The organism is Bifidobacterium sp. LH_491, assembly GCF_056356495.1.
In genome coordinates, this window is sequence record NZ_JBKEUI010000001.1 from 1,672,471 (window position 1) to 1,759,213 (window position 86,743).

The following is an 86,743-nucleotide window of genomic DNA, read 5'->3' on the forward strand; positions in this document are numbered from 1 at the left end:
CCGCAATGTATCTCAGTTTTTCGCGGGGGGGGGGCTTGCTCGCGTAGGTAAAGAAACAAGAAGAAGAGGAGTCTCATGGATACACGAAAGGTGTCATTCGGAGCGCTATGTTCTACTGTGTGGGCCAGAGTGGTTGGCGTACTCACGGTAGTATGTGTCGCGCTCGTCGGCGGAGTGGTTGGCGCTCTCCCCGCGCATGCCGCCGAGCACAGTATGGGCAAATGGCCTATTCCCGAAGGCGCTACGACGGGATATAGGTCTAATCTTATTAGCGTCGGAGTCAGCTATGATGGAGCGGCTCAGGATGATTCGAGCTTTGACGCCACGCTATCTTATCGTGCCATAGTGGACCCTGCTCTGGATTGGATTTATTTTCGTTTCGATCAGCAGCTAGCTCAACATATAACGCAGATTACGGTAGAGGCACAGCCCGATTCAGCGTCCCCAACTGTAAAATATAAGCGCTATGCCGAAAAAGTTGGATCTGAGACCAAGGGATATGTGGATCTCGTTGGCGGCTACAGTAAGGCCGTGGATCCGTATGCGAAAGAGACCAACGTCTGGCGTGTGCTGAACTCTAAGAATGCTTGGAAATCTCCGGCCGGGGAAGACAATCCTTATTTCCGCGGATTCTTTGTCGGAAACTGGGGCGTATTCACTGATGTGCCATTGCAGAATTATAAGAACTGGGCCAAGGTACATGTGAAGCTCGACAAACCTTTGCGAAGTATTTTAAGCGATGCGGGGCGTGAACACTTTGATATGGATGTCCGTTGGCAAGATAATGGATTGGACGGTCAAACATATTTCGTTGATCGCCATGCTCAAACTGCGGCTTCTATCACTGACGACCATTTGGTACCTACGAAAATTGCCAAAAACAGCAATTGGCTGGCATCAAACGCATTCGGTGACATTCTTTTCGGCTACCAGGCGCCGATTATGCAAGCAAATAGACATAATGGTCGGGCTGATGCAGGTGTTAGCGTTATGCGTTTTGTAAGATATTATCCTCCCGGCATCACTTCGTATAATTCAGCTGTCGGATTTAACAAACCGGTAGACATGCATATCGAGATTCCGCGAAACATACTCGATAATGTTGCCGGAGGAAATATCGTCGTATGGGATAAGTACTCGGTTACAACGCAGTCCAAGGTCAAGGACTTGGGGGATGCATCTGGTCAGCCTCTGATCATTCCGGTCGATCGTTTCCAGACGATCGGGTCGAATGGTGTTGTCGTACTCACCAATCGCGAAGAGATGAAAGAAAAGGCGCAGGTTGGTTATTTCTACGCCAACGATATCAATGATTATTTGCAGCCTAATGCCAGTACTCCAGTTGTTGGAGGAACGGTAATTGATATCCCGCTTCGTGAGGACGGCTTGAAACAGGCTCTTGCCGGACGTCAGACCAAGCGTCTGCGTATTAGGACTTTCATCACTGATCGCGACAATAATGCCGACCGTTTGCTGCCTCGCTCGGTGATCGCTTCGTCCTGGGCTATGGATGTTACGGCGGATCCTGAGGTGCACAATATCAGCGTGCCCAACGGTGATAAAGACATCGTAGACGATCAGCAGAAAAACACCGCGCGCGAAACGCAGAACTTCCTGCGAGGCACCGCTACCGCTGGTGCGGAGGTTCACGCGTTGAAGGTCGTGGGAAGCACGCGTACGGTGATTGGCCACACTTTTGCGGATGATAACGGTCAATGGTCGATGAAGCTCGAGGATTTGAGCTCAGCCAATGATGCGCTTGTTCCCGACACCTCTAAGGACGGACAGGCTAAGACGCTTGCTGACTTGGGCATTACCGCTAATGGGGATGCCAAGCTTGTCGTCGTGGCCCGTGACGGGTTTGACTTGTTGTCGGATGACGTTGATGTTGCCGTATCGAACGTTCCTACCAATAAGCCAGCAACCACGTATACGGCGCAGAAACCTGTCGATCGTTCCGCAAAGACTCTGTCTGGTACGTTGGGGCATCAGCATCAGCATGGCACCAAGACTGTGGTGACGGCGTATGCTTTGGTCGATAACGGCAAGCAGAAGATTGGAGAGTCTCAGAAGATCACCGGGAAGATCGACGCTGACGTGCAATTTACTGTTCCGTTGAACGAGAATGCATTGCAGGAATGCCCGGTCGTGGTGCTCTCCGCACGTGAAGCCTCGTATCCTGCCGATTCATCCAAGCCTGTCGCTGAAGCCTTGGATGATGGGTATGGCGCTTCTGAAGATGTTCGCGTGCCGGTATGCCAACAATATACGGTCACTTTCCATCTTGATAAGGGTATCCAGCGTAGTGGTATTCCGGAGTCGTTGACGGTAACGCAAGGCAAGGCGTTGGGAGACCAGTTCCCCAAGGGGCAGCCGGTTCGTGCCGGATACGTGTTCCAAGGCTGGTCCACCGACCAACATGCCCAGAAAGCGAACTTCGACAAGAACACCGCGGTGAACGATAACACAACGGTTTACCCCGTGTGGAGTCGTGATCCTAGCGCAGGAGTCCCCAAAGTTGATGGACAGGCATTCTCTCACGCTGCCATCGACCAGAAGGATGTTGAGGCCAACGGCGTGGCAACCCATACCTTGACGGTGGTGTTGAAGAACAAATTCGGTCAGCCGATCACGGGAGCCAAGGATTATCTGTCGGTTACCGGACAGACCGAAGGATTCGCCATTGATGATGCCGTGCGGGTAAGCGCTTTCACGGAACATCCCGATGGGACATACACGGCGACAATTACCTCCACAAAGGCCGGCAATCCTCAGTTTGCCGTTGCGTGGAAGCATGGGGACCAGCATGTCGACATTGCTAAGGGACTGACCGCACGATTTGTGGCCGGTGCGCCTGATTTCAACAACGTCGAACATGTGCGTTTCACGGTAAGCCAAGGCAACAAGCCGGCGAACGGTGGCACGCACACGGTCACGGTTGTTCTGGCTGACGCGCATGGTAATCCTGTGAGCGGTGCGGCTGGCAAACTTGCCGGTTCATCTTCGGGGCTTGAGGGTGCGACCGTTAGTGCGTTCCAAGCAGTGAAAGGACATCCTGGTCAATACCAAGCGACTATTACTTCGTCCCATCACAAGGCCGGAACTGCGGTTATCTCGGTCCGCTATGAGAGCCACGCGGTGTCTGTGTCGGCTCATGGCAGGGACGCGGCTCACTTCGTTGCGGGCGTTCTTGATGCTGCTTCTTCGACTGTTGCCGTTATCGACACTCATTCCAAGAAGCCAGTTTCGGAGGTTACTGCGGGCACGGAAGTTGAAGTGAAGGTCACGCCTCATGATGCTGACGGCAACAGTGTTAACTTGGGCGAGCATGTAACGGTTTCCGTTCCTGGCGTGCAGGATCCTGTGGTTTTGGATCGCCAGAAGGATGGTACGTACAGCAAGCGTGTGACGGTCACTAAAGCCGGTCATGGTTCGTTGAAATTCCCTGATCACAAGAAGCTGAATGATAAAGCTTCCTTGAAGGTCAATCCGGGGGCTGCCCATGAGGTGCGTTTTGACAAGACGGTGCCGAGCGAGGCGGTTTCCCATGTTGAATTCCAGGCCGGTGGCGCGGTAGTTGTCGATCAATACGGCAATCCTGTCGCCAAAGGCACGCCCGTTTGGCTGGATTATCCTGGTGGCGGTAAGGCCTTGCAGGTCTCGGACAACGGTCACGTTGATTTCGGCAAGATTACGGCTACCAAGACCGGTAGGGGCTCGCTGCGTTTGTCGGCGGGTGCTCAAGCAGGCGGGACTGAGCTTGGACACCATGATCTCGTGGTGCGTGTGGGTTCGACGACTCGTCCGACGGTTGATGTTCCGGTGCCCGCGACCGCTGGCGTGGTTTCTGGTACGGGCAAGCCGGGCGATCGGGTGCGTGTGTGCGTGTCCCGTGGTTCGGGCGATCCCGTGTGCGTGGAGGGCGAGGTGTCCGATTCGGGTCGTTACGAGGTGAAGTTGCCGGAGCCGTTGGTCGATGGCGACGTCGTGTCGGTGGTGGCGACGGATCCGTCCACGGGCGGTCGTTCGCCCGAGACGCGGGTCACGGTCTCGTTCCCCGCGCCGGTGTCGGGTCGTGCCGAGGGCGTGCCTTCGGACGCGGTGGTCGGCTCTCATGTGTCGGACGCGGGTCGTGTGGTGGTGTCGGACGCCGACGGGCATCCGGTGCCGCGTGGCACGGTGGTGTACGTGACGGTTCCGGGGGCCAAGGCTCCGGTGCGCGTCGAGGCCGGCGATGGCGGCGTGGTCCGCGTGCCGGGCTTCACTCCTCGCGAGGCCGGCGACGCGTCGGTGTCGGTGTCGGTGAATCGTGACGGTTCGCATCCGTTCGTGACGGTTCCGGTTTCCGTGGTTCCCGCCGCTCCGGTGGTCACGGGCGCGAACGGCGTGGCCGTGACGGGCCGTGCGGGGGCCGGTGCCGGCGAGGGTTCCGAGGTGACCGTGTATGGCGAGGACGGTTCCGTCCTGGGTCATGGCCGCGTGGGTTCCGATGGGTCGTTCAGCGTGCGTTACGATTCGGGCAAGGCTCCGTCCGACGGGGCCAAGGTGCGCGTGGACGTGGTCGACAAGAAGTCGGGCAAGCGTTCCGCCCGTTCCGAGGAGTTCGTGGTGCGTGTGGGTTCGACGACTCGTCCGACGGTTGATGTTCCGGTGCCCGCGACCGCTGGCGTGGTTTCTGGTACGGGCAAGCCGGGCGATCGGGTGCGTGTGTGCGTGTCCCGTGGTTCGGGCGATCCCGTGTGCGTGGAGGGCGAGGTGTCCGATTCGGGTCGTTACGAGGTGAAGTTGCCGGAGCCGTTGGTCGATGGCGACGTCGTGTCGGTGGTGGCGACGGATCCGTCCACGGGCGGTCGTTCGCCCGAGACGCGGGTCACGGTCTCGTTCCCCGCGCCGGATCCTGCGAAATCGTCCTTGGCGGTTGAGCCGGGTACCCCTAAGGTTGGTGAGCGTGCGACTATTGTGTACACCCCGCGTGATGCCAAGGGCAATCCTGTTGAGGTTCCTGCTGGCGACCGTGTGGTGGCGCATGTACCTCGCGCCGATGGAACAACGCTTGATGTAGTGTTGGAACGTCGCGCTGACGGTACCTATGCCGGTACGTTTACCCCTGATGCGCCTGGCGACATTACGATTGTCTCCACGGTCGGAACTCAGAATGGTCCCTCGACTACCGTGCATGTCGAAGAGGCCATCAAGACCAATATTCCCGACCCGGTGTTTATTGAACCGCACACGCCTTCCTTGCAGGTCGATCCCAGTAATGGCGTGCGCATTTCGGGAAGCACTGAACCGGGTGTGTCCGTTACGGTCACTTATCGTGACGCTCAGGGACACCAGCATGTTGTCACTGTCCCGGTGGATGAGCGTGGTCACTTCTCCGCTGACCTTGACCCGAATGCGGCGGATGGTAGTGTCATTGAGGTTGCCGCCCAGGATCCTACCGGTCCGGTGACCAAGGTGTCGGTGAACGTCGATGCGGTGGCGCCTGTTCAGCCCACTATTGTGATTGACCGCAATAAGCCGGGTGTGGTGTCTGGAACGACTGATCCGTTCGCCAAGGTTCGTGTATGTGTGATTCGTCATGATTCCGGAATGAAGGATTGCCATGATGCGGTTGCCGATGAGCACGGCAATTACACGGTTGAGGTTCCCTCGCTTGCCGATGGGGATCGGGTTGAAGTTGTCGCAACTTCGGGCACTGGAGCGTCTTCGTCGAATGAGAAGACCATCGATTGGAGCAACGCTCTTGAGGATGTCCGTTTTTCCGGTGACGGACAGGCGCTCGAGGGACGGACTGACCCGGGTGCCACGGTTGTGGTTACTCTTCCTGATGGTACCGTGCTGAAGGGCTCTGCGGATGATAACGGTCATTTTGTGATTGATCTGCATGGGCATGAAGTGCCTGTTGGTTCCAGCGCACAGGTTGTTTCCACTGATGCGGAAGGCAACAAAGCTTCTGTGACTGTTACCCGCGAGGGTAAGGTTTCGGACGATGCGCACAAGTCCGGGCAAGGTAATCGGAACGACAGCCAACATCAGCGTGGTGTGTCCAAGGTGACGAAGGTGCGTATGGCGCAATCGGGTTCGAGCGTGGCTCTTATCGCGATGGCGGTCATCGTTCTCGTGGCCTGTGGCGTGGCGATTGTCGTGCGTCGATAGTCGTTCAAGCCATTGACGGTGAGGTCCGTTTTTCGGGCCTCACCGTTTTGTTTATCGTTGGTGTTTGTTTATCGTTGGCGGAGTTTGCTGGATGGAAAGAAATGCAATGGAATGAACAGTTAGGGTCGTAGGCTTCTTTGCCTGCCTGTGCTGTCAATGGGCTAGGAAATGTGGTGGGCTAGGAAGTGTGGAGCCCATTGTGTGAAATTGTGCGAACGTAGGAATGGCAGCATACGAAAATGCCCCCCTCCTGAGGAAGGTGGAAGGGGGGCAAGTATTGTGAGAGTGCGCGGAATCACGCTGACGATGTGTTACTTCTTGTTGTTGTCGAGTGCATCCGTAACAGTGTCATGAACAGCCTCGGCGATACCTGAGGCGATTTCGGCAGCGTTCTGTCCCGCTTCTTTGGCTACGCCTATGGCCTTGTCGATAAAGCCTTCAGCCTTGAGCTTGTCGTCGCCGGTAACGTCGCCAGCGGCTTCCTTGACATTGCCTTTAACCTTATCAACCAAGCCTTTATCTGTCATATGCGGCCTCCTTTCAGATTGGGTTATATGACCATAATATAGTTTTAGTCATAAAAGTCAAATTGCGTGTTGTCGCGGATGGCAATTCGCCGGAACATGCGATTGTGACGTACCCTCGCTATGGGAGAACGACGCGGATGACCCAAGCGATGCAACGGGGTTTGGGCATGATCCATGAGGTGTCCGTCGGCACTGTCCGTCGCGCTTTTTAGGCTTGACATATGCAGAATTTGGTAATGGACGCGACGGTGTTGTATGCCGTCATCGCGGTAGCGGCGTTGATTCTTATCGGCGTTGCGGTGTTGTTGGTGCGCGCGCTTAAGCGCCGCAAGGATAACACCACAGAGGCGGTCGGCGAGGGCGATCGTGCCGGCTCGGCAGCGGAGTCCGCTATGTCGGAATCCGGACAAGCGACAAACGCCGCAAGTGTTCGCGCGAGTGTCGAATCGGACGAGAAACCACTATCCGCGCGACGTACATCTGCGGAACCGATGTCCGGGGAATCGTCGGTCGCGCAAGATACTCCCGAATCCTCAACCTCGCGCATGGTTCGATTGCGCGCCAAACTGGCTAACAGCGCCAACCCGTTCGGCAAAGCGCTGTTCTCCATTTTGAGCAAGGATCACCTATCGCAAGCCGACTGGGAAGCCGTCGAAGACACACTGCTTTTGGCCGACGTTGGCGCGGAAGCCTCTGCCGCGCTCGTCGAAGAGCTGCGCCGCGATGCCCGTATCACCGGCGCCACCGACCCCACACAAGTACGCGAAGTCTTGCGCTCTAAGTTGCTCGACGTGGTGGGCACCGACACAGATCGCCGGCTCAACGCGGTGAAAGACGGCGCTCGCAAGCCGTCGGTGATCATCATGGTTGGCGTGAACGGTACGGGTAAGACCACGACGGCCGGCAAGTTGGCGCGGTTGTTCGTGGCCGACGGCAAATCGGTGGTGTTGGGCGCGGCGGATACGTTCCGTGCTGCGGCTGCCGACCAGTTGCAAACGTGGGGTGCGAAGGTGGGCGTGCCGGTGGTCCGCTCCGATCAGGATGGCGCTGATCCGGCATCGGTGGCGTTCGAGGCGTCTGCCACAGCTCGTGATACGCAAGCCGACGTGCTGATTGTTGATACTGCCGGCCGTTTGCAGAACAAAGCGAATCTCATGGACGAGTTGGGTAAGATTCGTCGTGTTGCCGAGAAGAATTTGCCGGTTGACGAGGTGTTGCTTGTGTTGGATGCCACGACTGGTCAGAACGGCATGGTGCAGGCGAAAGTGTTCGCCGAGGCGATTGGTATTACCGGCGTGGTGCTGACCAAACTTGATGGTTCGGCCAAGGGCGGCATTGTCGTGGCCGTGCAGCGTGAATTGGGAGTGCCGGTGAAGTTGGTCGGCTTGGGCGAAGGTCCGGACGATTTGTCGGTGTTCGACCCGGAAGGGTTTGTGGACGGCATTCTTGCGTAGGTGATGCGGGCGGTGGCAAGCGAGTCGTGGGTCGGCGGTCCCCTCCATGCAGGATGCTCCTGCGTGTGGCCACTGCTTCGCAAGACCGCGTTTGACGCATCGTTGCCCGAGTGAGTACCATGTACATATTTGGGCGAATTGTGCGATAATTAATGTAGCGAATCGGATGCATCGCGCGCATATTGCAGGCGTGCGTGGGCGAACATATCGGAAGATATTTGCTGTGCCGAAAGGTGCCGTGCCGGGTGTGTGGCACGCATCGGTAAGGAGATGATCATGGATAGTGGCAACGCCTCATGGATGTTGACGGCTGCGTGTTTGGTGTTTTTGATGGCGCCTGCCGCGGCGATGATGTATGGCGGCATGGTGCGTGCCAAGGCGGTGCTCAACATGATGACGCTTGCTGTGGGCGCGGTGGCGGTCACAGCCGTGGTGTGGTCGTTGTGGGGCTGGTCGATTGCGTTTGCCGGGCATGATGTCGCGGGTGTATTCGGTACTCCCGACGTGGGTTTTCTGCTGAAAGACAGTATCGTGTTCCAGGATGGTGTGTTCGCTGCGGTTGCGGGCGATGGTTCCAATGCGGCGAATAGTATCGCCGTGCCGTTCCAGATGGCGGTAGCGATTGCGGCGGTGACACTGATTAGCGGTGCGTTGGCCGAGCGTGTGCGCTATGCGGTGTGGCTGGTGTTCGTGGCGCTGTGGGTGACGTTGTGTTATGCGCCGTTGGCGCACATGGTATGGGGTGGCGGTTTGCTGTCCAGCGATGGCGTGTTGGCTAGCGCATTGGGCGTACATCCGCATGATTTCGCGGGGGGCTCGCTCATTCATCTTGCGGCTGGTGTGGCGGCGCTCACCATTGTCGTGATTATTGGACGCCGTGAGGGCTTCGGTAGGCATGCGGTCCGTGCGCATAATATGCCGTTGGCGATGTGCGGTGCCTTGCTGCTGTGGTTCGGTTGGTTGGGGTTGAGTGCCGGCTCGGCTGGCGCGGCCAATGGTGTGGCGGTGTATACATGGACGAGTTCCATGATTGCCGCTGGCGCGGGTGCGCTTTCGTGGGGCATTCTCGAGCGGCTGCATACGCATCGGTTTACGGCGCTTGGCGCGGTGAGCGGAGCGGTGAGCGGGTTGGTAGCGATTTCGCCCGGTGCGGATGTGCTGTCGCCGTTGTGGACGCTCGTGGTGGGTGTGGTGGCCGGAGCATTGTGCTGTGTTATGTGCTCGCACAAGCATGACATGCGGGTGGACGACACCTTGGATGTCATGGGTATTCACGGCTTCGGTGCAATGTGGGGGTTATTGGCCGTTGGCTTGTTCGGAGAGGGCACGGGCCTGTTGGCCGGTGGCGACTGGCGGCAGTTGGTTGCGCAGTTGTGCGTGGTGTTGGGCACGGTGGTGTATGTGGCCGTATGTACGGCGATTGTGGCGTACGTGTTGGAGCAGCTTGTGGGCTGGCGTGTGAGCGACGCTGATGAGATGTTGGGGGTTGATTTTGCCGATCAGGGTGAGCGTGCCTACGACTTGGCAGGTGTGGCAAGCTCCATCGTGAGGAAGGTGAAGTGAGATGAAGTTAGTGACGGCAATTATTGAGCCGAGTCATTTTGACACGGTGAAGTCGGAGCTGGCGCGTATTGGCGTGTACTGCGTGACGGTTTCGCAGGTGGATTCTTACATGGATCACCGCGAGGTATATCGTGGCACGATTGTTACGGTGGATTTGATTCCGCGGATTCGCTGCGAGGTGTTGTGCGCGGATGAGGATGCGGACAGTGTGGTCGATGCGATTGTTGATGGTGACCGTACGGATATTGATGATGGCGACGTGGTGTGGGTGACTACGGTGGATCGTGCCACGGATGTCCATTCCGGGCGGGATCCGGTTGCCGGCCGTATGGTTGATGGTACGGAGCGGAGCAATGTGGCGCGGCATGGTGGCAGGCGCGCGGCGGATGACGGCGAATCGCATGAGCGTCGTCATAATGATGGCCCTCGCATGTTGCATAAGGGGCTGCGGGCCCTGCGTTGGTGGCATAAGTCGCATCGGGAAGACGCTGTGCGAGATGCTGGCGACATGGTTGATGCGACGGTTGATGACGCCGATGGTACCGATGCTGTTGATATGTTGGCGAACGTTGTCCCGGAGTCGGCCGAGTTAGAGAAGCCGCCGGTCTTGCCGGCGCTTTCCGAGCAGGTTGAGGATGCGGTGGATGGCGAGGAGTCCGGGCACTGCGTGCATGATACGGACGGAACCGATACGACGGTGGATGATGATGTGTCCGATACTGCCGGGGACGTTGATGAATCAGAAGCTGCTGCCGATGGGGATGATGATGCCGATGCCGCTGATGCTGATGAAGTCGTTGGTGGCGACGGTATTGTCAACGATAGTACTGATGATGACGACGACAGTGATGAGGAGGACAATGATCGGGTAGGCGATGGTGGCGACATGGATGACGATAGTGTTGCCGACGCATCGACGGATGATGCTGACGCTGCGGACTCTGCTGATGCTGACACTGACGGTGAGGTCGCCGGTAACGGCGCCAGTTCTGCGGATAACGTTGCGCAGGATGATTCAGCGGATGGCGCAGGCGGCGAAGGGGATGCCGATGGCACTGCCGGCGATGATGGCGACAACGACGACACCGACAGCACTGAGGATGACGGCTCAGACGGTGACTCTGATGCTGCCGCCGATGCTCCAAATGACAAACGCTAGTCGAGTTCCGCGCCCATCCAGCGATCCGTGCGTACGCGCAAACCGTTGAATACTGCGCGTGCGCCGACGAACACAATATTGATGGCCGCCCACAGTGCGGCCATCCGCCAGATGTCGCTGTCCATCGCGCCCGATCCCACGTCGATAAGCGCAAGTGTGGGCAGATACAGCAACGCGGTGCATGCGCAACTGAGAGCAAGGTATCGGTAGTCGCCTGCGCCGATGAGAATGCCATCCAGCGCCCACATCCAGCCGCCCAATGGGAGAAATATGGCGAGCACGACGAGTCCGACGGCAATAAGCTGTTGCACGGTCGGATTGGGGCTAAACAGCGGGGTGGCAACCAGTGCAAGCATAATCAAACCTACGCTGATAACACATCCGCTGATCAGTCCGGCTCGAGCGGCAACACGAGTCATGGCGCGGGCTTGCTGCCATTGACGTGCGCCAAGGGTGGTCGCCACAAGTGTTTGCCCTGCGATGCCCACGGCGTCCAACATGTTGATGACGAAGTTCCAACTGGAATTGACGGCCTGGTAGGCGGCGAGCACGTGTGTGCCGGTGTGGGTGGCGACAACAACGGTGGCGACCATGCATACGCGGAGGGCGAGCGTGCGTACGAACAGTGCTGAGCCGCTGGTGGCGCTGTGCAGTATGCCGGTCGGTCGTGGACGCCAGTCGGCATTGTCGGCGCGGCACCACATGAGTGCCGGTACCACCAGGAATATGCCCATGAACCATTGGGCGATGAGGGTGGCGATGCCCGAGCCGGTGATGCCCCAGCCAAGACCGAATACAAAGAGGAAGTCCAGCAAGGTGTTCACCACTGCGCCGCCGACAGCTGCCATGAGGGTGATGCGCACTTTTTGTAAGCCGCGAAAAATGCCGTTGGCCGCGTACACCAGCAACATACCGGGTATGCCGAAGACGATGGCACGCACGTAGTGCACCGCATTGTTCAATACGTCGCCGTTCGCGCCGATCAGACGGCACAAGGGGTCCGCTGCGAAGAATATTGCCAGCGAGGTGAGGATGCCGATAGTGAGGGCTAGCCAGAGGCCATCGATGCCGGCTTCGAGTCCTTCTTTACGTTTGCCCGCGCCGATGAGGTGACCGACCTGGGAGGTGGTGCCGTAGGCGAGGAAAATGCACAGGCCTACGGTGGTGAGGATGATGGTTGAGCCGACGGAGAGGCCTGCCAGCGCGGCGTCTCCTACGTGCCCTACGACTGCGGTGTCGATGAGGATGAAGGCCGGTTCGGCGATGAGCTGGCCGAAGGTGGGTATGGCGAGCGCGAGGATTTGCGAGCCGATGCGTCGTGTTTCGGTAATGCCACTGTTCATGATGGTTGCCACTGTAGCGCCTGCGGTGGTGGATGTGACGGGAGCGTCCACGAGATGGCGTGCAGATTGTGTGAGATTGCCCACCTTGGGGCGGCGTTGCGGTGTCGGGCTGTTGTGTTCGCTTAATGGTGGTTCTGGCGTTTATTGGATGTTCGATTTATATCGTGTAGGTGCTCATAGCAGAGGTGCGCGGCTTTTCCAAATTATGGCGTTGCCCGCGCGTGTGTATCCACCTGTTATACACATAGCTTGCGGTGTATTGGGGATAACGTTCTGACTTATCCACCGTGTTATCCACTGAATGTGTATAACTAAGAAATATTATCCACGCTGTACTAATCCGGGCGTGTCGAAGAAGAATGGGAAGGTTGCCGCCCCTGATGTGCCACACTTTGATGTGCGAACGCTCATCGCACGATCTTGGCATCCTCGTGCCATCGACTCCGCAACCCGCCTCGCTTATCGAAAAACCATGTCGCAATGCCGGGGCTTGCTTATACTCGAACGTATGGCTGATGAACTTGGATGGAACGCGGAACATGCTGCCCACGACGGCTCGCATACCAATGCTTACGCGGCAAACGGGAATCCGACCACGGTGAGGGATGCGGTGTTCGACCGTATTCCGCCGCATGATGATAACGCCGAAATGGCGGTGCTCGGCGGCATGCTCATGAGCAAGGACGCCATTGGCGAGGTCAGCCAGATGCTGGAGGTCGACGACTTCTACCAACCCAAGCATCAAACCATTTACACCAGCATTATTGATCTGTTCGCGGCCTCGCAGCCGGTGGACGTGGTGTTGGTCGCCAATGAGCTGATAAAGGGCGACAAGCTCGACAAAGTAGGCGGTGCCGACTATCTGCACAGCTTGGTGGCTTCCGTCCCCACCGCCGCGAACGCCACGTATTACGCCGACATCGTGCATCAACGAGCCATTTTGCGCAAGGTGATCGCCGCGGGCACCAAAATCGCCCAGCTTGGTTACAGCGCTGATATCACCCAAGCTGAAGACGTGGTGAACCTGGCGCAGGCGGAAGTCTATGAGATGAGCGTGGGCAGGGTACGGCAGGATTACGCGCCGATTGGCAAAGTCGTCGAAGACACCTTGCAGCGCATGGACGATGTGCAAAACGGCATGGTCGAACAGGGCGTGCCCACAGGCTTCCGCGATATCGATGAACTGACGCGCGGGCTGCAACCCGGTCAGATGATTGTCGTGGCGGGGCGTCCCGCCATGGGCAAGTCCACGTTCGGCATCGACTTCGCGCGCGCTGCGGCACTGCATCACAACATGACCGCTGTGGTGTTCTCCTTGGAAATGAGCAAAATGGAGTTGGCGCAGCGTATTTTGGCGGCGGAAACCGATATTCCGCTGTCCGTGATGCGCCGTGCCGAGGATATTACCCCGGAAAGCTGGGGCAAGCTCAACGCCTGCATGGGGAGGCTGGCGAACGCGCCGCTGTTCATCGACGACAGTCCGAATATGAGCTTGATGGAAATTCGTGCGAAATGCCGTCGGCTCAAGCAGACCAATGATCTCAAGCTGGTGGTCATCGACTACTTGCAGCTCATGACGTCAGGCAAACGGGTGGAAAGCCGTCAGCAGGAGGTCTCCGAGTTTTCGCGTGCGCTCAAGCTGCTCGCCAAGGAATTGGAAGTGCCGGTGGTGGCCCTGTCGCAGCTCAACCGTGGTCCCGAAATGCGCAACGATCGCCGCCCGCAGCTATCCGACCTGCGAGAATCTGGTTCTATCGAACAGGATGCTGATGTGGTGTTCCTCGTGCATCGTCCCGAGTTCTACGACAAGGAGGACCGTCCCGGCGAGGCGGACATCATTATGGCGAAGCATCGTAACGGACCTACGGAAACCTTCCATTTGGCGTTCATCGGCAGGTCGTCGAAGTTCGGCAATATGGAAAGCGATGGCTACCAGCAAGGTGTGTGATATGGCTCATTCCTCTACTCGACAGCCAGAAAATATACAGCCGCAATCCATCGTTCGCGGCCCGTGGTGGGCGTGCGCGACGCCGCTGGTTGGCAAGGCTGTGCGCGGAGCGCTGCGTGTGACCAAACACGGTGGCAGTGCCCTTCCCGGTCGTGTGATTGAACGATTGGATCCTGGTTTTTTGGCGCGAACGCTGGCGCAACTGCCGTTGGGCGTGGTGTTGGTATCCGGTACGAACGGCAAAACCACCACCACACGTATGGTCGCTTCGATACTGCGGGATTTGGGATTGCGTGTGTTCACCAATCCCACCGGATCGAACTTCACACGAGGTGTAGTGTCGGCATTGCTTAGTGAAGTGAGTGCGGCCGGCCAGCTGGATGCCGATATCGCCGTATTGGAATTGGACGAAGCGTACGCCGTGCATTTTGTCCGCCAGGTGCGCCCCCGGTATGCGTTGTTGCTCAACGTACTGAGGGACCAGTTGGACCGCTTCGGAGAAATCGATACTACGGCGAAACTCCTCGGACAGGTTGCTGCGACTACGTCAGGGACGGTAGTGCTCAACCGCGAGGATCCGCGTATCGCCCGGCTGGCGCGATTGGTTGGCGACAAGACGGAAATCCGCTACTTCGGGCTATCGGATGATTTGGTGTCGACCTTTCCTACCGACGACACCATGCATGACCATGCAGGAAACGATGCCACGCCGGCCGATGCGCCGCGCGGTGCTGCGGAAGCAGTCGTGCATCCGGGCAACGCGGATGCCGACGTAGTGCTCACTGCCGTGGGCCATCAGCAAGCCAGCTTTACCATCGACGGACAAGTCCACAACACCGATGTGGCCTTGGAAGGCGTGTATAACCTGTACAATGCGGCGGCGGCGCTTGCCGTGGTGCGTGCGGTATTGCGCGATTGTGCGGCGAGCCCTGAGACACGATTGCGACAAGTGGCGCATGCCGATGCGAAACGTTTGGTCAAGGCCGTATCCACAGTGACGCCGGCGTTCGGACGCGGCGAAATCATTATGGTCAACGGCTCGCCGGTGGAACTGCTTCTGGTCAAGAACCCGATGGGGTTCCGTATGTCGTTGCATTCCTTCCCTCCGGACGGATGCGACACCATGATCGCCATCAATGACGAATACGCCGATGGGCGTGATATGAGTTGGCTGTGGGACGTGGACTTTGCCAGTTTGCGGGAAACGGGCGTCGAGATGGTGTCCGGTGTGCGAGCATGGGATATGGCCTTGCGACTGGGGTATGAGCAGGTGGAGACGCGCCAGGTCGAGCCTGATTTGGCTACGGCGATCCGGCAATTTACGGGTGCTCATGAGGGCGTGCGCAAACACGTGTATTGCACATATACCGCCATGCTGCGTATTCGCGCCGAACTGGGGCGTCTGACGCAGGTCGCGGACGCGGGCGTGGGCCGTTAGGGAGGAAGTTTCATGGGCAAGGTAATCGATGTGATGTCCCTGTACCCCAAAGACATGAACATTTATGGTGACTCGGGCAATGTGCTTGTCATAATGCGGCGGTTGGCGCTGTACGGCTATGAACCGCAGCTGCATGTATACAACCAGGGCGATGATTGGCCACGCAATGTGGACCTCATTATCGGCGGCGGCGGCCAAGATACGGGTCAGCAGCGCATCATCGAAGACCTGCATGCCCGTGCTGATACGTTGCGTGCGATGGCCGATGACAACGTGCCCATGTTAATGATTTGCGGACTGTACCAATTGTTCGGCCACCATTTCACCACGTTGGAAGGTGTCCGTTTGGAAGGCATCGGCGTACTGGACGCGCATACCGTGGGGCAAACCACGCGACTCATCGGCAATCTGGTGGAGCATAGCGAATCCTTCGGTGATATCGTCGGCTACGAAAACCATTCCGGACAAACATTCCTCGGAGAAGGCGCGACGCCGTTGGGGCGAGTCGATCAGGACGGTGCGGGCAACAATGGCAGTGACCACACCGAGGGCACGGTGTATCGGGAAGTCATCGGAACATACATGCATGGTTCGCTGCTGCCTAAAAACCCTGCCATCGCCGACCATCTCATTGCGGCTGCCGCGCAGCATCGCTACGGGCGGTTCGTCCCCACTTCCAGCGATGCTCAGCGTGAGACGTTGACGCAATTGGATGATATCGCGGAGCGGGCGCGCCGGGTCGCCATGTCGCGTCCTCGCTAGCGCTGCGGTCTTGCCCATATCAGTCTCCACAATATGGGAATTCGGCTCTCAACGTAGATGCTTCACAGCGTGAGACGGGTAGAGTAAAAGTAAGAGATGCCGCGGTACATACATTCCAAGAGGAGGTAATGATGAGTGATATCGATTTTGGCGAGGGACTGCGCAAAGTGTTTCTTGCCGGTGTGGGCGCAATGGCCACCACAGTCGAAAAAGGCCAGGAAATCGTTGAAGATCTTGTCAAAAAAGGCGAGTTGACGGTTGAACAAGGCAAGGCGCTGAACACCGAGTTGAAGCGCAAGGCACAGAAATCCTGTGGCAGCGACTGCGCGTGCGGCGAATCTCGCGATTGCGGTAGCGATTGCCAGTGTGGCGAGAAGTGCGCGTGCGATGAGAACAGCACATGTGGCGACGATTGCCAGTGCAGTAAGGACTGCGGGTGCGAAACCAAGAATGACGTTGAGCCGCAGAACTGTTGCGCGGACGGCGAGTGCTGCTGTTCACCGGAGTAACGAGGCCTTGGGAGTCATGCCGGGAACGTCCCGGAAGTAATGATGCCGTCGCGTCGACCGGGCGCGGCGGCATGCTAGGTGAGAGGGGGGTATGCGGTGCGTCGTCCACACCCAGAGCGAACCGAAGAGTCTCGGCGACAGGCATCCGGGCAGACCGTGCTAGGGGAGCACGACGGATCCGGCACTGATTGGTCTGTGCCAATCGCAGAGGATGAGGTACAAACCATCGGCCTGTTTGGAGGACACCGTGATGCATTAGCGCAACGCTACCATCTCACCAGACGCGGCAAGCTCAAACGATTAGGGCAAATCGCGGGCATCGTCCGACAGTTCGATGTCGTCCACGGGCTGACCCCAGTCAAAATGCGTCTGATGTTGGAAGCGCTTGGACCGACATTCGTGAAAGTTGGACAGATTCTTTCCATGCGGTCAGAGATCTTGTCCCAAGCCTTCTGTGACGAACTGGCGAAATTACGCGCGGACGTCGAACCAATGCCGTATGCCGCCGTCGTCGAAACCCTACGGGCAGAATACGGGCGCCCCGTCGAATCAGTATTCGCCCACATCGACGCCACGCCATTAGGATCGGCATCACTGGCGCAAGTGCATCGAGCCACGCTTGTATCCGGACAAGAAGTGGCGGTAAAAGTCCAACGGCCCGGCGTGCGCGAAACCATGGCCCAAGATATCTCCATCATGCGGTCAATCGCCAAAACCGCAAGCCATCTCGTGCGAGGTGCCCAAATCGTCGATTTGCCAGGGGTCGTCGAGGAACTCTGGGAAACGTTCGCCGCAGAAACCGACTTTCTGGTAGAAGCCCGCAATCTGAGTGAATTCAAACAATTCAGTGAAGACTACGCGTACATGGATTGTCCTCGCCCATATCCGCAACTATGCACCGAACACGTAGTCGTGATGGACTACATCGACGGCATTTCCGTCTCGGAACCCCAACGACTGGTGGACGCCGGATACGACATGAAAGAAATCGGCACCAAACTCGTGGACAATTATGCCACGCAGGTGCTGGATGCTGGATTCTTCCACGCTGACCCGCATCCGGGCAACATCATCGTATCCGGTGGACAGATCGTACTCATCGACTTGGGTATGACCGGACGGCTCAACGCCAAAACCCGCGCGGTGCTGCGAGAAATGCTATCGGCGGTGGCAACATTGGATTCCCCGGCGCTCGCGGATGGGCTGCTCCGCTTCGCTGGAGCCGATGCCGACCCAGAGGATTATCCGGCGCTGTTGGCTGACCTGGACAGCATCGTCAAGGAATACGGCACGGTGGATTTGGCTGATTTGGATATCGCCGCGTTCGTAACCGCCCTCACCCAGCTGGCGCAACGTCACGGCATCGAAGTGCCCAGCAGCGTCACCACGGTGGCGCGAGCGTTGGTGACACTGGAAGGCTTGCTGGACGAGTTCATCCCCGATGTGAACATGATCCAGATCATCGCCGCGCACATTGCCACGGCGAAAAGCCCCGACAAGGCAGTGCGTGACGAGCTGTCGTCGTTGGCGATTGAAGGTCGGCAGGCCTTGCACGGCACATTGGCGGCGTTGAGCGAAGCCAAGGTGGCGGCACGGATGCTCACGCGCGGACAGCTGCGGGTGAATGTCGAGCTGGTTGGCTCGCAGGAACCGATGCGGCTGCTAAGCGACATGGTGAACCGACTGACGATGGCGTTGATCGTGGTCGGCTTGTTCGTCGGCTCGTCGATTGTGTATTTCGCCGGCATGAAACCGATTATCTTCGGCATTCCCGTGGTGGGGTTCATGGGCTACGTGGTGGCGTTCGTGTTGTCGGTGTGGATTGTGTTCGACATCTACTTCAAGGGGCGGCGTTCCAAACGGCGGTAGTGCTTCCGTGTTATGGAAGTTTAACGTTGTGTTTTTATTTTTTCGCGGCAGCTAGACGGTTCGGTTGTTTGGAGTGTGGCCATTTGGTCGGCTGCATGCCGCGAAGTCGTCGACATTGCTGATGCCACCCCTCTGGCGTTCGAGGCGCGTCAGCGTGGTTCTGGCGTATGATTCTTCCGTACATCGTGTGTTCACAGTCCTAGGGTTCCGAATACGGGTTTTCTCCTATTTTTGAATTGTGTTTTGCCATGCTGTAGGTTCTGGATGTGGGTTTTCGCTCGTCTTCCTCCTGGTTTTGTTTCTTCTTTTGCCGATGGTGTGTGTTTTCACCATCCTGAGGATCCTGAATACGGTCTTTCGCTTATCTTCTTGCGGATGGTGTGTGTTTTCGCCACTCTTAAAGGTGGGAATTGATGAGTTTATGTGTGGTAAACACGCACCTTTTTGACAGGAGTGTTGCAAACGCGCACTTTCCTGATACTCAGAGTGTTGGAAACACGCACCTTTTTGGGAGAGGAGGTTCGGGTAAAGCGCATGCGGGCAATTGGGTCTTGTGGGCGTGGGTTTTCGTCTGTCCTTCTTGCGGATGGTGTGTGTTTTCGCCACTCTTAGGGTTCTGGATGCCGGTTTTTCCTGTCCTCCTGAGGATGGTGCGTGTTTTCGCCACTCTTAAAGGTGGGAATTGATGAGTTTATGTGTGGTAAACACGCACCTTTTTGACAGGAGTGTTGCAAACGCGCACTTTCCTGATGCCTAGAGTGTTATAGACATACACCTTTTTGAGTGAGTGTTGCGCGGGTGTCTTTTTGAGTGAGTGCTGGAAACACACCTTTGGGCTGGTGAGTAAGCCTTCGACCACCATCTTTGATTTTTCTTGTGCGCACGGGCACAGTTTTCTACTGTGCGGAGGATGAAAGTGTTTCCTGAGTTGGAGCGTCAGTTGAAGGCTGCGGAATCTGCGCGGTTGTGTGCTAGGCCTGATCGTGAAAGTATGAGGAGGTCTATGCGTGCGCGTGTGCGCGCGGGAGAGCTGGTTGAGCCATATCGGGGGATATATGCCCGTCGAAAATGGTGGGAGGCATGTGGGCTTTTGGAACAACGGCGTGTGGTACTTCGCACGTTGTCCAAGTTGCATCCTGATTGGGTGTTTTCGCATGCATCCGCTGCGTTGATGCATGGGTTTCTTGAATCGTCGCGAATGCTTCGTGTCGTGGAAGTGGCGACTACCAAGAGTTCGCATGTGCCGAGTTCCGCGCAATGTCGTCGTCGTGCCATGGTTGGTGTCCGTCCTGTGATGGTTGATGGGGTGCACGTGACTGTGCTTGATCGCACAATTGTTGATTGCGCTAGGCATTATGATTTCCCTGAGGGATTGGTGATGGTAGATTCTGCATTGCGATGTGGCGCGATTGACCGCCAAAAGTTGGAGCGGACTGTTCGTGAGTTTCGTGGTTGGGGGAAAGGTCGGGCTGCCCGCGTATTGCGATATGCTACGGGCGCGACGGATAACGGCGGCGAGTCGTTTGCCTACGGAGTCATGGTGGAAATGGGTTTCGTGCCCCCATTGGTACAGCAGACGATTGTTGATCCTCTTGATCCTGCACGTAAGTATCGCGTTGATTTCCTGTGGTCTTTTCCAGGGGGTCGTGTGGTGGTTGGAGAACTGGACGGCATGGTGAAGTACACCGATCGGCAGATGATGCCGGAGGGAGATGTGCGCAAGGCCCTGTTGCGTGAAAAGATTCGCGAGGAACGGCTGCGTATGGCGGTGAGTGATGTGGTTCGTTTTTCGTTCGTTGACGTGTTGGATAAGAAAGCTCTGTGGCGGAAGCTGAGAGGTGCGGGGATTCCTTTTGCCGGTAATGATTGATGGGGTTGGCGGGCCGGATTTGTGACTGGACTGGATGGGAAGCCGAGCCTTGCCGGTTGGGTTAAGGATGCAGTTTCCGGCTAATGGGGAGTGCTGTTTTGGAAGACGGCGTTCGTGGTTGCTATGTAGTGGGCGCTCCCGGGGACGGTATGTGGGATTGGCGTGAGAGTTGGTACGGGGTGGAGTATGGGGGCGTGAGCAGACCACGATGGTTCTGAGCATCGGCTGGTTGGAGGGGACTAGCTGAGGTGGTGTCGTATGGGGATTGCTGTGTTGCGTTGCGCTGTGTCTGGCTTCGAGTCCGGAGGTGTATTTGCGGAGAATTGTTGGTGTGTTCGCGGGTGATTTGGGTGTGCTTAGTGTTTGAGAAAGTGTGTGGTTTCAGAGCCGTGTTTGGGAAAGTGTATGTTTCTAACATTCATAAGTGGGTTTGAGGCGTATTGAGAGTGTTGTAAACACGCACCTTTTCGACAGGAGTGTTGCAAACGCGCACTTTCCCGATGATCAGAGTGCTGGAATCACACACCTTTTTGGTTGGGGCCGAAATCACGCACTTTCGTAATTTCGAAGGTTTGGCGGGAGGGTATCCGGTTGGGAGTGTATCCGCCCGGAGGGGCACCGGGTCGGGAGGGAGCCCGGATGAGAGGGTATCCGGCCGGGAGGGCGTCCGTCAGGAAGGGCACCGGGGCGGAAGGATATCGGGTCGGAAGGGTATCCGTCAGGAAGGGTATCCGTCAGGAAGGGCCTCCCGGAGGGGCACCCGCCCGAGAGGGAAACCTATCTAAAGGAAACTCGTCCGAATGTTACCCTCTCCGGGTGGCGGCATATTGCTGTGTGATCCGCGCGAAATTGCGTAGGAGGGTGTGTGCTGCGGCGGTGTTGGCGTCGTGTTGGCGCTGCGCGTTTCGCTGCAACTCGGCAAGGTCGAGCCCCGCGCGTTCGAGCCGGTCGCGCATGGCTGGCTCGGTCCATTGGCTGCACATGTAGTCGACGGAGGATTCCGGGTGGTATTGCAACCCCCAGCATTGGTCGCCGACGCGGAATGCTTCAGTGGGGCATTGTGCGGAGGTGGCGAGTATGGTGGCGCCTTGGGGTGTTTGTGTGATGGTGTCTTCGTGGTATTCGACCATTGGGTAACGTGAAGGCAGGGTGCCGAGCAGTGGGTCGTGTGCGGCCGGTGCCGTGGCGTGGATGTCCACCATGCCGGCTTGCAGCGGAACATATGCGTGGGTGACGGTGCCGCCTAGCGCGTGCGCGATGATTTGTGCGCCCAGGCAGATGCCGAGCGTGGGGATGTGGTGTTGTACGGCTTGTCGCACCAGCGGATAGAGTTGGGAGACCCACGGGTAGGTGTCGTCGTTGTGAGCGCGACCTTCGCCGCCGAGGATAATGAACCCGTCGTAATTGGTGATGCTGCGTGGAATCGCGGCGCTGCCGTGGCGCACGTCAGTGGTGATATGTTCCTGCGCGAGCCACGCGTCGGCGCGGCGTGCGCCTATGCCAATGTTGTCGATTATGCAAATTCGGGTCATTCGAGTAATTGTGCCGTTATTTGGGCGGTTTGTCGAGATGATGTTCATGCTCGGCGTTGTGCGGTATCTCACATTCATTGTCAAATTCGGGCGCTCGCCGTGTGCAATGCCTTGCGACACAGGGCTTTTGCGCTGTGCGAGATTGAGTGGGTGCTGCCCGACGTCGTTCACGCTGTGGGCAAACACAGGTGTCGGTCTGCAAAGATAGTAAGGTGTTCAACATCTGAACGTTGAATGACTAAAACCAGGTGTGTTCGATTCCGGTTTGAAGGATTGTCTTTTGTGGACTTGTCCGTCGGGATCGTCCCCATCGGTGTCGAGGTCACTGCGTGGGAAGTTGGCGTTATCGTCACACAAGAGAAAAGAGACACCATGAACATACATTCACGATTGAAGGCGTGGCACAAGGCCTTGGCCATGGTCGCATCGGTTGGCTTGCTGGCGTCCCTCGCGGCCTGTGGCGAAGCGCCCGCGCCTTCCGGGGGCAGTGGCAACGCGTCCGGCGGTCAGTCGTCGTCGGCGCAGCAGGGCGATTTGGATGTCGCGGCCTACAATAAGGTCATCGAGTCCGCGCCGGTTGCCGACGCTGCAACCGTTGAGGCTAATGCGTGGGCGAAGAGCATCAAGGAAGCTGGTGAGCTGAAGGTGGGCGGCGTGCTCACGTCGGCGCTGTTCTCTTTGCAGTCCACGAGCGATAATCAGGTCCGTGGTTTTGATGCTGGTTTGGCATCGATGCTGTCGCGCTACATTCTGGGCAAGGATGCGGTGAAGGTCACGGTGGTGGATTCCTCGACCCGTGAGAGCGTGTTGAGTAACGGTACGGTGAATGCGGTGCTGGCCACGTATTCGATTACTGATAAGCGCAAGGAACAGGTGGATTTTGCCGGTCCGTATTATGTGTCGCGTCAGGCCATCATGGTGAAGGCGGATAACACGGACATTACCGGCGTGAAGTCTCTGGCTGGCAAGCGCGTGGGCGTGCAGGCTGGCTCCACGGGACCGCAGGTTGTCAAGGAGGTTGCTCCCAAGGCGGAGGTACAGGAGTTCCAGACGGATGCTGAGATTACTCAGGCATTGCGTCAGGGGCGTATCGACGCTTATGTGGTGGACGAGACACTGCTGCTGGGCGACATTGTGAAGAACCCGAATGACTTTAAGATTGTTGGTGAGCCGTTCGGTGCGGAAGATCCCTATGGCATTGGTTTGCCGAAGGGTTCCGATGCTGCGCAGTTTGTCAACGCGTGGTTGGAGAACATCGAGCAATCTGGCCAGTGGAAGGATTTGTGGAAGGTGACGATAGGCGATCGTACGGGAGTGAAGCAGACTCCTGAGCCGCCGGCGATTGCCAAGGAGTAGTGCTCCGGTGAAGGGCGCAACGCTTGCCTGCGCACATGTGTGCGGGTGGGCGTTGCGCGTTGTTGTATCTGTGGCGCATGAAGGAGGTGCGACGTGGGCAGTATCCCGTATTTGATATCGCAGTATGGCGCGGACTACCTGTCGGCGTATGCGGTGTCGCTGCGATTGGCGGCTATTGGTTTTGTGTTGGGGCTGGCGTTGGGCATTGTACTGACGGTGGCGCGCATCAGTCCGATTCCACCATTGCGTACTGCCGTGAACGTATGGGTGGAGGTGTTCCGCAACGCTCCTGTGCTGTGTTTGGTGATTTTTATCGTATATGCCTTGCCTGATTTAGGTTTGGTGTTGGATTACGAGCCGAGTGTGATCGTGGCATTGACGCTGGTGTGTTCGGCGTTCGCATGCGACAATTTGCGCACCGGCATCAATACGATCGAAGCCGGACAGGTTGAGGCTGCGCGTGCCTTGGGATTGGGATTCCGGCAGATTGTGTCGTCCATCGTGTTGCCGCAGGCATTGCGCAGCGTCATCCAGCCGATGGTGACGTTGCTTATCGCCGTCATCATCAGTTCGTCGGCAGGGTCGCTGGTGCCGTTGGCGCACAAGGAGCTCACCGGTTTGGTGGCGCAGATCAATAATGAAGAGGCCTTGGGCGTGGCGACGTTCGCGGTGGCGGCGTTATTGTATGTGTTCACTGGCTTGGCGATCGCCGCCATTGGACGACGTTTGGAGCGGAGGTTGCAGCTATGGCGATGACGGCTTTGGAACGGACGCTATTTGAACCCGCCGGTCCCCGCGCCAAAAAACGTATCCTGGCCGGCAGCGTGTTGAGTGTGCTCGCGGTGGCTGCCCTGGTGGTGTGGGTGGTGTATCGCTTTTATGTGAGCGGTCAGTTGCAATGGCGGTTCTGGTATTTCTTTGGACAGGCCAATGTGTGGGCTTTCCTTGGTGCCGGTTTGCTGGGTACGGTTCGTGCCGCTGCTGGAGCAGGCTGCATTGCGCTGGTGTTTGGCATGGTATTGATGTTCGGTCGTATGGCGCGCTGGACCCCGATTCGTTGGGTGGCGACTGCCATCATTGAATTCGTGCGAGGCACGCCTACACTGCTGTTCATTTATGCGATGTTTCTGGTTCCCGCCCAGTACGGAGTGCATGTAAGCACGTATTGGATGGTGGTGATTCCCACATCACTGTACGCTTCCGCGGTATTGGCTGAAGTGTATCGTGCCGGCTATCAGGCCGTGCCCCAAGGGCAGAAGGAGGCCGGAACCTCGTTGGGCCTGAGTACATGGCAGAACTTCCGTGCCATCATCGGCCCGCAGATGATCCGTATGGTAACGCCCACATTGGTGGCGCAGTTGGTGGTCGTCGTCAAAGACACCGCATTTGGCTATGTGGTGACTTACCCGGAGCTGATGGTGAACGCGAAGGTGTTGGTGGCGAATTTTTCCAGCCTGGTGCCTGTGTATTTGGTGGTATCGCTGGTATACATCGTCATCAACGTGTCGATTTCCCGCTTCGCCCAGTGGCTGTCGCACCGTCAGCATATTCGCATCGACGTGTGATCCGCCGTGCCAGCGTCGCATGGCACGTTTTACAATGGGGGTATGCGAGAGAAAGTGGCACAGGTGGTGGAGGCCGCGGGCGGCGTGTTGTACCGTCGCCGCGATGCGTCGGCTTGGCTGGATGGTGCGGTTGCGCCCCCGGATATGCCGGTATCGTGCTCGTCGGACGCCCGGCTTGACCAGTGGGAAGTGTGCGTGGTGCATCGTCCCAAATACGACGATTGGAGTTGGCCCAAGGGCAAGTTGGAGCCTAACGAGTCGCATCGTCATGCTGCGGTACGTGAAATCGGCGAGGAAACCGGTATTCCCGTCGCCTTAGGGGCATGGTTGGGTGAAGTGGAGTATCCGTTGCATGCCGAAGGGTCGAACGCGAAGCGCGGCCGGGGCGCATTGCACGACCGCAAACATGTGGTGTATTGGATGGCGCATCCCATCACCGAAGAGGATCGGCAACGCCGAGCGCTGGCGTTCGGGCCGGTGACCCGTGCCGACGAGGCCGAAGTGGACGAGGTGCGATGGGTGCCGCTTGGTGCGGCGAAACGGTTGCTGTCCCATCCGATTGACAAGGATATTCTTGCGGCGTTCGTCGACCGGCTGCAGGAGGGGGCTGGTGAGGCGCAGCCACTGCTGATCGTGCGTCACGCCAAAGCGGAGGCGCGCAAAATGTGGAAAGGGGTGGAAGCGGCTCGTCCGATTACGCCTAAGGGGGCTGCTGCCGCCTATGCGCTGAACCGTGAGCTTGCCTGTTATAACCCTACGCGGCTTGTGAGCTCACCGTGGCGTCGCTGTCAGCAGACCATACAGGTTCTGTCGTGGCAGACGTCACGTGAGGTGGAGTATGAGCAGTCCCTCACCGAAGATGCGTTCGCCGATGCCCCGCAGACTATGGTCGACTATGTGATGAAACTATTGCGTGAGACGGTGGATCAAGGAGAAGCGACGGCCGTATGCATGCACCGTCCTGTGATCGGCGGCGCTTTCGCGCGTTTGCGCGAATTGTGTGCGGTGAAATCATTGGCGAAGCAGTTGGTGTCGTCATCTCCATACATGCCTACCGGTAGTGCGGTGGCGTTGTTCGTGGTGCGCGAGGGTGACGAACTGCGTATCATCGACGTGCAAAGGATCGGCCCTCTTGTCTACTAGTGCATGGTCATATGGTTCAGGTTCCGTACATGCGAGCGGTGCCGGTTTTGTGCCGGCTGGTTTGGGCTCACGTCCCGCCAGGCCAGCACAGTTGGATACTGCGGTGGCCGACCACCTGGCCGGCGGCGTCGATCCTGAGCTCCTCACGGATATGAGCCACACCTCGGCAGCGGCGCTGCTCGACCGCGTGCATCATACCGAAGATCCCGAAGTAGTCCGACGCGTGCTCACCATTGTCGAGAACGAAGGCGTCGACGTGATTGCGGAACTGTGGAGTCATTGCGATCCCGACTCGCTGCCCGGCATGCTATGGCGGTTGTACATGCTGCGCACATGGATGCGCAAACACGACACCGCAGTAGCCCGCCTATGGCGTGTGGGCGAGCCGTCAATAGGCAGTGCTTCGGCAGTGGCCGGTGTGGACGCCGCACCCACGGAAGATGACATAGCCCGTACCGCCGATTCCATCCTGGCGGGAGCATTCACCGGCGATTTTGCCGTGGCGCTCGAGCGAGCCGCAGCATTCGTTACCGTCGTGGCGCTGGGATTACGTACTGAAGCGGCGGCCATCGTCTCACGAGCCGACCAAGCCTCAGATACCGCCGAAGAACAACGTCGGCGCTCGCGGGGTGCGACGATGCTGCATACTGCGGCGAACTTGGCGGTGACGGCGAAGGCCTTCCGTCATGGGGCGACACTATGGCGTCGCGGGAAGTTGGAATAGCCGCTACAATGGAAGTCCGCGTCGGGCCACGCTTAAGCCCCGGGCTCCGTTTGTTGCCGCCGCGAGCGGCGTTTGCGCCGACAGGCGCTTTCGTGGTTCGGCGCGTTTCCTCTTTTTCTTTGCAATTCCGCCGTGTGACGTCGTGTCACTGTTGTGGCGAAGGGTGGGCAAGTTGGTGGAATGTGCCGAGTTGGGCTTACCCTAGTAAGTATGGAACTTCATGTTTTGCAACATCCGCTGGTGGCGCATAAGCTCACCGTATTGCGTGATAAGAATACGCCGTCCAATACTTTCCGTGAGTTGGTGTCCGAGCTGGTCATGCTGGAAGCGTACGAGGCTACCCGCAACCTTGATATTGTCGATCATCCGATCGAGACGCCGGTGGCGCCAATGGTGGGTAAGCACATTGCCGAACCGCGCCCGATGGTGGTGCCCGTGCTGCGTGCCGGCCTGGGCATGCTTGATGGCATGACCCGGCTGTTGCCGACCGCGGAGGTTGGCTTCCTGGGTATGAAGCGTGATGAAACCACGCTGGATATCATCACGTATGCGAACCGTTTGCCTGACGATTTGACCGGCCGTCAGTGCTTCCTGCTCGATCCGATGCTGGCGACGGGCGGTACGTTGGTGGCGGCCACGCATTATCTGGCAGAACGTGGCGCCAAAGATGTGACGGCAATTAACATTCTTGCGGCTCCCGAAGGCTTGGAGCGTTTGGAGCGCGAGATCGATCCGAGCATCGATTTCAAGGTTGTGGTGTGCGCGGTTGATGAGAAACTCAATGATCAGGCGTATATTGTGCCTGGTTTGGGTGATGCCGGCGACCGTTTGTACGGGGTCGTCGATTAATCCGCAGCTGCATGTTGTGAGGCGACGGTATCAGTAGCTCCATATATATGGTTTGGGCAGGCCACCGTGCTGGTGCGCCTGCCCGTTTGCGTTTGTGGCGTACGCCTGTCAGCGTGTGCATACGTTGCTGGCGTACGCACGGGGATACGCCTACCGTTCGGGAATGAACGATTCAAAGATATGCTGGTCAAACCAGTCGTCGCATTGGGCGAGCTCATCGCGGCTCCGTACCGTCCATGACACTGCGGACGCGCCCATTGCGCAGGCCAGGCGAACCGGCAAGGTATTGCCGCCTCGCCAATCGTAGGCGATGAAATCGGGGCGGGACAGCCAGTCGAACAGCAGCGTGCCTGCAGCCCATTTACGGATGTCGCTTAGTTCAAAACGCGAGGCTTCGGCAAGCTGTCCGCGGCATACTTCCGGACGGTGCTCCTTGTACCAGCGCATGGCGCCCGGATGGAAGGATTCGACCACATATGTACCGTGATAGTCGCTCAGCAGCGTGTCGGCTTTGTCCATCAGGGTTTCGCAACGTTCATCCCATCCGAATCCATCGATCTTGTATTCAATGATGAGCGGCACGCGGCCATTCACCAACGCCAGCACATCGCTGAGCAGCGGCACATGCTGGTAGTAGCCTTTCGGCGCATGGTCCGGTGTGGTTACCAGTGCTGGCATCTCCTCAGATCCCGGCAATGGTCTGGCTTTGGCGCTGCCGGGCTTGCAGGGAGAGGGAAACAGCGGTATGCGGGTGAGCTCATCGTACGTGAGATCTTCGATGCGACGCGGGTCGCCCGCCACGCGCAGGAGGTCGGCGTCATGGACGACGACAACTTGTTCGTCCACGGTGAGCTGGATGTCGAGTTCGATGCCGTATCCGGCTTCGCACGCGGCGGCAAATGAGGCCAGCGAGTTCTCCGGCGCGATCGGCCCCGTGCATTCAGGCGTGCCGTATCCGGCTTTCATGGCCATGCGTCGGGCGAGGGCCACATAGTCGCCGCTGGTTGCCGCGTATTGCACGGTGAGGCCGGAGCCCGCGTCATGCAGGCCGCGGTGGGCGTACCAGGCATCCGGTACGGCGGGAACATAGTGGCGTTGCTTGTCGCTGAAGGTGCGCGGCGCCAATGCCCATCCGGCGGCAGCCGCGGTCAGGCCTGCGCCAAGTAGTAGACGGGAAGTGGATTTCGCTGACATAGTGGTCCTTTCGTCGTCGGTGGGCGGCGTTTCATCAGCGGAACGCCACCCACCATGCAGAGGGTTGGTTTGCGTCGTGTCGACTAGTTGTTGGCGCGTGGGCGACGCTGGTGGCGTCGGATCAGATCCTCCTGGCTGTCTACCAGCGGGCGGCCTTCTTCATCGCGTGAGTGGCGTACGTAGGTGCCGTCCGGCTCCATATGCCACGAAACGGTGGAATCGGCCATCTGCAAGTCCACGTAGCGGATCAGCTCTTCGACTTGTTCTGGTGCGGTCACGCGGACCAGCGCCTCGACGCGTCGGTCGAGATTGCGGTGCATGAGGTCGGCCGAGCCGATCCACACTTCAGGACCAGCCAGTGGGCCCTCGCCGATCTGCGGACCGTCGGTGTTGGCGAACGCATAGATGCGGCTGTGCTCGAGGAAACGTCCCAGAATCGAACGGACGCGAATGTTCTCGCTTAATCCGGGGATGCCGGGCTTAAGCGCGCAAATGCCGCGTTCCACGATATCGATTTTTACACCGGCCTGGCTGGCGCGGTACAGCGCATCGATGGTTTTCTCGTCGACCACCGAATTGACTTTGATTTTAATCCAGGCTTCCTTGCCCGCGCGGGCGGCTTCTTCCTCACGGCGGATGCGCTGAATCAGACCGGTGCGCACGGTGCGCGGCGCGACCATCAGGCGGTGGAAGCTGGACTTTGGCGCGTATCCGGACAGCTGGTTGAACAGGCGTGTCAGATCCTGCCCGACCACCGGGTCACAGGTGAGCAGACCCAGGTCGGTGTAGAGACGTGCCGTCTTGGGGTTGTAGTTGCCGGTGCCGACGTGGCAGTAGCGCTTGAGACCGTCGGCTTCCTGGCGCACCACCAGCGAAAGCTTGCAGTGGGTTTTCAATCCGACGATGCCGTATACGACGTGTACGCCGGCGCGTTCGAGCTTGCGGGCCCAAGCGATGTTGGCGTCCTCGTCGAAGCGCGCCTTGATTTCCACCAAAGCGAGCACCTGCTTGCCTGCGTGGGCCGCGTCGACCAGCGCGTCGATGATGGGGGAATTCGACGATGTGCGGTACAGCGTTTGCTTGATGGCGAGCACCTTCGGATCGGCGGCGGCTTGCGCTAGGAATGCCTGTACGGAGGTGGAGAAGGAATCGTACGGATGATGCAACAGGATGTCGTGTTCGCGAATCGATGCGAAGATGTCCTGCGCTCGGCTGGATTCGACCACGGCAATCTGGCGGTTGGTGGTCGGAATAAACGGCCGGTATTTGAGATCTGGGCGGTCGATGCCTTGCAACTCAAAGAGGACGGTCATATCCAACGGAGAGGGCAGGCGATACACTTCCTCTGTCGAAACCCCGAGCTGATCGGCGAGCAGTTGGGAGAGGAAGGGCGACGTGGCATCGGAGATTTCCAAGCGGATCGGCGGCCCGAAACGCCGGCGCAGCAGTTCCTTTTCCATGGCGTTGAGGAGATTTTCGGCATCATCCTCTTCCACGTCGATGTCTTCGTTGCGGGTGACGCGGAATGAGCGGGCTTCCTTGATGATCATGCCGGGGAACAATGTTTCCAGATGCGCGATGATGAGGTTTTCCATCGTGATGAAGCCGTAGCGTTCCTCGGTGGCCTCTTCGTCGGTGAGATCGTCCACTGGCACGAGACGATTGAGGTTGTCGGGGATTTTCACGCGGGCGAAATGCGACTTGCCGGAGGTGGGGTTCTCGACGATGACCGCGAGGTTGATGGAGTTGCCGGAAATGTAGGGGAACGGGTGCGCCGGATCCACTGCCAGCGGGGTGAGCACGGGGAACACTTGCTGACGGTAGTAGCGCGAGAGCCGCTCCTGCTCGGCGGTGCTGAGTTTATCCCAGCTCAACAGCATGATGCGTTCGTCATTGAGCGCGGGGATGATGTGGTCGATGACGTAGTGCGCATGCTCGTCTTGTAGGCGATGCGCTTGTTCGCTGATGGCACGTAGTTGTTGGCGCGGGCTCAGTCCGCTGGCTGCGGTCACGGCAATGCCTGAATCGATGCGGCGTTTGAGACCGGCCACGCGCACCATGAAGAATTCGTCGAGGTTGCTGGCGAAGATGGCTGCGAAATTGGCGCGTTCGAGGATTGGCTGATCGGCGTCTTGCGCCAGTTCGAGTACGCGCTTGTTGAATTTCAACCAGCTTAATTCACGGTCGAAGAAACGGTCTTCGGGCAGGGGTTGTTCGCCGTCGTGAGGTTCGCGTTTGTCGTTTTTGTCGGTTTCCGCGATATGCTCGGCGATCTGACTGCGCAGGATTGCTCGTGAGGGTGCGTCGAATATTTGTGCCATGTTCCATACTCTAGCGGGGCTTGGCTGGAAAGAAACAGGGACATGCCAAAATTTATCGGCTGTTCACATTACTGCTGGCATTGGGCAATGTGTCTGTCGTAATCGATCGCGGGAACGTTGTTCTGATGCGGGTTGCCTTCGGTTTGTGCGACACGCCGTATGCGGGTGTCAAATGAACACAAATGCACATACAACCCGTTCGATATGCACATCATGGCGCACGCGGCGCGGAGCCGAACGTGTAATCGGACATTTTCGCTAAGAAGCGAACAATGACTGAAGCTCGGTTGCGAGGCTTGTCATATTGAGCATAATGGTAAGTACAGCAACAATTCAAGAGCAGAAGCCCACAAGAGGTGTATGGTCACGAGGACTGTTACGTTGGACGGGCATTGGAAGGACTTACCGTTGCAACGATGGTGTTGTGCAGAGATTCTGCTGATTTGCTGTTGTGAGAAAGGGCCCGCTTTGGTGGGCCCTTTCGTTGTTTTGGCCTCGTTTGACTCCCGGTTTGGCCTCATTGTTTGGCCTCATTGTTTGGCCTCTGGTCCGGCTTCTGGTTTGACTCCTGGTTCGGCCTCCTCTCGCTTGAGGTCACCCTGCTTGGCGCCTCCTATTTGAGCTCCCTCTGCTTGGTCTACGTTGTGGGCTCCCTCTGCTTGGTCTACGTTGTGGGCATCCTTTTGTGTGCGTTTACCACACTGATACGACCTGGTTGTGTGCGTTTACCACATTCTGAAGTGGAAGGTGCGTGTTTTCGACACTCGTAGCGCCCCTAGTCGGTCTCTACGAGTGTGATAAACGCACACTTCGATGCTTAGAGTTCGAAAAGGTGCAGGATTTGCCTCCTATCGGTGCGGCCTATGCACGATATTCGGAGTTCCAGGATTGATAACGCCGGGTTTCTGATTGTTGGGCTACTGGGAGACTGGACTATTGGAAGACTGGAAGACTGGATAGCAGGCTGTTGGAGCTGCTGACCCAACCAGCCACCCCAACCAACGGTCTGCTAGACTAACGGCCTGACGAGTCTTAGACTGTCAGGCCGTTAGATGTTGTGGACTGTTGGGCTTAGAAGTCCCAGTCGTCGTCGTCGGTTTCTACGGCTTTGCCCATGACGTAGGATGAGCCGGATCCGGAGAAGAAGTCGTGGTTTTCGTCGGCGTTGGGAGACAGCGAGGCGATGATGGCCGGGTTGACGTCGCAGATTTCCGCGGGGAAGAGCGCCGGGTACCCGAGGTTCATGAGCGCCTTGTTGCCGTTGTAGCGCAGGAACTTCTCCACGTCTTCGACGAGGCCGACGCCGGCGTAGAGGCTTTCGGTGTAGTTCACTTCGTTGTCGTAAAGCTCGTTGAGCAGGTCGTACGTGTAGTCGCTCATTTCCTGCTTTTCGGCTTCGCTGACGCGTTCCAATCCCTTCTGGTATTTGTAGCCGATGTAATAGCCGTGAACGGCTTCGTCACGGATGATGAGGCGGATCACGTCGGCCGTGTTGGTGAGCTTGGCGTGCGAGGAGAAGTACATGGGCAGATAGAAGCCGGAGTAGAAGAGGAAGCTTTCCAGCAGGGTGGAGGCTACCTTGCGCTTGAGGGGGTTGTCGCCTTCGTAGTAGTCGAGGACGATTTGGGCTTTCTTCTGCAAGAATTCGTTTTCTTCGCTCCATGCGAATGCTGAGTCGATTTCTTTGGTGGAGCACAGCGTGGAGAAAATGGAAGAGTAGCTTTTGGCGTGCACGGATTCCATGAACGCGATGTTGGTGTATACGGCTTCCTCATGCGGGGTGAGCGCGTCGGGGATAAGCGAGACCGCTCCGACGGTACCTTGGATGGTGTCGAGCAGGGTGAGGCCCGTGAAGACGCGCATGGTGAGCGTGTGCTCTTCTTCGCTCATGGCTTGCCAGCTGGGGATGTCGTTGGAGACGGGCACTTTTTCGGGCAGCCAGAAGTTGCCGGTGAGGCGGTCCCAGACTTCGAGGTCTTTGTCGTCTTCGAGGCGGTTCCAGTTGATGGCGCTCACGCGGTCGATGAGTTTCAACGGTTGGCGTGGGATGGAGATGGGTGACATGGTGGGTTCCTTTCCCTATGGTGGCCCTATGGTGTGCCGCCCCTTCTGGCGGTTGGGGAGGCACGGGTTGGTGTCGTATGATATGCCGACTGCGGTCGGCGTTATGCGCTGTGGGGCCGCGTGTGCGTGCGGTGTCGAAGCCGCCGCGGCATGCGCGGCCCCACGATGCGTCAGAGCATGCAGGAGACGCAGCCTTGCACTTCGGTGCCTTCCAGCGCCTGCTGGCGAATGCGGATGTAGTACAGGGTTTTGATGCCCTTGCGCCATGCGTAGATTTGGGCCTTGTTGAGGTCTCGTGTGGTGACGGTGTCCGGGAAGAACAGGGTCAGGGAGAGACCCTGGTCCACATGTTGGGTGGCTTCCGCGTAAGTGTCTACGATGGCTTGCCAGCCGATTTCGTACGCGTCCTTGAAGTATTCGAGATTGTCGTTGGTCATGTACGGCGCGGGGTAGTAGACGCGGCCGATCTTGCCTTCCTTGCGGATCTCGATCTTGGAGGCGATGGGGTGGATCGAGCTGGTGGAGTGGTTGATGTAGCTGATCGATCCGGTGGGTGGTACGGCCTGCAAGTTCTGATTGTAAATGCCGTCCTTGATGATGGCGTCACGCAGCGCGGCCCAGTCGTCGATGGTGGGGATATGCACGCCGTACTGCTTGAAGAGTGCGCGTACGCGTTCGGTACGCGGTTCGAGGCAGCGGCGTCCGTCGGTGTACTTGTCGAAGTAGTTGCCTTCCCCGGCCGGCTTGGCGTAGTCGGAGGTGGGGAAGCTACGGAATGCGGCGCCGCGTTCGACGGCCAGCTCGTGCGAAGCGTGATAGCAGTGGTAGGCCACGGTCATGAAGTACATGTCGGTGAAGTCAAGTGCTTCTTCGGAACCGTACTGGATGCCTTCGCGGGCGAGGAAGCCGTGCAGGTTCATTTGGCCCAGGCCGATGGCGTGGCCTTCGTCGTTGCCGCGGCGAATGGAGGGCACACAGTCCATGCTGGTGTGTTCGGCGACGGAGGTGAGCGCGCGGATTGCGGTTTCCACCGTTGCGGCGAGGTCGCCGTCCATGGCTTTGGCGATGTTGAGCGAACCAAGGTTGCAGGAGATGTCTCGGCCTACGTGCGCGTAGCTGAGGTCGGTGTTGAATGCGTTGGGTTCTTGCACCTGCAGGATTTCCGAGCACAGGTTGCTCATGGTGATGCGTCCCTCGATGGGGTTGGCGCGGTTCACGGTGTCTTCGAAGAGGATGTAGGGGTAGCCGGATTCAAATTGGATTTCGGCTAGGGTCATGAAGAATTCACGCGCGTCGATATAGGTCTTGCGAATGCGCTCGTCTGCCACCATCTCTTCGTAGTGTTCGCTGACGGATACGTCCGCGAAAGGCTTGCCGTAGACGCGCTCGACATCGTAGGGGCTGAACAGCGCCATGGGTGCTTTCTTTTTGGCGAGTTCAAAGGTGATGTCGGGGATGACGACGCCGAGGGCCAGTGACTTGATACGGATTTTCTCGTCGGCGTTTTCGCGCTTGGTGTCCAGGAATCGCAGAATATCGGGGTGGTGGGCGTTGAGGTAGACGGCACCAGCACCTTGGCGGGCGCCCAGCTGGTTGGCGTAGGAGAAGGAGTCCTCGAGCAACTTCATGACGGGGATGATGCCGCTGGACTGGTTCTCGATGCGCTTGATGGGGGCGCCGAGCTCACGCAGGTTGCTCAGCAGCAGGGCCACGCCGCCGCCGCGCTTGGAGAGCTGCAGGGCTGCGTTGATGCCGCGGGAGATGGACTCCATGTTATCTTCAATGCGCACGAGGAAGCAGCTGACAGGTTCGCCGCGTTGTGCCTTGCCGAGGTTAAGGAAGGTAGGCGTTGCGGGCTGGAATCGCCCGGCGATGATTTCGTCGGCGTAACGTAGGGCTTCGGCTTCGTTGCCGGCGGCCAGTTCGAGCGCTACGGCTGCGCTGCGCTGGGGGAAGTCTTCTAAGTATTCCTTGCCATCGAAGCTTTTGAGCGCGTAGGAGGTGTAGAACTTGAATGCGCCGAGGAAGGTGCTGAATTCAAAGCCGCTGGACTCAACGTGCTGGTAGAAGGAGTCGAGGAATTCGGCGCTGTACTGTTCGAAGACGGCCGGGTTGTAGTAGTGGTTGTCGATGAGATAACGCAGTCGTTCGGCGGTGGTGTCGAAGTGACGCGTGTTGGCGGCGATGTGTCCGGTGACGTATTCGCGTTCTGCGGCCTTGTCTTTGTCGAACTGAATCTTGCCGTCCGCATCGTAGAGGTTCAGCATGGCGTTGAGCGCATGGTAGTCGTGGGCCGGATCGTAGGTTTCCGGTTCGCTGGTGCGGTCGAGATGCAAAGCGGTGTTGCTGGTGATGTCCATGACCTGTCCTTGTTGGCTGTCGTTCTTGGTTGTGATGTTGTGTTCGCGTTGTCCGGCCGCGCCTGGGTGCAATTACAGTGCCGGTTTACGGCGTCGGCTCATGGTGTGGGCGGATTGTTGTGGAAGAAGTCCACAATGCCGCGGCGCACGGTTGCCACGTCTTCGGGGGTGCCCATGAGTTCGAAGGTGTAGAGCACGGGTACGGCGCATTTGGAGGCGATGAGATCGCCGGCCGCGCAGTAAGCCTCTCCGAAGTTGGTGTTTCCTGATGCGATGACGCCGCGGATCCATGTTCGGTTGCGCGGGTCGTTCAGGAAGCGTTTGACTTGCTGGGGGATGGCTTTGTGGATGTCGCCGCCGCCGTATGTTGGCACGATGATGACGTATGGTTCGCGCACGTTGAGCTCGGGGTCTGCCGGGCGCAACGGCACGCGGTATACGTTGATGCCTTCCTCATGCAGGCGGCAGTTGGCGATGAAGCGCGAGGTGTTTTCGGAAGCCGAGGAAAAGTACACCACCGCGCCAACGGTGGTGCCTTGTGCTCGATATTCCGGCTCGCTGGTCTGCGTCGCTTCGCTAGCCTGAACTGCCTCGCTGGCTTGCGTCGCTTCGCCCGTGCAAGCGGCTTGCTCTTGCTCGCTCACACGAGTACCTGCTGTTCGGCGAGCTGCTTGATGAGGTCGGGACGATATCCGCTCCATGAAGCGTCCGGAGTGATGACAACCGGAGCTTGGCGGAACCCAGCTTCCTGGAGCTGCTCCAGGGTGGAGGGGTTCTCGGAGAGGTCGACAACTTCAAATTCCACGCCCTGCTTGGTGAGCTGACGCTTGGTGGCGTCGCACTGCGGGCAATGTGGCTTGGTGAACACGGTGACAGTCATCCAGAACCTCCGTTTGACAACACAATCTGTGGTTAATTCGCATGTGATTACAGATAGATTATGCCAGAGGGCTAACACTGTTTGTAGTAGCGTGTCGAGCGTGTCGGCACTAGATATAGTGTTTTTTCCTTTTGGGAAAGCGATTTTTGTTGAAGTACCGCCAGTTGTTGATATAGCGTGATTCATGTCACATTGTCGTGGCCGTGTTTTGCAGGGATAAGGGTGTACTTTACGGGCGTTCGACGTCCGTCGGCCTGGGTGATTGGGCATTGGGGAGAAAGGTGTCCACCGGAAGCGTAGCGCGTCTCGATTGGGTCTGTATGGCGCGTACAATGGAACAGATTCATCTGAGAAGATGTGTCCGGCGTATGGGCAACATGTCGGAGACGTGGGGCATGTCGATGTTGTTCGGCATGGCTTCTCTGATGGAGCCGATGAGTGAGAGCCGGAGATGAGGAGGTGGCGCACGGTGACCTTGCATGATAAGCCGGGGGAGAAGGCCAGGGGACGCGCTATTCGGGCTTTGGAACAGTTGAGCGTCAAGCGTCAAAAGCAGTTGAACCGTGTGTTGTATTGGCGTTTCGCGCTGAATGCTGCGTTGTTGTGTTGCGATGTGGCGATGTTTTTGGTTGGGGGTACCACGGTGTTGTTGGCGCAACGGCATATGGAACTTGCCGGAGTGCCCGGGTACGACGGATTTTTTAGCCCCACTGCGTATCTGTTGCTCGGCGGGCTTGTGTGGGCTATGGCGTTGCGCCGCTGCGGCTTGTATCACCGGCATGTGTTGGGTGATGGCTTTGAGATTGCTCCTATCGTGATCAAGGCTGCTGTGGGTGGTTGGGTATTGCTGTGCGCCATTAACTTTGTGTTTTCGGTGTACGTGCCGTTAGAGTCTGTGACATGGATGGCGCTGGTGGGCTGTGTGCTCACGCTGGCCGAACGTTCCGTGGTGCGGGCGTTTGTTACGCGTGACCGGCACAATGGCAATTTCCAGTATTCGGTGGTGTTGGTCGGTTCGGTGCAGGGTATGTCGCGCACGCTGCAGTTTTTGCGTGGCAAGAAGCAGTTGAGTTATAAGCCGGTGGCGTTGTGTCCCATCGTGCTTGATGAGGCATCGGGCAATGTGCGGCAGGCTGCGTTGGGCGAACAGGATTTGCAACTGTTGCGTGAGGCTTGGCCGGAGCGCGAACTGCCGGTGTTGGAGTATAGCCATCGTTTGGCGGAACGCACGGTTGATTTGCAAGCGCAGACGGTGATGGTTTCGGATGTGTTGCGGCGCGACTCTGATGCGTTCGCGGCATTTTCCATTGGGCTGGAGTCGGTTGGCTTGGAAATTGCGCTGATGACGTCCGCGGCGGATGTGGCCGGACACCAGTTGAGTGTGCGCAATATTCAGGGGTCAAGCATATTGACTATTAGCTTGGCGCAGTATGGCGTGACCACAAGTGTGGTGAAACGTGTTCTAGATTTTATTGGCTCACTTGTATTGATTGCATTGTCCTCTCCCATTATGGTTGCTACCGCCGTTGCCATCAAGCTTGATGATGGGGGGGCAGTATTCTATCGTCAACAGCGTGTGGGCCGTCGTGGTGAGCCGTTCTCGATGATTAAATTCCGGTCCATGCGCGTTGATGCTGATGCGTTGAAAGCGCAGTTGGCCAAGGAGTATGGTCAGGAGGGTCGTTTTATCTTCAAGTTGAAGGACGATCCGCGCGTCACCCGTGTGGGGAAGTTTATTCGTCGGTGGTCTATCGATGAGCTTCCGCAGTTTTTTAACGTGCTGCAGGGGCAGATGAGTTTAGTGGGGCCGCGTCCGCCGCTTCCTGAAGAGGTGGCCCAATATGGTGTGGTGTATTCAACCAGACTCTTGGTTAAACCGGGAATCACGGGTCCGTGGCAGGTCTCCGGGCGTTCTGATTTGAGCGAAGAGGAATCTCAGCAATTGGATGTTGCATACGTGCAGAATTGGTCTATTTTAGGCGATCTTGTGCTGATTTTCCGCACGGTTGGTGCAGTGCTCAAGCACACCGGTGCTTACTAAACGCGTTGTCTTTATGTCGTTTTGTGCTGTCTTGCTTAGTGCAAGAGGGTTTACGCGAGTTGGGGTGTAACTTCGCGCTTTTGCTTGTGTCACGTCTGAGCCGTCCTGGTAGCGGGACAAGCGTACCCCGCGCCCCAAGGGCAATAATTGTGATATTTCAGTTTGCGGAAACCGTCGGCCACCGATTCTCCCAAATTATTGTTCACCCAATTCAGATCAACGACGCGAGCGGCGCAATACGTAGTAATTTGGCGGGCGCCTAATAGACGAAACATAGCGGCGGCAGATTGCACGGTTGCGCCAGTTACCCACGAATCGTCCACCAGCAATACGTGTGATAAGTCTAGGACGGTCGGATCTTCTGCAATCGTAAATCTGTCGGGATCAAGGTTGCGGCGTTTCTTCTCGTCTTGTGCCGCGAGACGAACCATGGGAATGGTAAGCTCGCGCATGATGGGAGCCACGATGTGCTCAAGCACGCTGGGATGTCCGTAATTTTTGCTTGATTGCGTTGAAGGAATAACTGTCCAACATGTAGGAAGACTTCCCGTTGTCTTGCGCATGCACTCAGCATGCACGTATAGCGCATCAAATGCCAAAAACTGTATGCACTTTTGGAAAGTGGATCGTTGTGGAAGTTCGCGATCTTTATACCCGCTCATCACGCGGTACATTTGCTCACCCTCGTATGCGTAACAGCCGAAGCAGACCCTGTCGGATAAGTGGACGCCCTCGGGCGCAAGCATCCATCGACTCTTCTCTAGTGCGGCGCACGCCGAGCAATATTGGAAATATTCAGATTTTGGCCCTGCGCATATGGGGCATATGTGCAGGTAGTGGGAGCGATGCACGTTCACGCTTCGCGCATAACCGCCCATAATCTCTCGCTTGACCTTGAGAAAAGCGCGGATCCATGAAGCGTCATTCTGGTTCATGCGAACGCCATCCTCGATTCGAGCATTCCGGCGACAAGGCTATCCGCATACTGTTCCAAATTCAAGATATAGTCAACTACTTTGCTGGCTTCTTGTACGTCGTTGACCACGTGTACGCCTGGATTGCCGACCAGTGCGCGTGCCCATTGAGCATTCTCTACCACCATCTGGTAAAGAATTACTGGACGTCCGTGCCTTTGCGCCTGGCGTGCTTGTATGCGAGTGCCGGAATATTCTCCGGCGTCCGCAATGATTGTCGCTGCGCCGTACCCAGACATTAATGCGTTGCGCATCGGGAATGACTGTTTGGTGGGCGGGGCACCGGGGAAAAACTGAGACAACACCAGACCTCGACGCGCGATAGTCTCTTGCAAAGCACGATTTTCTGGAGGATAGTGCACGTCAATACCCGTGCCGATAAAGGCGACTGTCCGGCCGCCGCGTTCAAGAGCGGTTTCATGGGCGAACGTATCAATGCCTTTTGCCAAGCCGGCAATCACCGTTAGTCCGCGGTCAACCAGCATACGGGCACATTCCACTGCGAAACGAGCGCCTTCTGGCGAACACTTGCGCGACCCTACCACGCTCACGCCGACATCGTCGCTACGGACTTCTCCATCGGCAAACAAGAACGGTGGAACATCAACGGTCAAACGAAGCCGCTCCGGGAAACGGTCATCGAACACCGATATATAATCAAAACCCGAATCCTGCCAACGTTCCAATTGGTCGGCTGCGTCATCCTTTGCTTGGAGCAACGCTTGTTTGCGGGGTGACTCATCGCCGGAAATGTCATCATCAAACAAGGCGTCTTGAACGGCATTGACATGGTTGTCTTCGTGCTGCAGCACGGTGAATAACGGATGATTGGCCGGATCTATTCTGTGCAGCAGCAAACGTTCTGCGCTTCCCTCCATAACACAGTCATTCGCGATGGATGTCCAAGTATTGGGTTTTTGACATGTGCGAAGCAATGCGAGCAGTGCGGCATTTTCGCGAAACAACTCTTCCCCACTCATGCCATCACCTGTTTCTTATTAACTTGTTCAGCGGTTCAACGTAAGGATTTTCCATATAAATGCGTTTGACCATATCTACAAGCACAGTATACAGCCTCAATCACCATAATAGTCAGGGTCAAGGCGCTACAGGCGAAAAACAGTGACTGGCTCGCCGCTATGCCTGCAATGCGGCTAGTGGTACGACGTTGACGCCGTCTGGCCGTTGGTAGGCTAGTTGGAAAGTGCCGACGATAACGCATTTGCATTGTGGGACGGGTTGTTCGGCTTTGACCATTTTGGCCTCGAGCCGGTTCAATGAGTTGGCTGCCGCGTCGATTTTGTCTGGGCTGAGTTTGATTTCAAACGCGCTCCAAGAACCGTTTGGCAGTTCCACGATAGCGTCGGTTTCCAAGTTGGTGTTATCGAGATAATGGCGTACTTTGCCGAGTGTCCCCTTTCCTTGATTTTTCAACTTTTTTGGAGGGTAACCTTGAAAAGGCAAGTGGTTGACCTTCGCCATCAGCCATGCCGCTTCCGTTTTCGACAAGACCGTGCATTCGCCGCGGTTTTATGGCCTTGGATTGGACACCTTCGGGCGAAGGTGTGTGTTTCCAACACTCTTGCCGGACCGCCCAGGCCTGACCGGGTCTCCTCAACCGATCCCTGTCCCCGCCTAGGCCTGACCGGCCAACTCCCGCCCCCAGCCGGGCCGTCCAGTGAAAAAGGTGTGTGTTTCCGACATCGGTGGAGCCGCAACCCCTACCCCCTCTACGCTCCAATCCCAAAGGTGTGTGTTTGTACCACTCTTACGGCGAGTTTCGGGATTCCAGGAGTGTGGTAAACACGCACCTTCCGGCCGAGAGTGTCGAAAACACACACAAAATAACGCCCGCCAGTGGTGGGAACACACCTTCCAAACGAGGGGCATCCGCAGCGGCCCGCCAGTGGTGGGAACACACCTTCCAAACGAGGGGCATCCGCAGCGGCCCGCCAGTGGTGGGAACACACCTTCCAAACGAGGGGCATCCGCAGCGGCCCGCCAATGGTGGAAACACATCTTCCGAGCAGGACCACCCCGGAGGCGCTACACCTAGCGAGTCCGCGTACCCGCAAAACCGAGCTCCGGAAACACCCCAGTCGCCCAGCCTCGTGCAAAGGTGCGTGTTTCCATCACTATTAGGATCTCAATCTCACGCCCTTTCAGGCCCGCGACCAAAGGGGTGTGTTTGCACCATCGGTAAGGCCACAATCCCACGCCTATCCCGTCCCCGAGTCCAAAAGTGTGTGTTTGCAACACTGGTAGGATCCAAGTCCTAGGTCTTTCCCGGCCCAGAATCCGAAGGTGTGTGTTTACACCATCCGCACAGACGGTCTCGGGATTCCAGGAGTGTAGGAAACACGCACCTTTCACCCTAGAGTGTGGTAAAGGCACACAAAAGAACGCTCGCCAATGGTGCAAACACGCACTTTTCAAGCGGGGGGGGGCGAACGAAGTTACCGGTGAGATAGTGGCACGCCCGCCAAACGGGAATGTGGGCGGGGTGTTGGTCAGATGGTGGAGGAGGGGCGATACCGGCGACAACGTGGGCGGAGCGTTGGTGGAGAGGATGGAGGCGGTGGACGTGATGCTGGTGTGGAGGGCGGGGCGTTGGTGGAGAGGGCCGGGCGTTGGTGGAGAGGGTGGAGGCGTTGGGCGTGATGCTGGTGTGGAGGGCGGTGCTAGTGCGGGCGGCGAGGTTGGAGGCGGCCGTGCGGGCGAGGTTGGAGGCGGCGATGTGGGCGGCGGCCTGAGCGGGGCGTCTCCGGGGATGCCCGTGAAGGTGCTAGGCGGTTTTGTGGCGTTCTCCCTTGCGCGGTTGTCGTGCGCAGGGTGTGAAGCGCTGGAAAATATGACGCTATGAGAGTTTGGGGGGAGGCAATGCGACAGGTAGACTGGAAGTCGTTTGTTGACATGATGGTATGAACCTGAGCGGAGTGTGCGGTATGACGCAGGAGTTTGACGGCGAGGAAGAGCGGTTCTCGTTGATGGCGAACGAGTCGGCTGGTGCTACGGCTCCGGAGTCCGCATCCGCGTCTGGGGTGTCCGGTGCCATGGGTGCTATGAGTTCCGCGGGTGTCTCCGCAATCGTGGGCGATGCCGCTGGTGCCGCCGATGCTGCTGGCACTACAGATGCCGCTGGCACTACAGATGCTGCTGGCACTACTGGTACTGCTGCTATCGCTGGCACTACCGGTGCTGTCGGTGCTGCTGGCACTGGTGTCGGCAACACTACAAGCGCCACTGCCGCAACCACTGCCGGTAGTGTCGCTGGCGCCGCGCAGCCTTCGGCACCCGTACAGTATGAAATGCTTACGCAGCCGGAGAATCCTTCCACGTCTGGAGCTTCCACGTCTGGATCATCCACACCGGGAGCGCCCACCCTCGGAGCGTCCGCATCCGAGCCTCCTGCCCCTCCGACTGCTGGTGCTCGTCGTCGTATGAGTCCGCAGCATATTCGTCGTTTGCGTCGTCGTCGCCGTCGTCGCCGCGTGCTGTTGGTGGTGGGTGTGCTGTTGGTGGCGGTGATTGCCGCTGGCGCGTGGTTTATGGTGTCGGCGTTGAAGGTGAAGTCGGAAATGCAGCAGGCGGTGGCTTCGGCTTCTGTGGTGCAGAAGGTGGTGACATCGGGCGATAGTGTCTCGGCGGAGAGTGAGCTGGCAGCGTTCACACAGCATGTGAATGCGGCGTATGGCGAGACGAGCTCCATTTTGTGGACGGTGGCGGAGCACGCGCCGGTGGTTGGCGGTGATATTGCGGCGGTGCGGACCACGGTGTCTGCGTTGTCGGCGGTGACGAATCAGGCGTTGCCGAATATACAAGAGGCGATGAAGCATATTTCGGTGGAGAGTTTTGGCGTGCATGATGGCACGATTTCGCTGCCGGGCATTGAGCAGGTGCAGAAGCCTTTGAATACTGCGGATGATTTGATTTCTCAAGCGAACCGCACCGTGCAAGGGATTTTGGATACGCGTATCGAAGCGGTGTCGCATGCGGTGGATCAGGCGAAGAAGGCGTTCTCCACGTTGGCGGAGCAGGTGCATAATGTGAATGTGTTTGTGCAGGTGGCGCCTTCCATGCTGGGGTTGGATGGGCAGTCGCACACGTATTTGATTTTGGCGCAGAATAATGCGGAAGTGCGCCCGTCTGGTGGCATGCCGGGTTCGTGGGGCACGGTTACGGTCGCCAACGGGAAGGTCACGCTGAATGAGTTTGTGTCTGAGGGCACGATGCCGTGGTTGGATCAGCCGATTGTGGAGTTGACGGCTGGGGAGCGTGCGCTGTTTTCGGATAAGTTGGGGCGTATTCCGCAGGATGTGAATTTCACGCCTGATTTTCCGCGTACGGGTGAGATCGCCAAGGCCATGTGGGCGAACACGTATCAGACGCAGGTGGATGGTGTGATCGCGATTGATCCGATTTTCCTGCAGGATATGTTGGCGATTACTGGCGGCGTGACTATGCCGGATGGGGTGGTGCTGGATGGGTCCACTACCGCACAGTTCTTGTTGCACGACGTGTATTCGCGGTATGCGGTGAGCGAGCAGGATGCGTATTTTTCGGCGGCTGCTGCGGCAGCATTCCACCATATTATGGAACGGTCAGCTGATGCGAAGTCGTATATGAGTGCGTTGAGCAAAGCGGTGAGTGGCGGTCACGTGATGGTGTGGAGCGCCGACGAGCAGATGCAGAAGCTACTGGTTGATACGCCGGTGAGTGGCGCGTTGCAGACATCGCAAGCCAAGCCGCAGATTGGCGTGTATTTCTCGGACCAAACACAGTCGAAGATGGACTGGTATTTGCGGCGTGATGTGAACGTGACGTTCGATAAGACGGCGTCGAATGGTGCGCAGCAGTATACGGTGGATATTACGTTGACGAATTTGATGACCCCGCAAGAGGTGGCTACCACACCGCAGTATGTGTTGGGTGATCAAGTGGATGGCGTGGTGAACGGGCAGGTGAAAACCCAATTGTATGTGTATGCGCCTTCGGGCGGCAGCCTGGTGGATTGGACGTTCTCCGACGGGTCGTCCTTCGACGGGTTCACCGTGCACGATGGCTTCACCGTTGGCGTGAAAAGCACGCTGCTGGACCCGGGAGCCTCCTTGCACATTACCGTGCATGTGCAGGCTGCCCCCGGAGTCACCGCGCCAGCCACCCTACGCCAAACCCCGCTTATTCCCGGACGCTCAACAGAGGAGGAGTGATTGACATGATTCGTGTTGCGCAGGTTATGGGACACATGGTGGGTGGCGGTGTTGAAGCCACGATTATGAACCACTACCGTCATATAGATCGTGATCGGGTGCAGTTCGACTTCATTGTTGATGCTGATTCCACGGCAGTGCCGCGCGAGGAAATCGAAGCGCTTGGCGGGCGGGTGTTTACCGTCCCGGCTTACAAGCATATGCCGCAGTATCTGAAGGCTTGCGAGCAAGTTTTTCGTGAGGAAAAGCCTGATATCGTGCATTCGAATTTGAATGCGTTGAGTGTGTTTCCGTTGTTGGCGGCGCGCAGGGCTGGCGTTCCGATCCGTATTGCGCATAGCCACAGCACATCACACCCTGGAGAGGGAGCAAAAACATTGATGAAGACGGCGTTGAGACCGTTTTCGAAAGTGAATGCCACGCATTATGCGGCGTGCTCCCGCGTTGCTGCTGAATGGTTGTTTGGCAAGCGTGTGGTGAGCGAAGGGCGAGTGCATTACATTCATAATGCGATTGACCTGGGTAAGTTCGCCTTCAATCAGGAAACGCGTCGGCGCAAACGTGCCGAACTCGGTGTGACGGAAGACACATTGCTCATCGGGCAAGTAGGACGGCTGTGTTTCCAGAAGAATCAGATGTTTACGTTGGATGTGTTCGCGCAAGTATTGCACGGCGGTGTCCGAGCGAAGCTCGTGTTTGCTGGCGGTGGTGAGCTGCGTGGCGATCTAGAACGCAAAGCAAACGAACTGGGAATAGCCTCAAACGTAACCTTCCTCGGTGTTCGCAATGATGTAGCTGAACTGTATCAGGCATTTGATGTGGTGTCATTCCCCTCCACGTATGAGGGTTTCGGTATGGCTGCGCTTGAAGCACAAGCAGCAGGATGCCCGGTTGTGGCTTCCGAATTTGTACCAGATGAAGTGTGCGTGGTTAAGGCTCTTTTTGCGAAAGTTCCGCTTGGGGATTGTCGTCAGTGGGCCTCCGCCATGATGTCTTTGCGAAATGAACGAGATACTGATGCGCATATTGTTGCGCAAATACGCGAGTGCGGATATGACGTTGCGGATAGCGCTGCGAATTTGTGCACATGGTACATACGTTTGAAGGGTGAGAGGTGAGTTGTTGTATGATCAAGCGTATTGCAATAATCACTTCGGGATACTTGCCGGTTCCGGATACTCGTGGTGGTGCTGTAGAAGCATTGGACACCGCGCTTATTAATGAAAATGAGTTGCGTCATACTTATGATTTCGTTATCTTTTCGGTTCAGGATGCTGAAGCACGAGCTCGCGTCGAGGTAATGAAACATTCCGAAGGGGTATACATCAATATTCCGTGGTTTGTTCGTATTATGGATTCTGCCATTTATGGTTTTGCTAAATACGTGATGAGGAAGCGCAAATTAATGTCGTACCGGTACATTGCTCAACGGCTATGGTATATACGTCAGGTAGCAAAGCATTTGCGAGATGAACATTTCGACGCGGTGATGATTGAGAATCATGCCACGCTGTTTATGACGATGAAGCTTTATGGCAATGCCAAAAAGTATGACGGAAAAGTCTATTACCACTTGCATAACGAGGTTCCCCAACTTTTTGGATGTCGGGAAGAGATACGATCTGTTAAGAAAGTCCTGGGTGTGTCGGATTTTATTGTTCGGACCTTGGAATCTTCGGTTGGTCCGTTACGCCCTGATCAGAAGGCTGTATGGCGCAATTGCGTAGATGTGGAATCTTTCCGCAGTGAGAATGCCTTGGCAAAAGGGCGGGAGCTCAGAAACCGATATGGCATATCGGACGATGACGTAGTCTTCTTGTTCTCGGGGCGGTTGACCGAGGAGAAAGGGGTGGAGCCTCTACTGAGAGCTTTTGCGCGGCTTTCTGATCTGCCGCAGGCAAAGCTTGTCATAGCGGGGGCGTACTTCTTCAATTCGGGCATTGCATCGCCGTTCGAAGAGCGGTTACATGCCTTAGCCGAGTCGCTTGGGGATAGGGTTATTTTTACTGGTTTTATTCCGCATGATGACATGCCGGGAGTCTATGCCATGAGTGATGTATGTTGTATGCCATCGCTGTGGGATGATCCCGCACCCCTAGCCGTCATAGAGGCAATGGCCGCCGGAAAACCGTTAATCACCACATATTCTGGTGGAATTCCTGAATATGTGAATGAGCAGTGCGCTGTACTGCTACGAAGAGACGAGAAGCTTGAGCAGAATTTGAAGGACGCTATGTCGAACCTGGCGTGCGACTCGAACCGTAAAATTGGTATGGGGCAGGCTGGGAATGATATAGTCGATGAACTTGACTATCCTCATTATCTGTCCGACATGGCAAATTATTTAAGATAATGATTGATTATTGGTAGATTCTCATGGGTACTGGCTTGAGTGCGGTATGAAAGATGATGGTCTTCTTTCTTTTGTACATTTTGACGAGGCTCTCAGAACTTTAGATCTCAGTGCTGTTTACTGCACTTTAAGTATTTATGTGCGCGGAACTCGGAGTCTGTATCTGATGAGAGTGGGGTGTGGGGACGCTATTACTGTACTTAAGTGCATAGTGACCGAAACAATTTATAATTTTAACGAATATAGAGAATCGCCATGCGTGGGTATAATTAGGCGATAGAATTGTAGCTTTTGTACGAATGGTTTCGCTTATGGTTTCTTTATCGTTTGCGTTGTTTTTGTTGCTAGTGCTTTTTTGTGTTTTTAGCGTTGTGACTTCGGCAAGGGGACTTCATCTATCGAGTACCACTCGGAATGTGGTGGGTTTCATAGGGTGCGGGTTAGTTTTGGTTTTATCCGCTGTCATTTATCATCAAACGTTCAGCACTAGGTATACGGATATGGTGAGGATGACGCATGAGATGGAGATGGCTCGAGTTCAGGGGTACGAGTATCTTCAGGAAAAATATGAGCTGTATCCATTATCTGCATTGCTTCTGTATGTGGTATCGCTAACTGGAGATTATGACCTATTGAAATCTCTGTCTATTGTCATTTCCCTTTTATCTATTTTTGGTATAGGGAGAGCTCTCCGTAAAATGGGCGGTTCGAGACAGTTGGTTTTTATTGTGCTTCTCTATATCCTGGCTTTTCTTGACTTTTCATATCCAGCTGATACTGTCAGATCTTTCACGGCTTATTCAGTCTTCTGTTTCGCTATTATTTGGGGTGAGCTTTCGACTTCGCGTAATAAGTGCATTCTGAAGCATGGCTTATTGTTGGCTGCAACATTATTGCACATATCGTTGTTGCCAATATATCTGTTGTACTGCCTTTCGGGCGCAAAAAGTAACTTACTGAAAAAAATTGTTGCCATTTTAGGGCTAATCTACTTCTATCTATTAAATATTTCTATAGATGTGGTAACGCGTATAAATGCCAATATTGGCTGGAAGTTGCAGTTGTATTTTAATCCGGAAGGGCAATGGTATTCCGCTACACCTTCGCGCATGCAAGCGCTATACATGCTAGTTGGTTTATTTTTTGTCATTTTTCTTGTATTTTGTAATAATTATTTTGAAAAAAGAGGTTTTAGGTCAGATATACCTTCCAAATATAAAACTTTCGTCATTCTGTCGATATGTTACATGGCTGGTTCGTATCCGAGTGATGTAACATTTTCTCGTATGGTGCCGCTGGTGGTAATGTGTTCTGCGCCTTATTTATTGGAATATTTACGTTTTTTTAATGATGGAGAAATTCTTCAAAGGGGGGTCGGGAGACCGTTATCGTTGTTGGCGTATAGCGTTGTAATCGTTTATATTTTCACCTGCTTCGTCTTGCGAGGTATTGCGTCTTATGCGGATTTCTACGTCTTATTGTGATGAGTTTGTATCTGTTGAAAATAAAAAAAAGACGAGAAACAGCAAAATTGAGCTGCTTCGTGTTGTCTCTATGTTCATGATACTGCTTCACCATTGTGCAATATATAACACTGTTGATATTAACAAAATTGCGCCGGGTGTAATCCGGTTTTTTCTTCAGGTAGTTGCTGTTGGTGGGGGTAAGGTTGGAGTGGTCATATTTTTTGCGATTACTGCTTGGTACGGTGCGCAAAAACAAGTTACGTTGAAGTCGAACATACTGAAAATATGGTTTTTGGAAAGGCAACTCTTATTTTGGAGCATCATCTTGCTGGTGGTTTCTCTGATTTTTCTTCGCCCGTTTGTAAGCATAAGTATTATGCTGAAATCTCTGTTCCCTCTTGCCTTGGGCCTATGGTGGTATCCTACAGCATTCGCGATTTTTCTATTACTGGAACCTTTTCTTCAGCTGGGCTTGCGCGCCCTTGGGGCATCGAATCACATAAGACTTTCCATGATACTTGTGGGAATATATGGGATTCTTGGGCTTTTCCCCGGAACTCCAACTCTTAGTGGAGCATTTGGTCTCATATATATCTATGTGTTGGTGACTGTTTATCAGTGGTATTTTTACCCGGATCCAGGGCTATCAAGACGATACATGTGGGTGGGCGTGGGGATTGCCGTTGCTATTATTACTTTTTATTTTGCGGCGTCTGTTGTTGCATTTTATTTTGGACATTATGTTGGGCTATTCATCACGGGAGACTGGAAATTGCCCGTTGTCTTGATTGGTTTTATAGCATTTTTGCGAGTATTAGAAAGTAAGCCTATCACCAATCGATTTATCAACTCTATCGCCAGATCGTGCTTTGCTGTGTATCTCATTACCGAATATCCGGTTGTTCGTGATCTGCTATGGAAGCGTTTTGTCATTTTGGAAGGTATGGATAAGCAGGCATGGTTGACCTGCGGTGGTGTAGTGGCGTGGCTTATTCTCATATTTGCCGTATGTATTGCTGTGGATTATGTTCGCCGGATACTGTTCCGTGTATTTTTGCAGTGGAATAAAGGAGATACTTTGTTGCGTTACTGCTCTGCATTGGATAAGAGATTCAATAAGTATGGTGTTTAAGCAGAGGAATTTATATTTTAAACAAGCTATATCTGAAAATATATGAGTTTCTAAATGAACTACGTCCTGCTCGTTGGACTCGGTTTATTAGGATACAGGGTCAGGTCGCGAGGGATACGCTGCGGAATTCCTCCGGAGTGGGGTGAGCCGTACCCGGCCGTTTTTTGTGGTCCAGTGGACGACGTGCGCATCGAGCTCGGCCTTGGATCGCTTGTACGAGTCGGACGCGTCCCCGGTAGAACTCTTTTTTCGGGTGGCCGAACGCCTGTTCGGTGGTGGCGTTGTTCAGAAAGTTGCTCTTGTGGCTTAGGGAGTAGCGGAGGTGCTGGCATCCGAAATCCTTCCTCCACCGGGGCGGGCTGGGCGAGAGCACGGCGAGCAGGCGACTCTGCTGGACCATGTCGGGATGCCTAGCTGACGTACCAAGACACGATTTCCTTACTGTCCACGTCGTACACGGGCACGAGGTATGCCTTGGCTCTGACTGCCCCGAACTCGGTGATGTCGGCGCCGAACTCCTTGAATGGTCGGTCGGCGCGGAAGTCTGGTCCGAGCGGGTTCGGTTCCTCGCGCCCGCATCGTTGTGGTACGAGTTGTACCTGCTCCACGGGTTTCGAGTGCGGATGGCGTACCTGCGCCCCATATGACGTATAACCGTGAGTATGGTCTCGTCCGGCGCGCTGCGCCGGAACTCGTCGTCGTAATGTCTTCTTCGATCATCTCACATACGAAAGAACCACACCTCCGATTATCGAATCTGAATTCCTCCCGTCCAACAATCGGGGTGCAGTTATTTTGTCGACTTTGTAGATCGTTCGAGTTTCGTCGTGTATTTTATTATTAACTATTTGGGTGCGTGGGATTGATCGTGGTGAACCTTCTTGCACAGGAGCGGTAGTGAGATGTATGTATTGCGAGTTTTTTTGAATGAGTGTTGATTGTGGAAGTCGTCACGATCGAGGGGAGATGTACCTGCTATCTATTGCTTGTAGTTCGTTAAATGAATCTATTTCTGAGACATCGTCAAAAGTGCATTCATTGATGTGAACGTCGTAATGGCTCTTGCGGAGGATGCATGGAATGTCATCCCAGAAACGCTGCTGGTTATCCGGGTCCCTATAGCATTCTTCCAGGTCGGTGGATAAGCGATTGCCGTCTTCTTCGGTCCAATAGCTGATGCCGTACATGTGATGGCAGTTTGTTCCACCCTTATGTAAGTCGGTAATTTTGCCATCTGACACATCGAAACACCAGTCAGGGGTTTCTGTAACTTTGACGCCGCAGTAACTTGAGGTGTAGTGGTATGGTTTCAATATTTTAGGATTGCGGATGAGCAGGTCGCTTTCAAATACGTACGCATTTTCGAAAAGGTGTCGAGCCGCATATGCTGAAGAAATGTTATTCGTTGTGTCATACCGATCGTTATGGATAAGGGTGACCATTGGATAGTGCTTCGCGAGGAGCTCAAAGCACTCTGCTTTATACCCGGTTACGATATATATTTCTGTGATGTCGATGGCGAGAAGCGCGTCAAGTATTGTCGAGATGATTGTTTTGCCGTTGACATTGACAAGTGGTTTTGGGGTATTGATGGTAATCGGAGCCATTCGGCTGCCGAACCCACTTGCTAGCAACACTGCACGTTTTGCCCTATATGGCTCCAGCTTGTCGATATCGGATTTGGTCGCTGAGTGGTTCTCGTATTTGTGCAGAAGTCGATCGAACTCGTCGAGGGTGAGCTTATTCATGTTTTGCATCCTTTGTTGATTATTGCAGCTATTCCAGTTCAGACTCCGCGATGAGTATTGCAGCGAACTCTTCTTCGGGCGCATTGGAAACTAATCTAGCTTTTGCCCAGAACATAAAATACACAATGCCGATTATATAGATAACGAGAACGCAGCAGGCTGCTTTCACATCGACGAAGAATGTGGAGATGATTGCCACAAGAGAAAGTGCAAGGCCAATCGACGAGGTGTATATGCCGCCGGGTGCCTCATATCCTCGGTGCATGAGAGGCGACTGCACGCGCAGCAAAATATGGGATAGATTCATGAGAACGTATGATGCACATGCTCCAAATACTGCGATATTGAGGATTAGGCTTCCATCCTGCATGACATATACGATGCCTATTCCAATCGCGGAAAGCGTGAGGAGCGCGGTGTAGGGTGTTTTCCGTGAACCGGTGAGCGATAAAGGGGTCGGTAGGTAGCCGGCTCTTGATAGCGCAAATATTTGTCGAGAACCAGCATACATTAGACTGAAGAAACTAGCTATCAGCCCCAAGAGGCCAGCTATATTGAGGAACAAAGCCATACCTGGGCTTCCTATGGCGGTTAGCGCATCGATAAGCGGGGCATCGGAAATTCCGGCAGCTTTGGCGCCCATGACTCCAGAAACAAGCAGGAGCGACAAGAATCCTGTTGCGGATAATATGGCCATTGCTCCGATGAGTCCGCGAGGCATATCTTTCTTGGGATCCGTACACTCTTCTGCGGCGAGGGGAACTCCTTCCACTCCTAAGAAGAACCAAATGCCGTATGGAAGACATGCCAAAACGCCGTTCCATCCCGCAGGAAGAAAAAGGCTTCGGTCGTTTGTGGTGGGTTGCATGTTGAAAAGGTTTGATAATTGGAAGTGGGGTGCGGCGGTTACCGTGAATGCTAGGAGAGAGAGAAGGGCGATTAGGGTGACGGCGAAAGTAAAACGCAGCGCCTCGCCGACGCCGGCTATATGTATTGCGGTAAAAACGATGTATGTGAGGATTACCAATAGGATGGTGGGGGCATTGGGGAGTATTCCGAGGGTTTGAATGTAGTTGGCGATAAAGGTGGAGATTGCTGCTGGTGCGCATACATATTCGATGATGAGAGCAAGTCCGGTGGCGAATCCTCCTGTTCGTCCCATGGCGCTACGAGCGAATCCGTATCCTCCGCCAGCTGTTGGGATGGCGGAGGATAGCTCGGCCAGTCCAAAGACCGTGCACATGTACATGATTCCCATCGTCAGCCAGGCGATGACCAATCCCATCCAGCCGCCTTTGGAGATGCCGTAATTCCATCCCGAGAAGTCGCCGCTAATCGTGTACGCCACTCCGAGTCCGGTGAGGAGTAGCCAGCCGGCCGATCCTTTTTTGAGGGATCTTTTCTCGAAATAGGCTGTATCTTTTGCGTTAGCTGATGTCACCATAACCCCTTTGTTCCTTTGTTCGTGAAATATATTACAAGTCTAGTTCATGAACTAGATAATAGTATATGATTATGAACACTGCTATGTGATCGGTATCCTATTATTGTTTAATATGAGCATTTTCTCGTGGTTCGAGGAGGCGGCGATGTCATTAAGCCCTTATGAATTTGAGGTTCTTAAGCATAAATTACAGAATGCTGATTGTACGCAGCGGGAGTTGTCTGCGATGTCGGAAGTGTCGCTCGGGTCGATCAATAAGGCCATGCGATCGCTTCGAGAATCAGGGCTTATCGACGATGGGGGAACCGTGACGAATGAAGGATGTCTCGCCATAGAACCATATCGCGTGCGGAGCGCGGTGATTCTAGCGGCGGGGCAGGCGGTACGGATGAGGCCGCTGTCGTTCGAGTCCCCGAAGGCCTTATTCAGGGTGGGAGGGCAAGCTCTTGTCGAACGAATGATTGAGCAGCTTCATGACGCCGGTATACATAAGATATGCGTTGTCGTCGGGTATATGAAAGAGAGCTTCTTCTATCTTGAGGATAAATACGGAGTGGATCTAGAGATTAACCCGCTCTATATGGAGAAGAATAACTATTATTCACTCTGGCTCGGCAGGAGTTTTCTGGATAATACTTATATATTGCCTGCTGACCAATATTATGAAAGCAACCCTTTTTCGTTATATGAATATCATTCGTATTGCACCGCTGTAGAGAACACGCGTGCTACGGCCGTGCCTTCGTTGCGCTGCAATTCCAAGGGCATCATCTGTTCCGTAGGGGTTGAGACTAACGGGTGGGTACTGCGGGGGCCTGTGTATTTTGATAGAACTGCCTCACAGCGCATGGTGCGCATTCTTGATGAGGAGAAGGATCTTGCGCGAACTGCATCGAAATGGTGGCATACGATATTTTTTGAACATGTTACCGATTTCCAGGTGTATGGGAAGAAGGTATCTAATGGTCTGATCCATGAGTTTGACGGCATCCAAGACCTCGTCGCGTACGATGCGGATTTTCTCGAAAATGTAGATTCGAGGATTCTCGATAACATTTGTCAGACTTTATCCTGCTCTCGTAGAGATATCGCCAACGTAACTCCTGTGAAGGAGGGGCTGACGAATTTATCGGTGCTATTTTCCGTCAATGGTTCAAAGTACATATATCGGCATCCTGGGGTGGGAAGCAACGAACTCGTGAATAGGCAAGCTGAAGCGTATGCGCTTTCGGCCGCGGCTCGGCTTGGGCTGGATGACACCTACATTTATGAGGATCCTGAGCAAGGGTGGAAGATATCTCGGTACATTGAAAATTGTGTACCGTTCGATTATGGGAATCGCAAGCAAGTCACTCAGGCACTGGCGCTGTTGCGTAAACTCCATGTTGGCGGAGCATGTTCGCCGTGGTCGTTTGATTTTTTTGCTGACTCAGAACGCTTGATAACGATGTTGGAGAGTGTACAGTACCGTATGCCGAATGATTTCGAGGAACTCCGAGCGGCAGTGCGAGCATTGCACGATCGCTGTCAAGTTGATGTGTCTCAGCCTGTATTGTGTCATAACGATTTCTATGGGCCCAATATTCTGGTGAACGAAGATGGAATGCGAATCATTGATTGGGAATATTCCGCTATGGGCGATTGGGCATGTGACATCGGGAATTTTGTTGCGCAAGGGTCTGGCTACTCGGTAAAAGAGACGATCGATATGCTTCATTTGTATTTTGGAAGAGATCCGTCTCGCGAAGAAATTCGTCACTGCCTTGCCGCTGTGGGAATCGTTGGCTGGTATTGGTACGTCTGGGCTATGTACAAGGAAGCATCGGGTTCTCCTATGGGAGAATGGTTGTTTACCTGGTATAAGGCCGCGAAGAAATATACTGCGGTAGCGCTGGATTTATATGAATGATTGACTGGTAAGTGTACAATCCAATTGTATTGTGAATGCGAGGTATAGCATTATGTCAACAGAGGACACGATTGAACTGCTTCTGAATCAAGATAGTCTGTATCCTGAGTGCGATAGAAAATCTCGGGATGAACGTCATGAGGATTTAGTTGATTGGCTACACAAGTATGGTGAGGTTAATGCGAGCTATAACCTGTATGGCCTGGATTGTGTAGGGGGGGGGTGTAGCGATTTTCTCGATAATGGCATATTTAAACAGCAAAGGCATAAAGTTAACTCAACTTTTTATCCCGATGGTTCGCGTTTCTCATACGATTACAGCGTGGTATTCCGAGATAAACGCATGTTTGACATGCTTTTCACAAGGGTTCTGCCGTCGGAATCACTACCGCAGACATATGCCTATTTAATACATGGCGGTATTACCTTCACTGAGGGTAGCGAGACGATTGCTGATTTCATGAGGAAACATGAAGGGGAACATCTGGCAATCAAACGTACCCACGGTTGTCATGGCGATAATTTGATGTCGGTTTATCTGCGAAATGGGCTTGTCTGCTATGACGGCCAAGAGGTCTCTCTTGACGAGTTTGTTGGTCGGATCACAGCTGTTCCAAGTGCTATGTGGGTTATGCAGGGATGGCTTGTTCAGCACGAAGCTCTTGCTGCATTCAATGCTTCTTCAGTGAACACGTTGCGTATGGTTACGTATAACACAGGAGAACGCGTTGTGTTGTCGGGCACGACTTTGTTGGCTGGGCCGCCCAATTCGTTGATTAATAATCCTGCAGAGGGTACAGAAACTCTGTATGGCATTACTGATAAAGGGGCTGTTTGTGAATATGCCTATAATTTCACTCCGGCAAAAAGGTCTATAACGCCTTTGGCTGGCAAAGTGTTGCCTTTTTTTGCAGATGCGTGTGAGTTGGTGAAGCGGGCACATTCCGCAATCCCTGAGGTATTCTCCGTGGGATGGGATGTTGTCATTACTCCTGCCGGTCCGATTCTCCTGGAAGGCAATGATGGGTGGTCGCCTCGTGCCTTGCAGGTTCCACTGCATAGGGGCGAGCGCCCCACGTGGGATTCGCTGCTCAAGGAGCGTGAGTCTTTCTACCATGTGGAATAGGGGAATGGTAATTGAGAGAGTGCAACTTCGAACATATAGTGTTCTTCGATTTTGACAAAACCCTAGTGGATTTTGATACGGTGAATCCATTCATACGATTTGTCTTGAAGAAACATCCCGAGATTCGGGAGTCTGATGCGGATATGTCTTTGCCGCATAAGGAGCGCCGGCTTGGCCTTTTGGCGGGATTGTCCCGTGATGAGCTTGACGGCGTAGCAAGGGATTTTTACCTGCAGGAGGTTCGGAAGCATCTCATCGCTCCCGCAATGCAAGCATTGATTGATTTTCGGAACAGAGGGTATCACATCTGTGTTGTCAGCGGATCTTATGATCTTTATCTTCGTTTTTTTGTTGAAGAGCATGGCGTTGATGATTTGATATGTACCCGAGTGGGTTTTAAGAATAATATTTGCTCCGGAAAGTTCTCAGGTATAGATTGTTTGGGGACTAATAAGATGGTATTGATAGAAAAACAGTATCAGATATCTGATTTTTCTCAAATGGACTCATGGGCTTATTCGGATTCTCAGACGGATACTCCGTTGTTTCAGGCATGCAAAAAAAGAATTGTTGTTTTGCCTAGGAATAAGAAACCGGATTCTTGGATGAATGATTACGATATCCTTTACTATCGCATCCCCTTGGAAACTATCCTAAAGCGAAAAATTCAGTGGCACTGGCGGAAGCTTCGGGGCATAGACTAGAGCTCTTTGATGAAAGCAAAAACGGGGCTGGGTCCTAGGTTTCATATAAATCTAGACCCAGCCCTACTGGTATTCAAGACCTTCTTTATTTGGTATACAGGTCTATGATTTGCTGGCGCGACGTAATACCGTAGTTTTGCGGTATGCCCGTGGATTGCAAATCAGCTCCTTCAAATTTGCCGTTTTGGTAGTACTGCAGATGCATGTACTGTTCATACCATGAGAGCACCTGATCGATAGTGGGGCAGGCGACATCAAATAGATCGCAATATGCGCGGATAATGCACAGGCCCCAAGGGAAATCCTCGGTAAACATTCGAGATCGCAGGTCAACTCGCCAACGGCCATCATGCTCGGTGTCCGGGATTAGTGGCGCGTAAACGGTCTGGAATGTCGGAATTCGATTGATTTTTTGGGTGAGCTCATGTTGTGAGTTGACGCCGTAATGCTTGAGTAAGGGAAGAACTGATGACATATCCAATGACGGCATGGCCGCGAAAAGCTGGTGGAGTTCTCCATCCATGCCGAGAAGAATGCGGGAGGTTTCATCAGACCAGCCAAGATAATATTTGAGGTGTTCTTCAAAAACATGATCAGGGGTATAATTGTGAAACAAGTCGTAGGTGCGCGCGGTATGTAGGACTGGATTTGAAGGCACTAAGGCAACCGCCAAGAAATTGGCGGCCTTTCGAGTGCGTAACCCGCATTGTTCGATAAGCGAGCATGCTGTTTCTGTATCTGCGGAGCGTAAAGCCGCGATTTTGCTATATGGTTTCCAGCTCTTAAGGTTGGTTTCCTGCCCGTAGGATACGAGTTTAGCGGTGAAAGGTACTCTTTGGAAACCGAATAAGTGGGCATTTCCCCGAAATATTGTGTCGAAGAAAAACTCGCAGCCGCCGCTACCGGGGATAACGCCTATATATGCGTTGGTTGTTGTGTACGGGGCTATTTTTTCGAAGGTCTCTCGAATGAGGAAATGAGGTTGTGCAATGAGGATGAGATCTGCATCTGGTATTGCCTCACGCTGGGAATCGGAGATGCGGTCTATGGTGGCGGTATAGGATTCGCCATGCTCGATATCGTTGCAGGTAATAGGTTGAAGGAATTTTTGGGGTTTACCTGTCAGCAGGTTTACCTCGATGGACTTGTCGTAGTGTTTGATGTGGCAGGCCAAGGTCGTTCCGATATGTCCTCCGCCAACGATGCAGACCTTCATGACATTCTCCTATGTTAGTGATTACTTTAAGATACGCGCCAAGCTTTCAGATGATGAGTTATTCGGGCGTTTTCTGGGGGGAGCTGCATATAATCCCCGTAGAAATCAGTGAGAAGCTGATGGTGGCAGCCTGGTGCATTGAGCGTCAGGCCCTCGAATGGTACTTGTTGGTACGCTTCGAACTCGGATTTCTTGTATTTTAATGGGATTTTCATTCCTCCTGCATAGCAGGAGACGAATTCACTAGTATCGTAAGGATATTTCCGGAGTAGTTCGTCTAATTTGACATCCAATTTATTTGCATATGTTGCCGGGAAGAGGGCTTTATAAGCCTGCTTGATTATGCGTTTGGGGAATGAATGAGTGGCGCTAGGATTGATGGAAAGCCAAGTGCGTTGCTGGCGCAAACGTACAATCTTGCGAAGCCAAGCTGTTCGTTCTTTGTCGTTGGTCGGTACGCCATCTATAGGGAATACGTCGATCCATAGATACTGATTGGCGGTACCGTCATAGGACGGTTCTTGTGCTCTGATTTGTGAATTACATATTTTGGCAAATTGCAGACCGAGGCTTTGTGGTCCGGGAGCCACACCGAAGAGAGGTGCTGGCAGCTGGTCGAACAAGGTAAGGAGCTTATCGTAACTGGGGCGGGGCATGCATATATCGATATCGTCATCCCATGGAATGAAACCTTGATGGCGAATTGCACCCAATAGTGTGCCTGCATATAAGGAATATTTGAGATGATGGCTCTCGAGAAAAAGGGCAGTTTGTTTCAGTAGCCAGTGTGATTCCTTTTGAATTTCAGGCAATGAGAGCAATTCCATAGAGTTGAACACCTTCTCTACTTGTTGGCGAATATGTAATGTCGGGCGTACCATGCCCGAGTGAAGAATAAGGCTGCCTCTGAGATACATCGTATCACGGCAATAGTTTTAAGATCTGCAATTCCTGCGATAGTTGCTAAAGAGAGCAATGCAATGCAAAGAAGAGCGGAGAATACAGTAGTCGTGGTGATCTCCCGAACTTTGCCCGATGCTCCTAGAACAGGCCAGCCGAGCAGAATGGTAAAGAATGAGAAGAACAGTAGTGGGGAAACCCATCGAATGATCCAGGCGCCCGAAACGTACTGCTGGCCACCGAGTATTAACATCACTAAGTCAGAGCATGAGGCGAAAAGAAATGTTCCTAGGAGCACCGCGGGAAGCAATATGATGATGACCTTGCGCGCAAAGCGGAAGTCATTATGTACGACCATATGCGGATAGAGACTGTTGGAAATAGGGGAATACAGTGATTGGATTGCTGATACTGAAGTCATAGATACGGACCAGTATGCAACCAGTGTCTTGTCATGAATTACTGCTCCAATGAGCAGAGTGGTGAAGCCAGTTAGGGCCACTGACGATATATTGGACAGTCCATACAAACCAGATTCTCGCAATTCTGATATTGCGCTTCGCGGTGGGGCGGGAGCGATTCTAGTGCCGAAGATCCTATATGCAGCAGCAAACGACCAGATAAGCGCAATAATGCTAGAAGCTATATCCAGTATTGGTATCCACAAGATATCGTTGATGGACGATACGCATACGAACGTAAGCGCCGTGGAAAACCCCTTTGATATCAGGAATCTAGTTGTCAGAGGCCCCATGGTTTCGTGGCCCTGGAAGAGGAAATCAGGGGCAAGGCCGCGGCCTGTAACTGCGAAGTACGACAACATTGTGTAAAGGATATTGGCGCGGGTGATTGGTAAGAAGAGAGCTATTACTGTGACGGCCAAGCCTACTATGACAGAGAGTAGGATGCGTGCTTCGGTAACCGCTCCGATAATTTTGTTTTGTTCGGCAATAGTGGTGGCTCGCGCTATCTTCTTGGTGCCGGATAAGTTGAAGCCGAAGTCAATAAAAGTTTGAGCGAAACTCATAAAAGCCAGCACGTAGGCGTATACGGCATAACCGTGTGGTTCGAGCACTCGTGTCAGATACGGTACCGTGATGAGGGGGAATAGATACTTTACGGCTTGAAGCCCGTACTGCCATATAACATTGGAATAAAAGCGTCCGTGATGCTTTGTGGTCATATTCTATTCCTCGAATATACGTATGTCTGTTACAGAAAGAAAATCATACCCTTGCTGGGGGATAGTTATCTGCTCGATTGTTTAATTTTATGGGTTTCTAACCTTTGGTGGGGTGGGTGAAACAGTGGTGATGTTTATGTCAGTTATGTGTCCTATGAGTCTATACCTTGATATTTATTTCTCATTATGGATGAGATGAATCACTATTGTCCAGATTAATCTCTGGTATTGAGGGTGTTTCAAACTTATAGTCAGTTTATGTAATTAAACCAACTTGGGCTTGTTGCATGCGGATGGGCCATGGGAAACCATTTCTCGATAAGAACAAGTGTGCCCAGTTATGCCTGTAGGTGTTGCCAAATGAAGTGGAATTTGTGGAATATACTCTGATGACTGATGTAATTGTACCGAGCCGTGCCTCGTCGGATCGGACCCTTGGCTTTTCCGATGGAATCGAGTGCATGATGTGTCAGGCCTTACTTACGTAATCTTATGTAACTAGGGCTACTTGCTGCAGTGGCTGTATGATACTCCGTTTTTTACCTCCAGATATTTTGCCTGCTTGCAGAATTTCAGTCCTGGCGCCTCGTGCAATATGACGGTATTGATGCACTGGATTATTTTGCGGTTGGCTGGACGGATCGTGAACATGTGTTGATCGTCTGCCGCGCATATGAGGCATACGCGTGAATGGAGCGGAAATATGAGCATGGGGATGTGGTCATCATCTCTGATGTAAGGTGTGGATATCCCGACGAAGGGGCAACATGTGGTGTGCAGTAACTCGAAGCTGTAATTGGACCTGAGGATGTTAGCCATTTCACAGAGCGGGCTTTCACGGTAATCGCCGAAAATCGGCATGACCGTCAGTGTTTTTGCGAGGTACTCGGCCACTTGTTCGGGAAGAAGGGTTGCGTCGGGTAAAGTCTCTCCGGTGGTTTCCTCCAGTAGCGCAAGGAGCGAATCGGTGGTTCCATAGCCATGCGCGGTCATTTTCTGGAGTAGGGACTCCTTGATTGCCGGAAGGGTCGTATTGAGGTATTCGGGGGAGCGGCATACCATCGATGCTGTAAAAATAGACAGATCGGCGATGATTCTGGACAACCCATCGTCCGTTATAGATGCGATGCGAGGTCCCCGGATAGCCGCGATGATGTCTCGGTATTGCGGAGCGATGCAGCTCTCTGCCACTGCCAGTACTTGCTCGATGGAGTTTGGGGCGAGTGTCATCCCGTTCGGATTGTTCGGATTGTTCGGATCGGCCGGGGTTTCATACAGGAGTTTTTCAAAACCGACATTTTCGGGTTTTTGATTGCGCAACAGCTTGTTCTCTCGCGTAAGAACTGCCAGTCGATCGTTCTTGGTGAATCCGTTGAGAAAAAATCGGGGTACGTAGTGTTGTCTGCGTGTGGTTGGCTTGCCAATTGTTGGCATTTGTTGGGATTGTGGCATGGTGTCTATTATATGGATGTCTGTGTATACAGAGGCGAACTAGTATCATGTTTGAGCTTATGATGCTTTTTATTCCTTGCCCGTGTCCAAGGAATTCTAACAATAGCTGTTTGGTCGTTTGCTTACACTGTTTTCGCCGCGCGTATTGGACGTATGGTTTTTCTGTATTTTCTGAGGATTATTTTTCTTGTGGCGATTATTATATGTATGATGTGTGGGTGCTGACTGTGGTGTTGAGCATTCGCAATATTGGCATGGGCAAGCATCGTAGTTTCTTTATGCGGAATATGCACTTCAAGATGGTTTCGTGGATGTATTCGGAATATGTTTGGGTGCACTTTATGAAGATGTGCATGGCTCTGTTTTGCGCATGCTTTAGGCGGGTAGAAGATGGTGCTCGAGAAATTTTTGATGACTCTAATACAGGAGTACATCTTTTCGTTTGTCTGAGAAGTTATGACTGCACGGCTATGGGCGAGACATGAGCTACAGGATTATTTTGCGATTGTCTATCTGGTATCTGATATGATTCACGTGTGTTCCGGTATTCCAAGGATGAGATATGAAGATTAGATATACATGGATCGATGCAATGAAGGGGATTGGCATCTTTTTGGTTGTGTTTGGTCACACTATAAATACCGGTGAATTGTTGCACTGGATCTATTCCTTTCATATGCCGCTATTCTTTATAATTTCAGGGTTTCTAGTATCCCCCCCCCCGTTGAGAGCTGAGGGTATAGGGGATTTCATTAAGAAGCGTCTTAAAACGTTGATGTTGCCATATCTCACGTTTGTCGTAATCACTATGGCGTACTGGTTTGTCATAGAACGAAATATGAGAGATTGGTCTGGTAGCTTGCGTGACGTATGGCTCAATATTGTCCTCATGCGTGGTGGATCTGATAATTGGCCTGAAAACGCTGTGCTATGGTTTTTGCCATGTTTATTCCTCGTTGAATGTTTATATCAAGTGTTCGCTTTCTGTGGTTCCAAACTGATGGGAGGCGCAAAGATCGTCGCATATGCCGTTCCTGTTGTATTGATTATTGTCGGGGTGATTTGGGGAGTTATTTGTCAAAACATAGTGGTCGTGCAATATGGTCGGCTGCCATGGACTCTTGACATCGTGGGTGCCGCGTTGTCCATGTACGCGCTGGGAGCAATGTTAGCGCGTTGGAAAGCATCCGTAGTTGGATACGTGGATAAAGCTGGAGTTTTCCGTAGGCTCGGGGCATTTCTCCTTGGCGTTATACTTTGGGGCATACTGCTTTGCATTGTTTGGCATATGAACTATCAGATTAATTTTTCTGAGGGGCGTTTTGGCTTGCCTGCTATGCTCTTTGCTACCGCGGTATTGGGAACTTTGGGCACGTTTGCGATTGCGGTCTCTTGCAATGTCTCGTTGTTGCAGCGTCTGGGGCAGGCGTCGATGGTGATTATGGGCTTTTCCGAGCCGATCAAACGTGTTCTGATACATGTCTGCGCGATTGCTTTGCGGATGTCGGATGATGCGTTGAGAAGTAGCGTGGTCTTGAGCTTGCTTCCGACGGCGGCTACATTAGCGGCATGCTATGTCATCTACCTCATCGCCATTCGGTATTGTCCCAAACTCATCGGTAAGTGGGCGCCGTCGCATTGAGAGGTGACGGGACTGTCATGATTGCCCCGGTACATTCGCGTAATACTTCCGCTTGAAACAGCGCAGACTGCTTGCAAGAGATTCTGGGTTTGTATCTGAGCGTCTTAGGAGGAGACGGTGGACGTCTGCGGCGGTGAATGGCTCGCGATGGGAAGTGGATGCCGGTAGGAGGCATTCGTAGAGCATCTGCGTGGGCATCGTGGCGGTAAATGCTTGGCGGCGTTTGCCGAGGTTGAGCGCGTTGGCTGTTTGCTGGAACAGAGTCATCCGGGAGTCCCCGGTCAAAGTGCCACTGTGGACCAAGGTGAGTACGTTCTGCGGCAGGGAATCGCGGTCGAGTGTGTGTTTCTCTGCGGAGTCTCGGTTATCGCTGACTGGAATATCACCAAGATGGACGGTTGGCTGCAGCCCCTGCTTCCTGCAGTTGGTCGCAAAAGCGCCATTGCGGCAATCGATGATGGCCGCGTTAGACAGGTCGTTACCCGTGGAGGGAAGCATAGCCAACGCGATCCAGTCGAGGTGATGAGACGCCTCCTCAAGAAGCATGTACATGTCGGTAAACATTGGGATGTTGCCAGCGTCCAGTTTGGTGGTTGCGCCGGGCGTATTCAGAAACAAATCGCGACGGTCGCTGTGCAACTCGATAAGGAATCCTAATTCCGGGGTTGGGGCGACGCGTGTGGCGGCTTGCGGGGTGGCTTGCGGGGCGGCGTGCTGCATGTGGTGCGCCTTGGGGTAGGTTGCAAGGTTGCGGAGATACGCTTCGATTTTGGCTAGGTGTCCGTCGAGCCCTTGCTTGAGGGAGGCGAAGAGGTCTTGTAAGGAAGCCTGCTGCTCCTCTGTGACGCGCTTTTCATGTGCGTGTGCAATATGTCGCGTGCTGAAGCGAGCCACCGCTCCTCGTCTTCTTCGGAGATTGCTTCAAGGTGCTTCCTGCGCTGGCGTTCGAGCCAGGCATCCTCTTCGGCCGCTCGCGAGAGGAGGCGTCCTTTTTTGGTGCGGACGAGATGGTCGGCGCGGAAATGTTCCAATCCAATCACCTGGCCGGTTTGTGTGCGCAAAATGAGATCCGGGCGCTCTCCCGTGGCGTCGATGTGCCCTTTCCAGGTTTGTGCCGCCCGCCGTTTGGCTGTGCTCGATGGTCCGGTGGCATTGACACACCATGCGATGGTGGCTTCTAAAATGTTCTGCTCTTCGTTCTGCTGCTGCAACGCGGTCGTACTGCGGGTTGTTGCATGGGGCCGGTGGATGCTATTGGTCATGGCGGCTCTTGTATGGGGGCTCTTGCATGGGGGCTCTTGCATGGAGACTATTGTATGGGGGCGCATAACAAGGTGTTTCGGATCCGCTGACGGTTGTATTGTCGATGGGTTCTGGACGCCGGTGTGTTCTCCCCGCTGCGTAAAGATACACATTTTGATACCGGTGCGGGTTAGGGTTGCTCTGCCGGGGGGCTATGTCTAGAAAAGTGTGTGTTTTTGGGATTGGTGGGATTGCCGTGGGCGTTCCCCGGTGGAAAGGTGTGTGTTTTCACCATTGGTGTGGTGCCCTCCTGCGTTCTCCGTTTGGATGGTGTGTGTTTTCGACATTGGTGGAGTCGCCGCCTGCGTTCTCCGTTTGGATGGTGTGGGTTTTCGGCACTGATAGGACCTGTTTTGTGTGTGTTTTCGACACTGGTGGAGCCGCCGCGGATGCCCCTGCTCGAAAGGTGTGTGTTTGCACCATTCTTGGGGTCTGTTTTGTGTGTGTTTCCGCCACTCTGGGATGGGTGGTGCGTGTTTTCCACACTTTTGGAGGGTAGGAACCGTCGGTGTGGGTGGTGGAAACACGCACCTTCGGTTGCAGGGCCGGGAAGGCGTGGGTTTTTGGTCTTGCCGATGGTGGAAACACGCACTTTCGGGCGGAAGGATGCTGGGGTACGTGGGATATTGAGCCTAAGGTGTGGTGAATGCACAGTTCCATACGGAAATATTCGGTTGGAGTGATGGCGTCGTGCGATGTCTCTGTTGTTCTTTCCCACGGGTATGAGGCTGCCGAATATGGGTACATCATTATGTATTGAATCGGATACTCCTGATTCATCCGCATACACGAATATGCCCATCATGTTCATCTAATAATAGAAAAGCCGTTGCGAAGACGCGGCTCTGGGGATGGTGTTAAACGCTGTTTAGCCGTTCGTATCCGGCGTCGTATAAGGCCTGCGCGCAGCGTATACCATGGTGCTCACGAAGAGTTGTGCGGGGGGGGGTATTCCGGTGTACGCCTGTCTGAATCGCGCGAGACGATCCTCTGCGGTGTTGCTGATTATTATCGTATGTTTCGCGGCTGTTGTTTTTTAGTATGATGATGCCCGTATTTTTCAGAGTGGGCCTCGAGGTTTTATGGTGTAATGTATGAGGCAGGCGCTGGAGTCCAAGAGAAGGATTCCAGCGCCATTGGGTTTTGCCGAATACTGTTGCGAGAGCTAGCTTCTGAGAAGAACCTCCTCTAAAGCCTGTCGGACGGTGCTCGGCATATGCGAATCGGAACAATCTTCCATATCGGGGCCACTGACATGTTCCAGAGAATCGAGTGTAGTCAGAGCTCGTGGACCAAGCTGTTGTATAGCTCTGTTGGCACGTTCTTTGGTGAGATACGGCATATTTGCTCGGCGGAGAATCGCGAAAGCGTCTATTGCGAGAGGGTTTTCAGCGAAGGTTGTCCGATCAAGGGTAATGGCAATATCTTGGTTTACAGGTACTTGTGCGAGTTGTACTATGAGCGTGAGCGTTTCATCGTCGTACTGGGTTTGTGAGCAAATTTGGGTGCCATTGACGCATACTGTTGCATTGCACTTGCTAATAGCTCGGAATCGTATGGACCAACTGCGAGTTTGTGGGACGCAATCGGTGTCGCCGCTAGCCGCGCGGATGTGGAACGATGCTGTATCCGTGTTCCACCGATATGTCATCTCAGTACGTGCGGGCGCAGGATTTTCGTTGCTTGCCCCGTTGTCTTCCACGAGGGTGAAAGATCCATTGGCTCCGGGGAATACGTAGATTTCGAGTTGTTCTGGATTGGTTACAGAATTGACGGAGTCTTCGGACAACGGTTGCATTGGTATGATGGCTCCAGCCTTGGCAAATATCGGTATCGCTTCGAGCGGGCGCCATACCGACATTACGCGGCCTTGTTCTGTTGGTGAGGAGTACCTGCGTCCGTTGAAAAAGTCGAACCAGTCTCCTTGCGGTAGCCAAACTTTGGTTTTACTCATATGGGAAGCGGAGTCCGTAGGAGTGACTGCTGGAGCCGCCAACAGCTCAGAGCCAAACATGAATTCGTTGGACGCTTCATATGCTTCATCCAATTCTGGATGATCCCAATACATTGGCGTGACTAGGGGTTTGTTTTCTTCGGCGCTACGCCAGTTCATGGTATAGAGATATGGAATGAGTTGGTGCCGTAGCCGCAAAGCATCGGACATGCGGCGTTCGGTTGCAGGGCTGAAATTCCAAGGCTCTTTGCTGTTGAAGGGGGAGGTTGTTGAGTGCAACCTATTGATGGGGCTGAAAGTCCCTAGTTGATACCAGCGTGTTTCAAGCTCTTCGTCATAGTATCCAAACATGTGTCCGCCGATATCGTGGCTCCACCACCCATATCCAATATTGCTAGCTGTTGCGGTGAAGTAGGGTTGATATTGCAATGATTCCCATGTCACAATGGTGTCGCCGGAAAATCCTATGGGGTAGCGTTGAGAGCCGGGGCCGGCATATCTTGATAAGATGAGAGGCCAACGTCCGTCTCGTGCTGCGTGTAGATAGTGCATATGGTTGAGGGCCCATAGCGGGTCTAGTCCTTGCTGTCGCGTTACACCTCCTTGTTGCCAATCGATCCACCAGAAATCAACTCCTTCGTCTTCTAAACGCTTGTGCACGTCGAAATATGTTGATATGAAGTCTGGGTCGGTGAGATCAAATTCTATGGTTGTGTCGGAATTCGGATCTATGCCCATGCTGTGTGCGGCTTGGGCATAGCATTCCTCGAAAGGTCTGATGCCATCCCTGGGGTGTATATTCAGCGTGGTGTGGTATCCAAGCTGATGAACACGATGCAAAAACTCCTTGGGATTGGGGAATAGCGTCTTATTCCATGTGTATCCGGTCCATCCGGAGCCGTATTTCGGGTCAATTCCGTCGACGAGATGCCAATCCATATCTATGGTCGCCACGGTGAAAGGTAGCCTGTTGGAGGCGAACCGTTCGAGCAGGGAGACATATTCTTGGTCGGTGTATTGGTGGAATCTGCTCCACCAATTGCCGAAGGCGTAGCGCGGGAGCAGTGGTTGTTTGCCCGATAGATTACAGAAATCGGACACAGCTTCGCTGTACCGATGTCCGTATCCGAAGAAATATAAATCGGTCTCCGGGTTTGTTCGTGGCTTAATGGTCGTATCGTCAAGGAAGACACATGATTGCGAGTCGTCAATGACTGCCCAGCCATCCCGTGACGTCACGCCGTTGGAGAGTTGGATTGCGCCATTGGCCCAGTCGAGGGTGCGTGCTGTGCCTTTGAGATTTCCGGTTTGTTTGTCGCCGAAATGCCATGTATTGGTCTTGGTATCGGAGAGTCCCTTGACGACGATGCTCAGGCCTTCTTTGCTGAACGGTTGCTTGTTGTAGGTTAACCGAAGGTACTTGGTTTCTACAGTAATCCAGTCGGGTGTGTCGCATATTTCATAGTGGGGTGTTCTGGTGAACCCTCTGTTGGTAATGGCGAGCGTCGGTAGATCCTCGAAGGTGTTGGTTTCTGACCATTCAAGTCGAAAGAGAGAATCGGATAAAACTCCGATGCGCCATTGGTTGCCGCGAATAATAGCATTTTCGTTCATATGAGGCTTGTAGTGCATTGGTCTCCCCTGGTAGAAGTTCATAGTGAATACATGAGAAACGTATCATTTTTGCAATAAGTTTGCAACCGTGTGCAATATGTAGTACAATCAAAACAAGAGCAATTTATCTCATTTTATATAAAAAATATGCACAGGGATTCATTGCAGTATGCTTTGTGATGTTTCTTCGGGAAGGGAGGAAGTTATGACCACTGTTGGCAGAGTGGCGCGACGTGGCTGGCTAGTTTTCATGATGCCAACGACAATATGTTTCGTCGTGGGGTTCGTGGTGCCGTTGGTGATGGGTGTGTGGCTGAGTTTTACCTCGTTCAGAACGGTGCTCGACGCTAAGTGGGTTGGGCTGTCAAATTACATTCAAGCGATACATGATACGGAATTTTCATCTGCGCTATGGCGAACCGTTGCGTTCACTGTAGTGACCGCGGTGGTTGTAAACATCGTCTCATTTTTGCTGGCATACATGTTTACAAAACGCATGCGTGGTTCAACTATCTTTCGATCGGTATTTTTCATGCCGAATCTCATAGGCGGCATTGTCTTGGGATATATTTGGCAGCTTCTTCTCAATGGGATACTTGCGCTGTGGGCGCGGTCGCTTACGACATCTGCAACATATGGTTTCTGGGGCATGGTAATTCTGATGTGCTGGCAGCAGATAGGCTACATGATGGTAATTTATATAGCCGGCTTCCAGAATTTACCTGTGGAATTAGTCGAAGCTGCGCAGGTGGATGGTGCGTCTGGCCGCCAGATTATGCGGAACGTCATTATTCCCCTTATGATGCCTTCGGTAACGGTGTGTAGTTTCCTCACATTGGCCAACGGATTTAAAATGTTTGACCAGAACCTTGCTTTGACGAATGGGGCCCCGTCCAATGCATCAGAAATGATTGCGCTTAATATTTATCGGACGATGTACGGTCGCACGGGGTTTGAGGGAGTTGCGCAGGCCAAGGCGGTCATTTTCTTTGTCATTGTAGCCTTGGTGGCTTTTGTCCAAAATCGTATTATGACGAGTCGGGAGGTCGAGTCATGACCGATAAACTTAGGCATGCCCCGTTGTGGACAGGATTGTTTGCCATCATTTCTCTGATATGGATCTACCCTATCGCACTGGTTTTTATCAATTCCTTCAAGGAAAGAGCTTACATTTCCCGGAATGTGTTTAGCCTGCCCGCTGGTAAATCATTCGCTGGCGTCGATAACTATGTGAGGGGTATAGAGAAGACAGATATCATTCCTAGTTTTGGTTGGACGATAGTCATTACTCTAGGATCTGTCGGTCTGATTTTGCTGTGCTGCTCTATGTGTGCATGGTGGATAGTCCGCGTTGGAAATCGCTTTGCGAAAATTATGTATTATGCGTTTATAGCGAGCATGGCGGTGCCGTTCCAGATGGTGATGTTCCCGCTTAGCAAGATCACCGATATCCTCGGTCTGAATACTCCGTGGGGAATGTGGCTTGTGTATCTGGGTTTTGGAGCAGGATTGCCAGTGTTTATCTTTACTGGGGTAATTAAAACCATTCCCGTGGAAATCGAAGAGGCGGCAATGATTGACGGGGCGGGTTCTTTGCGGACGTTCTTCACCATAGTCATGCCTATGATGCGTCCGGCTCTAATTTCTGTAGCAATTCTGGAGACGATGTGGGTTTGGAATGACTTCCTGATGGCATATCTTTGCCTCGATCTGCAACGGTTCAAAACATTGTCGATTGCTGTGCAATATCTTAAGGGGGCATATGGGTCGGTAGATATGGGTGCTATGATGGGGGCGCTCGTGCTGGCTTTGTTGCCGATAATTATCTTCTATCTCTTTGGGCAAAAATACATCATCAAGGGCGTGACCGCTGGTGCGGTTAAGGGATGACGAAGCTTATTCCCACAGTATGAACTAGAAATTAGAAAGAAAGGATAACAATGAAGATAGCGAAGAAGAGCTTGGCTCTGGCGATTATCCCGACACTGTTGTTGGGAACTTTGGCTGGCTGTGGTTCCGCAAATTCAGCTGATCCCGATAAGGGCAAAGTTTATTTTGTGAACAATAAGAAGGAGATCGTGGATCAGCTTGAGGATTTGGCTGATGAATATACCAAGGAGACTGGGGTCGAGGTCAAAGTTCTAACCGCGGCAGATAGCTATGACAATACATTGGCTTCCGAGCTGGCCAAATCTGAGGCGCCTACCATGTGGAGCATTACGGGGTATCCGAACTTCATCAAGTGGAAAGATTACATGGCACCTGTGCAGGACTCGGAGGCGTTCAAGCTGTTGACGGATGAGGGTAAGGCTAATTCTTATCAGTATGACGGCAATTATTACACACTTCCGTATGCGGCAGAGTGGTATGGCATCATTTATAACAAGAAGATTGTCAATGAATATGCGTCGAAGAGCTATGCGGTTATTGATTCTGCGGATGACATCAAGGATTGGGATACTTTCAAGGCTGTCGTGGAAGATATGCAAAAGCACAAAGATGATCTGGGTTTGTCGGGCGCAATCGCAACTCCAGGCCTTGAATCATCGGATTTGTACCGCTTTGCGTCTCATATGAGTCGTATTCCGATTTTTTACGAGTATAAGGATAACAACACTACGTTTATGCCTGAGATTAAAGGGACATACGTCGATAATTACAAGGCGCTGTTTGATTTGGAGATGAACAATTGTCCTACTCCCCGGACGCTGTTGACGTCAAAGACTTATGAAGATGTTACTTCGGAATTCGCTTTGGGAGAAGTGGCATTCTACCCGAACGGTGTGTGGGCGTATACGCAGATCAAGGACAATGAAGTAGCTGATGATGATTTAGGTATGTTGCCGTACTTCATGGGGATTCCGGGTGAAGAAAATTACGGTCCTGCTGGTATTTATGATGCGTCATGGGCTGTGAATAAAAATGCGAGCAAGAAGGATCAGAAGGCTACGCTCGATTTTATTACGTGGCTTTTTAGCAGCGAAGAAGGTAAAAAGGTAATGTCGAAGGACATGGGTTTTGCTGTGCCAAGTACTGCCTATGGTGATGACGATCAGCCTGACAACCCGTTGACTGTTGCTGCTCGCCAATACGAGAAAGATGGTAAGCAGATGGTCCGCAGTTTCGCAACTGTAGATGCATGGGGCGAGGGTGTCCAAAACGCTCTAGTCGAGTATGCGAACCAGACGGGCGATTGGAAGCAAGTATCGCAGGCGTATGTGGATGGCTGGAAGAAAGAGTGGCAGACTTTCAAGGAAACTAATGGTGTGGAACCGCAGGCATCTGCTTTCGAAAGCTAGATGATTACGGTGGCGGGGGGGGCGAAGACGCAAAGTCTTCGCCCCCCCCCCGCCATTATCAAGCTCGTGGCGGTGCGGTACTCGTACGCACAATCAATTCCGCCGGATGGAGGTTAAACGGGTCCGTTACCTCCTTTCGGCGGATCAGTTTAAGTATCTTTCTCGCTACTTCATTGCCCATAGCGCGAGGTTGTTGTCTAATTGTGGTGAGCCCAAATTCTTCTGCATATACGCTGTCGTCAAATCCGGTAACAGAAATATCTTCCGGAATGCGTAGCCCAAAATCGCGGAGCTTACAGATTAGGGGTATGGCAATGCCGTCTTCCTGACAGGCGATGGCGGTGGGCAGGACGGGCATATTGACTAGCTCGTTGAATGTTGTTTGTAAATGTCGGTCTCCTTCGGGGACAGCGTGAACGGCTGGTTTGACTCCGAGCTGCTCGCAGGTGTCTTTCATCCCCTGGAGCCTTCGCGACGTGCTGAATTTTAACAATGATTTTGGATTACGCCCAAGGAACATAATCTCGCGATGTCCCAGCAGGGCTAGGTGTTTGACGATGAGACTAAGCCCATGATGATCGTCTATCGAAGACCATGCAGACATGCCATTATGGGATACTGTGTTTATTCCGGCAATGGGAACTTGAATTGTCTTGAGGCGGGATATTTCCTTATAATCGATATCGAATGAAGTGACGACAACAGCATCAACGTTTCTGCGTACTGGAAGTGTGTCAAAAAAATCTTCTCGACTTTCCATTCCGTCTATTCGGTGGAATGCGATGTCGTATCCTGCGGGATGAAAGACTTCATCGAGTCCGTCGAAAACATTGGCACCAAACCAGGTAGTTACTGGAGTGTTGGTAAGCAAAGCAATCCGGAATGTTTGTCCAGACTTAAGCGCCATGGGGGAACGAGATATAGTAAAATTCAGCTCTTTTGCCGCTTGGAGTACCGCTTGTCGCGTTTTGTCTGATACTAGCTCTGGGCGCGAGAAAGCGCGCGAAACTGTGGAGGGGGATACCCTAGCGCGCTCCGCTACTGCATACACGGTTGGAGAAGAAGTCATAACGTAACGATTATATACCCATAGTCGTTGAAAGCGGTTATTACTCGGCGGATTGTTTGTCGAAGTTTGTGACTATTGTGCCTGCTTATTGCGGGGATTTTATGTCTATCCGGCGATCATGGTGAAGCCTTGTGTCTTGCCGTAGTCAATGAGTTGCTGTTGCCAGTTGCGTAGGCCTTCGCTCACGCTGATGCTACCTGTCCAGGCTGGTCCCATGGCATCGTTGAATATTTTTTGCGCGTAGGATTCGAACGGCAGCGCTTGGTATCCGGAGGGAACATGCTCGGCGGATTCCGCAAGCACCTGGTTGATTTGTTGTCCGCCGAAGTATTCGTCGTGTAGATTGAGCCACTTCGGGTCGTTGAGTGTTTCCGTATCGGCTGGGAAGGCACCGTTGTCGACGCGGATGTCGGCTCCATCGCCCAGGGTGGCAAACGTGATGAATTCATAGGCGGCTTTCGCATTGTCGGTGCTTTGCATCAGACAGAGCGCTGAACCGCCGTTCTCCATGGTCACATATGTGTCCTCGTCCCACTGCGGCACTGGTGCCACACGCCATTGTCCTGCGGCTGCGGCGGCCGAAGATTTCAGTGTGGCGGGTATCCATGCCCCGGTAATAAGGCTTGCGATGGTGCCATCGGCAAGCCCTCGATTCCAGTCGTCCGTCCAACTGGCGGTGGTGGTGTTAATGAGATCCTCGTCCATGAGTTTTTGCAGCCGCTGCACATAACGTTGGGCACCGGGGTTGTCGGTGTAATTAATCGTTACCGTATCTTCGTCAGTGGAATAGGGGAAGTCGCCGGTTTGCCTGATCATCGATTCGAATCCACTGGCAGCTCCGCCATCCGCTGCTATGTAATAGTCCTCACCGAGTTGGCGTATTTTCTTCGCGGCTTCATCGTATTCATCCCATGTCGTGGGAATATCGGTAATGCCTGCTTTAGCGAAGATGTCTGCGTTGTAGAACATGGCCATCGGGCCGGAATCCATGGGAAGTCCCAACACGTGACCGTCAAATTGAACGGATGACCATGTGCCGGTAGTAAACTTTTCGGAAAGATCACCGCCGTTCAAATCTGTTAGGTCGGTCAGCACATTGCGTATGCCGTACTCGGGAATCATGTCGTATTCGATTTGGACAATATCTGGCATTCCCGTGTTGGCGGCAATCGCATTGTTGAGCACGGTGTATGCGGTTGTTGTACCCACATTTTCAAGGTTGACAGTGATGTCTGGATGGAGCTTTTCAAAAGCTTTGACAACTTTCGTGAGTGTTGGTTCCCAAGCCCAGATGGTAATAGAAGTGGCTTCGTTGTGGCTGCAGCTCGAGCATCCTGCGATCAGGAAAGAGGCGATGACTGTGGCAGATGCTGTTTGTTGGAGACGATTCATGGCAGTTCCTTAGTGTCCTTGGTCAAGATTTTCGTGTCGGTATTGTTCGTGCCTGCGATGGCGTGAGGCCTGTTTTCTGTCGGAATAGTCTGGAAAAATACAGCGGATTGTCGTAGCCAACTAAAAAACTTATTTCGTTGATGGGGAAGTCGGTGCTGCGAAGAAGGAACTGCGCTTGACGAATCCGAATGGCGGTAATGTACTGTAGGGGCGTGGCTCCCATTGCTGCTCTAAATTGTGCGATGAAGTACGACTCGTTGACGTGGTGTTGCTGGGCATACGATTTCACATTGATTTGTTCTGCGTAGTGTTGGTTGAAATACAGTACTGCTTGTCTGATCGTTGGTGGGATATGACGTGTGTTGTGTGGGTGTTGGTTATGTTCCGCCTGGTGACGGGCGAACAGCCGTAGCATTGTCTGAAAAGTGAGCGACAGAATATGATTGAACTGGGGGCGTTGCAGTTGCAGCTCCATGATCATGCGTTCGAAAAGATCGCGGTATTCCGGTTCGACGCCGACCTCGAGCGTGTGATTCGGTTGATCGAGTATCCCCGTTGGTTGAAGGAGATGCTCAACGCTGTTCCCTGAGAAGTGGACCCAGCATACGTCAATATGTTCCTGCACGGTATAGAAATATTGTTGAAGTTCATATGGTTCGTACAGGATGATTTCTCCGGCTGAGACGATATGTTCTTTGCCGTGTTTGTAGAAGTGGCCGCGTCCGTTGTTGATGTAGAGTAGCTGGTAGTCTCCGCGTCCTTCCCAAATGGTGTTGAGACGTGGTTTGGATACCAGGCGATATGATCCACAGCTGCCGATAATCAGCGGAACGTCATGGTTGATGACCTCATCATGCTCGTTGCGTAGGTATGCGGTATTGGCGTACATGTGAGGCATGTCATGCTCCTTCATTGGCTCATGGTTGCTTAATGTTTAGTGTAGTGAGACATCGATGTCTTGCACCGGCAAACTCATATTTTGTGCATGAATTGGCAAATTATGGACATAGCGTCGAAGGCGTTTGCAGTGTCATGATCGCAGTAATGGCTGATGCCAGATCTCCTGTGATCATATGTCGATTCAATGATGAAATTTGAGGGAAGGAGTGAACATGTCCACATCGACGACAACTGTTTCTGGTGATAACGCTGAAGTTATTGACCGTATACAGTCCGATCGGAAATTCCTGGGGCAGCCCCGTGGGGTCGGGAGTGCATGTGCATTAACCATAGGCACTTCTGTCGGTAACACTGCCATTAGCTCAGTGTTGATTTACTACATGTATGCCGATACACCAGCCGGACTGGGGATGGACAAAGGGCAAGCTGCCCAGATTATTTCTATATATGGCACAGCTTTGGTGCTTTGCGGTGTGGTTGGCGGGTATATCGCAGACCGTATATTGGGGCCGCGGCTTTCGGTGCGTTTGGCGCGTAGCATGCAAGTGGTGGCGTACGCGCTGTTGGCTTTCCCGTTTTTGGGTACGGTTGGCTGTATCACCACGTTGGTGTTATTGAGCATTGCTCCAATGTTTGCCGGCAGAAGTCTGGATGCGCTGTTGGGCATGCAGTATAAGGAAGGTGACAATCGTCGAAGTGCGGCATTCACGCTAAATTATGTGTTCACTAATATTGCGGGTATTTTTGCGCCCACGATTATTGGAACGATTGCGCAGAATGTCGGATATTGGGCTGGTTTTGCGTTCGGCGCTGCTGTAGCGTTGGCGGCGCTGCTATTCTATGTGACCACGGAAAAGAAATATTTCGGACCATTGGGGTTACTGCCGGCGGATCCGCTGCGCGATGGGCTGCGTCAAAAAGTGATGGCTGGTTTCATCGGGGTGTTGGTCGTTGGAGTAGCGGTTATGGCCGGTTTGATGGTTACCGGGCTGGTTACTGCAGAAAGTTTCGGCAACGCGGTGAGTACTGCAGCGATATTTATCCCTATTTTCTACTTCATCTATGTGGTGCGTAGTTCCAAAGTTTCCAAACTTGAACGCAAGCATGTTTTGTATATTCTGCCGCTGATGCTTTGCAACATCGTAGGTGGATGGGTGTGGAACCAAAGCATCACCATCATTTCGATCTATACCGAACAGTCGGTGAATCGTTCGATTTTCGGATGGGAAATCACTCCAGCGGCATTCTATACATGGGGAAGCATCTGCGCGGTACTGTTCGGTACGACATTTGCAGCATTATGGACCAAGCTTGGTTCGCATCAGCCATCTACCGCAGGCAAGATGGGATTGGGCGCTGTGGCTTGGGGGCTTGGCCCTCTGCTGATGGTTCTGCCTTTCATACTGTATCCTGCCGGAGTAAAGGTTAGTCCTTTCTGGATTATTTTCTTTTGGATTCTGGTCATGATTGGCGAAGCGAACACTCAGCCTGCGGGATATACTGCAGCCGCCGATGTGGCGCCGAGGGCGTTCAAATCGCAGATGATGACTGTGTGGAACCTTTCAGCCGGTATCGGCGCGGCGCTGAACACCATATCTATTAACTTCTACCATGAGGGCGGGGAAGCGCAGTACTTCCTCATGATTGGCGGCATAACGCTATTGGTGGGCTTGCTTACGTTGGTGTTTTCGTCCAAGATTGCTCGTGGAATGGGGGCAAAAGTATGATGTCTCAACAACATATGGTACGGGCTGACGGCAATCGCCATGCGATATTTGATCGTTTTTACTATGGAGGAGACTGGAATCCGGAGCAGTGGGATGAGGAAGTGTGGGCGAAAGATCTGCACATGCTTGCTGACGCCGGAATCAACGAGGCTACCATCAATGTTTTCGCATGGGCGCAGTTGCAGCCGGATGAACATATCTATGATTTCACCGTGCTGGACAAGATCGTAGATTTGCTGGCAAGTCATAATTTTGGCATTGTCATGGGCACCTCGACGGCGGCGATACCATCATGGATGGCGAAACGATATCCAGATGTAATGCGCACCGACTTCGAGGGACGTCGTCACGTTTTTGGAGATAGGCATAACCCTTGCCCGAACTCGCCCACATTCCGACGGTTTGCGCCGGAACTGGCGCGGCGTCTGGCGCAGCGATACGGTGGTCATCCGTCATTGGTCGCGTGGCATGTCTCCAATGAGTACGGCGAATACTGTTACTGTGATACGTGTCTTGAGCAATGGAAAACTTGGCTGCAAGTAAAATACGGTTCGCTGGATGCCTTAAATGATGCGTGGAATGGACATTTTTGGCAGCACCTATTTTTGGATTGGGATGATATTGTCGTGCCCAATGCGCTAGGGCCTGAAATTAGTCCCGGTGTCACGGTGCTTTCCAAAATGTCGATGGATTACAGACGCTTCATGAGTGATTCCATCATCCGATGCTTTACCGATGAGAAGCGTGCGATACGTCAGTATGATGAGCGCACGCCGATAACGACCAATATGATGGGTCTGTTCATGGATATCGATTACTTCGATATGGGTCGGTTCGTTGATGTGGTCAGTTGGGACAACTATCCTCGATATGATTCCAAGCCGTCTCGTGCAGCGATGTGCAATGATCTGTATCGTGCGGTAGGCCGAGGTAAGCCGTTCATGCTCATGGAACAAACGCCCAGTCAGCAAAACTGGCAGCCCTACAACACGCAAAAACGTCCCGGACAAATGCGTGCCATGAGTTATCAATCAATCGCGCATGGCGCGGATACCATCCAGTTCTTCCAGCTCAGGCAAAGTGTGAGCGGCTGTGAACGGTTCCATGGCGCGGTAATCAGTCATGCTGATACGGAAAATACGAGGGTGTTTCGTGAGGTCCAACAACTCGGTAAAGAACTTCACGATCATGGAGATATGTTCCGAGGCGGAACGTGCCCGGCCCAGGTTGCATTGATGTTTGATTGGGATAGCTATTGGTCGATGTACTATTCGTCCGGTCCCTCGCGTTTGTTGGAGTATACGGATCAGGTGCATCGTTGGTATGAGGCGCTATGGCAGAACAACGTACAAATGGACATTGTTCGTTCCGATGCATCGGTTGAAGAACTTTCGCGATATCGCATGGTGGTTGCTCCGGCGTTGTGCATAGCCAAAAACGGTATGTCGGAGACGGTTGATCGATACGTGCAATCTGGTGGCTGCTTCGTGACAACAACCATGTCGGGCATTGCTGATGAAAATGACAAAATCATACTTGGCGGCTACCCCGGTGCATTCCGCGGAACTTGCGGCGCATGGGGAGAAGAAATCGATGCGCTACTGCCTGATGTAACTGTTGGATTGGCCTCGTGTGAGGGTGCAATGCGCGCAAACATTGGGGCTGGTAGCATCATTGCCGAAGTGATACGCCCCACATCGGCGCAGGTGTGGGCGACATACGCGGATCAATACTACGCTGGTGCCGCTGCCGTGACATGCAATCATGTTGGCTCGGGGCACTGCATATATGTGGGAACGGTGCTCGACGAGAAAGCCTTTGCGTGGTTGCTTGGCAAACTCAACGGCATTGCCAAATTTGACATGATCGATACTCCGGAAAACGTGGAAGTTCGAGTTCGCAACCACGATGACAAGCGGCTCATGTTCATCATCAATCACAATAATGTGGCCGTCGAAGTCGACAATGTCGTTGTTGCTGGCGACGTGTCCGTGCTCAGCGGAACGGCATTGTCTGGAACGCTTGCCCTTGAACCTTACGGAATTGAGGTGATTGCCAGAGACAGGTAACTGTGCATGGATGAGATGGGTGACGTCGCGTGTGTGCGGCGTCGCCCATTGTTTATTGAGGTAGGTGCGGGGAGGGTGGTGAAGTGGATTCTGGTATCGCTTCATCTTCGTGTGCTTCTGCTTGTCGATTTCTCCATTCGCTAGGTTTGATGCCGACGATGTCTTTGAAGCGCTTCGAAAAATATGAGGGGGTGTCGAATCCGACACTTTCTGATATCTCTTGGATGGTTTTTTCGGTATCGAGCAGGAGCTTTTTTGCTGCATCTATGCGGATTTGCGTCAACATTGATCGTTCACTTGCGGGAAGACTCTTCGGGGAGATGTCGGGGGCAATCGTGCTCACGCAGCGCGCTTGAATGGTGATGGGCGCGTTGTGCTGTCTGGGCGATGATATTTGGTGTTTATGCTACCTACGATTGTGCGCACTAGTTGTATATAGTGTTGCTTGCATGGCGGTTTTCGCTATATTACATTCGTCGCCGGGGTTGCTATGAGTGTGTTGGAAACTGTATAATGTTCGCTACATGAACGAGGGGTGACTCGACCGGTTCCAAGAAGCGCAAAGGTTTTTGGTAATGTGAAGCGGTCTCCCAGCGGCGGACGCCCCCCCTGCGGGTCGTCCGCCTTTTCTTTGTAGAAGATAAATATATAGATTGCAAACCAATCTGGCTATTTTGGGAAACATGTTCCCTGGCTGGTTTGGTTTCGTGCTATCACAGTTTCATTAAGAGGCATAACTTCCAGGACGTAACGTATTCGATGATGTATAGCGTGCGTTTGCTGCGTAACGCGGCGTCGCACCATAACTGCTTGTTGATTCCGCCGTCGGAGGACATTAAGGCCACGCGTGATCTGGACAAGTATCTCGAGCTCTTGGTAGAAGCTCCTGCGGAACATGCTGCAAGTGTTAAGGAATTGGCTAAAACTGATCCGCTGGTGCATGATTTCGCATCGCTGGTGTTGGCGCATTTGAATTTGGTGAAAAGCGGCGCGGCGCAAGATATGTGTCTTCGTCAGGCGGAAGAATTCGTGCGTCGTATGGAGCGGCATATTGACTGGTATCGTGATCCTGCGTGCGGTTGCGAACGTCTTGTGTGGCAGCTGGACGCTATCCGGTTGCTGATTCAGAGTGCTATCGCAATACATAAGAGAGATAACGATGGAGCACTGACGGACTCGGATAGGGAGATTCTCCGTCAGCCTCACAGGAAGCCAGTACGACGAGGCAGGCGAAAAAGTTCGGCGGCGAAGTAGCTTCCGTGGCGGAAATCGCTTGGAGTTTTGTAATAGACCAGAAACGAAATCGGTTCTGTGGATAGTGTAACGATGTTTTTGGTTTTCGTGATTAGCGATCACGCGAGTAAGATAACCGCACGATTTTCATAGGTTTTGTTGCCGTCGAGTCGTACTTGTTTCTGATACATCCGTTCTGGCGGAGTGTTGTTCGGATTAATGTGCGGTTAATGAGCTTAGAGTGTATTGACGAGTACCTTGGGGAGGTGGCGGCGTGCGCAGTATTTCTAGTGGAAGCGTGAAGAGCGCTCACGTCATGCATCGCAATCAGATATACGTGTATTCGCCAACTAAGGAGATGGTGAGAACATTTTATTATCCCCTGAGAGTGGGCGTCGGGGAATTCCGTGCTGGCTATCACCTATCAAGAGCGCCTATGGACAATTTTTTAATTGCGTATATTAGTGAAGGGGCTTTCCGGATACGCTTTGGTGATGTAGATGCGGTGGCTTCCGCGGGGCAATTCCTCATTGTCGACTGTTATCAGCCGCATGTTTTCTCGACAAACGTAAAATGCAAGGATATTTGGTTGCATTATGACGGTCCGACGGCTCGTGCGACGTACGAGTATATGGTCAATCGGTTGGGTGGCCATATTCTTGAAGACAATGATGAAGGTGAGGGGTTGCGGGAGCTTCGTATTATGTTATCTCTGCTGAAGGGGGCGTCGCATGTTCCCGAGTCCGTTCTGGGGCATCATATTGATGGGTTGGTGACGGCCCTGTCGAATGGCCATGAAATAGCTGAACGAGTGGCGAAGTATGCTGATATGGATAATGTTTTGGCTTATATCAGTGCGCACCTTGATGATGATTTATCGTTGGAAACGCTTTCGAAGATCGCAATGATGGATAAAAGTTACTTTTGTAAATGCTTCAAAGCTCGTACGGGAAGCAGCCCGCATAAGTTCGTTGCGGAAGCCAGACTCCGGTACGCAAAGTATTTGCTTCGTGCAACAGATCTCTCCATTGCTGGGATTGGAAGGGAATGTGGTTTTGGACAGGCGAATAGTTTTGGGGTGATGTTCAGGGCCATGGTCGGTTGTTCTCCGACGGCATTCCGTAAAGGCTGCGGAAAATAATAAACAAGAAATGAAGAGTATTGTCTTTGTGGGAACACTTTTTTCATGGTGTTAGGCCGTTAGCATGTTGCATGACAGACATAAGCGATTTAGCTATCATGGAGGTCTTGCAATGATGCAAAAACAAGAATTTCCCTTTGTTCCAGCAATCGGTATGCCATCTTCGCCGGCATGCGTGGTGTGCTTGGGGGACAGCATTACGTATGGAGATACTGGCTTGGGGTACCGTGCTTCGAGGCCGTGGCCCAACATAGTATCGAATTTGTTGTCGGTGAAGGTTTTGGGATATGGGCATAACGGTGCGAGCACAGTTGACTATAGGACATATCCAGAATGGGAAGAGGCATGTAAAATACTTCCCGAAGCGGACGTTATAGTTGTTGGGCTTGGGACAAACGATGTTGATTTGGAACATGCCAGAGATGTCTCCTCGGTAGCCGAGGTTGTGACCCGTTTTGAGTCCTTCATGGAAGACGTGCTTGGCCGTGCAAAGAATGCTCCCGAAGTAGCTGTACTGTCCGTGCTGGAATTTGCGGAAGAAGAGCCCATATTTCGAGAGCGCTTCACGCTGGAGGAAATCCAAGAAATCAATCATGGAATCAACCTACTGAACCAAGCCTATCGCATAATGTGCCGCCGAAATGCATGGCATTACATAGATTACGCAAGCGCTGTTAACCAGCATCGAGGTCTATATGGGAATTCCATTCACCCCAATCAACGTGGGTACGAAGTTATGGCGGGATTGCTGGCGCCCAGGATCGCTCATCTGCTAGGTGCGTGCTGAAACATATGTCTCAACGATGAGAGGAACTTGTAATATGGGTGAAAATACGGGTACGATGAAGCGTCGTTGGGTTCAACGGTTTGCTTATACGTTTAGCGGTTTCGGACAAGCCGCTTTCTACAATGCGCTGAGCACATATTTTGTTGTGTACGTAACGTCGGCGCTGTTCGCAAATGTGGACAAGGGGCTGGCATCGAGACTGATAGGGATAATTACCACACTGATCGTGGTGATACGTATCGTTGAAATTTTTATTGATCCTTTATTGGGGAATTTGATTGATAACACGAATACGCGTATCGGGCGTTTCCGGCCGTGGCAGGCTATTGGCGGTATTGTGAGCGCTGTGTTGCTTGTGGTGGTATATACGGGTCTGTTCGGTCTCGTTAATGTGAATCAAACATGGTTCATGATTCTGTTCGTTATTGTGTTTGTTGTGCTGGATGTTTTCTACTCACTGCGTGACATCTCTTTCTGGGGGATCATACCGGCGTTGTCTGAAGATTCGCATGAGCGGGCTCTTTACACGTCGATGGGATCCTTTGGAGCGTCGTTGGGCAGCAATGGTCTGACAATTATTGTCGTTCCTGTAGTGGGATATTTCGGCATGCTAGCCACGGGGTCTGCGTCGCAAAATCAGCAGAGCGGCTGGACTGCCTTGGTAATCATTGTTGCTTTGTTGGCAATTATTTCTGCTTTGGCGGGTGCGTTTGGAACCCATGAGAGGGAAAGCGCTCTCCGCGTGAAGGCGGAGAAGAACGGCAGCCCGTTACAGGCATTTGCCGCGTTGGCTAAAAATGATCAGCTACTGTGGATGGCGTTATCGTATGTGATGTATGCGATTGCTAATACGGCTACTGCTGGTGTGTTGTTCTATTTGTTCAAGTTCGTACTTGACGAGCCGGCGGCGTTCTCCATAGTGGGTGTTATTCCGGTGATTGCTGGATTGATTATGACGCCTCTTTATCCGGTGCTCAACCGTTATGTGCCAAGGCGTGCGCTTTTTGTTGGCGGAATGATTTCTATGATTATCGCCTATGTGCTCTTCATTACGGGGTCTAGTAGCCTTGCGATGGTTATCGTAGGTCTGGTGCTGTTCTACGCTCCTTCGACTTTCATTTCGATGACGGCGATACTAACCATGACAGATTCAGTTGAGTATGGTCAGTTGAAGACCGGAAGGCGCAACGAGGCTGTGACGTTGTCGGTCCGTCCGATGCTTGACAAAATAGCGGGTGCGTTAAGCAATGGAATCGTTGGATTTATTGCTGTTGCGGCGGGGATGGTTGGTAATGTCACGGCGGAAGATATCACGGCCTCCGGCTTGCATATGTTCCAGCTTTGTGCATTCTACGCTCCGTTGGCTTGCATTGCTTTGAGCCTTGTAGTGTTTTTGTTCACGGTGAAGATTGACGAACGTACACACGATGAGATTGTTCGTCGTCTTGAATCAAAATTGGAGAATTAAGGTATAGGTTATTTGTCGCGTCGATTGGTTTTCAGATTTTGCCTGAGTGCGTGAGCTTAATACAAGCAAGCCTGTGCAGATATGGTACATCGAGGTGGCGCAACCTTTGAATGCGGGCGATCTCTTCGGAGTCGCCCGCTGTTTTGTGTCGTTTTGGTCATTCTTTAGTGCGAGGAAGGAGCAACGGTTTGCGAGTTTGCATTTGGTGTTTCTGGTGATGGCGGGAGTCTTGTTTGCAAAGTGTGCTTTTGCCGCATTCTGGGGTGGGAATTGTGCTTTTACCTCATTGGTAGGTCCTGTTTTGTGTGCTTTTGCCGCATTCTGGGGTGGGAATTGTGCTTTTACCTCATTGGTAGGTCCTGTTTTGTGTGCTTTTGCCGCATTCTGGGGTGGGAATTGTGCTGTTACGACATTCGTAGTGGCCCGAAACCGGTGCTGCGGGTGGGGTAAAGGCACATTTTCGTATGGCGGTGTCTTGTTCGGACTGTAAGGGTGGTGGGTATGAACAACTTTGCGCGGTGGCGGGCGCGGGGCCAGTGCGGCTTGGGGCTGGGGTTCGTCCGGGGCGTTTTGGCCGGGGCCGCAGGAGTGTGGTAGACGCACATTTTTGTGTGCGATGGTTGTGCGGCTGGTTCGAAAGGTGTGTGTTTTCGACACTGGTAGAGCCGCTGCGGATGCCCCTGCTTGGAAAATGTGTGTTTTTTCACCATTGGTGGGCGTTGTTTTGTGTGTGTTTTCGACACTCTGGAATGGATAGTGTGTGTTTTCCACACTCTTGGAGGCCCGTAGCGGCCGGTTTGGATGTTGGAAACACGCACCTTTGTGTGGGGGTGGTCCGTCCGGTTTGAAAACTGTGCTTCTACCTCACTGGTGCGCCCTGTTTTGTGTGCATTTGCCGCACTCGGGGGTGGGAATTGTGCTGTTGCGACACGGGTAGTGGCCTGAAACCGCCTCTACGAGTGGGGTAAAGACACATTTTGGTGTTTAGGGTTGGAAAATGCACAGGATTTTGGCCCTATCGGTGGGGTATAGGCACATTTTCGTCTAGTGGAGTCTCGTTCGGAGCTGTAAGTGTGTTGCGTGGAGTGGATGTAGAAAGTGTACTAGCCGGGGTGGTGAGAGGGCGGCATATTGCGCAGCTTTGCCGAATGCTTGCCGGAAGAGATTGGGGAAAGTGGAGGTGGAGCTTTTCGCTGTTCAAAAGTTCAACCTTTCTATGATATTATATTGCGAAGAAATCACGTTTCGGTATAAAGGATGTTTGACCATGCTGGTTTCGTTTACTATGGAGAACTGGAAGTCGTATCGCGAAGAGGCGACGCTAAGTTTGCTGGCTGATCGTAGTCGGCGGCATGCGAATACTCTTGCGGTCTGCCCGTATTACCATGGATTGAAAATCCTTCCCATTGCTGCGATATACGGTGGCAATGCGGCTGGAAAATCTAATCTTTTTGATGCGCTGCGTTTTGTGCAGCGGTTCGTGGCGTTCGGGCAAGATGATGACACCGCAATCTCGGTCGAGCCTTTTGCTTGGGGAGATGCCAGCGAGAAACCATCTCGTTTCAGTATACAAATGCTGGTCTCCCAAAAGACTTCCGGAGCGTTTCAGCCAACACGCTCCTCACAGCCGGAAATTATCTATCAGCTTGATTTTGCATTGGATCGGAATAGCGTCGTCGAAGAAGCGTTGTCGTGGTATGACTCCCAGCGCAACGTGCATCTTCTGTATGAGCGCGACGATCAAGGACAGGTTACCTTTTCTCCGGAATTTGCACGCAAGTTGGGCGAGGAGGAGGCGCAGACACTTCGTATTGTAGCGCGTGGCGCTGGGCCGAGGCGCCTGTTTTTGACGAATACGGTGGACCAGCAGGTGTCGACGTTTCGGCATATTTATGACTGGTTCCGGAAGGGACTGCGCACGGCTGACAATGGTATTCAGTCGCCTCGTGTAGCCGCTTTGATGAGTGACCAAGCATACTGCGAACAGCTTGGCACTATTTTGCATGCGCTGGGAACGGGAGTGGAACGCATCGAGTTGCAGCTGATGCCAGAGGGGCAGTTAGATCTCGGCTTACGGAATCATATGCTGCAGATGATGGAGGCCGTCGCCGATAATTCTATGGCCCAATTGTTGGTGAATACCGGTTTAGACGTTGCCAATCAGATTTTTGTTCTCACGAAAGAAAACAACCTTGTCACCATTCGTCGTGTGCAAACGTATCGTGATGGTCGCCCGTTCGGTTTCGAGCGTGAATCATCGGGGACGCGTCGGCTTATTGAAATTTTGCCTATTTTTCTTGATTTGTGGACTGGGGTGCCGTGCACGTGGGTGCTTGATGAAATGGAGCGAGAGTTCCATACCGAAATGACGCGAGAGTTGCTCATGGGGTTCCTTGCGAAGTGTGGCGAGGAATCGCGCACTCAAACACTATTAAATACGCATGATTTGATGCTGATGGATCAGGAGGTTTTCCGAAAAGACGAAATATTGGTCGCCGAACGCACTGAAGAAGGTGTTTCCTCCCTGTGCTCGATTGGCGATTATGAAGGTATCCGCAATGATTTGGATTTGCGTCGCAGTTATTTGGATGGTCGGTTTGGCGGCAGGCCTACGATCAACGAGGGTGAATTCGCGGAGGCGATACATGGCGAAAAGTAGGCGTGCGTCGGGGTTGGGGCGTGCGAAAAGGCCGTTATTGCCTCAGCGCAAATTGTATATCGTGGTCGGTGAAGGCGAAACCACTGAGCGTGAGTACTTTGATTTGTTTGGCACGAATCCGGGTTTTCGACTGGTGTATTGCACGCCGGGCAGCCATCATGGCGGCAATATGATGGAATTGGTGAGGGAAATGCAGAGGCAGATGCGTAAACATTCTGTTGCCTCTAAGGAAGCGCCTACCGAATATTGGATTATCGCCGATGTTGAGGGGGCTGCATCGAACCGTGATCTGGGGCCGTTGTTTACGTGGGTGAGGCAAGGGGAATATCGTCACTTGGGGATTACCAATAGGCAGTTTGAAAACTGGTTGCTACTGCACTTTCAAAAAGGCATGGCAAGCAATCATCCCACCCGGGATTTGGCAAAGTATATTGCTGGCTACAGTGATAAATCTAAGCATATTCGGTCTCGAGTGAGTCGTGAGCATGTTCGTCGTGCGTTGGAAAACGCGCGTAATGCCAATGTGATTTGCTCGGATGTGCCGCACGATATGAGTGATTGTCCTGTGAATAGTAGTGCTTTGCCGCGGTTGGTGAAGCAGATTGTTTAGTGATCTGCAGGTGGCTGATGTCCGGTGCGGCGGCCTGTTTGGAAACTGTGCTTTCACCCCATCGATAGGGGTGGTTTTGTGTGCATATACAGCACTCTTCTAACCTCGACTAGCTCCAGCCTCCCGGAAGGTGTGTGTTTACACCATTCTTGGGGTCTGTTTGGTGTGTGTTTCCGCCACTCTGGGATGGGTGGTGCGTGTTTTGAACACTCTTGGAGGATTGAAACGGGCTCTACGGGTGGTGGAAACACGCACTTTCGGTCGCAGGGCCGGGAAGGCGTGGGTTTTTGGTCTTGCCGATGGTGGAAACACACACTTTTGCGTCGGATGGTCCGGGACGGGACGGTTCCGGAGGGGGCAGATCGGGGTTCTCTCGGTTCTTGGGGTTGGCGCGGTTCCCGGGGTTGGCATGGTTCCGCGGGGGGGGGGT

Annotated in this window: 62 protein-coding genes and 1 pseudogene; 38 read left to right on the top strand and 25 right to left on the bottom strand. The window is 53.6% G+C overall.

The genetic code is table 11. From position 1 onward, the window contains the following. Positions 1 to 75 precede the first annotated feature (75 nt). The gene (locus AC1AWK_RS06470) at positions 76 to 6,159 is read left to right on the top strand and encodes an Ig-like domain-containing protein (RefSeq protein WP_476569116.1); all 6,084 of its coding nucleotides are present in this window, start codon (positions 76 to 78) and stop codon (positions 6,157 to 6,159) included. 311 nt (positions 6,160 to 6,470) lie between these two features. Here the strand turns inward: AC1AWK_RS06470 and AC1AWK_RS06475 are convergent, their stop codons facing one another. Then, positions 6,471 to 6,686, bottom strand: coding sequence for a CsbD family protein (locus AC1AWK_RS06475; protein WP_476569117.1), 216 nt, complete (start codon positions 6,684 to 6,686; stop codon positions 6,471 to 6,473). Between the two features lie 236 nt (positions 6,687 to 6,922). Between AC1AWK_RS06475 and ftsY the strand changes: the two genes are divergently transcribed. The 3 genes from ftsY to AC1AWK_RS06490 all read left to right on the top strand — a co-directional run bounded on the left by ftsY (position 6,923) and on the right by AC1AWK_RS06490 (position 10,862). After that, positions 6,923 to 8,140, top strand: coding sequence for a signal recognition particle-docking protein FtsY (gene ftsY, locus AC1AWK_RS06480; protein ID WP_476569676.1), 1,218 nt, complete (start codon positions 6,923 to 6,925; stop codon positions 8,138 to 8,140). 276 nt (positions 8,141 to 8,416) lie between these two features. Beyond that, complete coding sequence (locus tag AC1AWK_RS06485) at positions 8,417 to 9,703, top strand: ammonium transporter (RefSeq protein ID WP_476569118.1); 1,287 nt, start codon at positions 8,417 to 8,419, stop codon at positions 9,701 to 9,703. A gap of 1 nt (position 9,704) precedes the next feature. Then, positions 9,705 to 10,862 (top strand): P-II family nitrogen regulator, encoded by a 1,158-nt coding sequence (locus tag AC1AWK_RS06490; protein ID WP_476569120.1) that lies wholly within the window; start codon positions 9,705 to 9,707, stop codon positions 10,860 to 10,862. Here AC1AWK_RS06490 and AC1AWK_RS06495 read toward each other — a convergent pair. Next, on the bottom strand, positions 10,859 to 12,205 hold the full coding sequence (locus AC1AWK_RS06495; RefSeq protein WP_476569121.1) for an MATE family efflux transporter: 1,347 nt from the start codon (positions 12,203 to 12,205) through the stop codon (positions 10,859 to 10,861). The two genes, AC1AWK_RS06490 and AC1AWK_RS06495, sit on opposite strands and share 4 nt — an antisense overlap. A 508-nt stretch (positions 12,206 to 12,713) precedes the next feature. On the opposite strand from AC1AWK_RS06495, the gene dnaB reads away from it, so the two are divergent. From dnaB to AC1AWK_RS06525, 6 genes and pseudogenes are all read left to right on the top strand, one after another. Then, entirely contained in the window at positions 12,714 to 14,153 is a 1,440-nt protein-coding gene (gene dnaB, locus AC1AWK_RS06500) for a replicative DNA helicase (protein WP_476569122.1), read from the top strand. A gap of 1 nt (position 14,154) precedes the next feature. Beyond that, on the top strand, positions 14,155 to 15,591 hold the full coding sequence (locus tag AC1AWK_RS06505; RefSeq protein WP_476569124.1) for a MurT ligase domain-containing protein: 1,437 nt from the start codon (positions 14,155 to 14,157) through the stop codon (positions 15,589 to 15,591). 12 nt (positions 15,592 to 15,603) lie between these two features. After that, positions 15,604 to 16,353, top strand: coding sequence for a type 1 glutamine amidotransferase (locus AC1AWK_RS06510; RefSeq protein WP_476569126.1), 750 nt, complete (start codon positions 15,604 to 15,606; stop codon positions 16,351 to 16,353). Positions 16,354 to 16,484: 131 nt separating this feature from the next. After that, positions 16,485 to 16,664 (top strand): annotated as a pseudogene (locus AC1AWK_RS06515) (phasin family protein); the annotation flags it as partial. 393 nt (positions 16,665 to 17,057) lie between these two features. Next, a complete protein-coding gene (locus AC1AWK_RS06520; protein WP_476569128.1) occupies positions 17,058 to 18,731 on the top strand; it encodes an ABC1 kinase family protein in 1,674 nt (557 codons plus the stop codon). 1,105 nt (positions 18,732 to 19,836) lie between these two features. Further along, positions 19,837 to 20,601, top strand: a complete 765-nt coding sequence (locus AC1AWK_RS06525; protein ID WP_476569130.1) for a hypothetical protein — start codon at positions 19,837 to 19,839, stop codon at positions 20,599 to 20,601. 803 nt (positions 20,602 to 21,404) lie between these two features. On the opposite strand, the gene AC1AWK_RS06530 is transcribed toward AC1AWK_RS06525, so the two are convergent. Beyond that, on the bottom strand, positions 21,405 to 22,181 hold the full coding sequence (locus AC1AWK_RS06530) for a type 1 glutamine amidotransferase (protein WP_476569132.1): 777 nt from the start codon (positions 22,179 to 22,181) through the stop codon (positions 21,405 to 21,407). A gap of 324 nt (positions 22,182 to 22,505) precedes the next feature. Here AC1AWK_RS06530 and AC1AWK_RS06535 point away from each other — a divergent pair, with 324 nt between their 5' ends. From AC1AWK_RS06535 to upp, 6 genes are all read left to right on the top strand, one after another. Next, positions 22,506 to 23,489: a glutamate ABC transporter substrate-binding protein gene (locus AC1AWK_RS06535; RefSeq protein WP_476569134.1), complete on the top strand. Its 984-nt coding sequence runs from the start codon at positions 22,506 to 22,508 to the stop codon at positions 23,487 to 23,489. Positions 23,490 to 23,582: 93 nt separating this feature from the next. Next, entirely contained in the window at positions 23,583 to 24,245 is a 663-nt protein-coding gene (locus tag AC1AWK_RS06540; protein WP_476569136.1) for an amino acid ABC transporter permease, read from the top strand. After that, entirely contained in the window at positions 24,236 to 25,054 is an 819-nt protein-coding gene (locus tag AC1AWK_RS06545; protein WP_476569138.1) for an amino acid ABC transporter permease, read from the top strand. The genes AC1AWK_RS06540 and AC1AWK_RS06545 overlap by 10 nt, the downstream gene beginning before the upstream one ends. Before the next feature lie 42 nt (positions 25,055 to 25,096). Next, positions 25,097 to 26,197 carry an NUDIX hydrolase gene (locus AC1AWK_RS06550; RefSeq protein WP_476569140.1) on the top strand — a complete coding sequence of 367 codons (1,101 nt, stop codon included), beginning with the start codon at positions 25,097 to 25,099 and terminating at the stop codon, positions 26,195 to 26,197. After that, entirely contained in the window at positions 26,187 to 26,921 is a 735-nt protein-coding gene (locus AC1AWK_RS06555; RefSeq protein WP_476569142.1) for a hypothetical protein, read from the top strand. The genes AC1AWK_RS06550 and AC1AWK_RS06555 overlap by 11 nt, the downstream gene beginning before the upstream one ends. 210 nt (positions 26,922 to 27,131) lie before the next feature. Further along, positions 27,132 to 27,770 carry a uracil phosphoribosyltransferase gene (gene upp / locus AC1AWK_RS06560; protein ID WP_476569144.1) on the top strand — a complete coding sequence of 213 codons (639 nt, stop codon included), beginning with the start codon at positions 27,132 to 27,134 and terminating at the stop codon, positions 27,768 to 27,770. A gap of 150 nt (positions 27,771 to 27,920) precedes the next feature. On the opposite strand, the gene AC1AWK_RS06565 is transcribed toward upp, so the two are convergent. The 6 genes from AC1AWK_RS06565 to nrdH form a co-directional block, all read right to left on the bottom strand. Next, a complete protein-coding gene (locus tag AC1AWK_RS06565; RefSeq protein WP_476569145.1) occupies positions 27,921 to 28,964 on the bottom strand; it encodes a glycerophosphodiester phosphodiesterase family protein in 1,044 nt (347 codons plus the stop codon). Between the two features lie 83 nt (positions 28,965 to 29,047). Further along, on the bottom strand, positions 29,048 to 31,285 hold the full coding sequence (locus AC1AWK_RS06570) for an RNA degradosome polyphosphate kinase (RefSeq protein WP_476569147.1): 2,238 nt from the start codon (positions 31,283 to 31,285) through the stop codon (positions 29,048 to 29,050). Positions 31,286 to 32,356: 1,071 nt separating this feature from the next. Continuing rightward, on the bottom strand, positions 32,357 to 33,349 hold the full coding sequence (nrdF, locus tag AC1AWK_RS06575) for a class 1b ribonucleoside-diphosphate reductase subunit beta (protein WP_476569149.1): 993 nt from the start codon (positions 33,347 to 33,349) through the stop codon (positions 32,357 to 32,359). A gap of 170 nt (positions 33,350 to 33,519) precedes the next feature. Beyond that, on the bottom strand, positions 33,520 to 35,709 hold the full coding sequence (gene nrdE / locus AC1AWK_RS06580; protein ID WP_476569151.1) for a class 1b ribonucleoside-diphosphate reductase subunit alpha: 2,190 nt from the start codon (positions 35,707 to 35,709) through the stop codon (positions 33,520 to 33,522). A gap of 98 nt (positions 35,710 to 35,807) precedes the next feature. Further along, a complete protein-coding gene (gene nrdI / locus AC1AWK_RS06585; RefSeq protein ID WP_476569153.1) occupies positions 35,808 to 36,353 on the bottom strand; it encodes a class Ib ribonucleoside-diphosphate reductase assembly flavoprotein NrdI in 546 nt (181 codons plus the stop codon). Next, positions 36,350 to 36,589, bottom strand: coding sequence for a glutaredoxin-like protein NrdH (gene nrdH, locus AC1AWK_RS06590; protein WP_476569155.1), 240 nt, complete (start codon positions 36,587 to 36,589; stop codon positions 36,350 to 36,352). Before nrdH ends, nrdI begins: the two co-directional genes overlap by 4 nt. A 469-nt stretch (positions 36,590 to 37,058) precedes the next feature. On the opposite strand from nrdH, the gene AC1AWK_RS06595 reads away from it, so the two are divergent. Further along, positions 37,059 to 38,630 carry a sugar transferase gene (locus AC1AWK_RS06595; protein ID WP_476569157.1) on the top strand — a complete coding sequence of 524 codons (1,572 nt, stop codon included), beginning with the start codon at positions 37,059 to 37,061 and terminating at the stop codon, positions 38,628 to 38,630. Positions 38,631 to 38,719: 89 nt separating this feature from the next. On the opposite strand, the gene AC1AWK_RS06600 is transcribed toward AC1AWK_RS06595, so the two are convergent. From AC1AWK_RS06600 to AC1AWK_RS06610, 3 genes are all read right to left on the bottom strand, one after another. Then, positions 38,720 to 39,565, bottom strand: a complete 846-nt coding sequence (locus tag AC1AWK_RS06600) for a phosphoribosyltransferase (RefSeq protein WP_476569158.1) — start codon at positions 39,563 to 39,565, stop codon at positions 38,720 to 38,722. Beyond that, complete coding sequence (locus AC1AWK_RS06605) at positions 39,562 to 40,584, bottom strand: DNA-processing protein DprA (RefSeq protein ID WP_476569160.1); 1,023 nt, start codon at positions 40,582 to 40,584, stop codon at positions 39,562 to 39,564. Before AC1AWK_RS06605 ends, AC1AWK_RS06600 begins: the two co-directional genes overlap by 4 nt. A 157-nt stretch (positions 40,585 to 40,741) precedes the next feature. Beyond that, the gene (locus AC1AWK_RS06610) at positions 40,742 to 41,113 is read right to left on the bottom strand and encodes a hypothetical protein (protein ID WP_476569161.1); all 372 of its coding nucleotides are present in this window, start codon (positions 41,111 to 41,113) and stop codon (positions 40,742 to 40,744) included. A 1,036-nt stretch (positions 41,114 to 42,149) separates the two neighbouring features. On the opposite strand from AC1AWK_RS06610, the gene AC1AWK_RS06615 reads away from it, so the two are divergent. The 6 genes from AC1AWK_RS06615 (at position 42,150) to AC1AWK_RS06640 (ending at position 49,765) form a co-directional block, all read left to right on the top strand. Continuing rightward, positions 42,150 to 42,467: a hypothetical protein gene (locus tag AC1AWK_RS06615; protein ID WP_476569163.1), complete on the top strand. Its 318-nt coding sequence runs from the start codon at positions 42,150 to 42,152 to the stop codon at positions 42,465 to 42,467. A gap of 58 nt (positions 42,468 to 42,525) precedes the next feature. Further along, entirely contained in the window at positions 42,526 to 44,814 is a 2,289-nt protein-coding gene (locus AC1AWK_RS06620) for a DUF4012 domain-containing protein (RefSeq protein ID WP_476569165.1), read from the top strand. Positions 44,815 to 44,819: 5 nt separating this feature from the next. Beyond that, positions 44,820 to 45,932 (top strand): glycosyltransferase family 1 protein, encoded by a 1,113-nt coding sequence (locus AC1AWK_RS06625; RefSeq protein ID WP_476569167.1) that lies wholly within the window; start codon positions 44,820 to 44,822, stop codon positions 45,930 to 45,932. A gap of 8 nt (positions 45,933 to 45,940) precedes the next feature. Beyond that, positions 45,941 to 47,167: a glycosyltransferase family 4 protein gene (locus AC1AWK_RS06630; protein ID WP_476569169.1), complete on the top strand. Its 1,227-nt coding sequence runs from the start codon at positions 45,941 to 45,943 to the stop codon at positions 47,165 to 47,167. A 500-nt stretch (positions 47,168 to 47,667) separates the two neighbouring features. Further along, the gene (locus AC1AWK_RS06635) at positions 47,668 to 48,651 is read left to right on the top strand and encodes an EpsG family protein (RefSeq protein ID WP_476569170.1); all 984 of its coding nucleotides are present in this window, start codon (positions 47,668 to 47,670) and stop codon (positions 48,649 to 48,651) included. Then, positions 48,626 to 49,765, top strand: coding sequence for an acyltransferase family protein (locus tag AC1AWK_RS06640; protein ID WP_476569172.1), 1,140 nt, complete (start codon positions 48,626 to 48,628; stop codon positions 49,763 to 49,765). The genes AC1AWK_RS06635 and AC1AWK_RS06640 overlap by 26 nt, the downstream gene beginning before the upstream one ends. 950 nt (positions 49,766 to 50,715) lie before the next feature. Here AC1AWK_RS06640 and AC1AWK_RS06645 read toward each other — a convergent pair. Both AC1AWK_RS06645 and eat read right to left on the bottom strand, forming a co-directional pair. Further along, on the bottom strand, positions 50,716 to 51,513 hold the full coding sequence (locus tag AC1AWK_RS06645) for a sugar phosphate nucleotidyltransferase (RefSeq protein WP_476569174.1): 798 nt from the start codon (positions 51,511 to 51,513) through the stop codon (positions 50,716 to 50,718). A gap of 28 nt (positions 51,514 to 51,541) precedes the next feature. Next, positions 51,542 to 52,957, bottom strand: a complete 1,416-nt coding sequence (gene eat / locus AC1AWK_RS06650; RefSeq protein WP_476569176.1) for an ethanolamine permease — start codon at positions 52,955 to 52,957, stop codon at positions 51,542 to 51,544. Between the two features lie 112 nt (positions 52,958 to 53,069). Here eat and AC1AWK_RS06655 point away from each other — a divergent pair, with 112 nt between their 5' ends. The 3 genes from AC1AWK_RS06655 to AC1AWK_RS06665 are packed head-to-tail and all read left to right on the top strand — an operon-like array spanning position 53,070 to position 56,696. After that, the gene (locus tag AC1AWK_RS06655) at positions 53,070 to 54,866 is read left to right on the top strand and encodes a phosphotransferase (RefSeq protein ID WP_476569178.1); all 1,797 of its coding nucleotides are present in this window, start codon (positions 53,070 to 53,072) and stop codon (positions 54,864 to 54,866) included. 52 nt (positions 54,867 to 54,918) lie between these two features. Beyond that, positions 54,919 to 55,992 (top strand): sugar-transfer associated ATP-grasp domain-containing protein, encoded by a 1,074-nt coding sequence (locus AC1AWK_RS06660; RefSeq protein WP_476569179.1) that lies wholly within the window; start codon positions 54,919 to 54,921, stop codon positions 55,990 to 55,992. Positions 55,993 to 56,030: 38 nt separating this feature from the next. Next, positions 56,031 to 56,696 carry an HAD family hydrolase gene (locus tag AC1AWK_RS06665; RefSeq protein WP_476569678.1) on the top strand — a complete coding sequence of 222 codons (666 nt, stop codon included), beginning with the start codon at positions 56,031 to 56,033 and terminating at the stop codon, positions 56,694 to 56,696. Between the two features lie 85 nt (positions 56,697 to 56,781). Here AC1AWK_RS06665 and AC1AWK_RS06670 read toward each other — a convergent pair whose 3' ends face one another. The 4 genes from AC1AWK_RS06670 to AC1AWK_RS06685 form a co-directional block, all read right to left on the bottom strand. Next, a complete protein-coding gene (locus tag AC1AWK_RS06670; RefSeq protein ID WP_476569180.1) occupies positions 56,782 to 57,912 on the bottom strand; it encodes an NAD/NADP octopine/nopaline dehydrogenase family protein in 1,131 nt (376 codons plus the stop codon). A 26-nt stretch (positions 57,913 to 57,938) separates the two neighbouring features. Beyond that, the gene (locus AC1AWK_RS06675; protein ID WP_476569182.1) at positions 57,939 to 58,739 is read right to left on the bottom strand and encodes a LicD family protein; all 801 of its coding nucleotides are present in this window, start codon (positions 58,737 to 58,739) and stop codon (positions 57,939 to 57,941) included. Positions 58,740 to 58,756: 17 nt separating this feature from the next. After that, positions 58,757 to 59,995: an oligosaccharide flippase family protein gene (locus AC1AWK_RS06680; RefSeq protein ID WP_476569184.1), complete on the bottom strand. Its 1,239-nt coding sequence runs from the start codon at positions 59,993 to 59,995 to the stop codon at positions 58,757 to 58,759. Positions 59,996 to 60,499: 504 nt separating this feature from the next. Next, positions 60,500 to 61,447, bottom strand: coding sequence for a DUF4238 domain-containing protein (locus AC1AWK_RS06685; RefSeq protein ID WP_476569186.1), 948 nt, complete (start codon positions 61,445 to 61,447; stop codon positions 60,500 to 60,502). 562 nt (positions 61,448 to 62,009) lie between these two features. Here AC1AWK_RS06685 and AC1AWK_RS06690 point away from each other — a divergent pair. After that, positions 62,010 to 63,089 carry an acyltransferase family protein gene (locus tag AC1AWK_RS06690; protein ID WP_476569188.1) on the top strand — a complete coding sequence of 360 codons (1,080 nt, stop codon included), beginning with the start codon at positions 62,010 to 62,012 and terminating at the stop codon, positions 63,087 to 63,089. Positions 63,090 to 63,104: 15 nt separating this feature from the next. Here AC1AWK_RS06690 and AC1AWK_RS06695 read toward each other — a convergent pair whose 3' ends face one another. The 3 genes from AC1AWK_RS06695 to AC1AWK_RS06705 form a co-directional block, all read right to left on the bottom strand. After that, the gene (locus tag AC1AWK_RS06695) at positions 63,105 to 63,809 is read right to left on the bottom strand and encodes a hypothetical protein (protein ID WP_476569190.1); all 705 of its coding nucleotides are present in this window, start codon (positions 63,807 to 63,809) and stop codon (positions 63,105 to 63,107) included. A 53-nt stretch (positions 63,810 to 63,862) separates the two neighbouring features. Then, complete coding sequence (locus AC1AWK_RS06700; protein ID WP_476569192.1) at positions 63,863 to 64,351, bottom strand: hypothetical protein; 489 nt, start codon at positions 64,349 to 64,351, stop codon at positions 63,863 to 63,865. A gap of 1,205 nt (positions 64,352 to 65,556) precedes the next feature. After that, positions 65,557 to 67,959, bottom strand: coding sequence for a glycoside hydrolase family 31 protein (locus tag AC1AWK_RS06705; protein ID WP_476569194.1), 2,403 nt, complete (start codon positions 67,957 to 67,959; stop codon positions 65,557 to 65,559). Between the two features lie 205 nt (positions 67,960 to 68,164). On the opposite strand from AC1AWK_RS06705, the gene AC1AWK_RS06710 reads away from it, so the two are divergent. Genes AC1AWK_RS06710 through AC1AWK_RS06720 form a run of 3 tightly spaced genes read left to right on the top strand, consistent with a single transcriptional unit; the run spans position 68,165 to position 71,258 of the window. Then, positions 68,165 to 69,016 carry a carbohydrate ABC transporter permease gene (locus AC1AWK_RS06710; RefSeq protein ID WP_476569196.1) on the top strand — a complete coding sequence of 284 codons (852 nt, stop codon included), beginning with the start codon at positions 68,165 to 68,167 and terminating at the stop codon, positions 69,014 to 69,016. Then, positions 69,013 to 69,849, top strand: coding sequence for a carbohydrate ABC transporter permease (locus AC1AWK_RS06715; RefSeq protein WP_476569198.1), 837 nt, complete (start codon positions 69,013 to 69,015; stop codon positions 69,847 to 69,849). Before AC1AWK_RS06710 ends, AC1AWK_RS06715 begins: the two co-directional genes overlap by 4 nt. Before the next feature lie 50 nt (positions 69,850 to 69,899). Further along, a complete protein-coding gene (locus tag AC1AWK_RS06720) occupies positions 69,900 to 71,258 on the top strand; it encodes an ABC transporter substrate-binding protein (protein ID WP_476569200.1) in 1,359 nt (452 codons plus the stop codon). Positions 71,259 to 71,316: 58 nt separating this feature from the next. On the opposite strand, the gene AC1AWK_RS06725 is transcribed toward AC1AWK_RS06720, so the two are convergent. From AC1AWK_RS06725 to AC1AWK_RS06735, 3 genes are all read right to left on the bottom strand, one after another. Continuing rightward, positions 71,317 to 72,327, bottom strand: a complete 1,011-nt coding sequence (locus AC1AWK_RS06725) for a LacI family DNA-binding transcriptional regulator (RefSeq protein WP_476569202.1) — start codon at positions 72,325 to 72,327, stop codon at positions 71,317 to 71,319. Between the two features lie 105 nt (positions 72,328 to 72,432). After that, positions 72,433 to 73,719 carry an ABC transporter substrate-binding protein gene (locus AC1AWK_RS06730; RefSeq protein ID WP_476569203.1) on the bottom strand — a complete coding sequence of 429 codons (1,287 nt, stop codon included), beginning with the start codon at positions 73,717 to 73,719 and terminating at the stop codon, positions 72,433 to 72,435. A gap of 22 nt (positions 73,720 to 73,741) precedes the next feature. Continuing rightward, complete coding sequence (locus tag AC1AWK_RS06735; protein WP_476569205.1) at positions 73,742 to 74,632, bottom strand: helix-turn-helix transcriptional regulator; 891 nt, start codon at positions 74,630 to 74,632, stop codon at positions 73,742 to 73,744. Between the two features lie 199 nt (positions 74,633 to 74,831). Between AC1AWK_RS06735 and AC1AWK_RS06740 the strand changes: the two genes are divergently transcribed. Both AC1AWK_RS06740 and AC1AWK_RS06745 read left to right on the top strand, forming a co-directional pair. After that, positions 74,832 to 76,346, top strand: coding sequence for a peptide MFS transporter (locus AC1AWK_RS06740; protein WP_476569207.1), 1,515 nt, complete (start codon positions 74,832 to 74,834; stop codon positions 76,344 to 76,346). After that, the gene (locus AC1AWK_RS06745; protein ID WP_476569208.1) at positions 76,343 to 78,415 is read left to right on the top strand and encodes a beta-galactosidase; all 2,073 of its coding nucleotides are present in this window, start codon (positions 76,343 to 76,345) and stop codon (positions 78,413 to 78,415) included. The genes AC1AWK_RS06740 and AC1AWK_RS06745 overlap by 4 nt, the downstream gene beginning before the upstream one ends. 52 nt (positions 78,416 to 78,467) lie before the next feature. Here AC1AWK_RS06745 and AC1AWK_RS06750 read toward each other — a convergent pair whose 3' ends face one another. Beyond that, positions 78,468 to 78,758 (bottom strand): helix-turn-helix transcriptional regulator, encoded by a 291-nt coding sequence (locus AC1AWK_RS06750; protein ID WP_476569210.1) that lies wholly within the window; start codon positions 78,756 to 78,758, stop codon positions 78,468 to 78,470. Positions 78,759 to 79,186: 428 nt separating this feature from the next. Here AC1AWK_RS06750 and AC1AWK_RS06755 point away from each other — a divergent pair, with 428 nt between their 5' ends. The 6 genes from AC1AWK_RS06755 to AC1AWK_RS06780 all read left to right on the top strand — a co-directional run bounded on the left by AC1AWK_RS06755 (position 79,187) and on the right by AC1AWK_RS06780 (position 86,313). Continuing rightward, complete coding sequence (locus AC1AWK_RS06755) at positions 79,187 to 79,669, top strand: hypothetical protein (protein ID WP_476569212.1); 483 nt, start codon at positions 79,187 to 79,189, stop codon at positions 79,667 to 79,669. A 337-nt stretch (positions 79,670 to 80,006) separates the two neighbouring features. Beyond that, positions 80,007 to 80,789 (top strand): helix-turn-helix domain-containing protein, encoded by a 783-nt coding sequence (locus AC1AWK_RS06760; RefSeq protein ID WP_476569214.1) that lies wholly within the window; start codon positions 80,007 to 80,009, stop codon positions 80,787 to 80,789. A 112-nt stretch (positions 80,790 to 80,901) separates the two neighbouring features. After that, entirely contained in the window at positions 80,902 to 81,576 is a 675-nt protein-coding gene (locus AC1AWK_RS06765; RefSeq protein WP_476569216.1) for an SGNH/GDSL hydrolase family protein, read from the top strand. Between the two features lie 34 nt (positions 81,577 to 81,610). Further along, entirely contained in the window at positions 81,611 to 83,044 is a 1,434-nt protein-coding gene (locus AC1AWK_RS06770) for a glycoside-pentoside-hexuronide (GPH):cation symporter (RefSeq protein WP_476569218.1), read from the top strand. Between the two features lie 1,267 nt (positions 83,045 to 84,311). Continuing rightward, on the top strand, positions 84,312 to 85,703 hold the full coding sequence (locus tag AC1AWK_RS06775) for an AAA family ATPase (RefSeq protein ID WP_476569220.1): 1,392 nt from the start codon (positions 84,312 to 84,314) through the stop codon (positions 85,701 to 85,703). After that, positions 85,690 to 86,313: an RloB family protein gene (locus tag AC1AWK_RS06780; RefSeq protein WP_476569222.1), complete on the top strand. Its 624-nt coding sequence runs from the start codon at positions 85,690 to 85,692 to the stop codon at positions 86,311 to 86,313. Before AC1AWK_RS06775 ends, AC1AWK_RS06780 begins: the two co-directional genes overlap by 14 nt. Positions 86,314 to 86,743 lie beyond the last annotated feature (430 nt).

What these genes read in the sequence shown, in the direction of transcription:
- AC1AWK_RS06770 (WP_476569218.1), top strand. Translation starts at nt 81,611, where the DNA reads ATGGGTGAAAATACGGGTACGATGAAGCGTCGTTGGGTTCAACGGTTT.
- AC1AWK_RS06745 (WP_476569208.1), top strand. Translation starts at nt 76,343, where the DNA reads ATGATGTCTCAACAACATATGGTACGGGCTGACGGCAATCGCCATGCG.
- AC1AWK_RS06490 (WP_476569120.1), top strand. Translation starts at nt 9,705, where the DNA reads ATGAAGTTAGTGACGGCAATTATTGAGCCGAGTCATTTTGACACGGTG.
- AC1AWK_RS06740 (WP_476569207.1), top strand. Translation starts at nt 74,832, where the DNA reads ATGTCCACATCGACGACAACTGTTTCTGGTGATAACGCTGAAGTTATT.
- upp (WP_476569144.1), top strand. Translation starts at nt 27,132, where the DNA reads ATGGAACTTCATGTTTTGCAACATCCGCTGGTGGCGCATAAGCTCACC.
- AC1AWK_RS06545 (WP_476569138.1), top strand. Translation starts at nt 24,236, where the DNA reads ATGGCGATGACGGCTTTGGAACGGACGCTATTTGAACCCGCCGGTCCC.
- AC1AWK_RS06600 (WP_476569158.1), bottom strand. Translation starts at nt 39,565, where the DNA reads ATGAACCAGAATGACGCTTCATGGATCCGCGCTTTTCTCAAGGTCAAG.
- AC1AWK_RS06620 (WP_476569165.1), top strand. Translation starts at nt 42,526, where the DNA reads ATGAACCTGAGCGGAGTGTGCGGTATGACGCAGGAGTTTGACGGCGAG.
- AC1AWK_RS06730 (WP_476569203.1), bottom strand. Translation starts at nt 73,719, where the DNA reads ATGAATCGTCTCCAACAAACAGCATCTGCCACAGTCATCGCCTCTTTC.
- AC1AWK_RS06470 (WP_476569116.1), top strand. Translation starts at nt 76, where the DNA reads ATGGATACACGAAAGGTGTCATTCGGAGCGCTATGTTCTACTGTGTGG.
- ftsY (WP_476569676.1), top strand. Translation starts at nt 6,923, where the DNA reads ATGGACGCGACGGTGTTGTATGCCGTCATCGCGGTAGCGGCGTTGATT.
- AC1AWK_RS06695 (WP_476569190.1), bottom strand. Translation starts at nt 63,809, where the DNA reads ATGCAGCACGCCGCCCCGCAAGCCACCCCGCAAGCCGCCACACGCGTC.
- AC1AWK_RS06735 (WP_476569205.1), bottom strand. Translation starts at nt 74,632, where the DNA reads ATGAAGGAGCATGACATGCCTCACATGTACGCCAATACCGCATACCTA.
- AC1AWK_RS06535 (WP_476569134.1), top strand. Translation starts at nt 22,506, where the DNA reads ATGAACATACATTCACGATTGAAGGCGTGGCACAAGGCCTTGGCCATG.
- AC1AWK_RS06690 (WP_476569188.1), top strand. Translation starts at nt 62,010, where the DNA reads ATGAAGATTAGATATACATGGATCGATGCAATGAAGGGGATTGGCATC.
- AC1AWK_RS06715 (WP_476569198.1), top strand. Translation starts at nt 69,013, where the DNA reads ATGACCGATAAACTTAGGCATGCCCCGTTGTGGACAGGATTGTTTGCC.
- AC1AWK_RS06670 (WP_476569180.1), bottom strand. Translation starts at nt 57,912, where the DNA reads ATGAAGGTCTGCATCGTTGGCGGAGGACATATCGGAACGACCTTGGCC.
- AC1AWK_RS06780 (WP_476569222.1), top strand. Translation starts at nt 85,690, where the DNA reads ATGGCGAAAAGTAGGCGTGCGTCGGGGTTGGGGCGTGCGAAAAGGCCG.
- dnaB (WP_476569122.1), top strand. Translation starts at nt 12,714, where the DNA reads ATGGCTGATGAACTTGGATGGAACGCGGAACATGCTGCCCACGACGGC.
- nrdF (WP_476569149.1), bottom strand. Translation starts at nt 33,349, where the DNA reads ATGTCACCCATCTCCATCCCACGCCAACCGTTGAAACTCATCGACCGC.
- AC1AWK_RS06680 (WP_476569184.1), bottom strand. Translation starts at nt 59,995, where the DNA reads ATGACCACAAAGCATCACGGACGCTTTTATTCCAATGTTATATGGCAG.
- AC1AWK_RS06760 (WP_476569214.1), top strand. Translation starts at nt 80,007, where the DNA reads ATGGTGAGAACATTTTATTATCCCCTGAGAGTGGGCGTCGGGGAATTC.
- AC1AWK_RS06485 (WP_476569118.1), top strand. Translation starts at nt 8,417, where the DNA reads ATGGATAGTGGCAACGCCTCATGGATGTTGACGGCTGCGTGTTTGGTG.
- AC1AWK_RS06565 (WP_476569145.1), bottom strand. Translation starts at nt 28,964, where the DNA reads ATGTCAGCGAAATCCACTTCCCGTCTACTACTTGGCGCAGGCCTGACC.
- AC1AWK_RS06685 (WP_476569186.1), bottom strand. Translation starts at nt 61,447, where the DNA reads ATGCCACAATCCCAACAAATGCCAACAATTGGCAAGCCAACCACACGC.
- AC1AWK_RS06530 (WP_476569132.1), bottom strand. Translation starts at nt 22,181, where the DNA reads ATGAACATCATCTCGACAAACCGCCCAAATAACGGCACAATTACTCGA.
- AC1AWK_RS06570 (WP_476569147.1), bottom strand. Translation starts at nt 31,285, where the DNA reads ATGGCACAAATATTCGACGCACCCTCACGAGCAATCCTGCGCAGTCAG.
- AC1AWK_RS06605 (WP_476569160.1), bottom strand. Translation starts at nt 40,584, where the DNA reads ATGAGTGGGGAAGAGTTGTTTCGCGAAAATGCCGCACTGCTCGCATTG.
- AC1AWK_RS06700 (WP_476569192.1), bottom strand. Translation starts at nt 64,351, where the DNA reads ATGACCAATAGCATCCACCGGCCCCATGCAACAACCCGCAGTACGACC.
- AC1AWK_RS06655 (WP_476569178.1), top strand. Translation starts at nt 53,070, where the DNA reads ATGAGCATTTTCTCGTGGTTCGAGGAGGCGGCGATGTCATTAAGCCCT.
- AC1AWK_RS06660 (WP_476569179.1), top strand. Translation starts at nt 54,919, where the DNA reads ATGTCAACAGAGGACACGATTGAACTGCTTCTGAATCAAGATAGTCTG.
- AC1AWK_RS06625 (WP_476569167.1), top strand. Translation starts at nt 44,820, where the DNA reads ATGATTCGTGTTGCGCAGGTTATGGGACACATGGTGGGTGGCGGTGTT.
- AC1AWK_RS06705 (WP_476569194.1), bottom strand. Translation starts at nt 67,959, where the DNA reads ATGAACGAAAATGCTATTATTCGCGGCAACCAATGGCGCATCGGAGTT.
- AC1AWK_RS06495 (WP_476569121.1), bottom strand. Translation starts at nt 12,205, where the DNA reads ATGAACAGTGGCATTACCGAAACACGACGCATCGGCTCGCAAATCCTC.
- nrdE (WP_476569151.1), bottom strand. Translation starts at nt 35,709, where the DNA reads ATGGACATCACCAGCAACACCGCTTTGCATCTCGACCGCACCAGCGAA.
- AC1AWK_RS06725 (WP_476569202.1), bottom strand. Translation starts at nt 72,327, where the DNA reads ATGACTTCTTCTCCAACCGTGTATGCAGTAGCGGAGCGCGCTAGGGTA.
- AC1AWK_RS06640 (WP_476569172.1), top strand. Translation starts at nt 48,626, where the DNA reads ATGCGGATTTCTACGTCTTATTGTGATGAGTTTGTATCTGTTGAAAAT.
- eat (WP_476569176.1), bottom strand. Translation starts at nt 52,957, where the DNA reads ATGGTGACATCAGCTAACGCAAAAGATACAGCCTATTTCGAGAAAAGA.
- AC1AWK_RS06505 (WP_476569124.1), top strand. Translation starts at nt 14,155, where the DNA reads ATGGCTCATTCCTCTACTCGACAGCCAGAAAATATACAGCCGCAATCC.
- AC1AWK_RS06645 (WP_476569174.1), bottom strand. Translation starts at nt 51,513, where the DNA reads ATGAATAAGCTCACCCTCGACGAGTTCGATCGACTTCTGCACAAATAC.
- AC1AWK_RS06675 (WP_476569182.1), bottom strand. Translation starts at nt 58,739, where the DNA reads ATGGAATTGCTCTCATTGCCTGAAATTCAAAAGGAATCACACTGGCTA.
- AC1AWK_RS06720 (WP_476569200.1), top strand. Translation starts at nt 69,900, where the DNA reads ATGAAGATAGCGAAGAAGAGCTTGGCTCTGGCGATTATCCCGACACTG.
- AC1AWK_RS06475 (WP_476569117.1), bottom strand. Translation starts at nt 6,686, where the DNA reads ATGACAGATAAAGGCTTGGTTGATAAGGTTAAAGGCAATGTCAAGGAA.
- AC1AWK_RS06775 (WP_476569220.1), top strand. Translation starts at nt 84,312, where the DNA reads ATGCTGGTTTCGTTTACTATGGAGAACTGGAAGTCGTATCGCGAAGAG.
- AC1AWK_RS06710 (WP_476569196.1), top strand. Translation starts at nt 68,165, where the DNA reads ATGACCACTGTTGGCAGAGTGGCGCGACGTGGCTGGCTAGTTTTCATG.
- AC1AWK_RS06510 (WP_476569126.1), top strand. Translation starts at nt 15,604, where the DNA reads ATGGGCAAGGTAATCGATGTGATGTCCCTGTACCCCAAAGACATGAAC.
- AC1AWK_RS06550 (WP_476569140.1), top strand. Translation starts at nt 25,097, where the DNA reads ATGCGAGAGAAAGTGGCACAGGTGGTGGAGGCCGCGGGCGGCGTGTTG.
- nrdH (WP_476569155.1), bottom strand. Translation starts at nt 36,589, where the DNA reads ATGACTGTCACCGTGTTCACCAAGCCACATTGCCCGCAGTGCGACGCC.
- AC1AWK_RS06635 (WP_476569170.1), top strand. Translation starts at nt 47,668, where the DNA reads ATGGTGAGGATGACGCATGAGATGGAGATGGCTCGAGTTCAGGGGTAC.
- AC1AWK_RS06630 (WP_476569169.1), top strand. Translation starts at nt 45,941, where the DNA reads ATGATCAAGCGTATTGCAATAATCACTTCGGGATACTTGCCGGTTCCG.
- AC1AWK_RS06765 (WP_476569216.1), top strand. Translation starts at nt 80,902, where the DNA reads ATGATGCAAAAACAAGAATTTCCCTTTGTTCCAGCAATCGGTATGCCA.